This is a genomic window from Marinococcus sp. LNSP9103-4, assembly GCF_056034345.1.
This window is the reverse complement of record NZ_JBQLIA010000001.1, coordinates 1-114,701: the sequence shown is the minus strand read 5'-3', so window position 1 is coordinate 114,701 and position 114,701 is coordinate 1. Positions and strand designations below refer to the sequence as shown.

Below are 114,701 nucleotides of genomic sequence, written 5' to 3'. Positions count from 1 at the left end.
ATGGCTGCCTATGCTGCCCGGGCAGGTATTGCCTGTGACGTATACGTAAGTGCTAAGACGTCACCGAAAAAGATCGATCAAATCAGTGCACACGGAGCCCGTATTCGAAAAATCCAGGGGACTCGGGAAGAGGTGGCCGCAGCCGCCCAGCAGGCAGTCGAACAGGAGCAGGTATTTTATGCGAGCCATGTATATAACCCGTATTTTTTTGAAGGCACCAAATCATATGCGTATGAAATATATGAACAGCTCGGACGTGCGCCTGAAACCGTGATTGTTCCCGTAGGTAACGGGACACTGCTTTTAGGAGCTTACTACGGTTTTCACGAGCTGCTGACAAATAATCTGATTGATCAGATGCCGAAAATCGTGGCAGTGCAGGCTGACAACTGCGCCCCGCTCGCCCAGGCTTATGAAAAGGGAGCTGAAATAGCGGAGCCGACTGCTGCGAAATCCACACTCGCGGAAGGGATTGCCATCGCAGCGCCGGCGCGCTCGGCACAAATTCTGCAGGCTGTTCGTCAAACAAACGGGACATTTATCCGGATTCCGGAAGAAAAAATATTAAGCGCAAGGAAAGCTCTGGCGAGCAAAGGGTTTTATGTAGAAGTTACCTCGGCCATTAACTATGCGGGATATCTTCAGTACCAGAGAGGAGAAAGCGAAACGGTAATTATCCCCCTCTGCGGAGCAGGGATTAAATCCTCGTAATAGGATTTATGCTGAACATTTCTGAAGAAAACAATTTACGCAAACAGTATAAGAGTGACTGAGAAATTGCATTCGTAATAATTTTGAAGCTGCGTGCTTTTGTTTTTCATTAGACACATATTTTTGCTCCTATAAAGACAGATGAGTTGCCAATTGTTTTTCGCGGTGGATAGAATAAGCGTATAACTCGTTTTCCGGCATCGTGAATATGCTTCCCGAAGAGGAGTGAGGGAGATGATTGATTTTTTGATTATTGGTGGCGGTATTGTTGGTACGGCACTTGCGCATGAGCTTTCCCATTACCAGGGACGAACGGTGGTTCTTGAAAAAGGACGGACGCTCTCCGGCGTCCAGTCGACGCATAACAGCGCGCTTGTCCATCCCCCTGCAATGATGCCCGCTGCCAAAGGAAAAATGAAGTCTGAGCTTGGCAGAAACGGAAGCCGCCTTCACCGGATATTAGCGGAGCGCTTTGACGTTCCTGTTTTTCAACACGGAGCGATCGCAACGGCACGCACGGATGAAGAGCTTGGAAAACTACATTGGCTGAAGCGGCAGAGTGAGGCAGAGGGTGTTCATACGATCACCATTTTAAGCAGGGAAGAAATGCTTGAGCGGGAACCAAAGCTGCACCCAGAGCTTAAAGGCGGCCTGTTTATGCCCGAAGCCATGAGTGCAGACACTGCTGTGCTCACGGATAGACTCGCATCCAATGCCCGCCTTAACGGGGCGGAAATTCATACGAATACCGGGATTATCGATCTGCGTAGAACAGAAACAGGATTTGAAGTGGAAACGAAAGAGGGAATCGTTTTTCAAAGCCGGTTTGTGATTAATGCCGCCGGAGCCGCCGCTGCTTCCATTGCCGGCATGATTGAGGATCGCGTGCCGTTTGAGCCGGTTCCGAGGCGCGGAGAATATATGGTGCTCGGAAAACAGGCTTCGGGATTTATTAATCACATCATTTACCCGCCGCCCACAAGCCGGACGAAGGGTATTCTGATCATTCCCCAGCCGGACGGAACAATCCGTCTCGGTCCGACAGATATAAAACAAAACAGCTTTCGCTTTGCTCTTCCGACAAAAGAAGGAATGGAGCAGATTCAAAACGAAGTCAACATGCTTGCAACAGGCATTCCTTATGAATTCACGGAGCGCCATTATGCCGGTATACGCTCGAGCATTACCGAGCCGGATTTTTACATCCGTTCCTCGGAGAAGGATCCGAGGCTGATTCATCTGGCGGGGCTGGACTCCCCGGGGGTAACTGCCTCTCCCGCGATTGCATCATATGTCGTATCCGATATTATTCAAAATATCGAATCAGTGGAACGAAAAACCGATCCTGATCTGACGGGGTACTGATGGTGGCGGGGCTGTGGTTTTTGAAAAGGCTTACGGCCTTAAAATAAAGATTTCAAAGTATCGTAGGTGACTGTGATAATGACTTGTCTAAAGGAAAGGGATGGTCATGAAGGTTTTAGTGACAGGTTTTACAGGAAAGGTTGGATTTGAAGCTGCTCAAAAGCTTACGAATAATAATATTCCTTTTGTGGGTGCTGTGCGGAATCCCGAAAAAGCTAAAGCGGAATTTGGTGATGGTTATGAATTTGTAACGCTTGATTTTTCAAAGCCTGATACATTTGATGGAGCTCTTAGCCAGGTGGATCGTATATTTTTAATGTATCCCCCGGGAGATAATCTGCAATTTGGCAGCTTTTTAGAACAGGCTAAAAAGCATGGCATTCAGCATATTTCTTATTTATCGTTAAAGGATGTGCAGTTTATGCCATTTATTCACCACTATAAAATGGAGAAATTAATAAAAAAATCAGGCATTCCTTATACATTTGTGCGCGCGGGTTATTTTATGCAGAACTTTAACGATTTTTTGTGTGAAGAAATTAAAGAAAGGCATCGTATTTTTGTGCCGGCCGGCAATGGGAAAACGAGCTTTGTGGATACAAGAGATCTGGCTGAAATATCAGTCAAAGCATTAATGCATCCTGCGAAACACCGGAATACAAGCTATGTCATCACAGGCGGGGAAGCTCTCAATTTTTATGAGGTAGCAAACATTATGACGGATATTTTAGGTGTTGATATTGAATATGCTGATCCCTCGGTAAAAGAGTTCAAACAATTTATGAAAAAAATGAACGTAGATGATGATTTTATCAATGTGGTCATTGGCATTCACTTTCCCAAGAAGCTGGGACTCGCAAAAGGAATTACGCATGATTATCAGAAAGTAACAGCGAAAGAGCCCACAGATATAAGGGTGTATATTAATGATTTTAAAAGCAGTTGGATATAGGAAAACCCACCCCCGGCATGATAAAAAAAATCTCGTGTCCGGGAGTGGGTTTTTATTATGATTTAACAAATTCGTATAACTCGTCTATGAAAGGGTGTCAGCTGTCATTTCTAGGCAGTGGATAAAATCCATTGTAGAGCTGCTGCCATAGAGGTTCCGGAAGATGGTATTTTGTCGGTTCTTCAGGGTCAAAGGTGGCATTGATTTCCTGTTCGCGGCCTTCCTGGACTTTGCTCACGAACTGATGATCGAGCAGCAATTCCCGCCCGAGACAAACCAGTTCTGTGCCAGTCTCCAGGGCGCTTAGTGCGTCATCTGCCGTGAAAATGGAGCCAATACCGATCAGCGGAGCACGGCCGCCAATCCAATCGTGGATCAATTGAATACGTTTTTGTCCGTTGTACTGGCCTTCCCGTGTTTCGGAATGAATATCCATCAGAGACACATGGAAATAATCCAGAGGGTGTTCGGCCAAACGATCAATCAATTCCTTCGTCAGCTCCATTGTAATGCCCGGAGATTCGGCTTCTTCCGGGGAAAAGCGGTATCCCACGATGAAATCGTCGCCGCCGTGTTCCCTGGCTGAGGCGGTTACCTCGTTGACCACGGCCAGTGGAAACTTAAATGGGTCAGCCCATTCATCGTCCCGGCGATTATAATATGGAGAAACAAACTGCTGAATGAGATAGTGGTTGGCGCCGTGAATTTCCACGCCGTCAAAGCCTGCCTGGGCTGCACGTCTTGTAGCTTCCCCGAACGCCTGAATCGTTTCTTTGATTTCTTCATGCGTGATCGGACGAGCCTGATGCTTTTGCGGCTCGCCAAAGGTCGCCAGTTCAATTTCACTTGGCGCTGCCACGTCGCCGCCTGGAGTTAATTTAGGCAACGACTGGGCTCCGCCGTGATGAATCTGGGCGACGGCTTTTGCACCGTTCTTTTTCATGACAGCAGCCTGCTGGCGCAGGCCCTCGATATCCGAGTCTCTGGCGATCGACGGCTGGCCGGGGAATGCTTTCCCTAAAGCTGTCACATTGCTTGCTGCGGTAATAGCCAGGCCGACATCCTCCGACCGTTTTTCAATGTAAGGAAGCTCGCGGTCAGAAATAGTCCCGTCCTCGTTGGAGGACACGTGGGTTAACGGCGCCAGTACAAAGCGGTTTCTTAGTGTAACTCCATTCGGTAATGTTAATGGTTGAAATAGTGGGGTATATTTTTCGTTCATTGCTTAAGCCCTCCTTCTGCCAAATTACTATAGCACGATCCAAAAGGAGTTCGCGAAAAAGTTGCTTATCATTTTCATCATCTTTCATATATGAACACTTTGTGACCATTCATGTGAAAGTATTCACAATAAAATAAAATATGGTATATTAAAGATAAGAAATATGTGAATACATTCACAAAAGGAGGAATCATAATGATTATTCGTTTTTTGAAGGAATCGACGACTGCGACGGTACTGTTTTTGGTGGTACGCCTGTACTTAGGCTGGACGTGGCTCACTTCGGGGCTTGGTAAAATTGCAGAGGGCTTTAACCCTGGCGGATTCCTGCAGGGGGCGGTCGCTGAACCGGTCATGCAGGGCGGAGGCACGGCAGCTGCTTATCCATGGTACACAGCCTTCCTGGAAAATGTCGCTATCCCGAATGCCGGACTGTTTGGCTTTCTCGTCATGTGGGGTGAAGTACTGGTAGGCGCCGGCTTAATTGTTGGCTTGTTTACAACCACTGCCGCCTTCTTCGGCGGTACGATGAATATGGCATTTCTGCTGGCGGGTACAGTGTCGACGAACCCGATCATGCTTATTCTCGCCATCCTTCTCCTCGTTGGAAAAGGTAACGCCGGTAAAATCGGCCTCGACCGCTTTGTTCCAGCTTTGAAAGGAAAAGTCGGACGGGGGCCTAAAGAACAACAAACACCAAAAGCCGCATAGCGGCAGCTGAAAAGCCCTTTTATGAGGGCTTTTTTGCATGAAGAAATGTGTAATAATAACGAAAGGCGCTGAATAATGTTTATGAAAAAGCCACGGTGGAAAGATATATGTTAGCAGTATTAAAGTGAAAAATAGTTAATAATGTTTGATATATAGCTTTGTTGCAGAAGGGAGGCCGTATCCGTGGAATTTATTATAGGTATTCTGCTGCTTATTGTATTTGTTTTTCTGGCTATTCGTATGGCTGGCTGTTTCTTTAAGTTTATCCTGCCGGTGGCCATTGTACTCGTGATCGCTTATTTCATCTACCGTTCTATACAGGGCGGCTGACAGTGAATAAATGAAAATCCCGCTTTTCAGTTTTTACTGAAAAGCGGGATTTTTTTATTCTTCGGCTTCGTCTTTATTCGTTTGGTCGACCATGCGGACAAGAGCTTTGGCAATAGCATCTTTTTCGTCTTTTTCAGCGTTCTGCCAGAGCTCGTTTAATACTTTCTCTTCCCGGTTGCGAGGCTCTTCGTGCTTGGCCAGATGATCGGCGACACGTTTAGTGGCTTTCGCCAGTCCTTTTTCTCCGAGACCAATGCTTTCGCCCTTTTTCACCTGGTCGCCCAGGTAGTTTTTGAACGTATTAAAGTTCTGCATAATCTGGTCTTTGTCTTCCTGATCCAGTTTATCGACGTACTGTTCTGCTTTTTTTGGATCTTCCGCCATTGCTATCTCTCCTTTAGTTGAGTACTAGTAAACGCTTTCCTTTTTCAGTGAAAAAATAAACAAAAAGAAGAAAAGATGGGCCATAATTCATAAACGAAAGCAGAATTTAAAAATAAATCTGAAAATTAATGTGTTAGATAAGCTTACATAGTAGTTGTTATCTGCGGTAATGTTGCTTAGACTACAAATCAACAGCAAAAACAGTATATAGGTTTCCGCAGATGGAAACGCCAATGCTTTCTAGGGTTCCGCTTCTTGAAAAAAGAAGGTCAGGTCCGAGAGAATGCGGTACGGGCAGTGATGCCTGTATACACGGAGGGACAAAAGCCCGGGAGAGTGAAAACTCTTCCAGGCTTTTTATTTATTTTCAGGTGCTTATATTACTAAGGGAGGCTCCATTATGGAAAAAATAATTGAAGCAGGAAGCAAATGGTCGAATGTGGTGGCGAAAGGAAAGGCCGTCCGGTTTACCGCGCTCGAAGACGGAGCCAACATTTCACTTCTGCTGTACAACGCTAAAAATACGACAGATCGTTACAATATGCCCGACTCGTTAAAGGCCCAGCACACATCGAAATTTACAAAAGGAAACATTCTGATGACCGATAATGGCCGGGCGATGGCAAGCATTATTGAAGACAGCTCAGGATGGCATGATCCTATCGGCGGCTATTCGACAAGAGCAGGGACCGACAGCAAGTACGGTGAAACCACGTTTCAAAAGCTGTTGAACGATTACTACCGGAGCGGCGAAGAAAATTTCGTCAAGGAACTGATGCGTCACGGCTTAACGAAAAGAGACCTGGTGCCGAACATCAATTTATTTTCAAAAATTTATGCCGATGAATCCGGGAGCATGCATTTTGACCCGGAGCACGCCAAAGCGGGAGACACGGTGACGCTCCGTCTGGAGATGGACAGCTTAATGATTATCTCCAATACGCCGAATCCCCAGGATCCGGCAGCGGATTTTCCGTCAGTTCCGGTGAAAATGGAAGTATTTAATGTAAAGGAAGCAGACGAACAGGACTATTGCGTCAACTATCAGCCGGAAAACAGACGGGCGTTCGAAAATACATGGGAATATCATTCATTACTAGTGTGAAGGGGAGTTTAACATGAATATGCTCGCAAAGGTACAAAGTGAAAGAACCGCGGAAACGGCCGTATATGAACAGTTGATTCCGGCAGGCGAAGGGTGGATCAGGGAGCTGCAGCCCGGCCAGGTGTTCAGGATTGAAGACGTGGAAGGTAATGAAGCGGCCGACACCCTCTTTTTTGATACGGAGCATCCGGAGGATCATTACAGTGCGATTAACACCATCAATGCGCAAAACAATATTTATTTAACGGCAGGTTCAGTACTGAAAGCCGAGTCCGGAAAGGATCTGCTTGAAATTACGGCAGACACAGTCGGCCGGCACGATACGCTCGGCGGGGCCTGCTCGTCACAGAGCAACACAGTCCGTTACGCCCATGACCGGGAGCCGATGCACAACTGCCGCGATACGTTTATGTACCAGCTGGCCAAATACGGCCATGATTACAGCAAGCGTGATATTGCACCGAATATTAACTTTTTCATGAACGTGCCGGTTACGCCCGAAGGCGGTCTGGACTTTGATGACGGCATTTCAGGGCCCGGTTATTATGTGGAAATGACAGCCAAATGTGCAGTGACTGCGCTCATCAGCAACTGCCCGCAGCTGAATAACCCGTGCAGCGGTTTTAATCCAACACCGCTTCGTGTACTCATCTGGGATAAATAAATTTTTAAAAGGAGAGAGACTGAATGTTTCAAAAGGTACTCATCGCAAACCGTGGAGCGATTGCTGTCAGAATTGAAAGAACATTAAAAAAATTAAACATTCCGTCTGTAGCTGTATACACGAAAGCGGATCGTGACAGTCTGCACGTGGCATACGCCGATGAAGCAGTAAATATCGGTGAAGGCCCCCCGCAGGAAAGCTACCTGAATGAAAAAAAGATTCTGGAAACGGCGCTTGAAACAGGAGCGGACGCAATTCATCCCGGGTACGGCTTTCTGAGTGAAAATGCTGATTTTGCGCGCGAATGTGCGAAGCAGAACATTACATTTATCGGACCGGAGCCGGAACAGATGGAGCTGTTTGGGCTGAAGCATACGGCCCGTGCTTCTGCTGAAGAAGCGGGCGTACCTCTGCTCCCCGGCACAAATCTTCTGTCGGGCCGGGAGGAAGCGGTGGCACAGGCAGCGGACATCGGTTATCCGGTCATTTTAAAAAGCACGGCCGGCGGTGGTGGAATAGGTATGCGTATCTGCGAAAATGAAGCGTCGCTTCACGAAGCATATGAAGGTGTTAAGCATTTGGCGGAAGCAAATTTTAATGACGGTGGCATGTTTTTGGAAAAATACATTCCAAGCGCCCGTCATATTGAAGTTCAGATCTTTGGCAATCAAAGCGGGGAGGTTGTGGCATTAGGCGAACGGGACTGCTCGCTGCAGCGGAGAAACCAAAAAGTCGTGGAAGAAACGCCGGCGCCAAATATTACAGAAAAAACGAGACAGGAAATGTGGCAGGCTGCCGAACGTCTGGCGAAAACTTCAGGATACAGAAGTGCTGGTACAGTCGAATTCTTGTACGATCCGGACGAAAGCGAGTTTTACTTTCTGGAAGTGAATACGCGTCTTCAGGTGGAGCACGGAGTAACAGAGGAAGTGCTCGGTATCGACCTCGTGGAATGGATGGTAAAAGAAGCAGCCGGCAGCTGGGAGAACCTTGCGGAGAAAGTGCCTGCTTCATCAGGGCACAGCATTCAGGCCCGGGTATACGCTGAAGACTGCGGCCGCGATTTCCGCCCGAGTGCAGGTCGCATCGACCACGTCATGCTGTCGGAGAATGCGAGAAATGAGACCTGGATCCAAAACGGCGTGGAAACGACGACACTGTATGATCCCATGCTTGGCAAAATCATCGTGCATGCCGACAGCCGGGAGGCTGCTCTCGATAAGCTGTACGACGCTCTTGGAGAAACCCGTTTTTACGGAGTCACCACAAACCGTCAGTACGTCCGCGGACTCCTGCAGGAGCCGCGTGTACGGGAAGGCCGAGTGTTTACCCGCCTATTGAATGATTTCGACCCGGCGGAAAAAGCACTGGAGGTGCTGGACGGAGGCGTTCAGACGACGGTCCAGGACGTGCCGGGAAGAACCGGCCACTGGGACGTCGGCGTTCCGCCATGCGGTCCTATGGACCCCTTCGCCTTCAGGCTTGGCAATGCCTTGCTGAATAATGCGGAAGATGCAAGCGGTCTGGAGCTGACACTGCAGGGAGGATCCTACGTTTTCCGGGACGATCTTACGTTCTGTGTTACCGGCGGTGACATGGGCGCTGCTCTTGAGGATGAAACCATCGCTTTATATGAAACGGTGCAGGCCAAAAAAGGCCAGACGCTGAAATTTGGAAAAACGACCGAAGGCATGAGAACCTATCTGCTGATTGAAGGTGGGTTTGATAAACCGAAGGTGCTTGGAAGCTCCTCTACGTTCACTCTCGGAGAGTTTGGCGGACATGCCGGAAGAGCCCTGCGCCCGGGGGATGTTCTGGGTGTCCGGGGAAACACGGAGAGTCCAAAGCAGCAGTCGCTTGCTTTGGACGCACGTCCGGAATTAAAGAGGGAGTGGACGCTCGGTATGATCCCCGGCCCGCACTGCACACAGGAGTTTCTGCAGCCTGAATATCTGCGGCAGCTCGCAGAAGCAGAATGGGAAGTGCACTTTAACAGCTCCCGGACCGGTGTGCGACTGATTGGACCTGCGCCGGCCTGGACCCGTGAGGACGGGGGAGAAGCCGGCCTGCACCCGTCCAATATTCATGATAATGCCTACGCGGTGGGCACGCTTGATTTAACAGGAGATATGCCGATCCTGCTCGGTCCGGACGGGCCAAGCCTGGGAGGCTTCGTCTGTCCGGTGACAACTGCTTCTGCGGAGTTTTGGAAAATCGGCCAGCTGCAGCCTGGGGACAAGGTGCATTTTCAGCTGCTGACTATTGAGGAAGCGAACAACCTCCGTCAGGCGCAGGAACGGTTGATCGAAGGTGTAAGAGCAGGACGGGCGGTCGAAGCAGCTGTGCTGCCAGATGAAAATGACGTGCTGAATCCGGAATATCCGCTGCTTGTCGATGAACGCGAAGAGCGCCGGTTTCCTATTACGATCCGCATGAGCGGGGATGAGTATCTGCTGGTGGAATACGGCGAAATGGAACTGGATTTGAAGCTTCGTTTTCAGGTGCAGGTGCTCATGGAGGCAGTCGAAAAAGAGGGCGTGCTGCCAGTTATTGAAATGACTCCGGGAGTTCGCTCTTTGCAGATTCATATTGATCCGCTGGAGATGACGGTCCAGGAGGCTTCGCAGCACGTACTCCGGATTGACGAGGACCTTCCGCCGCTGGAGTCGATTCAGGTGCCTTCCCGGATCGTAAGGCTTCCGCTTTCATGGAACGACCCCTCTGTACAGCTTGCCACTGAGCGCTACCAGCAGAACGTACGGCCGGATGCTCCGTGGTGCCCGGACAATCTGGAATTTATCCGGCGCATTAACGGTCTCGAAAGCATTGATGACGTAAAGAAGATTGTGTTTGATGCAAATTATCTGGTGCTCGGACTTGGTGATGTGTATCTCGGGGCGCCGCTTGCTACGCCGACAGACCCGAGACACCGGCTTGTGACAACCAAATACAACCCCGCGCGGACGTGGACGCCGGAGAATGCGGTCGGTATCGGCGGGGCATATATGTGCGTGTACGGCATGGAAGGCCCGGGCGGCTATCAGTTTGTCGGCCGGACCATCCAGATGTGGAACCGGCTGCAGGCGACGGAAAGCTTTGAGCCCGGAAAACCCTGGCTTCTCCGCTTTTTCGACCAAATTCAGTATTATCCGGTGACACATGAAGAACTGACGGAACTGCGGGAGGATTTCCTGCGCGGCCGGTTTGAAGCAGATATTACAGAAACAACCTTCGATCTGGGCGAATACCTGGCATTCCAGGAGTCGATTCAGGAAAGTGCTGCAGCATTTAAAGAAAATCAGCAGGCAGCCTTTCAGGCAGAACGTGAACGCTGGAAAGAGCAGGGGATTGCAGAGCATGTGGAGGATGACAGTGGAAATGCTGCAGTGCTTGAAGAAGAGCTGCCGGCAAACGAGACAGCTGTTCGCTGCTCGATGCCGGGAAGTGTATGGAAGGTCGAAGTAACTGAAGGACAGTACGTAAATAAAGGCGACGTGCTGGTCATTGAGGAAAGCATGAAGATGGAATTTCCACAGCAGGCTCCCGAAGAAGGGTACGTAGCTTCCATCCATGTGGAGCCCGGAGACGAAGTACAGGCAGGGCAGTTAATCGTCGGCCTGCGTGCAGAAAAAGAAAGCGGGGTGTCGGTTACATGACAGAACAATTAAACGTACAGCAGCTGTTAAAAGCTTATCGGAGCCAAAGTATAGAGCCCGGAGAAGTGGTAGCCGGCATTCTCGAAAGGGCCGGGGAATATCAGCACAAAAACATCTGGGTGCTGCCTCCATCTAAAGAGCGGATTCAGCCTTATATTGACCGGCTGGCTGCGTTTTCGCCGGAGGAGCTTCCGCTGTGGGGCATACCGTTTGCTGTGAAGGATAATATCGACGTAGCGGGATGGCCGACAACAGCTGGCTGTGAAGCATACACCTACACTCCGGAAAAGCACGCCACCGTAGTGAAGCGGCTCGTGGACGCCGGCGCCATTCCGGTTGGGAAAACCAATCTGGACCAGTTTGCTACAGGGCTCGTCGGCACACGGAGTCCTTACGGAGAAACACACAACGGACAGAAGGATGAATTGATCAGCGGGGGGTCAAGTGCAGGCTCTGCCGTAGCGGTAGCGTGCGGTCTGGCTGCCTTTTCCCTCGGTACAGATACTGCAGGCTCCGGGCGGGTTCCGGCCGCGCTGCATGGGCTGATTGGTTGGAAATCGTCCCTCGGCGCCTGGCCGATCGCCGGCGTCGTGCCGGCATGTGAAAGTCTGGATTGTGTGACGGTATTTGCCTGGGAGGTAAATGATATTCCCCTGGTGGATCAGGCAGCCCGGGGTGTCGACCTGAATGATCCCTGGTCGAAGCCGTTCGGTGATTTAAAGAAGCAAAAGCCGAAAAAATGGCTGCTGCCGGAGGAAGAGCCGGAATTTTACGGACCATATGAGGAGCAGTACCGAAAAGCATGGAAAAAAACAGTCGAGTGGCTTGAAGAAGGAGCAGAGGAAGTATCGTATGTGGATACGTCCATCCTAAGTGAAGCGGCATCGGTGCTGTACGACGGTCCCTGGATTGCCGAACGCTGGGCGGCGCTTGGCGCATTTATAGAAAAACATCGCGATGAGGTGTTTCCGGTAACCGAAAAAGTGCTTTCCAAAGGAGAGGGCAAGGCATACGGGGCCGCAGAGCTGTTCGAAGCGATGCACCGGCTGCAGGAAATCAAGCACCATACCGGGCAGTGGCTCGAAAATAATGTGCTCGTGCTTCCGACATGTGGAGGGACGTGGACAAGAGAACAGGTCCGAAAAGACCCGGTGCAGACAAACAGCGACATGGGGAAATATACGAATCACTGCAATCTGCTTGATATGAGTGCGATAGCTCTGCCTGCCGGTGAAGCAGCGCCGGATGTGCCATTTGGCGTAACACTGTTCAGCCGTGCAGACGCAGAAAGTCTGCTGATGGGTGCGGCGGAAAGCTGGCAGCGGACAGAACTTTCTTTGCCGGAGGAACCAGCCGAAAAGCTGATTGCTGTATGCGGACTTCATATGAAAGGTTTTCCACTTGAAAAACAGATGAAAGAGCACCGGGCTGAATTCGTGGAAGAAGCTTCGACAGCCCCGGAATATAAACTGATCCGTCTGAACAGCGAACCGGCCAAACCCGGATTAATACGGGAGCAGACGGGAGAAGAAATTGAGGTTGAGCTGTGGCGGATGCCGATCGGGGAAATGGGGAAGTTTGCCGCAAAGATTCCTGCTCCGTTAGGTATCGGCACGGTCAAGCTGAATGATGGACGCAATGTGATGGGCTTTATTTGCGAAAGCAGTGCTGAAGGAGAAGATATCAGCTCCTTCAAAGGCTGGAAAAACGCAGAGGCGGCTAAATCATCGACGTAAAAAGCCAATTATGCAAAATGTTTCGCAGGGAGGAGCATGTAAATGAAGAACATAGCTGATGAGGATTTGGACCAGATGGAAAAGAATCCTGGAGACACAGCACCGCTCGAAGGGAAGGAACTGGATAAACAGAAAATCAGCCGGGGCCAGCTGAGAAATGGATTGATCAAATCATTCCTGCTGACCTCCATTGCTGTGATTGTTTTCTTTGTTCCGGTGGTAGTGGACGGGGAAACTGATGTCGTGTTCGGCTACTTGTACAACTTTCTTTTGAACCTTTCTGTGCCTTTTAGTTTGTGGCTGTTTACGGTCATGGTGCTTGCTAACGCCGTAACGAGCATTTACGTAAAGCTGTTTCCGGAACGCAGCGGACGGCTGCTGGATTACTACGGGGGAGATACAGGGGTACACATTTTCTTCTACGTGCTGGGCGCGGTTTTTATGTCAGTATACGCTCTTCACGACAGCTTTGCCGGGTTCACTGGACCGGAATGGATGGTGGGGCCGGATACAGGCGGGACGATTATCCCATCGATTGTACTTACCGTTGGCTGGATCATTCCGCTGGCCGCTGTGTTTATGCCGCTGCTGTTAAATTACGGAGCGCTTGATTTTATCGGTTCGATCCTGGAGCCGGTCATGCGTCCACTGTTTAAGGTGCCTGGCAAAAGCACGATAGACGCTATTTCTTCTTTTGTCAGCTCATCTTCTGTTGCTATTTTAATTACAAGCAGCCTGTACCGGATGAATGTTTATACAAAGCGCGAAGCTATAGCAATTGCTACAAGCTTCAGCGCAGTCAGTGTCGGATTTGCAGTGCTTGTCATTAACACAGCAGAGTTAAGCCAGGATTTTCTGCAGGTATACTTTTCCGGTATGCTGATTGCGTTTATTATTTCTTTCTTTATGATCCGGATTCCGCCCCTGTCGAAGCAGCCCGACGTTTATTTTGACGGACGGGAGCAGACAGAAGAAGAAAGACAGGGAGAGGCGAAGTTTGAGTTTGGCATTATACCGCGCGGCTTTCAGCGTGCTGCGAAAAGAGCCGAAGCAGCCAGGCCGCTCGGCTCAGAAGTGAAGACGAGTGTGGCGGGAGCGCTGGGTGTGCTTCCCCGGGTGGTGGCAATGCTTGCTTCTATCGGTATTACCGGTCTGATTGTCGCTGAGTATACGCCGTTATTTAACTGGCTCGGCATGCCGTTCATTCCGCTCTTAAATATTCTCGGTGTGCCTAATGCGGCAATGATCGCGCCGTCGATCCCCGTAGGTATTGCTGAAATGTTTCTGCCGGTTCTTTTAATTGCAGGAGATCTGGCAGCACTTGAAGCAGGGGCGATTTATTTTGTAACGACGCTCTCGTTAGTACAGATTGTGTTCTTTTCTGAATCCATTGTTGTCATTAAAGCAACGAGAATGCCGGTAAAGCTCTGGGAACTCGTCGTCTGCTTTTTTGAACGCACGATTATTGCAATTCCTATTATCGCTTTGTTTATGCATATCATGTACTGATCAAAAAAGACGCCTGTCCCGGGCGTCTTTTTGCGTGCACTCATATTATTGAAAAATAGCGGTGTACTGAAAGCCGAGCCGTTTATAGTTCTGCTTTCGATACATGTCGCGCGGGGTATCCTCCTGGTCTGCGACGAGAAAGATTGCTTTATCCGGAAAAAGGTTCATGGCAAACTGCTGGAGGGCGTGGCCGATGCCTTTTTGCTGCAGCTCATCATGGACAAACAGATTATCCAGTTCTACAGAATGATCGCCGGCAATCAGTTCCACAAAGCCGGCAGGTCGTCCGTGGTGATAGGCGATCAGCTGAATAAACGAAGCATCATAAAACCGCTGTTCGAGCATGTGCTGTTTTTGGGCTGCGTACGCTTCGCCGAGAGGGAGGTCCTGCTCAAGCTGCATCGCGAGAAAAGCGGACAGGTTTTCAACATCGACGCGCTGGATATCGCATCCTTCAGGGGCGTTTTTTCGAGGAAAGTCATCCGGCCGGATAGCGTACAGCTCCATGACGGTCACATCATACAGGGTACTGTGCAGATACTGATTTAATGCCAGCGGAAGCTCTGTGTTCGGCGGAAAATGAAATTTCAAATGCTTTTGGCCCCGGGAATTGTGAAAATCGCGTAAGTAAGCTTCGATTTCCTGGAAGTAATCAGGGTCCGGCATCTGTTTAAATGAAATAAAATTGCTGTCGAAGTGATCCTTCCATTCCATGGAATGGTAGTGCCGGTAATCGCGGTGGTTTTCGATGAGCGACCCCGGAGTATGCATATGGTGAAACGTAATGGGAATCACGGATATCAGGCCTTTCAGTGGTGTAATAAAGAAATGTTATTTTACGGGAGCTGTTACGATAATAACTGTGCTTTTGTCTTTTTCAAAATTCCAGTCGATAAAAATATCTTCCACTTTTGCTCCTAAAAGGCTGGTAAACAAATCCTCTTCCATGAATAGTTCCTTTTCGAGCTCGCGTTTGGCAATTTTTAAAACGTCCTCGTATCCAAGGGCAATCAGCCGCTTTTCGATAGGTACGAAAATACCGGTACGGACAATCAGTGTTGTCCGGTTGTTTACCTGCACGGAAGAGACATCGTCAGGCACGCGCTCTGCTTTGTTGCTCGTTTCCCCGATCACCTGCTCGAGCTTCTGCTTGTTTGGATACTCTTTTGCAATCGGCTCTGAAGTCTGGCCGGCATTGCTGTAAGACTCGGGTTTTAATCCGATAATGACGCCGGAACGATGGTCCATATTCCAGTCGTAAAACAGTTCGTTTAATTCAATGCCGGTCGTGCTTTCAATATAGCGTTTGACTTCGGGTATTATCGTTTTCATCATGCTTTCCCGGAGTTCATGTACGGCTTCGGCGCCTTTATCTTCAAGCAGATGCTCCTCGATGGAGGACATGAATTCGCGTAAGAAAATAATGGCGTGTGTCTCCCCAAGAGTCACATAGGCTGCCTGGGGCCCTTTTCCGAAAGAGTCCCGTAGCAGACGTCCAACGTAGCTTGCGATGTCCTTTTGTTTTGCTTGAATATCAATCACTGGAATTCTCCTTTATTGTTAATATTTTATAATATTTATCATAAAAAAGGTAGATAATTCATTATTTATATGATAATTTTAATATATTGATCATATGACTGGTGGAAATGAAGCCAACGGTCCGTGACGTTTATTTTAAGTAGAAGCAGGAATGCAAAAATATTTATACACCGGCCGGATAAGAAAAGACAGAGTGCTTTTTCTTCACAGCCAGTATCAAGAGCTTTCTTGGTGCTGGCTTTTTAGTCCACTAACCTCTGGAGGAGATGGGTAAGATGGAGCTTCGATACGCGTACTGGTGCGATAGAAAGCTAAGTGAAGTCATCGTCGGACGGGAAACGGATTTGGATTATTTAAAGAAAAAGGGATACATGATTTATTTCTGTAGCGACAATGCTGAACTTTACAATGCCGTGAAAAGCTACCGGATGCGGGAGTGGATCATCACCATAGTATCTGAATTACCTGAATTTTCCGAACTTCTTAGCCGGGAATACGCGCGAAAATAATATGCATATGTAATGCTTTATTTTCGCTTCATCACTATAACATACAAGCAGAAAACAGAATATGACGGAGCCTATGTGAACCTGGCACAAAGGCAGGCAAGGTCATAGAAATGCTGTCTCATCAAAGGTTCAAGTGACCGGTTATACAGGCTCGCTGCCGGATGATACAGCGGGTAAATTATATAGTGCCCGCCGCTCCATATGTACTCCTCCGCTGTAGCGTTCACATGCCGGACAGGAGATGTAAATTGTATGCCGGCGGTATCCGGCATACGAGGTGAACGTCCGAACAGCCGCCAGTACGGGGTGCGTCCCATCGGACATAGAATCTTCGGCGAAGCCGAGCGGATCTCCCAATCGAGAAGCGGGGCATGGGCCATAATTTCCTTTTGGTTTGGTGTGCGGTTATATTTGCGCGGGACGCCGGACGGCGTTTTGCCCCAACGGTACGGACGGCTTTTGATCGTGCGGGTGACGTAAATGTCCTTCAGCGGAAATGGCAGAGCCTCCAAATAGGAGAGAAATTGTTTCCCGGCGCGTCCGTCGTAAGGGCCGCCGCCTGTAATTTCCGTTTCACCCGGCGCCTCGCCGATCATCATGACGACAGGATCGACCGGGTTTGGTCCGTTAAGAAAGCCTTCACACCGATGTCCCTCCATTCTTTTTTTCGCTTTTTCCACTTCGGCTTCTGGCAGCATATGTATTCCCTCCTGCATACGTCCTGACTTTTCTATACCCGGGCGCGAAATATTCTATACTTGTGATAGGATATATAAAGGAGGTGGGGCGCGTGCAGCAGAAGCACATCATGTGGTTTGACATTATATTTTACGTCGTGTTTCCAATCTTCATCTGGAACATGGCGCGGGATTATACAGGTGATTATATAGCGATGCTTATCTCCTCGGTACCGGGGATTATTTATACAGTATACCGCTTCGTACTGCTGAAAAAGGTGAATACGTTCGGTATCTATATGATCGCCACCCTGATTATCGGAACCGTCCTCGATCTTATTGCCGGCGGCGGATTGCAGCTTTTGTGGAATAATATTTACTATGATTTTGTGATGGGTGCGTTTTTTATTTTAACCGTCATTTTTATGCGGCCGATCTGGCTCTTTTTCACCGTTGATTTTATGGAGCTGCAGGGCGGGGACCGCCAGCAGCTGAAAAAACAGTTTTACGTGCGCAAATACTTATGGGTGTTTCAGGCGATCACGCTGTTTTTTGCCCTTCGGGAGTTCATTCTAGCGTTCGTTAAAATCTGGCTCGTGCAAAGCTACGGCGTGGAAGCCTTCGACGAAGGTATTATTCTGCGGCAGGTGCTTTCGTGGACCATGAGCTTTATCGCGGTTGTCGGGTTTATCTTTATTGCCAAATGGCTCCATGAAGACGGTATCGACGCCGGGGAAATCACCAACAGCGGTCAAAATGCCGAAAACGAAGAGCAGGACGGAGAAAAAGAGGAGGAAACGCCGGAAGGCGAGCGGGAAAAAACAACTGAGCAGCGAACGTAAACAAAAAGCAGCCGGCGCCGGCTGCTTTTTTAGGTTGCTGGGTGCGGGCCGGCGGATGGAAACGGGTGGAAATGACTGCCGGAAATCGGTAAAATAGCAGGGACATCTTTGGTTTTTACAGAAAGCGGGCTGCATACATATGGATGAGTTCTCGGTATCGGTATTGTTATTTTTAGTTTTGATCGGTTTTCTCGCCGCATTTGTGGATGCGGTAGTTGGCGGAGGCGGGCTGATTGCCATGCCGGCGCTTCTTTTTACGGGTATGTCGCTGCAGACGGCACTAGGAACGAATAAGCTCGCAGGGACGATGGGCTCGGGGACGAGTATGATCTCGTTTCTCCGGCACGGCCAGATTAACAAGCGTCTCGTGTTTACGCTTTTCCCCCTGGCGTTTGCAGGATCGGTCCTCGGCGTAATCGTCGTGCAGCGGATTCCGCCGGATATTCTGGAGCCGATCATTTTAATTCTGCTTGTCGTGGTGACGATCTATACGCTTGTGAACAAAAATCTGGGCAGCCTGTCCACGTTTCAGAGCATCACCCGGAAGGTGTGGATCGTTGGTGCGCTTGTCGCTGTGGTCCTCGGATTTTATGATGGCTTTCTCGGACCGGGGACGGGATCGTTTTTGCTGTTTGCCTTTATTTTTCTTGGCTTCAACTTTGTCGAAGCTGCGGGAAATGCCAAGGTGCTGAATTTTGCAAGCAACATTGGCGGGCTGCTCGCGTTTATCTGGTTTGATTCGATTCATTATGCGTACGGTCTGCCGATGGGGGCTGCGATGATTGCCGGCGCATACGTCGGTGCAAATGTCGCCATTAAAAAAGGCTCGGCCTACGTGAAGATGCTGTTTATCATCGTAACCATCGCTTTAATCGCTAAAAACGCCTGGGATTATTTAATGTAAAAAGTCTTCAAAAGAAGGCTTTTTTATTTTTCTTAAATTTTTTTAAATAAAAGTGATCCAATCAAAAACTTCGTGCGTAAACTGAGTAGTTCTTGCAAAAAAGCATCATGCAGGTAAAGGGGGCGGGCGGTATGAAGCAATGGATAGTAACGGGGCTTACAGCTGCTGTGATTTCTATCGCAATTGGCTTCGGTGTCTACGCCCTCCTTCCTGTATTTTCCCCGCCGCCGGAAACGGAAGTGCTTTCGGGGGAACCGGCGGGGCAGGAAAAAGCTTCAGAAGCAGATACCAACGCTCCGGTAGAAAAAGAAAGCGTGAACGGGGTGGAGGATATGGCTGCTTCTGCAGAAAAAGAGGATATATCGCTCTCTGATCCTGAGGAATTATCTGTTCCATCCATCGATGTCTCGGCTCCTTTAGAGCCGGTAGGAGTTTTGGACAATGGGCAGATGGGCGTACCCTCGAGCGAAAACGGAGTAGCCTGGTTCGAACCGGGTCCGGAGCCTGGAGAGAAAGGCAATGCCGTGATGGCAGGCCACGTAGATAGTATTGACGGACCCTCTGTATTTTACGAGCTCGAAAACGTACAGGCAGGGGAACAGATCCAGGTGACAACTGAAGACGGGCAGGAGCTTATGTTTGAAGTTCAGCAGGTAGTGAGCTATCCGCGGGAGGAAGCTCCGATTGAGGAAATTTTCGGAAGCAGTGACAGCCGGAATCTGAATCTGATCACCTGCGCCGGCACGTTCGAACAGGAGCACGGGACGCATGATGAACGGCTCGTCGTTTACACGGAGCTTACAGAAGAAAGCGAACAGATGCTTTTGGCAGCAGATTGACACATCGATGGATATAAAGGAGAGCGATTGAGCAACCGGGGCCTCAATCGCTCTCCTTTTATTTGTGTTTTTCCGACTGTGGTTGGGTTTGCCCTCCATCTCCGGTACAATGGAAGAAGCAGTGTGAACAAACAGGAGGGAACCGATATGAAAATAGTTGTATTTGGTGCGACCGGCAATACGGGAAAACGTTTTGTCCGTAAAGCATTAAAAGAAGGCAGTGAAGTAGTCGTATACGCCCGCGACCCGGAAAAATTATTGATTGATAATGAAAATTTGACTGTTCATGAAGGGAAAATTACGAATTATCAGAACGTCTATGACTCCCTGAAGGGCGCAGATGCGGTAGTCAGCCTCCTCGGCCGCAAGGAAGCGGCGAAGGGTACACCGCTCAGCACCGGCATGTCCCACATTGTAAACGCGATGCAGGAACGGGGCATCAGCCGTCTTGTGGCAGTCACGAGCTCGGATGTGAAAACCCCGCAGGACGGCACGTCCAAGCGGTTCAGTCTGCTCACCACCGGCTGGAAAGTGGCGAAGTTTAAAGGCTCCAATGAAAATGCGAACGCCGCTGATATTATCCGCCAGTCAAATCTGGACTGGACGCTCGTTCGGGTGCCGGTGCTTTCCGATAAGCCTTCCGGCGAAAATGCGCCGACCGCAGGCTATCCCGGCCGGCATGACCTGAAAAACACGCTCTACCGCCAGACGCTGGTGGATTTTCTGTACGAACAGCTTGAAACGAGTGACTTCTCCAGGGAAGCTCCTGTGTTAAGCAACTAAATACGATAAAAAGCAGGACCGAAAATTTTCGGTCCTGCTTTTTTATTCTGTATTAGCCCTGCCACACATCTTTTGCGATGGCTACAACGTGCTCGAGCTTTTTCCACTGTTCGTCCTCGGTCAGAACATTGCCTTCCTCAGTCGAAGCGAACCCGCACTGCGGGCTCAGGCAGAGCTGCTCAAGCGGTACGTACTCGGATGCTTCCATGATTCTTGATTTTACATCCTCCGCATTTTCAAGCTCTCCGCTTTTAGAGGTGATTAGGCCGAGCACGACCTGCACATCCTCGCGGTTGATGAAGCGGAGCGGTTTGAAATCGCCGGCCCGGTCGCTGTCATACTCAAGGAAAAAGCCGTCTACATTGACACTGCCAAACAAAATATCAGCTACGGGCTCGTAGCCGCCGGAAGAGATCCATGTAGAGCGGAAGTTACCGCGGCAGATGTGCATCGTAATTGTCATATCCTCCGGCTTGTAGGCGACGGCTTCATTGACCGCCCGCGCATGGCGTTCCACCAGGGAACGATGATCGATGCCCTCCTGATTCATACGCTCGACCTGTTCCTCGGAGCACAGATACGCCCAGGATGTGTCGTCGAGCTGCAGGTAGCGGCACCCGGCGTCATAAAACGCCTGAATCGCTTTTTGATAAGCCTTCGCCAGGTCGTCGATCATGTCTCCGGGACCACTGTAAAGGTCGGTCTCAATCTCGCTTCGAAGGTGCAGCATGTTCGGGCTTGGTATCGTAAACTTTGCCTCGGTGCTGCCGGTGATCTGATGAAGGTAGCGGAAATCCTCCAGCATTGGGTGCTTATCGCTAAAGTCAATTTTTCCGGTCACCTTGATGCCGCGGGCCTTTGTCTGTACACCTTCAAACTGGATGCCGGAGTCTTTATCGTAGGCCTCCACACCAATTAAATCCTCAAGAAAGTCAAAATGCCACCAGGCGCGGCGGAACTCTCCGTCTGTGACAGCCTGAAGCCCCGTTTCTTTTTGCTTCTGAACGATGCGTTCGATTTCCTTATCCTCTACACGGCGCAGTTCATCCGCAGAAATGGATTCATTCGCATAGCTTTCACGTGCTTCTTTAATCGCGGCAGTACGCAAAAGGCTTCCTACCTGGTCTGCCCGGTAGGGAGCTTTTGTCCGCCAGTGTGCTGATTGTGCCATACTCTCTCTCCTTTAAAAACCATTGGTAAATATCTTGAAGCTTATCAAAATTTTGAATAGAAGTAAATTACTTCAGAGGGAAACAAGCCTTGAAATAATATATAAAAACAGTAAAAACAAAAGAAACAGGGCGATGCTTCCGGCAATCAAAGAATAGAAGAAGCGTTTTTTATTTTTCTCTTCGGTATAAACGATGAAATACCGCAAGCCTGCGACCGTGAGGCCAACCGGGATGATTAAAACGAGCGGATGGGTGATATAGGTAAGAAGCTCGCTGGAGGTAAAAAACAGCCTGGTCGTCAGCAGCACAGCATAGATAGCCAGAACAGCGAGAGCGTAATTGATATAGGTGTGCGCACGTGTCGGCAAGCAAAAACATCCTTTGTATATATTTACTTTTATTCTTATCACAAACCGAGGTCTTTGTTAACGGGCAATGTAAAAAAAGCCGTGCTCTCTGAAAAGCACGGGCTTTCGTCTGCTATAAAGGGATAACGTAGAAAAACACGGCAGAGAAATGGGCGGCAGAGCCGGCGAGAACAAAAAAGTGCCAGACGGCGTGATGGTAGGGAAAGCTTCGCCACATGTAAAAAATAGTGCCGGCGGTGTACAATACGCCTCCAATAACAAGCAGCACGAGGCCGCCGTAGGGCAGAGCGCTCACAAGCGCCGGCCAGGCGATAATAATGATCCACCCCATTCCGATGTAAAAAACGGTCGACAGAATACGGAACCGTTTAGTGAAGAAGGCTTTAAAAATAATCCCGATGGCGGCAATGCCCCAAACGATGCTGAATAAGACCCAGCTTAAGGTACCGTCGATTGCGTGAAACAAAAAAGGTGTGTATGTGCCTGCGATAAACAGGTAGATGGCAGAGTGGTCAAACACTTCAAACAAATCCTTGAGTCTGCCCGGCGGAAAGCTGTGAAGCAGGGTGGAGCATATGTAGGAGATAAGCATGGATGTGCCGAAAATAGAAACGCTTACCACATGGAGGGCTGAAGCGTTCATGGAAGCGAAAACGATCATAATAATAAGCGCAGCAGCGCTCAGCAGAGCACCGATGCCGTGCGTGACTGCGTTAGCGAATTCTTCCCTTTTAGTAAACGTGTGGGTTTGGTCCTGCATACGCCGCCTTCTTTCATTAAGAATAGTTTCATCATTATAACTCATTTTCTGCAGAGTTTCGAACAGGTATAAATAGCTGCGGATTTGTTTGCCGGATGGAAGAGGGCGGGTATGAGAAATCAGAATGGCTTTAACCAAGTGAGGAAAGAAGGGTCCATTAATGAAAGCAATAGGTTTTAAAAAACACCTTCCCATTGAAGAACAAGCAAGCTTTGAAATGTTTGACGTGGCAAAATCAGAACCGAAGGGCCGGGATCTGCTTGTGCGTGTCCAGGCGGTTTCCGTAAATCCGGTGGATACAAAAATCCGCGGAGGAAATGAAGGAGCGGAAGAAGGAGAGCCGCAGATTCTCGGCTTTGACGCAGCCGGTGTCGTAGAATCGGTGGGCGAAGAGGCGTCGCTGTTTCAGCCCGGCGATGAAGTGTATTACGCCGGAAGTAATCAGCGGTCCGGCTCGAACCAGGAGTATCACCTGGTAGATGAGCGGATAGTGGGAAGACGGCCTGCGCAGCTTTCGGTGGCCGAAAGTGCCGCCATGCCTTTAACTGCTATTACTGCGTACGAAGCGCTGTTCGACCGGATCGGAATTGTACCGGAACGGGACCGCGGAGCGTCTGTACTCGTGTTAAACGGCGCGGGCGGCGTCGGCTCCATTGCGATTCAGCTCGCCAAATGGGTCGGTCTTAATGTAGTCGCTACTGCTTCACGTGAAGAAACAACGTCCTGGTGCGAACAGATGGGGGCAGACAAAGTGATTAACCATCACCAGCCTCTGTTCAAACAGCTCCAGGAGGCAGGATATGACGGCGTCGACTATATTCTCTGCTTCACCGATACGGCCCAGCACTGGTCAGGGATGGCAGAGTGCATTCGTCCGCAGGGAACCATTTGTTCCATTGTGGAAACAGAGGAGCCGCTTCCGCTGACCGACCTGCAGGCAAAAAGTGCCGCCTTCATGTGGGAGTTTATGTTTACGCGGCCGATGTACCAGACGGAGGATATGATCCGGCAGCACGTAATTCTGGGTGAACTGGCTGATCTTTTTGATCAGGGAACAATCAAGCCGACGCTCACCAAAACGCTGACCCCGCTGAATGCCGGCCAGATGAAAGAAGCACATCGACGGGTGGAGTCGGGTAAAACGATTGGTAAAATTGTCCTTGAAAAATGGGAGTAAACGAAAAAGCACCGCAGCCACTCCGGCCGCGGTGCACTTTTTTTGAGGTTAGGAAGCGACTCCTAGAGGAGAGAAGATTACATAAAGAATGCCGATGCCGATAATCAGGCCGGCCGCTGCCGGCTTGGCATATTTCCACGGCACCATGTCCACCGGTGCTTCGTTTTTGAATTCGAAAGGCTTATCCATCGGCTTGAGTTTCCCTGCAACGAGCATCACAATGACGCTGAGCGGAAACAGCACACTCAATACATAAAGGAAGTTGAGCTCTCCGATAAAGATTTTGCTTGCGCCGTACAAAATGATGTGTACCGGTACAGCCACCTTTGCAGCAAACGGTGATACATTTTTTGTATAAAAGCCGACGACCATAATGGCAAGCACCGGAATATTAAAGAAACCAAACATTTCCTGCAGGTAATTGTATAACCCTGACGGTGCAAACAAAATAAAGGGAGAAATAAAGATGGAGACAATAGCGACGATCATGGCAAACCGCTGCCCGGAACGAACGAGGGCTGCTTCATCGGCATCCGGGTGAAACAACGGTTTATATAAATCAAGCGTAAACAGCGTAATAACGCTGTTGATGCCTCCGTTAAATGAACTCAGGACAGCGCCGAACAAAATAGCTGCGAACACACCGGTCAGTACCGGCGGCAGCAGGTCAGTCACGAGCGTCGGATAGGCGGCGTCTCCATTCGCGAGGCTGCTGCCGTACAGATGATAGGCGATGACGCCAGGAAGTACGAGGTAAAAGGCACCGAACAATTTAAATAGGGCAGTAATCATGACACCCTTCTGACCTTCTTTTAAATTACGTGCCGCAAGCGGGCGCTGGACGATGGCCTGATTAATACAAAAGTAAAAAAGATTGTTAAATAAAAGCCCCATAAATATTGTCGGCCACGGCACCTGGGCGTCGTTGCTGCCGTCGATGGCGTTTAATTTGTCAGTATGCTCCGAGGTGAGCGTCCCAACCCCGTTAAACATATTGCCATTGCCGAGTGCCATGAGTCCGAGTACGAGAATAAGAATACCACCGGCAATTAGTCCGACGCCGTACAGTGAATCAGCGGAAGCGATAGCCTTCAGGCCGCCGAATACAATATAAAGCATGCCGACAAGTCCGATGCCGGCAGAAACGATTAAGACGGTGAAAAACTGGCTCGTGCCAAGCACATCCGAAATATCAAATATTTGATCAAGCACGAGGGAGCCGGAATACAGCACGGTCGGCAGAAACGAGGAGGCAAACCCGAGCAGCATAAGTAATGAAACGATCTGCCTTGTCCGCTGATCATAGCGCTTTTCAAGAAACTCGGTAACGGTAGTTACGCCCGCTCGTAAGTATTTAGGTAAAAACATAAATGCCATAAAAATGAGCGCCACTGGTGTAGTAACCTCCCAGGCCATCGAAGCCATCGAGCCGGTGTACGTCTGCCCGCTAAGTCCAACGAGCTGCTCAGTGGAGAGATTGGCAAGCAGGGTGGATGAGCCAATGGTAAGTGCCATCAGACTGCGGCCGCCGAGAAAATACCCCTCCTGACTCTGCATGTTAATGTTTTTCGTCCGGTAGGCGGCGTAGCCGGCAATGGCAATAGTAATAAGTATGAATGTAAAAAGTGAAAACATGATGTCCCTTCTTTCCTGCTGTATGAGTTTATCGAAACGTTTTGAATAGTACGCACGAAAAAAGGTTTACCCCTGCCAAATTCCGCGCAAACCCCTGATAACAGCGAATTGTATAAAAAGCATCATAACGATGGATACGTAAAATAAATAAAAATATTGATAAAAAGGAAATGATAACCCTTACATGATAAAAATAAAAAAATCAACAGAAAAAATGTGACGATTTTGTGTCGTAAGCGTTTTACAGTCTAGACGTATAAAAGCCCAGCCTATAGAATAAGAACTCGTTGTGAGATAAAACAGAGTGAAAAATTAATTAACTAATGTATCAAGGAGGGATAACAATGATCGTACGCAATGGCCAAACGTTCCGCCCAATGGTGATGATTGCCATGTTTATGATTTCTACGTTCGCTATCGGAACTACTGAATATGTCGCCATGGGGATTTTGTCGAATGTCTCTGACTCCTTTGGCATCACGATTTCTGCCGCGGGTCTGATTGTCAGCATGTATGCGCTCGGCGTCGCCGTGCTCTCGCCAATTGCTATATCTCTTCTGGTGAAATTTCCAAGGAAGTATGTATTAATTGGGTTAATGCTTTTGTTTATCGGATCCAGCGTTGCCAGCGCCCTGGCGCCAAATTACACGGTGCTGCTGTGGGCACGCGTCTTCTCTGCATTGATGCACGGTCCGTTCTTTGCCATTGCGATGGTTATGGCAAGCGAAGTTGTCCCTCCGTCGAAAAAGTCCGGCGCGGTGGCTGCCATTAACGGCGGTCTGACGATTTCCTTAATGATCGGCGTACCGTTCGGTGCGTATATCGGAGATTTATTTGACTGGCGCATAGTGTTTGCCGGTATTGCCGGCCTCGGCGTGATCAGCCTGCTCGGAATCATCTTTTTCGTGCCGAATATGAATGCTGAAGAACCAACGTCCATGAGAAAAGAGCTTGGCGTATTCAAAAGAAAACAGGTGTTGTTTGCACTCGCTATTACAGTATTCGGCTATTCAGGTGTTTTCACCGCCTATACGTATATTGAGCCCCTGCTTCAGGATATAACAGGCTTTGGTCCGGCAGGTATAACGCTTTCCCTATTTTTATTCGGGGTCGGAGGCGTTCTGGGTAACATGCTTTCGGGGCGTTTGAATGCAGAATCCCTGTTGAAGCCACTGATGGTCGTGATGGCTTCACTGACCGTGATTCTGTCGACGCTCACCTTAACGAGTACCATCCCATGGCTAGCCCCGGTATCGGTGCTTCTGCTGGGGATGGGAGCCTTTGGTACAGTACCAATTCTGCAGACAACGGTTATCCGGGCAGCAGAAGGGGCGCCTTCGATCGCAAGCGCGTCCGCGGTCTCTGCCTTTAACCTGGCGAACGCCTTTGGCGCCTGGGTTGGCGGTGTGGTCATCAGTCTCGGTCTCAGCCTGCCGATGATCGGGATGGCCGGCGCTGTCATTACGCTGTTAGGTCTGATGCTTTCGTGGCTCTCCTTCCGCTCCAGCGAAAAAGAATCCCAGGAAAGCAGCCAGGGAGTACCGGCAGCAGATTCTTACTAGGAAAACAAAAAATCCGCACGCTCGGAAAATGAGCGTGCGGATTTTTTCGTTTAAAGGTTGGCGGCAATATTGGCGGCGTATTGGAAGGATTTCTTTTTTGCTTCAAAATCATAAATGTTGGTAATGCCCATCAGCTCATCGAGCCCGAGCTTATCCCGCAGTTCACGCAGCTGTTTCTGCACGGTGGCCGGGGAACCGATAACAGCCCGGCGCCGGTTCTCCCGCACTTTTTCCTGTTCTTCCTGCGTCCAGGCAGCAGGATTTACGCTTTCCGGAGCAGGGACTTTTGTATTTGTGCCCTTTTCGACATTTAAAAGCCACTGGTCCTGGCTCAGCGCCAGGCGGGCAGCCTCTTCATCGGTAGCCGCACAGACGATAAATACACAGGCAGCGGCGACCGGCCGGGGCTGCCGGTCGCTTGGTACAAAGGAGGCATGGTATTTACGGACCGCCAAGGCGCCCTGATCCGGGCTGATAAACTGGCCGAACATGAAGCCGGCGCTTTGTTTGCCGGCATCCCGGGCGCCGCGCTCGGACAAACCGAGTACCCAGGTTTCCGGCAGGGAGCTGCTCATCGGAGAGGCTTTGATCGACGCATAGGGGTGGTCACCGGGAAGAGAGCGGTCAATAAACCCCTGGACCTCCTGAAGAAGGCGGGGAAAGGCGGACATGCTCTTTTTATTTCCATCCGTCAGGGCTTCCCGGATCGTATTACCTCCGCCGGGAGATCTTCCAATGCCAAGGTCGATCCGGCCCGGAAATAAAGCTTCAAGCACTTTAAAGTTTTCGGCTACTTTGTACGGACTGTACTGTGGGAGCAGGACGCCTCCCGAGCCAATGCGGATGCTTGTGGTGACGCTTGCGAGATGTGACATCAGAATTTCCGGCGAAGAGCCGGCCAAACCGCTGGTGCTGTGGTGCTCGGCTACCCAAAAGCGGTGAAATCCCCAATTCTCCGCCATTTGAACGAGCTCGCGGCTGTGTTCGAAGGCTTTTTCGGGGGTCTCGCCTTCTGCAATCGGTGATTGATCAAGAATACTGATATTCATCTGCGTTCCTCCAGCTAAACAGAATGCTTTTCTATGCTAGTCCAGTGTAAAAGAAAAACGAAAAAATCTACAGTAAATGAAATGGGGAAGACCAATGAACACAGAATCGATCCGTCGTTGGATTCAACAGGTATACGGTATAGAAGCAGCTTCGTCCGGGCAGCAAGGAGCCAGATGCTGGAGTGTAAGTGATAAAGAAGGATTAGTGTGGGAGCTTGTGACCGGTGATCTTGCGCTTCCGGAAAACGATACGGTCCGGTGGCTTGAAGCTGACAACGATATCAGCATCAAAAAGACAAGAGAGGGAAAAAAACTGGCAGAGGCCGGGGAGGCAGGCTGGGCCTATATGTATCAGAAGAAGCCGGGTAGCCGTGGCCACGCTGGTAAGGAAGGGGGAAATTACCGGCAGCTTGGCGCCTGTCTGGCAGAAAAGCACCGAAGCTGGCACGAGAAACTGCCGCTAAACGATAAAGACAGCGTTTGGCTGGCGGAGCAGACTTTAAAGACAGAATACCAGCAGATGGAAATGCTGCTTCCAAAAGGCCAGATGATGATCCGGCGAAGCATCGATGCGCTGTTTCCCGTGATCAAACGTGCAGCCCTTCAGTTGGAGGACACAGGTTTTGTTTTCAGAGAAATAAATAGGGAGCAAAATGCAGGGGGAGAGGGTTTGTCCCCGGGAGCGATGCCGGGAGTTCATGTGAGCTTATATGATCTTGCCGCGCTGCTGCGGGACATTCTGCTTTCCTTTTCCGGTGAACAGGACTATCAGCCCTTTGCCCGGATGATTTTTAATGAACTGCTCGCCGGCTATGACAGTGTACGAAGCATACCGCTTTCTTCGCTGCAGCAGTTTGCGAATATTCTGGAATGGCACGACCTGTATCAGTATGCTCTCCTCTGGCAAAAAGATGCCACGGGGGCAGAGGCAGCAGTCAGAGTAAGGGAGCAGATCCGGCTTGAGCACCGGCTGCCGTTGCTGGAAATTTGAAAGCGGGAGTTACTTTGGGGGGATCTTCGCAAAAATTTCACCGCTTTCAAAAATGCGGATTACTTCATCAAGCCATTCATAATAGCTCAGGGCGTAATTGATTTTTTCAAGATCGTGCTGAAGCTCTTCGATAAGGAGGGGATCCTCCGCTTCCTCTAAACAGGATTCAAATTCCTCTTTGGCACGGCGGGCTGCATTTTGGTTATTATCCGAGGCCTCCCGCCAGCGGTTGACAAAAACAGAGGTAAATGATTGATACCAGTCGTCGTTGGATTGGTACAAATCCTTGCGTACCCCTTTTTCCCATACCCGTTCGACCATGCCTGCATCCATGAGGGCCCGTATACCGGTGCTCATACTCATTTTACTCATGCCCAGTGCCTCGCTCATGTCATCGAGTGTCATTGGACGCTCGGCAAACAACATGGTTCCGTACAGGCGTCCGTTTGTATCGGAAACACCGTATAGGCCCATGTTCTGGGCAATCGTGGAAATGAACTGGTTTTTTGCTTCCTCCAGCTTGTTCTGAATATGCTGCTTCTTTTCCATACGGACCCCCCCCTTTTTGCATGTATGGTTAAAGTTTAGCAAATGGCTGTGAAATAAAAAAATTGAATATTCGGTCGTTAAGTCCTTTAATCAGCAGATATTAATAGATATAAGTATATAATGTATGTACAGTATATACTTTACGCCTCAAACGGCCCTAAATGGCATGATAAAAGTTTTGTAACTTTTAGCCTAATAATATATAGTATAAGAGTGATAATAAATTTAGACAGAGACATAGTAAACGGGGTGTGAAACGTTGGCGAAGATAGAAGTGGAAAACTTAACTAAGGTCTTCGGCAAACGCCCGAATCGTGCAATTAAACTGCTGGAACAGGGGAAATCGAAAGACGAAATCCTGGAAGAAACCGGCTGCACGGTTGGCGTGAACCGGACCAACTTTTCGGTGGAGGCCGGAGAAATATTTGTGATCATGGGACTTTCCGGGAGTGGAAAATCTACACTTGTGAGACTTCTGAACCGGTTAATTGATCCGACCGAAGGAAGCGTCTGGGTGGACGGTGACGATTTGGCCCGTATGGACGACAAAGGGCTGAGAGCGGTGCGCAGGGAAAAAATGAGCATGGTTTTCCAACAATTCGGACTATTTCCGTTCCGGACAATTCTCGACAACGTCGCGTACGGCCTGGAAATTCAGGGACTCGAGGAGCAGGAAAAAAAGAAAAAAGCAGACGAAGCTCTGCAGCTGGTCGGGCTTGGCGGCTACGGCAACATGTATCCGGACGAGCTGTCCGGCGGGATGCAGCAGCGGGTCGGCCTGGCACGGGCACTCGCCGCAGACACGGATATTCTGCTGATGGATGAAGCCTTCTCGGCGCTTGATCCCCTGATCCGGAAGGAAATGCAGGATGAGCTGCTGGAGCTTCAGGACCGGATGAAAAAGACAATTGTGTTTATTACCCATGATTTGGACGAAGCGCTTCGGCTCGGGGACCGCATTTCGATTATGAAAGATGGACGGGTGGTTCAGATTGGTACACCGGAGGAAATTCTCCAGCATCCGGCGGATGATTACGTCGCCCAGTTCGTGGAAGACGTGGACCGCTCCAAGGTATTTACCGCCGAATCCGTCATGAAACGGCCCGAGACGCTCACGATCGATAAGGACGGGCCGAGAGCCGCGCTTCAGCGCATGAAAAAGGAAGGTATTTCGAGCCTGTATGTAACGAATAAAGACCGGACGCTGCTCGGTATTGTCCATGCCGATGAAGTATCGCGCCTGGTGGAGCAGGGGTCGGAAGATATGCGAAGCATTCTGCATGAAGACGTGCCTACGGTACAAAGGGATACAGTAGTCAAGGAAATGATCGAGCTGCTTACATACAAAAACACACCAGTAGCCGTCGTTGATGAAGATAATAAGATTGTAGGCATAGTTGTAAGAGGCGCTGTCATGGCACTGCTTTCAGGTAAGGAGGTGTCAGCCGTTGAGTAACATTACACCGCTGCCGCTTGCTGCCTGGATTGATGCGTTTGTCGACTGGCTGACCCAAGCCGAATTTATTTTTGGGCCGCTCACCGATTTTATAGGCTATATTATCAGTGGATTTGAATGGTTTTTTGGCATCTTTCCGCCGTGGCTGCTGCTGATTATTATTGTTGGATTAACGTTCTGGTTTGCCGGCAGAAAAATCGGGCTTACCGTGTTTGTCCTGCTCGGGCTGCTGCTCATCTGGAACCTGGGCTACTGGGAGGACATGGTGCTGACGCTTGCGATTGTGCTGACCGCCGGAGTAATTTCCATTGTCATCGGGGTTCCGGTCGGCATCTGGATGTCCAGGAGTTCTGCAGTCGAGGGCACGATCAAGCCGGTGCTCGACTTTATGCAGACGATGCCCGCCTTTGTGTACCTAATCCCGGCAGTTGCCTTTTTCGGCATCGGGATGGTGCCGGGCGTCGTCGCCTCGGTCATCTTTGCGATGCCGCCGACGATCCGCTTTACGAATCTCGGGATCCGGCAGGTGCCGACCGAAATTATCGAAGCGTCGGAGGCCTTCGGGTCGACAGGAAACCAGAAGCTGTTTAAGGTACAGCTGCCGATGGCGAAAACAACGATCATGGCCGGGATTAACCAGACGATCATGCTGGCACTTTCGATGGTTGTTATTGCTTCGATGATCGGGGCAGACGGCCTCGGGACGGCGGTGTACTTTGCGGTCGGCCGCAACGATGTCGGCGGCGGCTTTGAAGCCGGCCTTGCGATCGTGATTGTAGCGATCATTCTGGACCGGCTGACGCAGGGCATTGGAGCAAGTAAACGAAAATAGGTATACCTCCCGGAACAGGGAGTATCCATACAATTAAGAACAAAAGGGGAGTAATTCACATGGAGAAATTATGGAAAAAAGCTGGTTTAGGCGCAGCCGGGATTTCAATGGCAGCAGTGATGACCGCCTGCGGTGGCGGAGGAGGCGGGGATTCAGAGGAATCCGGCGGCTCTGACGATTCCGGATCGAGTGAAGAATCCTCTTCCGGCGGCGGTTTTGGTGAAGAAGTAGACTACACGATTACCGGTATTGATGCCGGTGCTGGTATTATGTCTCAAAGTGAACAGGCCATCGAAGATTACGGCCTTAGCAACTGGAATCTGCAGTCGAGCTCCGGTGCGGCGATGACGAGCGCACTCGGCGACGCGATTGAAAATGAAGAGCCGATTATTGTTACCGGCTGGACTCCGCACTGGAAATTTGCGGAATATGATCTGAAGTATTTGGAAGACCCGGAAGGCTCCTTCGGTGACGGTGATGATATTCATACTGTTGTACGCCAGGGACTTGAAGAGGATATGCCGGGAGCATATCAGTTCCTTGATCAGTTCCAGTGGGAAGCAGAAAACATGGAAGAGATCATGGTAGAGATTCAGGATGGCACCGAGCCGGCTGAAGCTGCTGCTACATGGGTCGATGAAAACGAAGACATGGTATCTGAATGGACCGACGGCGTGGAAGAGGTCGACGGCGAAGCGATTGAACTCGTCTACGTGGCCTGGGACTCTGAAATTGCTTCCACTAACGTAGTCGGAGAAGTGCTTACCGATCTTGGCTACGACGTAACATTAACACAGCTTGAAGCTGGACCAATGTTTGCGGCTGTTGCTGACGGCGAAGCAGACGGCATGGTTGCCGGCTGGTTCCCGAACACGCACGCAAGCCAGATGGAAGAATACGGCGATGACTATGAAGACCTTGGTGCGAACCTTGAAGGCGCTATTACCGGCCTGGTCGTTCCGGAATACATGGACATTGAATCCATCGAAGACCTTGAAGCGGAAGAATAAGTATAATGATAAGCCGGAGCTCTCAGGAGCTTCGGTTTTATTTTTGTTTTTATACATACCAAATGCCCGCAGGCATCTGCCTGCGGGCATCAGGAAGTGGCACAATTATGAACCGGGCCAGCAGATATAACTGGCTTCAGATGGTCCAATAATCGAGGTATGGGGTGGGGTAGTAATGGTATACCCGTTTTCCCCCGATTTAATCTGCCTAATTGTAAAAATATAAAAATCCCGCTGATGGAAAGCGGGATTCGATTTATTCTGTACCGAAATATTGTTTTGCTTTTTCCAGATACGGTTCTGTTTCCGGTGTCAGTTCAGTATCCTCGATGATAGCTTCTACTGGACAGACAACTACACAGGCACCACAGTCGATACAGACGTCTGGATCAATATAAAATTGCTCTTTTCCTTCTTCAATACAGTCTACAGGACAAACATCCACGCATTCCCCTGCTTTTTCTTCTATACATGGCGATGTAATGACGAATGCCATTTTGGTTCACCTCTTTTCAAAGTATTTCAAGAGATTTATGATTACGCGCCGAAAAACTGTCTCTCCATTGAAGAAAGCCAGCGCCTAGTAAGAAACCTCTCTTTCTCTAGTGTAAAACATATAGTGTTCCTTTACAATTACCTGGCGATAAGTATAATAGGTTGTGAGTCTAAAATTGATTAAACATATTAAAATACTATGAATTATAAAAAAGGGAGGTGACGGCGTGTCCTGGGAGATTGTATGGGTGCTGATTATCGTATTGGCGATGATTGGTGCTTTGATGAAAGAAATAGCGAGGCCGGGTATTATTTTTTTATTCGTTCTTTCACTGCTGCTTATCACAGGGATTATTACACCACAACAGGGGCTGAAGGGGTTTGCCAACCAGGGCATGCTGACCGTGGGCCTTCTTTGTATTGTTGCAGGTGCTGTCCAGCAGACCGGCATCGTGGATCGGTTCGTTGAAGGAGTACTGAGTAAAGGGCGTACCCCTAGAGGATCGCTAATGAAAATGCTCGTGCCCTCGGCGCTTATGAGCGGTTTTCTGAACAATACGCCGATTGTAGCGACGTTTTCGCCGCTTGTGAAACGGTGGTGCGAAAAATATGATCTGGCGCCGTCCAAATTCCTGCTTCCCTTGTCCTACGCCACGATCATCGGGGGCACGATTACACTGATAGGAACGTCCACCAACCTTGTCGTGCACGGGCTCCTGCTGGAGCGGGGATACGCGGGGTTTCATTTTTTTCAGCTCGCTTTAATCGGCATACCTGCAACAATTGCTGTGACCATCTTTATTTTAACGATTGGCATAAAGATTCTGCCGGACCGGAAGCCGCCGCTGTTTTACCAGAAGGAGGGCCGCCGGAAATACATGCTCAAGCTAGAAATCACACCTGATTATAAGCATCTCGGAGATACGCTGAAACGGGCGGGTTTTATTAATGATCCGTCTCTGCAGCTGCTGGCTTTACTGCCAAAAGGGGAAGCGGAAAGCAGGGAGGCCGGCGAACACCACATTCTTGAATCGGGTGACTGTCTGATGGTATACGGAGACCTGGCGCAGATAGCGGTGCTCGAAAATACGGATGGACTTGATATTAGAACGGAAACGAGTGAGAAAAAAACAGCTGAAGAGCCGAATGATCGCAAGCTGATGGAAGTAATGGTAACCCACTACTCCAACATTCTATTTACAAAGCTAAAGGACATTTTCTTTGACCAGCGATTTGATGCTGCGATTATCGGCATTCATCGTTATGATGAGAGCTATTCGTCCGAAATGAAAGAAATGGTGGTAAAGCCGGGGGACACACTACTCCTGCTGGCTGGGCCGGAATTTGAACAAAAAACGAGCGCCCACAATGACTTTCACGTACTGAAAAACAGCGTGAATCCTTTTTTGAAGGGGCCGAGGTGGAAGAGCTGGCTGCCGCTCGTCATGATGATGCTGATGGTGGGGCTCGCTGCCCTGCAGATCATTCCTATTTTCTATGCAGCGCTGATCGCCGTCGCCGGACTGCTCCTGACAGGATCGCTTTCGCTGATGGATGCCCACCGGTATCTTCCATATGAAGTGCTGATCGTCATTGCTGCTGCCTTTGGACTCGGAGAAGCGATGATGAGTACGGGGGCGGCTCCGCTTCTCGCAGAACAGATGATTGACTGGTTTATGCCGTTTGGGGTGCTCGGAGTTTTTACAGCCCTCTATGTTCTGACAAATGTGTTTACCGAAGTGGTGACCAACAATGCGGCGGCCATCGTGATGCTGCCGGTGGCACTGGAAACAGCGGATATTTTGTCTGTTTCTCCGCTGGCAGCTGCGGTAATTGTCGCAATTGCAGCGTCCGCGAGCTTTATTACGCCGATTGGCTACCAGACGAATCTGTTTGTGTATACGCAGGGCGGCTACCGGTTCACGGATTTCATGAAAATCGGTGCGCCGGTGAGTCTGATTGTTATGGTTATTACCATCAGTATTACATGGACAGTATGGGGTTAAAAGCTGGAAAAGCGCCATAAGGTTTTTTATACTGAAAATAAAGAAGAAAGAAGGTAAGCACCTTGGATATACGTGCAGAAAGTCTGTCCGCGCATAAATGGCTGTTTGCACTGCCGCTTGCAGGTGCTGTACTAACTATTCTCATTTCAACTTCCATGCCATATCAGCAGCAGGACATTCGTCCGTGGCTCGAGCACATCCCATTTGAGCGGCTGCAGCCGTATGTATCCGTACCGTCCTTTTCCTATGGAGGAGAGCCGGTGAGTGTAGCTGCCTCCGGCGTGGAAGGCTATGTGGAATTTTTCATCCGCAAGGCAAGCCACGTGTTTATGTTCACCGCTATATTTCTGGCGGCTCTGCTCGCAGTTTACCCGTACCGCCTGCCGTTTTGGGGAAAGCTCGCCGGGGCGTATGGGTTTGTATTGATGTTTGCCATGCTTGACGAGTTCCGGCAGCACTTCAGCCCGGACAGGCACGGCATGTGGCAGGATGTTGCTCTCGACATGGCCGGAGTGTCCGCTGCGGCAGTGATTGTTGTTTTGTGCTGGCTATGGAGATACGGATCGCGCTTTATGTAAAAAGTCCCCTGCAGAGGAGTGCGGGGGACTTTGTTTATGAAAGAGGGGGTAACGCGGGGGATAAAGCAAGGGGAGAACTGCTACATACCGGCGGGAAAAGGCTCAGTGCTTAAGCCGATGCCTTCCGGCGGTGCGTCAGAAGCGCCTGACTGCAGCTTTAAAAACCGCACGTCTTCAGCGTTTACTTCAACCACCTGCACGCGTTTATTGTCCTTGTTGTCGTACAGACGTGTATTAATTCTTCCTTTCACACCGACCATAGCGCCTTTGTGGCAGTATTCGCACGTCGTTTCCGCCTGGCGCCGCCATACGGTAACAGGCACGAAATCGGCGTCGTATTCCCCTTCCTGGTTGCGAAAGGACCGCTGAACAGCAAGGGTGAAGTTGCATACCGGGGTCCTGTCCTTCGTATAGGTTAATTCGGGATCGCGGGTGAATCTGCCGACAAGCGTCACCTGGTTAAACATGTAATCACTCCTGAATAGTTAGTGGGTCTGGGTTACAGACGTGTGGTATAAAAATTGGTGAAAGTATTCATGTCTTGGAGAAGGAAAAAAGGCAAGAGTGCGTTCGAGGGATAAAAAGGGATGCCTCGGGGCATACTCGGGCTGGGGCGCAAGGTAGTCCCGTGCGCTGCACCACCGGTATGATCCGGGGTAGGGATGATCCAGCTTCTCAGAAGGAAGCAGGTGTATCCGGCGGCTCTGTTCAAAAAAGGAGGTTTCATCAGGGAGAAGTTCGGAATGGTAACGAGACTGAAAAACGGGGCCTCCGGTGTCATAATGGCGCCGGTAGTGCATGGCATAGGACGCATGCAGCTCCCGCATAATTGTGGAGATGGAGACGTACGTGGATTCGGCCAGCAGATGAATGCTGTCCGGAAGCAAACAGTAGGCGTGAAGATCGAGCTTCGTGGTATTGATTACTTTGGCTAATAAGTATACGTATTGTTTATAGTCTTTTTCGTCGGGAAATAAAGTGCGGTTGGAAGCCCCAGCTGCAGTAATGTAATAGACGGTGCCAGGAAACCAAAGGCGTTCTTCCCGGGGCACGGGCATACACCTCTTTCGTTAAAAATTTGTAGGGAGTATTTCACCAAGAGGAGGGGGTTGGTGAAAATAAGGCCGCAGACAGGACCTTGGGAGCAGAAAAAAACGCGGTTGCGCCTCCTTTCGTGTTAGAATATAACTACTATACCATATATTCCAACAAAAGGAAGAAGCAGAATGTGACAACACTTTGGGAGCCCTGCCCTGCTTTTGGAAAATTCAAGCAGTATGATTTTATCCCATGTATTTGTATTTCCCGTTCGATATGGTATGTTGAATACAGCTTAATTTGTCTTATATTTAACATGCGTGCAGGGCACGCAGCACAGTTATCAAGGAGGAAAAAAGATGAAAGTACGTAAAGCTATTATCCCGGCCGCAGGGCTTGGAACGCGTTTTCTTCCGGCGACAAAGGCGCAGCCGAAGGAAATGCTTCCGATCGTGGACAAACCCACTATTCAATACATAGTAGAAGAAGCGATTGCTGCCGGCATTGAAGACATTATTATTGTAAGCGGCCGCGGCAAACGCGCGATCGAGGACCACTTCGACGTTTCCTACGAGCTCGAGCAGACGCTTGAAAAGAAAAACAAAACGAAGCAGCTCGAGGAGGTCCAGCAGATCTCCAATATGGCAAATATTCACTACATCCGCCAGAAAGAGCCGAAGGGCCTCGGCCATGCCATCTGGTGCGCCCACCGTTTTATCGGAGACGAGCCGTTTGCTGTACTTCTCGGGGATGATATTGTGCATTCGGACGAGCCGTGCATGAAGCAGCTGACAGACGTGTTTGATAAATACCAGAGCTCGGTTGTCGGCGTCCAGCAGGTGCCGGACCAGGACGTTTCCAAATACGGCATCATTGATCCGAAAAGCGAGGAAGAAGCCGGCGTGCATAAAGTCCAGGGCTTAAAGGAAAAGCCGGATCTTGCAGATGCTCCGTCCAACTATGCGGTAATGGGACGCTACGTTCTGACACCGGAAATCTTCGACATTCTCGAAACGCTGCCGCCAGGATCCGGCAATGAGATCCAGCTGACGGATGCCATTACGAAGCTGAATGAAAGCCAGGACGTGCTGGCGTATGAATTTGACGGTGTGCGCTACGATGTTGGCGATAAGTTCGGCTTTGTTAAAGCGACGATCGACTTTGCGCTCGACCGGGAAGATCTGCGTGAGCCGCTTGAGGATTACCTGCAGAACAATATTCTGCAAACCGAAACGGATAAAAAGTAGTCATTGTAGAGAATAGCCGCCGGGCAACTGCCACGGCGGCTTTTTTTGCGTAAAAAAAGAGCCCGGTTTGGGCTCCTTCGTTACGCGTTGTCTTCATTCTGTTTCTTTTTAATCGGATATGCTCTCCATTTGGAAAGATCAATTTCCTCTTTTTTCAGAAGACGGTGCGGAAAAACAAACGTCCATGGCCGGCTTGAGAACGGCTGCACGGCAAAATCGTCGAGCTTAAATCCGCCCCGGGCAATGACCTCTTCGTGCGCATCCTCCACCTGCAGCGGCACGTTGTCGAGCTTTAGCTCGTTGTTGCCCCCGTTGCGGATGAGAAGCGTTACATGCAGGTCACCGTTTTCCGACTGCACGGCGCGCATCCCCATGAAGTTGACCTCACCGGGACGCGGCGGCTTCATGTCACGGATCATGTCCTTCAGCTTGTCCACCTGCTGGTCGCTGAGCGCACTTTTCCAGCTGTCGGCAAGGTCAAGATGGTGCTCGCGCTTTGGTTTTTCCACGTGAAAGCCGATTTTCCATCCGTCTTTAGGAAGTTCCCGCTGAAGCTGTTCCTTAGGCGCGAAATAAAAGTTCCACGGCCGGGCGCTTCTTGGCGGGATATCGCCGACACCGCTTAAATCCACTTTCTTTTTCGCGATTACCTGGTTGTCATTACTCATCAGAAGCACCGTGGACTGCTTCAAACGGATGGCTTTTTCTGCCCCGTTGCGGATAAAGGCGGTGACAAGCATCAGTCCGTTTTCATCCCGCTGTGCGCTTATGCCCGATAGAGCCACCTGCCCCGGCTTTAGCCGGGGTGCTTCCCCGTTTAAAAAGCGCAGGTAGTATTCATCCTCTTCCGGAATTTCGGCGTCCGGATGCAGGCTGAGAGTCGTTTCTACGGTCCGTCCGCTGTCATCATGTGCTTCGTCTATGGTTTCCTCATCCGCCGGGGTTTGGTCTGCCAGTTCTTCTGGTTTAACAGCGTCACCCTGGGACGATTGCTTTTTTTTACCGAATAAAGCCATACTTTTTCACCCTTTTATAAATGTCATAGTTATAAAGTTTGTTATATACATGCACCGGCGTTAAAGATAGTCTGTACGTCCTTATAGTATATCATTCTGCCGAAGGACTTTTAAGGGGAATATCCAAATGCAAGTTAATATTCCCACAGGCCTTTTTCCTGTACAATTAAAATATACGAGTAAAACAAACAATAAATGAGCAAATAGAGGAGTTATGCACATGAAGAGTCTGGTTGGTACGGCGGTGTTGTTGGCTCTGTTGGCAGCGGTCGTAGTTTACAGCCCGGCGGATTCTCCCTGGAGCGGGGTTAAAGACCGTCTCGAGGAAGCAGGCGGCACGACATACGAAGGAACGGAGACGCAGGGCGAACGAATGGCCCTGTTTTTATCCAATCTGCTCGGGGAAAACCTGCAGGCGGATGAAACGAGCGGAGGCGCTCCAGAAGCTGGCACTGTAGAAACGGAAGTGCCTGAAGGAACAGGGGACTGGGAGGTTGCAGGCGTGAGTCTTGGAGACAGTCTTGAAGAAGTGGAAACGGCACGCGGGGAAGCGAAGGACGTGCAGGCCGGCAGCTATTCGTTCGACTGGCATATTTATTACGACGATGATTATGAACAGTACGCCCAGTACGGGATTGAGGACGGACGTGTAGTGGCACTTTATTCCAACCAGCAGACGTGGCAGGACAGTGAAGGAAACGGCTGGGGCACCGGGCGCAATGTGATTCAGGATACGTACGGTGAATCGATGGAGACGGTAACCCGCGGAAACATCCGCACGGAAACGGATGAACAGCAGCAGGGCCTCTACGAAGTGGAGGAAGGCTTTGCGACCTTTTTCTATGATGTCCATGAAGAAAACAGGGTGAATGCTCTGCTGCTGGTGGATAAAGAGGTGGAAAGAAACTCGTCGTTCTATACCGAAGAGTCCGAAGAAGTACGGGAGTCGTATGAACGGCTTGTATGGCATTTAACCAATGCGCAGCGTGTGCAGCTCGGCCGGGATACGCTCGCCTACAATGAGCCGGTGGCAGCTGTTGCAAGGGCGCACAGTGAAAACATGGCTGAAAATCAGTTTTTCGATCACGTGAATCCGGAAGGCCAGTCGCCGTTTGACCGCCTCGAAAGTGACGGCATCCGCTACGTCCAGGCTGCCGAAAATATCGCCTCCGGGCAGCGGGCGCCGCTGTATGCCACGGCCGGATGGATGAATTCGTATGAAGGGCACCGCGAAGCGATGCTTGGCAATTACGATGGTCTTGGTGTCGGCGTGGCATTCGACGACGAAAACCGTCCGTTTTATACGCAGAATTTTGTTAGTCCAAGCAGGGAGTGATAGATGAATGCCGGCAAATATAGTGGTTGTTGGAAGCATTAACATGGATCTGGTTACCACAGCGGAACGTATGCCTTCCCGGGGAGAAACGATCCTCGGGGAAGGCTTTCATACATATTTTGGCGGGAAAGGGGCCAATCAGGCAGTGGCCGCTGCCCGCCTCGGTGCCCGGGTATCAATGGTCGGAGCGGTTGGAAGCGATGCTTTCGGCACAGAATATTTGGAGCATTTACACGCAGAAGGCATCAATACAGACCATGTCCGCACGCGTCCAGACCTTGCGAGCGGTGTGGCTGTAATTATTGTATCTGAAGGAGACAACTGCATTATTGTGACCCCGGGGGCGAACGCCACGGTCAGCCCTGATGATATTGAAGAAAGCCGGTCGCTTCTGAGAGAGGCAGACGCAGTGCTCGTACAGCTTGAAATTCCAGCGCCGGCGGTGGAGAAGGTGCTTCAAACCGCTGAGGAGGAGCAGACGCCGGTTATTTTAAACCCGGCGCCCATGCAGCCGCTGTCCCCGGCGTATTGGGGTAAAGCCTCCTATCTGACACCAAACGAGCAGGAGTTTGAACAACTGCGGGAGGCGTACCCGGCGATTCCCGGCCGCCGTGAAAATGTAGTGATCACGAAGGGAGCGGCGGGAGCATCGATTATCCGGGCAGATGGCCGCGAGGCCGTCATTCCAGTGCGGACGGCGGACGTGCGGGACACCACAGGGGCAGGTGACACCTTTAATGGAGCGTTTGCGACAGCAGTGGCAGAAGGGATGCCGCTTGAAGAGGCCTGCCGGTTTGCCAATGCCGCCTCAGCGCTTTCTGTCGAAAAGGAAGGAGCCCAGACCGGCATGCCGGTGCGTTCGCAGGTCGAAGACCGGGACCTTTAATATGTATGCAGAAGTGAATGTAGAATAAATGGCAAAATATGATACAATAAAATTTGGCAATAACGCTTAAACAATAAGCGGTCATTCATGCGTATAAAAGAACGAAAATACATAAATTAAAGGTTGGGAAGATGTATGAAGCTAACAGTAGTAGGTACCGGCTATGTGGGCCTTGTATCAGGCACAAGCTTTGCAGAACTTGGCAATGACGTAATCTGTGTGGATAAAATTCCGGAGAAGGTGGACCGGCTGAACAATGGGGAGATCCCGATTTATGAACCGGGTCTTAAAGAACTGGTGGACTCAAACCGGGCAGCCGGACGCCTGCAGTTTACAACAGAACTGAAGCCTGCCGTACAGGCATCAGACGTGGTGGTTATTGCTGTCGGCACGCCTGAGTCGGAAACAGGGGCTGCGAACATGTCCTACGTGTACGGCGTGGCGGACGAAATCGGGGAAGCGGTGGATGATGATAAATTCCGTGTCGTGGTGAATAAATCGACGGTACCGGTAGGAACTGCAGACCGAGTGCGCAGACTGATTGCAGACAAAAATCCGGATGCGCAGATCGAAGTATGCTCGGTGCCGGAATTTCTCCGGGAAGGATCAGCTGTGAAGGACACATTCAATCCTGACCGTGTCATTATCGGCACAAATTCCGACAAAGCAGCGGGCATTTTAACTGAGCTGCACCAGCCGCTTACAGACAACATCGTCGTGACAGATCCGCGCAGCTCCGAAATGATCAAATACGCCTCCAATGCCTTTCTTGCCACGAAGATCTCTTTTGTGAACGAAGTGGCAAACATCTGCGATTACTACGGTGCAGATATCAATGCGGTTACACGCGGAATGGGGATGGACAACCGGATCGGTCCGAAGTTTTTGAACGCGGGGATCGGCTACGGCGGCTCCTGCTTCCCGAAGGACGTCAAAGCGATCAAGCACCTGGCAGAGGTCAAAGGCTACTATCCGCAGCTGCTGCAGGCCGTCAATGACGTGAACGAAAAGCAGAGCCTGCGCATGGTGGATCACCTGAATGTGATTTTTAACGAAGACATTCGCAATATTACGGTGGCGCTTCTCGGACTGGCGTTCAAGCCGAACACAGACGATATGCGGGAAGCCCCGTCGCTGAAAATCATCCGTTCGCTCCAGGAATACGGTGTGAAGGTGCGTGCCTTTGACCCGGTAGCAGAGGACAATGCCAAGCAGCTGCTCGAGGGAGACATTTATTTCGCAGAAAGCGCGCTGGATGCCTGCGAAGGCGCAGATGCGGCGATGCTTGTGACAGAGTGGGATGAATGCCTTCAGGTCACGCCGGAGAAATTAAAAAGCATTATGAACAAGCCGGTCATGATTGACGGCAGAAATGCATTTGAAGCCAGGGAATTTAAAGAAGCCGGCTTTATTTATCACGGCATCGGCCGGAAATAGTTATAGAAAAGCCCGGAAGGAGCATCTTCTCCTTCCGGGCTTTTTTTTATGCTGAAAAACTTGTGGTTTAAGGTGTTGGTTCCTCGTAGCTTTCCTCTTCGGCTGGCGCTTCTTCGTATGACTCCTCTTCAGCCGGTACTTCTTCTTCCGTAGCAGGCTCTTCGTAGGACTCCTCAGCCGGCGCCTCTTCTTCTGTTGCCGGCTCTTCATAGGATTCTTCCACCGGAGCTTGTTCCTCTGTCGCTGGAGCTTCTTCATACGATTCTTCCTCTGCAGGCACTTCCTCCTCTGCAGCAGGTTCTTCGTAGGACTCCTCAGCCGGTGCCTCTTCTTCAGCCGCAGGCTCCTCATCGGGTTCCTCAGCCGGAGTTTCTTCAACAGCAGGTGCTTCATTGTTCACCTGCGTGCCGGGGAGTGCCAGCGGTTCTTCAGAAGCCGGAAGGTCGAGCTGCTTGCGCAGGTTGTTGGACGTTTCGAGCGTTTCCTCCGGGTCCAGCTGGTAGTAATAAATGCCATTGATCGTTGTATCTGACCCCCGCAGCTGGCTGGAGTCAATTTCGTTTAACGAATCGGCGTACTGCTGCAGAGCGATCATGTTGCCGAATGTGAAGTTGGTGCTGACATTTTCACTGACGCTGTCAAATACATCATCGTAGTTATCGATAGATTCGATGGAGCCGGCTTTTTTGATCAGGCTTTCAAGCACTTCCTGCTGACGTTCGCCGCGCCCAAGATCGCCCCGCGGGTCTTCTTTTCTCATCCGCACGTATTTCAGCGCTTCTTCGCCGTTAAGCGTTGCCGGACCTTCTTCAAACTCTGTTCCTTCCTCCGTGAAATCAAATGGCACGTCGACGTCGACGCCGTTAAGGTCGTTAATAATGTCGGTAAAAGCAGCGAAATCTGATTTTACATAATAGTCGATTGGGATGTTCAGTGTATTTTCTACGGACTGGACGGCCAGGTCGGTGCCGCCGTATGCATTGGCATGTGCGATTTTGTCTTCGCCGTTTCCTTCAATATTTACGAGCGAATCTCTTGGAATACTCACAAGCTTTACTTTTTTGGAGTCCTTGTTGAATGTACCGACGACCATTGCGTCAGAGCGTCCATCCATGGATCCATTTTCACGGTCATCCACTCCAAGGAATAAAACCGAGAAGCTGTCCTCTGATGGATCAACGGCCTGGTCCCGGAGATCCGATTTTTCGCCGCGTTCGAGCTTTTCCTCTGTATCAGCGGACACGCTGTTCAACTGCTGGAGAAAGTAGGCAGAAGCTCCTCCGGCAAGCAGAAGAAAAAGTAATGCCACGATGGCTGTGGTTTTCCAGATGAAGGATTTCTTTCTTCTTTTACGAAGATTTCTCCGTTGAGACGTTGAGCTTGGCATGTCGGCACTTCTCCTTTAGATTGTATAATGATCTTAGTACAGAAAACGGCAGAAAGCGTCTGCAAATACGCTATTATATAAAAATCAGCTGAAATGGGAGCATTTTGAAAAATATTATATTCTTTCATTGTATCCGAGGCAGAAACGATAGTAAACAAAATAAACACCCGGTACGAAAACTATTTCTGGGCCGGGAACGTATTTGCCAGCGGCCGCTTCGTATTACCGGGGAAATAAATGAAAGGCTACGAGGGTTCGTCGGTTTCCACGAAGGCCTGCTTCCCTTCATCTATCCCGGACTGGCCGCTGCTTATGTTCACAAGCCACTCCCGGCACGCTTCCGTTTCTTCGGCCGGGGTATAAAGATGAAGCTTCACCTGCTCTTCGTAGTCAATCGAATCAAGAATATAGGAGGACTTCCGGGCTTCATATTCCAGCTTGCCGAGCAGGCTGTAGTCGGCAGAGACAATGAGCTCCTGCATCAGCGTACGGCGCACGATGCCGATGTGATTCAGCGCCTCGGAAACCGATGAGCCGTAGGCACGGATGAGTCCGCCAGCGCCGAGCTTTATTCCGCCGAAGTAGCGGGTGACAACGACGGCGGTATCTTTCAGCTCCCGTTTTTTCAGCACCTCGAGCATTGGTACTCCGGCAGTGCCGTTCGGCTCACCGTCATCATTGGCTTTTTGAATATGGTCCTGCTCGCCGATCAAATACGCCGAACAGTTGTGGGCGGCGTTCCAGTGCTCTTTTTTTATCTGCTCTATGAATGAATGAGCGGTTACTTCGTCCTCTGCGCGGGTAATATGGGTAATAAAGCGTGATTTATTTATGGTAAATTCATGATGTCCGCTCTGTTTAATGGTACGATATGAAGTAAGCATACGGTAACATTCCTCCTAGGTAATGTTATTACCGTATAATATGATTGTAATGGTTGCAACATTTTGGCCAGTATATAACAGGAAACGGGCGAAAATGAAACAAAATTAGAGGTAAATATGTAAATTTGTGATTTTTCATTACATAGCGGAATAGGTCCAAACGAATATGCTAAACTATTCATGAACCGTTCCAAACGGTATTGAAAATTCGCAGGCAAGTATAGAGGGTGATGGTAGCCTTGCGAAATGCAGCAGACTTAGATCAAATTATTGACCAAATGCTTCAGACAGTAGAGAAAAGCAAAGAAGAAATTTTTGAGATCAGTGAAACCTCCAGAAAAGAACTTCACTCACTCCAGGAAGAGTTGAAGGAAATACAGGAACACATTTCGGGAACGATTGAACGCTCCGATCAGCTCGAGGTTGAAGCCAGGGTCGCAAGAAATCAGTTAGCAGAGGTAAGCAAACGGTTTCGGCAGTTCAGTGATGAAGAAGTGCAGAAGGTGTATGAAAAAGCCAACGAATCGCAGGTAAATCTCGCTGTGGTGCGCCAGGAGGAAAAACGCCTCCGCGACCGCAGGGACAATATCGAACGCCGCCTGATTCAACTGGATGAAACCATTGAACGGGCTGAAACGCTTGTTTCCCAGGTAGGCATTGTGTATAACTTTCTTGCCGGCGATCTTCAGGACGTCGGGGAGTTTGTCGAAAATGCCCGGGAAAAGCATGAGTTCGGCCTGCAGATCATTGAAGCGCAGGAGGACGAGCGCAAGCGGGTGGCTCGTGAAATTCACGACGGCCCGGCGCAGACGCTCGCACACGTACTTCTCCGCTCGGAGCTTGTAGAGAAAATCTCCCGTGAAAAAAGCGCGGAGGAAGCCATCCAGGAGTTCCGGGAGCTGCGTGTGCTGATCCGCTCGAGCCTCGGGGAAGTACGCAGGATCATTTATGACCTGCGCCCGATGGCGATTGATGACCTTGGTCTCGTGCCGACGCTGCAGAAGTATCTGCGCCACCTTGAAGACAATACGGGCATGGTGACAGAGTTTACCACGAAGGGGAAAGAAGCAAGAGTCGCCCCGAACCTTGAGATCGGACTGTTCCGCATTGTCCAGGAGGCAGCCCAGAATGCCTACAAGCACGCAAAGCCGGACCTTCTCAGGGTACAGCTCGAACAGCGGCCGACGAGCATTACGATTTTAATCAAGGATGACGGCAAAGGGTTCGACGTACAAAAGGAACGGGACAAATCGTTCGGCCTTCTCGGCATGAGAGAACGTGTGAACGCGCTGGGCGGGGAGCTGACGATTGATTCCGTGGTCGGCCAGGGCACGAGAGTGAAAGTGTTTGTACCGGTTCATTAAAACAAAAGACTGCATTAAATAACCAAAAGATAAGTGAAGCGAAGAAAGGATGAGAACGTATGCAAGAACGTATCGATGAAAAAATCAAATTGCTGTTAATTGATGACCATCAGCTTTTCCGCGAAGGCGTTAAACGCATTCTGGATATGGAAGAAAACTTTGAGATTGTTGCAGAAGGCAGTGACGGAGAAGAAGCGTTTGCTCTTGTCAACGATTATCATCCGGACGTTGTGCTGATGGATATCAACATGCCGGGTGTTAACGGCGTTGAAGCGACCAAGACGCTGATCGAACGCCACCCGGATTTAAAGGTGCTTATTCTGAGCATTCACGACGATGAGTCGTACGTGACGCACGTATTGAAAACAGGAGCTTCCGGCTACCTGCTGAAGGAAATGGATGCCGACGCCCTGATTGAAGCGGTGAAGGTGGTCGGCTCCGGCGGCGCCTACATTCACCCGAAGGTAACGCAGAATCTGATTAACGAATATCGCCGGCTTGCCCATGAAGGTGACGATCACGGCGCAGACGATACCGAAATCGGCTACAAAGAGGTGGAGTACCGTAAGCCGCTCCACATTCTGACACGCCGCGAGTGCGAAGTGCTTCAGCTGATGACGGATGGCTACAGCAACCGGATGATCGGTGAGTCGCTCTATATTAGTGAAAAAACGGTGAAAAACCACGTGAGTAATATCCTGCAGAAAATGAATGTGAACGACCGTACGCAGGCGGTTGTCGAATCCATCAAAAAGGGCTGGGTGAAAGTCCGCTAAATAAGCAAAGGCTGCCGGTGGAATATCGGCAGCCTTTTTTGCGCTTTGGCATTGACTTCCGGCGGGAAGTCCGTAAAATGAAAACGAACTCATACATGCATATTATAGACAGAACGAAAGGAGAGGGCCTGTTTGCCAAATATCGCCGTAGTTACTGACAGCACCTCGTACCTGAGCCCTGAAGAACTTAAGCAGTGGAACATTCACGAAATTCCGCTCAATGTGGTGGTAAATGAAGAAACGATGCCGGAGACGGAGTGGGACGCTGCAACGTATTTTCAGACGATGAGAAATTCGGAAACGCTTCCGACCACATCCCAGCCGTCGCCGGGAAAAATGGAGGACCTTTACCGGGAGCTCGCCCGGGAGGCCGATGACATTATTTCCATTCATTTAAGCAGCGGGATCAGCGGGACGCACCAGACAGCAGTGGCTGTTGCTGCAGACCTTGAAGACACCGTTCGCGTGCACTGCTACGACTCGGAGATCAGTGCCCGGGCCCAGGGCTATTATGTTTTGACTGCCGCCCGGATGGCTTCTGAAGGATACAAGGTAGCGGACATTTTTACCGAGCTTGATAAAATCAAAGAAACGATGCGGGCCTATTTTATTGTCGAAGATCTGCGTCACCTGCAGCGGGGCGGCCGGCTGAGCGGGGCGCAGGCAATGGTTGGCAGTATGCTGCGCATCAAGCCGGTCCTCGAATTTACCGACAAAAAGATTGTGCCGTATGAAAAAGTGCGCACATCCAAAAAAGCGCTCGCCCGTATTCAGTCCCTCTTTTTGGAGGAAGCGACCAAAGGCCCGCTTGAAGCAAGCGTCCTCCATGCAAACGCCGAAGAGGCCGGGGAAGCCTTCCGACGGCAGCTGCAGGAAGCTTCGCCGGAGTCCCGGGTCGTTCTCGAACACCTTGGGCCGGTGATTGGCACGCATCTTGGTGAAAATGCCATCGGGCTCGCCTGGTATCGTCCTGAAACCCTCTCCAAGTAATTCCGGCGGCCCCTCTAGGCCGCCTCCTCTTATACCCCTCCAACGAAAGGAACCACCTCCTATGAATATACTATCTACCTGGTTTACCGGCAGCAGACGGCCGGAGCCAACTTTTCCTTCCATTCCTTCTTCCGTTTCTGAATCCTCTGCTTTATCCTTACCTGAACACGAACAGATGCAGGCCCACTGCAGCGGTCGGGCGCTTCTCGCCCAGGAGCTGCCGTACGATCAACAAATCATTGAGACCTACGTGCAGACAGGAAGGCTGCAGAAGGTGCCCGGCATCACGCAGCAGAGCTCTTTTTGGCGATGCCTGCGCTGCAGCAATCAAACCCCTGGCCTGTTCGGTGCCCATGCATGTGCCTGCGGCCGCAAGCGGTGCGTCTACTGCCGGGAATGTCTCGAAATGGGGCGGGTGTCGGCCTGTACGCCGCTTTACTACTGGACGGGAGCCGAAGCGGCCCCGGTATTTTCTGATCCGCTGGCATGGAACGGGCGGCTGTCTTCCGGACAGCAACAGGCGTCCCTTGCTGCTGTTGAAGCCGGAAGGCGGAAGCAGGAGCTGTACATTTGGGCGGTGTGCGGCGCGGGCAAAACTGAAATGATGTTTCAGGTAGTGGCTGAGTCACTTGCCCGGGGTGAACGGGTGCTGTGGGCGACGCCGCGGACAGACGTCGTGCGCGAGCTGTATCCGAGACTTTCCGGCGTGTTTCCAGATGTGCTGGCTGCAGCCTGGTATGCCGGCAGTTCCGATGCCCGTCCGGGGGCGCGTCTTGTGCTCGCAACGGCCCACCAGACGCGCCGGTTTAAGCACGCCTTTGATTTGGCGATAATCGACGAGGTGGATGCGTTTCCCTACGTGTTTGACCCGGGCCTCCAAATGGCTGTACGGGCAGCATGCCGCCCACAGGCGGCAGTAGTGTATTTAAGCGCGACCCCCGGAAAGAACGAACAGCGGCGGATGAAAAGCGGAAGTCTCGCATATGTGCGGGTGCCGCGCCGGTTTCACGGGCAGCCGCTTCCGGTGCCTGTGTGCCGGTGGGCTGGAAACTGGAGACTGAAGCTTTCCCGCGGGCGTCTGCCGCATGCGCTGGTACAGTGGTGCCGGAGGCGGGACGGGGCTTTCCCGCTCTTTATATTTGTTCCATCGGTGGCGGTTATACGGCCGGCGGTGGAAGCCCTCCGGACAGAAGGCTTCCGCTGCGACGGAGTGCACGCCGAGGATGAAAAGCGTGAGGAAAAAATTACTGCTTTCCGGGAAGGGCATCTCGATATTCTAGTAACAACGACGATATTGGAGCGCGGCGTCACGATTCCAAAGGCGGACGTGGCAGTGCTGGGTGCCGATGATGATATTTTCACCGAAAGCGCTCTTGTGCAGATCGCCGGCCGAGCCGGACGGAACCCGGAAAGGCCGGAGGGCGATGTCGTTTTCTTCCATTACGGCCGTACGAAAGCGATCCAGCAGACGATTCATCATATTGAAGCGATGAACCGGGAGGAGGCGGCGCCCAATGAATGATGATGGCCCACTTTTATCCTTTACACGAGGCTGCTGTCTTTCCTGCCGGGAGCGGCTGCAGATGTCGTGGACGTACAATAATCTGTTTGCGTGGAAACAGGCGCAGCTGTGTGACACCTGCTCCGGGCAGCTGCCTGTAATTACCGGGGCGGTGTGTCCGGAGTGCTCGGTGCACGGAAATGGGGATCTGTGTTCCGACTGCACCGGGTGGCGCCGGCGGGGAAATGCTGAGAGATGGGTGAAAAACGTTTCGCTGTTTCATTACGATGATTGGATGAAAGCGTGGACAACCCGGTGGAAATTCCGCGGGGACGCGGTGATGGCCGCTGCGTTTTATGACGACCTTCGCCGCGCGTACCGGAAGCATTTTCGGGGTTTTATGCCGGTTCCGGTTCCGCTTGCTACAGAGCGGCTGCAGGAGCGACGTTTTAATCAGGCGGAGGTGCTTGCTGCCGGTCTTAAAATTCCATACGTTTCAGCACTCGAACGGGGGACGGGAGATGGCGAAAAGCAAAGCAAGCAGACGAAACAGAAACGACTGGAAACCGTGCGCGGATTTACCGTGCCTGCTCCTGAAAAAATTATTGGCCGAAACGTTCTGATCATTGATGATATTTATACAACCGGAGCGACGGTTCGCGAAGCGGCAGGCGTGCTTGAAGCAGCAGGAGCTGCTTCGACGGCATCGCTTACGTTAATCCGTGCTTAAACTCCGGGTTGGTTGTGCCGATATAAAAAGCAACAATGAGTCAAAGGAGAAACGAACCATGGGTGAATTAAAAAACTGTCCGTCATGCGGCAATTTGTTTGTGCAGGCGCTTCGTTCGGTCTGCCCGGAATGCCACCGGGTGGAGGAAGAACGGTTCCAAAAAGTATACACGCACGTAAGAAAAAGCAGGCATCGCCAGTCGACGATTCTTGAGGTCACTGAGGCCACCGGAGTCAGCGAGGAAGATATTTTCCGCTACATCCGCGAAGGGCGTCTGAATTTGGCGCATCTGCCGAACTTCAGCTATCCGTGCGAGGGGTGCGGCGAACCGATCCGTGAGCACCGGCTCTGCCGCACGTGCAGCGGCCGTATTTCCTCAGGCCTGGAGGCGGAGGCGAAGCAGAGACAGTGGGAGGCCAAAAAAATTAAAGACACACGGGCGACGTACCGGGCGTGGGAATAATGAATGAGTCAAAAAGCATGTATATATGTTAAAATTTAAGTCTTAAGTACCAAGGAAAACGACGACAATCTGGCCGATATAAAGAGTAACAAATCAGCCGGAGCGTAACGTCCGGATGGGAGGGACTTAACAGATGAAAATTCATTCCGCGCATTCCGCTAATGCCATATACCGCAGCCAGGCCGCCCAGCAGCAGAAGCCGCCGCAGGGCGAGCAGGGGGGTAAGAAAGACTCCGTCGAAATTTCGAGCGCAGCCAAACAGCTGCAGCAGTCAGAGGCTATTGACCCGGCCCGGGAGGAAAAGGTTGAACAGCTGAAGGCCCAGATTGAAAACGGTACGTACGAGGTGCGGCCGCAAGAGACGGCAAAGAAAATGCAGGATTACTGGAATAATCAGTAGCAGGCCTATTTCTGGCCTGCTGATACATATACATAAAGGAGCGACCGCATGAGCGTACAGATAGTAATAGAACAGCTGAACGCACTGATCGAAGAGCACCGGGTGCTGCTCGGCATGTCCGGACAGAAGACGCAGATGCTAAAAAATGGTAACGCAGAATCCCTGCAGCAGCTTGTCCGCGACGAACGCCGGCAGATGCAGCGCATTACCCGCATCGAGCGTGAGCGCCACCAGCAGGCCGCAGCGCTTGCTGGCGCGAGCCCTGAGGAATCTGTATCCATTGACGCCTTAAAGCCGCTTGCAGAAGTTGAGGAACGCACGCAGCTCGAAGCGCTGCAGTACGAGCTGATTCAGGTAATGGCCGCCCTGCAGAACCAGGAGGAGCTGAACCGCGCCATGCTTGAGGATGCAATGAAATACACGCAGGTGATGCTGAGTGCTATGCAGCCGCAGGAATCGGTCCAGTACGGCCGGCAGGGACAGACGCCGCAGCGCTCAAAGCGGGAATACTCGGTTTTTGATTCACGGGCATAAGCAGCAGGTACATAGAAACGAGGAGGAACACGCATGACTTCGACATTCATGGGGCTTGAAACAGCGAAACGGGCACTCACTGCCCAGCAGCACGCGCTGCAGACGACAGGACATAACATTGCCAATGCCAATACGCCGGGGTTCACACGTCAGCGGGTCGACCTGCAGCAGAGTGATGCTTTTTCGAAGGCCGGCATGAATCAGCCGAGCACCCCGGGCCAGATGGGGACCGGCGTGGACTCCAACACGGTGGCGCGCATCCGCGACCAGTACCTTGACGTGCAGTACCGGGGCGAAAATGCCAAGCTCGGCTACTGGGAAACGAAAAACGAAAACCTCTCCCGCATGGAGGATCTGATGAACGAGCCGACTGATGAAGGCGTCGCCAACGCGATGGACGAATTCTGGAAGTCGCTGCAGGATCTCTCGTCCAATCCGGAAGATTCCGGCGCACGCTCGGTTGTCCGCCAGCGCGGGGAGGCGATGGTCGACACCTTTTCCTACATATCCAACTCGCTGCAGGCAAACAAAACCGACCTGGACGCCCAGATTGATAACGAAACCGGCCAGTTTAATTCGCTTCTCAGCCAGATTAGCAGTGTGAACGAACAGATCGCCGGCGTAGAGCCGCACGGCAAGGTGCCAAACGATCTGTATGACGAACGCGACCGGCTGATTGACGAGCTTTCGTCGATGACGACTGTGGAAGTGAAGCGCAATCCGAGCGGCGGCAAGGCCAACAGCAACGCTGAGGGGACCGTCGATATTTTCATGACGAGCGACACCGGGGACCGGCTGCAGAAGCTCGTAGACGGCAATGCGCTTGCGTACCAGGAGGTGAGCGTGGAAAAATCCACCGGCCGGAACGGGCACGTGGAAACAGCAGGCTTCGAGTGGGCGAATGGCAAGGCGGGAACGAATATCGATAATCCGTCTGCGAGTGCCAATGCGTTTATGAAGTCGAGCGGCAGCATGCAGGGGCTGCATGAGGCATACGGCTACAGAAACGATGTTTCCGGGGAGGTGGAAGGCCTGTATCCGGACATGCTGGATAACATCGATACGATGGTTACGACCTTCGCGAACGCGCTGAACGATGTCCACCGGGAAGGTTGGACGATGAACGACGTGGAAGCAGGCACGAAGGGCGCGGGCATAGACTTTTTCACATTTGACGAGAATGTTCTCGAAGCGAATGGAGCAGCGAGTGCGCTGCGCGTCAGTGGCGATGTAAAAGCGGACCTGAACAATATCGCCGCAGCCTCCGCCTCGGAAAACGGCACCGGCTACGCGGGCAACGGCAGCAATGCGCTGAACCTGGCCAACGTGAAGGATGCGGATTTAAACTTTGGTGCAGGAAATGAAAACTCGACCAGCGTGCAGCGCTTTTATCAGGGCGTGATTGGCCAGATGGCTGTTGACGCCAGCGAAGCGAACCAGAAAACAAACATTACCCAGTCGCTGACCTCAAGCGCCGATGAGCGCCGCATGTCGGTGAGCGGGGTCAGCATGGATGAGGAAATGGCCAACATGATCCAGTTTCAGCACGCCTATAACGCGGCGTCCCGGAGCGTGACGACATTTGACGAGATGCTCGACCGTATTATCAACAACATGGGTCTGGTCGGCCGTTAAAAAAGGAGGAAAACGAGTATGCGAGTCACCCAGCAGATGATGACCCAGCGGTCCAACGGCCATATCAGCCAGAGCTACGATCAGATGATGAACCTGCAGGACCAGCTGTCCACAGGTAAGAAAATCACCCGTGCCTCCCAGGACCCGGTCGTTGCCATGAACGGGATGCGTTACCGCTCCCAGGTCGGGGAGGTGGAGCAGTTTGAACGGAACGTCGGTGAAGCGCACAACTGGCTTGATTCGAGTGACGCCGCTCTCGGGGAAGCGACCCAGGTAATGCAGCGGGTGCGCGAGCTCGTTACCCAGGCGTCGAACGACACGTATGAAGGCGAACAGCGCGGCAATATCGCCAAAGAAATCAGCGAGCTGAAGGAACAGCTGATCAGCTCCGCCAACACGAAGGTCGGCGACAAATACATTTTTAACGGCTCCAATACGACGAATCCGCCGATTGACACGAATGCGACCGAAAACGGCGTAACGGTGAACAGCTTTACCGGCCACGGCGATGCGGTGGAGATGGAGCTCATGAAGGGCATTAACATCGAGGTGAGCTCCACGCCGGGCGGGGTATTTAACGAGCAGTTGTTTGCCGAACTCGAACAGCTGCAGGCCGATCTGGAAAATCCAGATACGACCGGTGAGGATTTGCAGGAATATCTGGGTACGCTCGATAAGCAGATGAACACCATCGTGAATGAGCGGGCCGAACTCGGCGCGCGCTCGAACCGGATTGAAATGATTGAAAGCCGGCTTGCCGATCAAAAGGTCATTTCCAACAAAATCATGTCCAACAACGAAGACGCCGATTTGGAAAAAGTCATTACCAATTTAACGAACCAGCAGACCGTGCACCAGGCAGCTCTCGCTTCGGCCGGACGGATCATGCAGACGACGCTTATGGACTTTTTAAGATAAAATTTTATAAAATGTGGGAAAATCTGTTTTATTATGAAGAGCGATTCAGTATACTGGTCTTTGTGACTGTCATCTGTTTCGCGTAGGCATTCAATTTACAAGGAGGCAGAGGAGTGGAAATCGAAACGAAGCATTTAGGTGCTGTCACAATTGAAGAAGAGGATATTACCCGTTTTCCGCAGGGTATTCCGGCGTTTGAAGACGAACGGGACTTTGTTTTTCTTCCGTTCGACGACAGCGGCAGCCTGTTTATTATGCAGTCCGTGCAACACGCGCACATTGCGTTTATTACCGCCGACCCGTTCGTGTTTTTCCCGGACTATGAGCTTGAAGTACCGGACGCAGTCACGGAACAGCTGCATATCGAAAACCCGGAGCAGGTACTTGTCTATGTCACACTGACGCTTGCAAACACACTCGAAGAAAGTACGGCGAATCTGCAGGCACCGCTGATTATTAACGTCGAACAGAAGCTCGGCAAGCAGTGGCCGATGGCACAGTCGCCGTACGAGACGAAGCATCTGCTGTTTCAGCGGATGCAGAAAGAAGGCACAGGATCATGTTAGTACTCACACGAAAGAAAAAAGAATCAATTCGTGTCGGGGATGATATAGCGATCACTGTACTCGGAATAGAAGGAGACCAGGTGAAGCTGGGTATCGATGCCCCGGAGCATATTGATATACACCGCCAGGAAGTATACGTTTCTATTCAGCAGGAAAACCGGCAGTCACTTGCGGGCGATATTACGCTTTTGCAGAAATTATCGGAAAATATCAAAAAATAATTAAATGGCTATTCATTCATTACATACAACTTACGAACTAATAAAAATACTAAAAAATATGGAAATGTATCTAAAAAATGAACATTAAGGAAAAATTATAGTTCTTTATTCATATTTATGATATAATTAATTTACGATAAGTGGAAAATGCCTAGGGTCATAGGGCTTCTTGTCGGGACCTGTGAAAAAAAGGTAGAATTTGTATACGGTCGTTCGAGTTCAGGGGATTGGTTGTCCTGCTGCAGTTTACAGAGAGAAATCAACAGACAAAAACGCAGAGGGCATGCTTGGGGAAAGTGTGTTCAACAAAAAAAACATCACTTTCGGTGAGGTCTCAGGAGGAATACATAATGGCCAGGACTTACAGTCGCAACATCCCGGGAAGCAGGGTACCGATTTTATTTATCGACCTGCAGGGATCAGAAGTATTGCCGCAGGCAGCAGAATCAATGGGGAAGCTGGCTGTGCGCACGAATGGGGAAGAGTGGACCACGCTCATGCAGCGAGGTCTGCAGAAGGACACGCTTTATTACACAGCGTGCAGTGATTTGGATGCGTTTGTGCGTCTGCAGGAAGCGAAACGGGTCGGGTCCGCGTGCAGGATTGGTGTGAACCTGCCGGAGCGGCTCAGACACCTGGTGGATGAATTCATCTGCCAGGACGTGACGATGCTTCTTGCCGCCGAGCGCGACGAAGACGACTGGCGCAAGCATTTTATGCGCGCCACGCAGTTTCAGACGTACATCGACCCGGTGTTTCAGCCGCAGGTCGTTGAACGGTACCGCCGCATGAACCAGCTTCAGGAAGAACCCCCCGAACAGCAGCTCGAACTCGACGTGCATAAAGCACGCGGCACGCTGTCCGAAGCAGAAATCCGGATTTTGGAAAAAATCCTCGAAGGCAAAAGCAACCGCAAAATTGCCGAGGAATGCTTTCTGGCCGTCGCCACCGTGAACAACCACGTCAGTCACCTGACGAAAAAAATGCAGGCCAACGACCGCACGCACACCATTAAGCGCGCGATCGAAGAAAACTGGGTCGAGTTTATTACGTGATAGAAAAGCGGAGGGCCGCCGCTTAGGAGTCTCGTACGGCTGACCACGCCCTGCCTGGACTTGTTGTCAAACAAGGAAAGCAGGGCAGGGTCAACGGAACGAGCGACTGCGGACCAAAGCTAGACATCATGAAAAGTGGAACCCCCCTTAATGTAAGGAAGTTCGATGAAAGACGTCACTTACGTGACACCATCGAACTGACCTGCTTCGCAGGCCCCAGACGGCTGGTGTAAACCTGGCTGGAAGCGTCGACAGACGGTGAAGCCAGGGTATAGCCAATGGACTGGACGGCTGGGTGGCGTAGCTTGACAGCGCGAATCTGCCGCTTGAGTCTATGTTAAATAACCCGAGGGTTCAAGCGGCGGAATTCACGCACCAAAAAATGCCGTGCTCTATATTTCAGCACGGCATGACTTTTAGTATTATTGGCGAACATGCTGACGCAGCCTTGAAACTACTTCTTAGGCTCATAGCTAGACAGCAACGTCGCTGAACTTTTTAGGCATTATACTTTTCTAACCAAGCAAACATCAACAGAGCGGGAGCCCCTATACTCCTTGCTCTGTTTTTTTGCTTTTTAAGCGGTAAACATGCTCTGGCAGTGGCCGGTACGGAACAACTGCTGCTGGATCATAAAAGTACTCGCTTTTGTCGGAAGCGATGTACCGTCGGTAAACTGAATCAATGTACCGTCATCGGAAGTAACAAACTGACCGGGCTGCACATGGTTATAAAAAATCCAGATGTTTTCCGGATCGCGCAGCGATGAAATCGGAAACGCATAAATGCCTTCCGATGGATTCACGGGCACCGGCAGCTTCTTGCGGATATGTAAGTAATGCTTCACCGCTTCGCTCCGTCCTTCAAAAGAAGATCCTCCCCGCAGACACCCTCGTTTAATAATAGCCGTCGGCGTACACGAAGCCGGAATACGAGCCCCGTCCTTCTCCCATATAATACTTTTCGCATCTCCTTCAAAATTTGGCACAATCGCCATCGTGTTTTCATTTACTTCGTACTCGTCTAACACCATTGTTTTCTGCATAGTTTAGCACCTCTGATTAAATGTATTCCACAACTATTCTGTCTGTAAATAAGTATACGAATGCTATGTGAAAATAACTAGTACTTTTTGCATAATATAACTAAAAGAATATTTTAGAGAAATTTATAGAAAAAGCTAAAACTTTCTTTTGACTAGACGATACTATGTTTAGCGAGAAAGTTTATGAAAGAAGAGGCCTCTTACATGATTAACATGATCGCGCTGTTTTACAAGGATGTAAAATACATTATTTCATGGAGGAAATAAAATGATCATTAATCATAACTTAGGTGCAATGAATGCCCATCGTCAATTAGGAGCTAATCAAAGCGATATGAGTAATTCTATGGAAAAGCTCTCTTCTGGTCTCCGGATTAATCGTGCTGGAGATGACGCAGCGGGTCTTGCGATCAGTGAAAAAATGCGTGGCCAGATTCGGGGTTTGGAACAGGCAAACCGTAATGCACAAGATGGTGTATCACTCATTCAAACGGCTGAAGGGGCCTTAAACGAAACTCACAGTATTCTACAGCGTATGCGGGAACTTGCTGTTCAGTCATCTAACGACACAAATACTGAGAGCGATCGAGGCGAACTTCAAAAAGAAATGAATGAGTTGATTGATGAAATTGACCGCATCTCTGGCAATACAGAATTTAATACACAAAAATTGTTAGAGGGCGATGGAAGCGCTGAAACTAGCACAAGTTTCAACTTTCATATTGGGGCTAACTCTGAACAGAATATAACTTTGGAAATTAATGCAATGGGCGCAGATTCTATTGGTACTTCAGATGCCGGTGCTATAACAGCAAGTGTAAGTTCGTTGAAAGACACTGGGTTTGCGGACCAGGGGTCTTCCGACGACGCTATTACAGTTATTAACGATGCGATTGAACAGGTCTCTGCAGAACGTTCGAAATTGGGAGCTTACCAAAACCGTTTAGATCATACTATTAATAATCTTGGTACTTCTGCAGAAAACTTACAGTCTGCTGAGTCTCGTATTCGTGATGTAGACATGGCGAAAGAAATGATGAACATGACGAAAAATAACATTCTTTCCCAAGCTTCGCAGTCTATGCTGGCACAAGCGAATCAACAGCCACAATCTGTACTGCAACTCTTACAATAAAGTATAAAATATCTATCATTGTTCATCTAGCCTCTTATCTATTAATGATAAGGGGCTTTTGTGAATGAAAAATTATAATTCTTGTTAAACATATGATTTTAGTTACCGATATTAAGTATGTAAAAGCCAAAAGGTCTTTTGCATTCACAAGGACGTGGATAGATTTTAAATTCAAGGAGGAAAAAACATGATTATTAACAACAACATCGGTGCTATGAATGCGCACCGCCAAATGGGAGCTAACCAAGAAGCTCAAGGGAACTCGATGGAGAAACTGTCTTCGGGAATGAGAATCAACCGTGCTGGTGACGATGCAGCAGGGCTCGCGATCAGTGAAAAAATGCGTGGGCAAATTCGTGGACTTGAGCAAGCAGATCGCAATGCTCAAGATGGTGTTTCTATGATTCAGACAGCTGAAGGTGCTTTGAATGAAACACACAGTATTTTGCAAAGAATGCGAGAGCTTTCTGTTCAATCTTCAAATGATACAAATACAGAAACAGATCGTGAAGAATTGCAAAAAGAGTTTGATGAGCTAGTTGATGAAGTAGACCGAATTGCTGGAGATACTGAATTTAACACCCAAAGTTTACTAGGTGGCGGAGAAACGGATGGAGATCCTGCTTCATTCGAATTTCAAATCGGTGCCAATGAAGGTCAAGCAATGACATTAGAAATCAATGCTATGGATTCAGAATCTATTGGTACAGATGAGACGGACACAATTAACAGTTTGAGGAGTGGGGACGGAGCTGTTGACGGAGCGTTGACTTCTCAAGAAGATGCTGATGCGGCCATTACTATAATAAATGATGCTATTGAGCAGGTTTCAAGTGAAAGATCCAAGCTAGGTGCGAACCAAAATCGTTTAGAGCATACTATTAATAATCTTGGCACGTCGGCTGAAAACTTACAGTCAGCTGAATCGCGTATTCGTGATGTAGATATGGCGAAAGAAATGATGGATAACACGAAAAATAATATTCTTTCCCAAGCTTCCCAGTCAATGCTCGCTCAAGCAAACCAACAGCCACAGCAAGTGCTTCAACTACTTCAGTAATAAATACACCCTGAGGCTCCGGTTTTGCCGGAGTCTCTTTTTATATTTCTTCATAGAAAGGAGGTGATGGTATCGATGTCGGCAGTGTTTCAATCATAAGTAGTCAACTGCAGGCGCAGGAGCAGGCGAACATATCGCTCATGCGCCAGTCGATGGAGACAGCGTCGAAGCAGAGCACCGAGCTGCTCGATGACATGGCTGGCGGCAACAAGGCCGGGACGATGCAGAGCGTCGTTTCGGGCAAAGGCCAGTCGATCGACGTAAAGGGATAGGGATCATCCCAGGAGGAGGTAGGCGGGAGATGGATGTTTCTATTCGATCAGCCGGGGGCGAAGGAGCTTCGCCAAAGCGGGAGGCAGGCGTTATGGATGCTTCGAAAGTAACGCCGAACGAATTGGTGGCAGCAGAAACCAATTCTGCGCTCCACGTGACAAAGAAGGAAGTGGAAAAATCAGTCGAAACGTTGAGTGCGATGCTTGATCCACATTTAACACGGTTGAAGTTCAACGTGCACGAAGACACCGACCGCGTGTACGTGCAGGTGATCGACCGCGAAACAGAGGAGGTTGTGCGGGAAATCCCGCCCGAATCGCTTCTTGATTTTAACGCTTCAATCCTTCGTCAGGCCGGGCTGCTGGTAAACGAAAAAGGATGAATGAAAAGCGTCTTCCTAAAGGGAAGGCGTTTTTTATGAAATAATAATTAGTTTTATTACAGAAATATCAAAAAAACTATGCTATAAATCATGATATAAAATGTTATTTTAGATTGTAATTTTATGTAATCCATTATATTATTTAATTAGGACTAATTTAACAATTTTTCTTTTTTCATTTATGTTTTTGTGTTGAAAACATTTTAAAGGAGGAAAAACCCATGGCTTTAGACAGGATTCGAAGAGTTGGTTCAATGCGTGAAATGGAAAGCGTAACTGATGATTTTGTCACAATGGGGTATGAAGTAATTTCTCGTGGGGAATCTACAATAAGAATGCGCCAGCACGGAGGCTGGGGTTCTCTGGGTGGCCACCTTATTGTTGGTTTATTAACTGTTTGGTGGTCGTTTGGAATAGGGAATTTAGTTTATGCAATCTACAAGCGATACAGCGGAGAAAAGGTTCTTCTTAAATTAGAAGTGTTAGATAAAGAAGCGTAGAAACTGAATAATAAATTTTTACGCTTTTAAAGAAAGACGTTGGGATTCTTTAGAATTAACAAATAATTAATAATAAAATTTTCCGCTGATAAAATGATATACGATTTTCCCTGCGCCTACCCATTGGGATAAGCGCTTTTTTCATTCTTCCTCCCGATACTTCCGGAACTTCCGGACGGTATTAACACAGAGAAGTAGGGCAATAGCCGCCACACTTACCTTGCTGACCATACTCGGAGGCTCTCCTGCAGATAGACCGTCGATGCCGATCAGCATCGCAAACATCATAGCAAAGTTGCCAAGAATACTCGAGATCAAATTCCAGTGCTCATCCACAAACATGCGGGAATACATACAATTCTCCTTCCTTACTTTTCCATTTACCGTGTAGTTTTATACTAACATACCGGGAAAATGTGCTACGATGATTGCAGTACCGAAAGGAGGAAGACTGCATGAACACAAACGGAGTCCAGTCCGTCGACCGCGCCCTCCGCATTATTGATCTGCTCGCAGAAGCTACGGAGGGTTTGGGCGTGACAGAGATTGCGAACCGCCTCGATGTGGCCAAAAGCACCGTGCACCGGTTATTGGCGTCGCTTCTGCAGAAGGGCTACGTGAAGCAGGGACGCGGGCGCGACGTGTATACGCTCGGGTTCGCCTTCATGGAAATGGGCGAACGGGTGGCGGAATCGATCGACGTGCGAAAAGCCGCTTCGGCCGTCCTCCACGATCTGGCCCAGGCCACGGCGAGCACAGTGCACCTCGTGCAGCTCGAAGGCGCCCAGGTCGTTTACATTGATAAAGTGGAAACGTACGCGCGGCTGCGCCTGTTTTCCCGCGTGGGCCGTAAAGCGCCGCTCTACTGCACCGGCGTCGGCAAAGCGCTGCTTGCGTTTCAGCCTCCGCACGTGCAGGAAAAGCTGGTGGACGCGCAGGAGATGATACGCCACACCCCGCACACCATTACGTCTAAAGAAGCGATGACGGTCGAGCTGAAACAAATCGCGGAAGAGGGTATATCCTATGACCGGGAGGAGCACGAGCTCGGCGTTACCTGTGTGGCGGCTCCGATCTTTGATTTCCACCGGCGGGCGGTGGCGGCGGTGAGTGTAACGATGCCGCATATGAATGCAGAAACAATCGACTGGGAAACAACCGTACAGCAGGTGCAGCGGGCGGCGGCAGCCATATCACGGGAGCTCGGCCATTAAAAAGAACGCTTTCAATCTGCTGCGCGCTCTGCTACACTGTAAGCAGTAATTTCCGTAAGAAACTTTCTTTTTAATCATAATACGGAACATTGTTCCTTAATAAGGAACAAAAGGAGGCCGAACGGCTATGAGTATTATTCAGACGATTGAACAGGAGAAAATAGTGCCGATCATCCGCAGCAGTGATAAAACGCAGCTGCAGCAGGTAATTGAATCGTTATATGCGGGCGGGGCCCGCGTACTCGAGGTGACGATGAACACGCCGGGAGCGCTTGCGGCGATTGAATGGGCAAAAGCGACCCACAGCGATCTGCATGTCGGTGCCGGGACGGTGCTCGATGCGGAATCCGCGCGCACGGCGATTTTATCTGGCGCGGAATTTCTACTTGCGCCGACGCTCGACGTTAAAACAATTGAAACAGGCAGCCGCTACGGCGTTCCGGTCATTCCGGGTGTGCTCACGCCGACTGAAATTCTGCAGGCAACCGAAGCCGGCGCGGAAATGGTGAAGGTTTTCCCAATACGCGCGTTCGGGGCCTCCTATTTGAAGGATGTGCACGGGCCACTCCCGCACGTACGTGCGATGGCAGTCGGCGGTGTGTCGCTTGATAACATGCAGGAGTACCTGCAGCAAGGCTGGCACGCGGTCGGTCTTGGCAGCCAGGTGGTGGACCCGAAAGCGATTGAGCGCGGGGACATGAAGCAGCTGACCCATAATATGGAAAAAGCCCGCGGCATTCTCCGGGAGGGAGGCGGAAGCCAATGAATGTGATTGTAATCGACGGTGGCACGACCAACACGCGCCTTCGGGTCGTGGATACCGAAACGCTTGAGGTTAAAAAGCGCATATCGCTCGATCAAGGCGTGCGCAACCAGGCAATGGAGCAGGATTTTTCGCTTCTGGAGCGGCTAATCGATAACGAGCTCGACACGCTGGCTTCGCAGTTTACGTTCCGGGACGTGATCGGCTACGGCATGCTGACGGCGAACATCGGGATGCGCGAAGTGCCCCACGCCCCGTCGCCGCTCACAATGGAGGAGCTCGCCGAACGGACGGTGCACGAGCGCTACTATGCGCGGCGCTGGCACTGGATCACCGGTATGAAAAACGGCGAAGAGCCGGTGGATGTGATGCGGGGCGAAGAGGTTGAAGCATTCGGCATGCTGCGCCATACGCCGGCTGAAGGCAGCGGCCTGATCATTCTGCCGGGCTCTCATACCAAATACATCTGCGTCGAAGACGGCTCACGGCTGCTCAGCTGCACGTCCACCCTGGCCGGAGAAACGCTCTCGGCACTGCGGACATCTACAATTTTATCCGATTCGGTCGGTCCGAAGCTCGTGGAATCGCTCGAGCCGGAGGTGCTGATGGAGGGGTGGGATCTGGCAGAAACGGAAGGGTTCACACGGGCGGCGTACTACGTGCGTCTGCGTCACCTGTTTGCTGACTACACCGAAAACGCACGGGCGAACCTGCTGCTCGGCGCCGTATTGTACGAGGATATGAAAGCATTCGAGCACGCCGCTGACGGTGCCGGATGGATATATCTCGGCGGTCACGGAGCGATGCAGGAGGCGTACCGGCACGTGCTCGAGCAGAAACAGAAACGTCCGGTCCACGTCTTTACGAAGCACGATCTTGAAAAAGCGTCACTGCAGGGAGCTCTGCAGCTGGCAAATATCGAACAGACGAAAGGGGAATCCCGATGAAAATCCGATCCTACGAACTATTTCAGGTGCCGCCACGGTGGCTGTTTCTAAAAATTACGACTGATGATGGCCTTGAAGGCTGGGGCGAGCCGATTGTGGAAGGAAGGGCAGCTTCGGTCAAAGCGGCCGTTGATGAACTGATGGAATACATGATCGGGGAGGACCCGATGCGGATCGAAGACCACTGGAACAAGCTGTACCGCTCCGGCTTCTACCGCGGGGGACCGATTCATATGAGCGCGCTTGCCGGCATCGACCAGGCGCTCTGGGACATTAAGGGCAAGTTCTACAACGCCCCAATTTACGACCTGATGGGCGGTGCCTGCCGTGATAACATTAACATCTATTCCTGGATCGGCGGCGACCGTCCGAGTGATGTCGGTGCTGCAGCGAAGGAAACCGTGGATTCCGGCTTCCGGGCAATTAAAATGAACGGCACGGAGGAAATGCAGTACATTGATACATTCGATAAGGTTGAAGAAGCGGTTGCCCGGGTGGCGGCTGTGCGGGAAGCGGTCGGCACGGGCGTCGGCATCGGCATAGACTTCCACGGGCGCGTGCACCGGCCGATGGCGAAGGTGATCGCCAAGGAGCTTGAGCCGTACCATCCGATGTTTATCGAAGAGCCGGTACTGACCGAAAACATGGAGGCCCTGCAGGAACTGCGCCAGCATACGCACATTCCGATTGCGACCGGCGAACGCATGTATTCGCGCTGGGATTTCAAAAATATCCTGGCGAACGGATGGGTCGATATTATCCAGCCCGATCTGTCGCACGCCGGCGGAATCACCGAAGGCAAAAAAATCGCTACTATGGCAGAAGCCTACGACGTGGCGCTTGCGCCGCACTGTCCGCTCGGCCCGATTGCGCTTGCGGCCTGCCTGCAGGTGGACGCGACGAGCCACAATGCGTTCATTCAGGAGCAGAGCCTCGGCATTCACTACAACCAGAGCAACGACCTGCTTGATTACATTGAAGACAAGAGCGTGTTTGCCTATGAGGACGGCGCGGTGAAAATGCCGCAGGGACCGGGTCTTGGCATCACGATCAACGAAGACTACGTGCGCGAGCGCGCGAAGGAAAGCCACAACTGGAAAAATCCGGTGTGGAGGCATAAAGACGGCACGATTGCCGAGTGGTAAACAAAGGATCCAGCACGCTCTCACGGGAGAGTATGCTGGATCTTTTTATTCCTCGCGCAGAAAGTCGGTGATACATGCGAGCAGGTGCGCCGGTGTGTCCTCCTGCACGAGATGACCGGCGCCCGGAATGAGTTCCAGGCGGGAGCCCGGTATGGCAGCATGCAGCGTATGGGCGCGGTCCACCGGAATCCAGGCATCGTTTTCGCCCCACACAATCAAGGCAGGAGCAGAAACATCACCGTATAGGAATTCAATCTCGTCAGTGTATTTTTGGTCAGCCTGCGCCATCTGCCGGTAAAAGGCGTGCTGGCCGTCAGCACCGAGCCACGGTGCTTTAATGCCCGCGAGCGTTTCCGCCGGCATCGGTTTATAGGCAGCGCCCTGCACATAGGCTTCAGTCATCGCTTCGTGAATGAAGGCCGGAATGCCCTGAAAGGCTTCCATATGACTCGCCACGTGGGTAAAAAACGAAGAGCCCCATGGTGCCACGGCGACGGGGTCGATCAGAATTATTTTTTGAAACGGGCGTTCGTTTAACAGATGAGTACGGAGCACGGTCGTGCCGCCAAAGTCATGGCCGATAATAATAGGGTCATCAAGGCCCCAGGCGTTCAGCAGCTCGTCCAGGATCTGGTTCTGCACGCCGAGCGAAACGTCCTGCCCGTCACGCTTTTCCGACTGCCCGTATCCAAGCAGGTCATAGTAGTAGACGGTGTATGAGCGCTCGAGGGCAGGGATCAGGTGGCGCCAGTTGAACGACGACCACGGCGTGCCGTGGACGAGCACGAGCGGCGGGCCGCTCCCCTGCACGTCGTAACGGATATTTCCATACGCGGTGTGGGTTTCTTTTGTTAAGCTCCAGTGCTGCATGAAAACTCACCCCTTTGAAGTTTTTAATGCTTTTTGGATGCCAAGGAGACATATACCAGTGCCGGCACCGAGCCATACCATGGCAGCGAGAAACACGAAGCTGAGAGCCGTGATGGGGTTTGAAGCTTCCCACCAGCCGTAGGCAGCTGCAACGGCAGCAGCCAGCAGAAGAAGCACACAAAAAATAGTCACGACAAGTTTTGGGCGCCGTCGGTTACGGGCGAGCAGCCGGCTGAATACAACTAGAAGCGCAGCGGTTAAAAAGACTGCGCCCATTACGCCGTAATGCTGAAACCATTCCATGATCATTCCTCCATAGCGTTTAGTTGTCGAGTGCCTTGTTCACCGCTTCGAGGGCGTGGACGCGGGTCGTATCGATCACCGGCAGTTCCGTATCCTCCGAAGTGATCAGCATGCCGAGCTCCGTGCAGCCTAAAACGATACCCTCTGCCCCGTTCTCCCGCAGCTGCGTCATTACCTCGAGCATATAGCTTTTGGATACTGGGCGGATGATACCGTGGCAGAGCTCGTCAAAAATAATGCGGTTGATTTCTGCGCGTGCATCGATACCGGGGACCGTGACCCCGAGCCCTGCTGCCTGAAGGCCGCCCGTGTAAAACGTTTCCTCCATCGTATATCTGGTGCCGAGCAGCCCAATGCGGGTGAGGTTCTGCCGCCGGATATCACGAGCGGCTGCTTCAGCAATGTGCAGGACCGGCACATGTATGTACGATTCGATTATTTCGATGACTTTGTGCATCGTATTGGTACAGAGAACGATAAAGTCGGCGCCGCCCCGTTCAAGAGCTTCGGCCGCTTTCCCAAGTTGTTCTCCGGCAGCTTTCCAGCTCCCCGCGGCCTGCATTTGTTCAATCTCTTCAAAGTCGACGCTGTACAGGAGACACCGGGCCGAATGCAGGCGGCCGAGCCGGCGGTTTACCTCCTCATTAACCAGCTGATAGTACAGGGCGGAGGACTCCCAGCTCATGCCTCCGAGCAGCCCGATAGTTTGCATAGCCTTCACTCCTTTTCCAACGGTGTTTTTTCTGCCGTTACGTGCTTAATATTATCATTTTTTTACGCTTAATTTGCGCGCTATACAAACTATGTTATGATTAAGGTATCAGTAAATAGCTTTAGTATAAAAATGGAAACTGGATTTTAGCTCAAGGCGGTCAGCATTATGGACAAAAGCGCCATTCAATGCGCTGCATGCAGATGAAGCGATATTTTGGCTTATACGAATGATCATATACGATAAACGAGAGCCTGAAAAGCCTGTGTCTGTATTTCTGCGACCCGAGCTTTGAATAATTAGAAATACTTCTTAAGACAGAGTGGGCGGGAATCTTCAGACATTAGCGCTGACAGATAAGCTGCAGGGATCAATACATCTCTGTGGTTTTTATATTCATATGTATTAAAGACCGACCAGTCCGATTGCCAGCATACAATATAATACACCGGCAGTAGTTGAAAAGAAGAACGCTTTTCTTCGCAGCCAGTACTAAGAAGGCTTCTTAGTGCTGGCTTTTTATCTGCCGGACCAAATTTTATAGAAAAGAGGCTGAAACAATGACTGCTCCTTCGTTTATATACTGCTACAGCTCAAAAGAACGCGAAGTAATTGCCGGCCGGCGTGAGGACATGAACATAGACGGATGGAAGCAGAAAGGATACACGATCGTAGAATGCAGTAATGAAGAGGAATTGTACGAAGGTGTAAAAGAGTTTCAGGCAAATGAATGGATTGTCACTATTATGTCGAACCTCTCGCTGTTTGAAAGATTTCTGCGCGAATCGTCCGCCGTAACAGAAAGCAGAGATGAAAACAGGTAAACAAGCGTACCGTGCCTTCAGCGAGACAAATGAAGTGGCAGGGTCCGGGGGAACCGGGCAGCCTCTCATTTAAGCATGAGGATAGACAAACAGTGGTACTGGTGCTATGTTCGGTTTAATTAAAGATAAAAAAACTCTTTAATATCTTTATTAAATAATACGAAAAGGGGCAAAATAATGGCGCATTTTCACCACCATCCATCATCTGGAAAAAAAGACTATTTGGACGGAAAGGAGCGGCAGGAGGCACTGCCTCCCGAAAAAGTGCTTGAAAACCTCGCTCCTGAATCCTCCGCCCGCATACTGGATTTAGGAGCCGGCACAGGTTATTTAACGCTCCCTGCGGCGGAAAAAACGAAAGGACAGGTCTTTGCGTTTGATCGCGACCTGGAGATGCTTGAACTTATTGTAGCCAAGGCGGGTGAGAATTCTCTTACCAATATAAGCACTGTGCAGGGGGAGATGAATCAACTGCCGTTTTCCAATGCATCTGTGGAAGTGGTTCTGGCTTCGCTCGTGCTGCATGAAGCTTCGTCCCTTGCGCTGGTTCTCGAGGAAGTGCAGCGGGTACTTGTACCGGGCGGACGCCTGGTAATAGTGGAACTGGAAGATTACCCATCCAACGCACATCAGGCACCGCGCATTTCCCCGGAACAGATGGAGAGGATGGTCATCGAGGCCGGGATGCTTGTAACCGGGCGGTCCTTCCCGGCAAAAGGGTTTTATAAAGTAATAGCAGAAAAAGACGCATAGATAATAACTTCAAGAAAAACTATATTCTCATTTGACATTTTCACAAATTTCCTCTATATTTATTGATATTGATAATCATTATCACTATTGATAAGTAATACATAAACATATATGGGGGAGAAAACATGGGAATCGTTCGAAATCCAAAACGCTTACTGGGCATTACTGCTGCTTCTGTAGGGGTAATAGGAGCACTTGCCGGCTGTTCCGGCCAAAATGATTCTGACGGGGCTGAAACGTCCGGGTCGGAGGGAAATAATGAGCAAGAGGAAATCGTAATTGAGCACGCCTTTGGGGAAACGGTCATTGAAGGAGAGCCGGAGCGGGTGGCGACAGTGCAGTGGGGGAACCAGGATACGGTGCTAGCCCTGGACGAGGTACCTGTCGGCTTCTCCGCAGCTAATTACGGCGTTACTAATGATCAGGGCATTCTGCCATGGACAGAGGAAAAGCTGGATGAACTAGGGGCCGAAGACCCCAACGTTTATCAGGATACGGATGGCCTCGACTTTGAAGCTGTTTCCGACAGCAATCCCGACGTCATTCTTGCTGCTTACTCGGGTATTACCCAGGAGGATTATGATCTGTTGAGCGAAATTGCCCCGGTGGTTGCCTACCCGGAATCGCCGTGGACGACCTCGTGGCGTGACCAGATACGGTTAAATTCGAAAGGCATGGCTATGGAAAACGAGGGCGAAGAGCTTATTACAGAGACGGAGAACCTGATTGAAGAGAAAGCCTCTGAATATCCGGAAATCGAGGGCAAAACTGTCGCATGGGTGAATTTTTCCGCCAATGATTTGTCCGAGCTGCATTTTTACACGCCGGCCGACCCACGCGTCTCCTTTTTAAATGAACTGGGGTTTGAAAACCCGGACAGCGTAACGGAATTAGTCGAGGACGAATCGGCGTTTTCGGTAACGATGAGTGCTGAAAATGCGGATGCGCTTAATGACGTCGATCTGATCATGGGCTACGGAGATGAGGATTTGTATGAAGCCGTCCGCGCCGACCCACAACTCGGACAAATCTCTGCTGTTAAAGAAGGCAACGTAGCATTTGTTGAGGATGGATCTGAACTGGGAGCTGCAGGAACGCCAACAGCGCTGTCGATTCCCTACACAATCGATGAATATCTGGAACTGATTGGAGAAGCGCTCGACGAATCCGATGAGTAGTATTTTGAAAAAAAGAAGCACTGCTATTGATTATGTACCGAGGCACCTGACAAAAGTACTTGCTTTCTTTTCCGCTGCTCTGGTTGTCTGTGTGCTCGCTTCCCTCGTTTTAGGGGCACGGACGCTTACGTGGGAGGAAATAACAGCCGGGTTGTCCTACTCGGGCACAGGGTCGTACGCCGTAAGCGTCGTGCAGGAACGGGTGCCGCGGACGGTGTTCAGTCTTTGCTGTGGGGCGGCTCTCGGCATATCCGGAGCGCTCATGCAGGCTGTGACCCGGAACCCGATTGCTGACCCGAGCATCCTGGGGGTAAATACAGGGGCGGCGTTGTTTGTGGTGGCAGGTCTTGCATTCTGGAATATCAGCACGGCGGGGCAGTACATCGGCTTTGCGATTGCAGGGGCCATTATCACAGCCGTTTTTGTGTACGGGATAGGCTCGATGGGACCGGCAGGGGCCACCCCGCTGAAGCTCGTATTGGCCGGAGCTGCCACAAGCGCGGCTTTGTCTTCCATCATCAGCATGATTATCCTGCCGCGGTCGAACATTTTGGATCAGTTCCGGTTTTGGCAGGTAGGAAGCGTTGGGTCCGGGAGCTGGAACAGCATTTTAGCGTTTTCTCCCTTTCTGGTGGTGGGGGTCATACTGGCTGTGCTGTCGGCTTCGGCGCTCAACGCGCTGGCTCTGGGAGATGAGGTGGCCACCGGGCAGGGCGTCCGCACCGGGGTGCTGAGAATTATCGCCGCCTTTGCAGGCGTTATCCTGTGCGGGGCGGCTACGGCGCTTGCAGGGCCGATAGGCTTTATCGGGCTTATGTCCACTCATTTCATCCGGCTGCTGCTCGGCCCTGATTTACGCTTTATTATTCCAATATCAGCGATGGTCGGAGCCATCATCCTTACGACAGCGGATGTTTTGGGGAGGATTGTGGTCAGCCCGGGTGAACTGGAAGCGGGCGTAGTGACGGCATTTATCGGTGCCCCGCTGTTAATCTTTTTAGCTATGCGAATGAAAGTGCGGTCGTTATGAATAATGTGATAAATGTAATCATTGCTGAACGCCGGCAGCGACGACGGAGATGGATGATTGTTAATATGCTGCTGGTGGTGCTTTGCCTGGCGCTTTGCGGTGCCATGCTGCTGCTTGGCAATACGATCTATTGCGTACCGGAGGTGTTTCGGGCGCTGACCGGGGATACGTCCGGCAGCGCCTCCTTTGCAGTTAACACGATCCGGCTGCCGCGCATGCTTGCCGGGCTTTTAGCCGGTTTTGCGTTTGGCATTGCCGGGAACGTCTTTCAGACTATGCTGAGAAATCCGCTGGCCAACCCCGAAATACTGGGCATTACCGCAGGATCAAGTGTGGCGGCTCTTTTTTGCATTCTCATTCTGCATACGAGTGATGGGGTCGTTTCCATCGCCGCACTGATTGCCGGACTTGCTACCGTGATCATTATTTATGGCTTTTCAAAAGCGGGATCGTTTTCCACGGGGCGCTTGATATTGATTGGTATCGGCGTTCAGGCAATGCTCACCGCGTTTATATCGTACCTGCAGCTGATCGGCCGACAGGAGGATTTGTCGAAGGCGCTGCAGTGGTTAAGCGGCAGCCTGAACGGGGTACAGCTTGACGCTATGCTGCCGTTAATCATCGGAGTGGTGGTCTGTGCGCCAGTGGTTATAGCGCTTGGGAAACATTTAAGTATACTCGAGCTCGGCGAACAGTCAGCCGTCTCGCTCGGGTTAAATACGGACGTGACGCGAATACTGCTTATTCTCAGTTCGGTAGGGATGCTTGCTCTGGCGACGTCGGTAACCGGTCCGATTGCGTTTGTCGCTTTTCTTTCGGGGCCAATCGCCAAACGACTCATAGGAAACAGCTTCACAAGCGTGATCCCTGCCGGCCTGATTGGTACCAATCTTGTGCTGGCCGCGGACCTGCTTGGCCAGTTCGCATTTGATACGAGGTTTCCGGTCGGCATTATTACCGGGGTGCTCGGTGCCCCGTTTCTGCTGTATCTGCTCATTCGAATGAATCGAAAGGGAAGTTTATAATGAAATCCACTCACCAGTTCCAAACGGAAAATATTGTCGCCGGATATGATCAGAAAACGGTGCTTGACCATATCAACGTGCAGATTAAGAGCAATCAGATTAATACGATTATCGGCGCGAATGCGTGTGGGAAATCCACGCTTCTGAAAGCCATGGCCCGTCTGCTTAAACCGCGGGGAGGGAAAATCACCCTCGATGGCAAAGCAATACATAAAATTCCCTCCAAGCAGCTGGCACGGACCCTGGGGCTGCTGCCGCAGTCGCCTATTGTGCCGGAGGGCATAACGGTTGCAGACCTGGTCGGAAGAGGCAGATTTCCGCACCAGTCGCTCCTGAAGGGGTGGAGCCTGAAGGATTATCAGGCGGTTGCAGAGGCGATGGAAACGATGAACATTACCGGGCTCGCGGAGCAGAACATCGATGAACTCTCCGGTGGTCAGCGGCAGCGCGTATGGATTGCGATGGCCCTGACACAGGAGACCGATATTTTATTTCTGGATGAGCCTACGACATTTCTGGATATTACCTATCAGCTCGAGATTTTAGATCTGTTAACCGATCTGAACCGTAAGCACGGTACGACTATTGTGATGGTACTTCATGATGTAAATTTATCCGCCCGCTATGCTGACCATATTTTTGCCCTTCGTGAAGGACAGCTTGTGGCAAGTGGTACGCCATCTGAGGTGATTACAGCAGATATGATGAAGAACATTTACGATTTGGACTGCACCGTTATCGAGGATCCCGTATCGCTTTCTCCTTTAGTGGTACCGAAGGGGCGTTATCATAATCAAAGCGGAGAATAGTATCATTAATCATATTTTTATTTAAGCTTGTTAAGGTATATCACAGGGTAATTGATGCTCGAAAAGCGAATACAGCAATTTTTTAAATCGAGACTGGCCTTTAAAAGGGCAGTCTTGTTTAGTTTGTTGACCTTCTAGGAACATTCTCACGACAATGCACAGGTTTATGCGCGGATGAAATTGGTTATGAAGGGTATTAATCACTGTTTTTGATTGAAAATGCATATGATTTAAGCATTTCATGATAAAATACGTACAATAAAAGATGATTGCGGATGAAGGAAATTCATATTCTTTATTGATTACATATACCTAAAACTTAAGACATGTGATAAAATTAGTCAACACTATGAAACTACCGTATACGTACTTAAATATTCGCAAAATAGAGAGCGTTCCTAAGCAGAGCGGGGGATAAAATGAAGCATAAAGAAATAGCGCAGATTAAAACCCAGGAAGTGGCGAAGCGTGTCGCTCTGTCGATGCTTGTTTTGGTTCCGGTATTTATGCTCGTGAATTTTTATGATGTGCTTTTTTTGGGCGCGCCGCTTGAAAGAGAGGGACTGATTACAAGACTGCTTACGGGCGTAGTTATCCTGGGGCTCGTGCTTTGGATCTTATTCCGGCGCAGCGTGGAGCAGCGGGTACAGCGGAATTATTATCATGCTTTGTTCGATCAGCCGCTTTCCCCGGTGTTTCTTTTGAATGACCAGGGGAGCGTCATTGAAGTAAACGAAAAACTGCTTGAAATGCTGAACAAGGAACGTGACACAGTAATCGGCCTTTCGATGAAGGAATTAAATTTTACGGATCATGCGTTGGTGGAAAAATATATGGACCGGGTCATGAAAGGAAACTCCCAGCACTTTGAAGTAAACCTGCGAAGGCAGGACGGATCGCTTATGGAGCTGGAAGTGATGGCAAGCCCGGTTTTTATGTATAAACGTATTATTGGCATGATAGGGATTATCCGGGATCGTTCCAAGCAGAATGCGAACGTCCGCAAGCTTGAACGTCTCGCGAACGTGGACGGCCTGACGGGCCTGTCCAACCGGCGGGCGTTTAATGATGCCTTTGACCGATACTGGAGTGAAGGCATGGAACGCCAGTCCCCGCTTGCGGTGATGATGATTGATCTGGACGAATTTAAAAACTTTAATGACACGTACGGACACCTCGAGGGTGATGAATGCCTTAAGCAGATCGCCGGGGCTATACACGGGGTGTGCATGCGTTCCGGCGGAATGGCCTCCCGTTTTGGGGGAGAAGAGTTTGCCCTTCTGCTTCCGAAAACAAACAATAAAGAAGCCAGGGCCATTGCCCACGCAATCAGCGACGAAGTAGACAAATTGAATATCCGCCATGAAACATCGAGAGTGAGCCCGAAGGTGACGGTCAGCATTGGCGTAAACGTTGTCGTTCCGGCTATTCACCGCCGCCGGGAGGACATGATGCACAAAGCGGATCAGGCTCTGTATGAGGCAAAAAGCAATGGAAAAAATATGGTGAAACTGTAACAGACACCCGTGCAGCATAAAGAGGTGACAGAATGGATAGCAGGCAGCAAAAGGCTGCGAACAAAAAATCGATATATGCAGGGCGCTTAAAGAAGGATTTCTTCGGCAGCGCCCTGCTTCTTTTAGTAACAATAATTCATTGGCTGTCGGCTGATTTCACAATGGGGACGTATTTGTTTTACGGAGTGGTTTATACGGTGCTCGCAGCGGAGGATATGTATATTTACCGTAAATGGAAAGCAGAACAGCTGTGGATAGAGAAAAGCCTGCGGCGCAAACTATAAACGCTAGGAAGGAGCAATGTCAGATGAAGCTTACGATACACCGGTTAACGGAAAACGATATTCCGGCACTTGCAGAACTACCCCGGGAAGTGGGCTGGGACTACGATGAAGCGGAAATGAAGGCGGTGCTCGCTTCGGGAGCGGTATACGGTCATAAAACTCCGGAAGGCACCGTGGTCTCCAGCTCGGCTGTAATTCCATACGGGGAAACGGCGGCTCTCGGTCTTGTTATTGTCCGGGAGGCTTACCGGCGACAGGGGCTGGCCCGGGAAGCAGTGAAGGCGTGTTTGGATTTGGTGCCGGAGAAAGCCAGTGTGATGCTGTTTGCCACTAAAGAAGGGAAACCGTTGTACCGAGAGTTTGGGTTTGAAGAAGCAGGCCTGGTGTACAAATATACCGCCCCGGGCCAAACGTTGAATACAAACAGCACTATTCTGCCGAAAAATATAAGAATGCACGAATCCTCCGATTGGGGCAGCATACAGGAGCTGGACCGTGAAGCGTTTGGGGAAGACCGGGAAGCTTTTTTACGCCACCGGTTTGTTCAGGCATATCGTTCTCTTGTATTAATAAACGGAAACAATCAGCCGGTAGGCTTTGGTCTGTCGATCTGGCATGAAGGGCAGCTGCTGATTGGCCCGGTCACAGCTCCGGATGAAAGAGGAGCAGCTGCATTAGTTGAACAGCTGATTGAAGCGCATCCGGTGAAGGTCCGGATTGATCTTACCGCAGAAAGCAGCATTATAACGAAAATGCTTGGGAAGTACGGCTTTGAAAAACAGAGCGAACCGCATAGGATGGTGCGGCATCCCGGAAAGTTAGGCTCCAGGAACGGGACCTTGTACGCTATTGCTTCACAGATCTTCGGGTAAAGAACAGGCCTTCGTTAAAATTAAATTTTCATGAAGCTTACTGCCTGAAACAGGATATCTGGTGGCAGATTGTGTTACTTTATTAGGAGAGAAGTGCGGGGGCATGAAGATTTGCCTGGATTTTATTAATGGTGGGGAACCGTGGGAGAGATATCATGATCAGTGGACCATTCACAACATCTATACTTCCAGGAGTTATAGCTGTCCTTTTTACGCTGCTGTTTGTGCTGAAGGGATGGGCGCTCTGGGTAAAGCTGCTGCCGGGAATTGCACTTATGGCCGCAGCTATTTCGCTTTTTTATTACGGCTATATGCATATCCGGGGGTTTGAGGGGGCATCGTACGGTATTCTGGGAGGATTTTTAAGCCTCTATGCCGTCGTATGCTTTGTAATAGCCGGTTGGGATTTGCGTAATAGTAATTTTTTTAAGTAGAAAGCTCGTTTTTTGGGTACATAAGCTGTAAAAGGAGGTATCCCGTGATGTGTGGAAGATACACGCTCGTTCATTCTAAAGAGGCGTTGGAACGAGCCTTCGGCGCAGCATTTCCGGAAGGGGAGGAAAGCTACAACGTAGCGCCGTCACAGAAAGTGCTGGCGGTGGCCTCCTCTACTGAACAGACGAAAGCCGGCTGGCTGCAGTGGGGGCTGATTCCATCCTGGGCAGATGATAAGAAAATCGGCCATAAAATGATCAACGCCCGGGCGGAAAGCGTTGATATCAAGCCAGCGTTCCGCCGCCTGCTTGAACGCCGGCGCTGCCTGGTTATTGCCGATGGGTTCTATGAATGGGACCGGGAAGGCGGGACAAAGCAGCCGTACCGGATAACGGTCGACAACGAAGCGTTGTTTGCGTTCGCCGGCCTGTGGGACAGGTGGGAAGGCGAAGATGAAACGATCACGTCCTGCACGATCATTACGATCGAAGCCAACGACTTAATGAAGAGTATTCACCACCGGATGCCGGTGATTCTGGATGAAGCCGCACGAAAAACCTGGCTTGATCCGCATGAAACCGATAAACAAGTGTTAAAATCACTGCTTCAGCCATTCGACGCTTCCCGGATGACGATGTATCCTGTAAGCACCGAAGTAAACAGTCCAAAACATAATCATGCTGCATTAATCGAACGCTCGGGGTAAAACAAAGAGCCCGGCTTTTCCTGTAACAAAGGAGAAGCCGGGCTCTTTTTGGTTGAAGTCTACATCCGTTAGTGTCAACTTTCATCGAACTTTCTTACAGCAAGGGCGGCTCCGATTTTCTCGCTGTCCAGCTTCGCCACCCAGCCGTCCAGTCCATTGGCTGCATCCTGACTTCACCGTCTTTCGACGCTTCCAGCCAGGATTACGCCAGCCGTCTGGGGCCTGCGTAGCAGGTCAGTTCGATGTTGTCACGAAAGTGACGTCTTTCATCGAACTTCCTTCCAACAAGGGTGGCTCCGCTTTTATTATATCTTTTTCCGTGCGACGGCTTTGCGCATTTTAGCCACAGCTTCCTGTGCCTGGTCTTTCTTCTTGATGCAATAATTTACATACAGGCCGTCGAGGAGCGAGAGCTCGGCAAGCCTGGAGGCGAGCGCTTCGGAGCGGTATTCGGTTTCGCGGGAAATGGTCTGCAGCGTCAGGTCGGCCTTCTGGCTGATCGGCGTTTTGGCATAGCTTGTAATCGCGATAATGCGTGCGCCCTGTTCTTTGGCCACATCCATCGCTTCGAGGACGTCTTCATTGGCCCCCGAGTGAGAAATTACAATCGCTACGTCGTCTGGCTTCAGCTGAGAGGCAGCCATGACCTGCCAGTGGGCATCGGTATAGGCGTGGCTTGGAAGTCCAGTGCGCATAAACTTGTGCTGGCCGTCCTGCGCAGTGACGCCGGAGCCGCCGCTTCCATAAAAATGGAGCTCTGATGCTTCAAGCAGGTACTGGACCGCCTGGCGGACGGTGTTTTCATCAAGCACCTCCTGGGTGTAGGTGAGCGCATTTTTGTTGCTTTGAAAAACCTTGGACATAATCTCTGCTTCGGTGTCGCTTTCTTGGATCGTTTCATGAATGTCTTCGATCGGTTCGATAATGTCAGAAGCGAGCGCGATTTTCATCGCCTGGTAGCCTTTAAAGCCGAGCCGCTTGCAGAAACGGAACACGGTGGCGTCTGCCAGGGAAAGCTGGTCGGCTACCTGATTGATGGTCGAATGGACGATGGTTTCGGGATTTTGCAGCATATAGTCGGCGATTTGCTTTTCTTTATCACTAAAACTGTTGTACAGCGATTGGATCCGCTGGCGGACGTGAGTCGTTTCGGTAGCCATGAGTATCCCTCCGGAGAAAAAAGTCTTACCTTTATCATAAAGGAATAAATTTCACTTAGCTATTAAAATGCACGAAAAAAATTTTCTTAAAACGCTTGCATAGAATTTTATTTCACGTATAATAACGAATTGAGAAAAATATTTTCACCAATTGAAAGCGTTAGCGAAAGCGAGGGAGTAAATGTTATGGCTGAGTCACTTACAGCCGGCGTGGACATAGGCACAACGAGCACAAAAACGCTGGCGTACGATACAGACGGAAGGATCTGGGCGGAACGGGAGCTTGAATATCCAATTTATTCTCCGGACCCGGCCTGGAAGGAGCAGGACCCCTACGAAATTCTTCGCGCCGTCGAACAGACACTGAAAAACGTCGTCGAAGACGTTGCGAAAGAAGGAAAACATATTGGCACAATCGGCTTCAGTGCAGCGATGCACAGCATACTCGCTGTAGATGAAAACGGTGAGCCGCTCACACAGGCACTCACCTGGGCGGATCAGCGGTCGGTGCACGAAACCGAAACAGTAAAAGCCGAAAACGGGCAGGACATTTTTGAACGGACCGGCACCCCGATTCATCCAATGGCGCCGCTGACGAAAGTTATGTGGTTCCAGAAGCACCGGGAAGAAATCGCCGCAAAGGCAGCGAAATGGATTTCGGTGAAGGAATTTCTTTTTCATAAATGGTTCGGGGAATACATCGTTGATTACTCCATCGCTTCCGCTTCAGGCCTTTTCAATATTCATAAAAAAGAGTGGGACGACAGAGCGCTGGCTCTTGCCGGTATTACGGAAAATCATTTATCCCGGCCGGTGAGTACGACGTACAAGCGCAGTGACTTAAACAAAGATGTTTGTAAGCGGCTGCATTTACAGGAAACGACAACAGTCGTCATTGGGGCAAGCGACGGAGTGCTTGCAAACGTCGGCTCCGGGGCGCTTGAGGAAGGCGTGGTTGCCTGCTCGATCGGTACAAGCGGAGCGATACGCACGGTCATCGACCGGCCGTACACGGATCCGAAGGGACGAATATTCTGCTACGCACTGACCGATGACCTGTGGGTGATCGGCGGTCCGATCAACAACGGCGGTATAGCACTTCGCTGGATGCGGGACAAAATTATGCCGGATCTAAAGGAAGAGTGCCGCAAAAATGGTACAGATCCTTACGACGTGCTGACGGAAATGGCAGAAAGCGTGATGCCGGGTTCCGACGGTCTGCTGTTTCTTCCGTACATGACCGGTGAACGCGCCCCGTTCTGGAACAGCGATACGAAGGGCGTATTTTTCGGCCTGACGCTGCACCACGGTCGCGAACAGATGGTCCGGAGCGTTATGGAAGGTGTCATGATGCAGATGTACGCCGTAGTAGTGGCGTTGATTGAAGCCGGTATCAACATTAAAGAATTCCGTGCCAACGGCGGCTTTGCCCGTTCGGAACTGTGGAAGCAGATGATGGCCGACATATTCGAAAGCGACATTGTCGTTCCGGACAGCCACCAGAGTGCCTGCTTCGGCGCCGCCTGGCTCGCCATGACGGCCACCGGGCAAAAGGACAGCCTGGATACGATTCACGAACTGATCCCGATCGAAACACGGCAATCCCCAATTATGGATAACGTGACAGCATACCGGGACTTGAAGCCGATTTTCCTCCGGCTTGCACGCAATCTTCAATCTGAATTTTCCGCGATTGCCGACGTGCAGCGTGCACACGCAGAAGGCAAACGCACACTATCAACTGAAAAAGGAGAAATACTATGACGACTTCAGCACCGTGGCTCATTATTGTAGCCGTATTAGCAATTGTTGCACTGTTATTTTTAGTTATGAAGACGAAGCTTCAGGCCTTTATTGCCTTGCTTCTCGTCAGCTTCCTCGTCGGTATCGCCGTCGGCATGCCGCCAAGTGAAATTATAACGACCATCGAAGAAGGGATGGGCGGCACCCTCGGATTTATTGCCGTCGTGATCGGCCTTGGGGCCATGTTTGGGGAAATGCTCCGGGTGTCCGGGGGCGCAGAACGCCTGGCGCTGACACTTGTTGATAAATTTGGAGAAAAGAACGTCAGCTGGGCACTTGCACTTACAGGCTTTATCGTTTCGATTCCCGTCTTTTTAGACGTTGCACTTGTTATTTTAATTCCAATTGTATACAGTCTTGTCCGTAAAACGAAAAAATCACTCGTATACTACGGTATTCCGCTTGTAGCTGGTCTTGCCGTGACGCACAGCTTTATTCCGCCAACGCCGGGACCGATTTCGGTTGCTTCGATCATCGGCGCGGATCTCGGCTGGGTCATTCTGTTTGGTACAATTGCCGGCCTTCCGGCAGTAGCCATTGCTGGTCCATTGTTCGGTAAATACATGGCGAAAAGAATCGACATCGGTGTTCCGGAATACATGATGGAGCAGATGAGAAACGTCGAGTACGACCGCGAGCTGCCAAGCTTCCGCAGCGTTCTCGCTATCATCCTTCTCCCGCTTGTGCTGATTCTGCTTAACACAGGCTCGGGGGTTTTCCTTGTAGAAGACAGCACAGCTTATGAAATACTGTCCTTTATCGGGGACCCATTCTTTGCACTAACTGTTGCAGCACTTTTAACATTTTATGTGTTCGGTATCCGCCGGGGCTACTCGAAGCAGGAAGTACAGCAGATTACGACGAAAGCCCTTGAACCGGCCGGTATTATCATTCTTGTTACCGGTGCCGGTGGTGTATTCGGTGAAATGCTGATCCAGTCAGGCGTTGGCGATGTACTCGCAAACGCGATGGAAAACGCGAACATGCCAATTCTTGTCTTTGCCTTTATCACAGCTGTTCTTGTCCGTGTAGCCCAGGGCTCTGCGACCGTTGCGATGGTAACAGCTGCCGGCCTTGTAGCGCCGCTGCTTGAGACATATGACGTCAGCGAGGCAATGCTCGGTCTGCTTGTTATTACAATTGCTTCCGGTGCCACAGCCTTCTCCCACGTGAACGACTCCGGGTTCTGGCTGGTCAGCAGGTACTTCGGCCTGAATGAAAAACAAACGCTCCAGACATGGACCGTTATGGAAACAATTATCGGTTTTGTTGGTTTTGGTGTGGCACTGATTTTAAGTATCTTCGTATAAATAGAAAAGAGGAGTGGAGAACATGAAAGCAGGAATTATTGGGTTAGGAAAAATGGGGTATAATATTGGCCTGCAGATGCTTGACAAAAATCACGACGTGGTTGCCTATGACCTGTCCGAAGAATTTCGCGAAAGCTTTAAGGGTGACGGAGGAAGCACAGCCGCCTCCCTGCAGGAGCTGGTGGATCAGCTTCCGAAGCCGCGCATCATCTGGGTGATGGTGCCGGCCGGGGATGCGACCGATCAGGTGCTTACCGAAACGGCATCGTACCTTGACGAAGGTGATATTTTAATCGATGCCGGCAACTCCCATTACAAGCGGACACTGGCTCATTATGAAGCACTTGAAGCAAGGGGCGTCCACTTTTTCGACGTCGGCACAAGCGGCGGCATTTCCGGTGCAAGAAACGGCGCCTGCCTGATGATCGGTGGACGCAAGGACATCTTCCCGGTGCTCGAGCCGCTGATGGAAGACCTGTCGGTGGAAAACGGCTACCATTACACCGGGGAAGGCGGCAGTGCCCACTACTTGAAAATGGTGCATAACGGCATCGAGTACGGCATGATGGCCGCGATGGGCGAAGGATTTGAACTGCTTGAAAAGGGTCCGTTCGACTATGATTACGAGCAGGTCGCCCGCGTCTGGAACAACGGCTCGGTCATCCGCGGCTGGCTGATGGAGCTGATGGAGGAAGCCTTCCGCGGCGATGCGAGACTCGACGAGATCCGCGGCGTGATGCATTCGTCCGGCGAAGGCAAGTGGAGCGTGGAGTCCGCGCTCGAATACGAGGCAACAACTCCGGTCATTGCGCTCTCGCTCATGATGCGCTACCGTTCGCAGGAAACCGATACCTTTAATGGCAAAGTGGTGGCTGCCCTCCGTAAAGGCTTCGGCGGCCATGCCGTAGAAAAAAGTGAATAGCAATGTCCCAGAGGCCCGGATGGTATCCGGGTCTTTTTTCGTATTTTAGAAAAACTGCGGCAAATGCTTCAACTGCCTTGAAGTATTTCCGATAGTAACAGTAACGAAGAAAACGGCAGAAGGGAGCCTATCATTTATGCGAGTATCCGGGTTTGCTTCAGGAATGGATATTGACCAGACAGTAAAGGATTTAATGCGGGCGGAGCGCCAGCCGATCAACAAGCTGAATCAGCAGAAACAGACGCTCGAGTGGCAGACGGAAATGTATCAGGATGTAAACAAGCAGTTTTTTGATTTCCGGAACACGATTTTTGATTCGATTATGAAAAAATCGTCGATGACGGACCGCTCAGCGACGTCCACTAATGACAGCCGCGTGAGTGCCAAGGCGTCAGCGGATGCCGGTAATGCCACCTATTCGATCAGCGAGGTAAAACAGCTGGCGAAATCAGCATCGCAGAGCAGCTCGGAACGGGCGACCGGGCCTGATTTTTCCGCTACGGAAGCGGTTGGCAGCCAGAAATTTGCAGACGGAAAAGAACCGCAGTGGAGCGAAGGTGTGATTCAAAGCAAAACGATTAACGCCGACGGCGGTACTTCCTACAGCGTGGAAGGCAGCAATCTTAAACAAAACACGGACGACATGATCGTGAAGGTAAGCGGAAAACAGTATGAGGTAGTGACCGGCACGGCTCCGCTCGAGCCCGGCCAGGTGCGCGCCAGCTTTAACGACGGCCAGATTGATCTGGAATTTGGTTCGGCGGTAACGAGCGGCAAAAGCATCAGCGTGCAGTATGCAGCGGTAGATGAAACTAAAACCATTGAGGCAGCTGTGCCGACCTCTTCTTTTTCTCTGGGTAAGGGAGCGATTGACACGCTGAATATCACCGCAGGCGGTAAAGAGCTGACAATTGTGACGGATCCGGAACAGGAGCTCGCGGCAGACGAAGCCTACGTGGATACGAAAACAGGAAGAGTGACGCTCGGCGAAGCGGCCACCGGAACGATTGAAGCAACATTCACCCAGCAGTATTCCACGAATACCATTACGACCTTTGATAAAAAAGGAAACGAACAGAAAAACAAATTTACGTTCACGAGCGCGCAATCGATGAATAACATTATGAGCGCGATCAGCTCGTCCGGAGCGGGAGTGAGTGCATTTTACGATGAGCATTCGGGTAAAGCAGCGCTCACCCGTTCGGAGACCGGTGACTTTAACAAAAACGGCGATGAAATGCTTTTTTCGGGTGACTTTTTCAATAACACTTTGGGTCTGAATAATGTCGAGGGTGAGTCCAACCAGGGCGAACAGAATGCCGTATTTACAATGAACGGGCTGGAAACCGAACGGGCGAAAAATACGTTCGACGTGAACGGCATGAGCATCACGCTTAAAGAAACGTTCACTGAAGCAGACGGCGCGGTAACGCTTGGATCGGATACAAATACCGATGGTGTCATGGACACGATTAAAGGATTTGTTGAAGAGTATAATAAGATCGTTGAAGACGTGAACGGGAAGCTGAACGAAAAGGTAAACCGGGACTTTAAGCCGCTCAGTGACGAGCAGAAAGAAGAGATGAGCGAAAAAGAAATCGAAATGTGGGAAGAAAAAGCCCGCAGCGGCCTGCTCCGCAGCGACAGCTCCATTTCGAATGTGATGAACAATATGCGTTCGCTTTTGTACGAGCAGGTGGGGGGCACCGATTCAGCATACAATACGCTCTATTCGATCGGCATTACGACAAGTTCGAGCTACACCGACAACGGCAAGCTCGAAATCGATGAAGACAAGCTGCGCCAGGCGATTGAAGATGACAGTGAAGGGGTGTACCAGCTGTTTGCCGCGAGCGGCTCAACAACCGAAACCCAGGGACTTGCCCGCCGGATGAGGGAAACGCTCGACAACGGCGTGTCCGCTCTTGCTGAACGGGCCGGGGGCTACAAAGGCAAGCTGCTTCCGCACCAGTTTACGCTCGGCCGCAATATGGAAAACATCGACGACCGTATTGCCCAATTTGAGGACCGGATGGCATCAGTGGAAAACCGGTATTACCGTCAGTTTACAGCGATGGAGCAGGCGATGAGCCGGGCCAATTCGCAGTCCAACTATTTGATGCAGTTTATGAACAACGGCCAGTAACAACAGCACCTTCTTGAGGAGGAAGAAAACATATGAGTTTTAACCAGGCACAGGCAATGTACCAGCAGGCAATGAAGCAGACGACTGCACCGGATAAAGAGAAGCCGCAGAAAACATTCAGGCCAAAACAGGCAGCACCTGCTCCGAAGCCGGCACCGGTCAAAACGAATCCGTACCAGCAGCAGGCAATGCAGACCGCCTCACCGGGAGAGCTCACGCTTCTTTTATACAACGGCTGCCTGAAATTTCTCCAAAAAGCGGAGAAGGCGATGAATGAGGGAAAGGTTGAAGAAAAAAACAAGCTGATGATTCGGGCCCAAAACATTATCGGAGAGCTGATGATTACGCTGAAAACGGACAGCGATCTTGGCAGCAGCATGATGCAGATGTATGACTACATGTACCGCCGCCTGATCGAAGCGAATGTCAGTAATGACACAGACGCTCTGCGGGAAGTGTACGGACTTGTCGAAGAGTTCCGCGACACATGGAAGCAGGCGATGCAAAAAGACCGGGAGAGCCGTTTCCGTGAAGGCGGCCGGGTATAATGAGTGTAATCCGTGAACTGTATGTCACCACCCGGGAGCTGTACAAGAAAGTGGCGCAGCCCATGCCGGAGAATGAACAGCCAAGGGATGAGTACATTGAGAGCGTAGATCTTTTTCTGCAGGCACGGGACAGACAGCTGAAGGACCTGCCGCCAGTAGAGGAATGGTCAGAGGCCGAGCGTCAGCTCGGGGAAGAGACGGTCAAAATGAATCTTTATATTGACGACCGGCTAGCCGGCTGGAAACAGGTGATCCGCACGGAACTGCAGGGAAGCCGTCAAAAACGCCGCCATATAGGAAAATATGAGCAAACCGGCGCCACGGCTTCAGCCTATTTTTTCGACAGCAAAAACTAATACGTAAAACCTTCAGGCCTCGACCTGAAGGTTATTTTATGTATGCGTGCTTCGATTATGTTATAAACGGCTTAAAGGATAAAAAAAGGGGCAGGTAATGATGAGCGAACATCTCCGCAGGGCAGAAGCAACATTTCTGGAGCAGTACAGCGACTGGCTGCAGATGGTGCAGGAAAGTATGGTACAGGTGACAGGCTTTTACCGGGAAGGGTTTGAAGAAAACGGAGACCGGCTGCTCGACAGCACGACCAGGGAGCCCTCGCTGTTTTCCTCGCAGACAGTGACGATGGCGTATCTGTTTGGACAGGAGGAAGAATGGAAGCAGGATCTTGAAGCTTTCGAGCAGGCAACGGAAGAAGTGCGGGGCCTGATAGATGCAGAAGCGATGAGCAGCGCCGAAAAGATGCGATACGTTGCTTCGGTATATATGCCGGTGCTTGAACGCTGGAAGCTGCGGGTGACAGCACTCGCGCGTAAATAAACAGGCAGGGGGCCGGCTCCCTGCCTGTTTATTTATTCGTCGCTGCCCTGTTCGGAAAGAGGCGGCAGCCCCAGCCTCTGTTCAAGCGTCGGCAGAGAGCCGTGATCAATAATCCAATTCGCCGGCTGGCGGTCCGGATACATGAGCTCGGAAATACTCTGGCCTTCAATCTGGCTGAACCGTTCACCTTCCTCCCACTCCTGCAGATTTTCAAAGTTCAGCTCTTCCGCCGTAGCGATGACGTTGGAAGGAGCACTGATTGTCTGCTCATTGTTTACCTCATCATAGGCAAACGTGAGGGACTGAGTGGAGGAAGCAGTCTGCGGAGTCTGACTGTTATTCATGGCAATTTTAAAATCTGCCTGAATGCTTTTAGTCTGCATCGAGTCCTTATCGATAGTAATAGTGTAGACAGTATCTTCCAGGCTTCCGGCAAACAGCATGTCGTCAATTAAGTTGTCAAAATCTTCATTGGTGAAACCAACCGTGCTCTTCACGAGCTCACGCATTTGATCGGAACGCCCTCGCGCCTCGATCACATATTCCGACTCCTGTTCGTCCATTTGAAAATCTGTAGCGTAAGCTTCGATCAGCTCCAGCACAGCCGATGGTTCGCCGATGGACTGACTTGAAGCACTCAAATCACCGGTGAATTCATCCGGATACTTGATCCATTCTTCCTCTGCAGAATCATACGTAAAAAAGCCTTCGGCCGTCAGGTAGCGCTCGATTTCCTTGGGCTCCTGCTCGGTCGTCTGCAGTGTCGAAGACTCATGATAGGCGAACGGATCGGTACCGACTTCCACATGGGAGGTGAGCTCATTGGTAACCGGCTCTTCCTGGGCCGGGCCGATGGTCTGGTTCATGTTTATATTAATAGAATAACGGTCTAATTCCTGCATATATTCAATACTTTCAGAAAGAACCTCATCAGAAGCCGGTTCCTCATCTGAAGCTTGGTTTTCCGTGGGATCTGGTTCATTGTCAATGGATGAACATCCTATCGGAAGGACGAGACTTAAAGAAACGAGAAGTACGCCAAAAGACTTCCTCATGGAACCTCCGACCTCCATCTAAAATTCATTTTACATATTTTTTAAGAATACCACACTTTTACACAAAAAAGAATAAGACCTCGTTCACGGTTGTCTTCCACCGCTTTCCAGAGAGGGTGGAACAGATATGGACTGTGTAGTGGAAAGTGCCCTCGGCAGCAGGAGACCATAAGAAAGAAACCCGGCGGATGCCGGGCTTCTGGTGCCCGGGACGGCCGCTTAGACAAGGGGAGCGGCGCCCGGACGGACAGAACAGTGTGGGAGGTTGCTGCTGTCAGAGGTATAAGGGGAAATATGTAGAAGAGTAAGCAGCCGAAGTGCTGCTGCCTGGTACTATCATATGTTCCGGAGCTCCGGAATACAAGGGGAGACGCGCTTTTAGGCTTTATTTTGAAATAGGGGCTCCTGCCCGTGTCCTATTCTAAAATAGGGAGCGTCTGATTTATAAATGAGCAGAATAATAATTGAGAATTGCGGGTATAGAACGAACGATGCACATTCCGCATGAAAGGGAGTAATAATGGTATGTTTGGAAAAATATATATTAACGGTGAATGGAAACAGGCAGACGAAGGAACCATTGATGTCGTGAATCCGGCAAACGGAGAAGTAGTGGGAGAGACGGCTAACGCAGGCGAAGCGGAAACGAAGGAAGCGATTAATGCCGCCCACGAGGCGTTTGATTCCTGGTCGAAGACGACGGCGTACGAACGGGCAGACATTCTCCGCAAGATTCACACCCTCATGATGGAGCGCCAGGATGAACTCGGCGAGCTGCTGACAAAGGAAATGGGTAAACCACTTGCGGAGGCAAAAGGCGAAGTAGCCTATGCGGCCTCCTTTATTGAATGGTACGCAGACGAAGCAAAACGGGTATACGGGGAGACCATTCCATCCGGTTCGGAAAACAAGCGGCTGATGGTGATTCACCAGCCAGTCGGCGTGGTCGGCGCGATTACCCCGTGGAATTTTCCGCAGGCAATGATCACCCGTAAAGTAGGACCGGCTCTTGCCGCAGGGTGCACGATCGTGCTGAAGCCAGCAAAGAATACGCCGCTGTCCGCCGTTCGTTTCGTGGAAATATGTGAAGAAGCGGGCGTACCAAAAGGAGTTATCAACCTGGTTACCGGCCAGAGCTCGTCGGCGATTGGCAATGAACTGATGTCGAACGAAAAAGTCCGTAAGGTTACATTTACCGGCTCCACCGAAGTCGGAAGCAATTTGATGGAGCAGGGCGCCCAGGATATTAAAAAGCTGTCGCTTGAACTCGGCGGTCATGCGCCTGCACTCGTCCTTGACGATGCAGACATCGAAAAAGCGGTCAATGGCGTCGTGGCCTCAAAATTCCGTGCGTCCGGACAAACGTGCATCTGCGTCAACCGTGTGTATGCCGATGAAAAGGTATACGAAGAGTTTGTCGAAAAATTTGCGGAGGCATGCAAGGACCTGAAGGTCGGCGACGGTATGGACGAAAACGTGAAGGTCGGCCCGCTGATTGATAAAGACGCATACGACAAAGTTAAACGTCACGTGCAGGATGCCGTCGATAAAGGCGCAAAAGTTGTAACCGGCGGTAACGGTTATGAAAAGGACGGCGGCTATTACTTTGAACCGACCGTGCTCCGTGACGTCAACCATGACATGATTATCATGCACGAAGAAACGTTCGGACCGGTGGCACCGGTGCAGAAAATCACCAGTGATGAAGAAGGTGTCAAGCTCGCGAACACGACGCCGTTCGGTCTTGCTTCGTACTTCTTTACCGAAAACATGTCCCGGGGCATGAAAATTGCCGAAGGACTCGAATACGGTATTGTCGGCTGGAACGACGGTGGCCCTTCGGCCGCCCAGGCGCCGTTTGGTGGCTGGAAGCAGAGCGGTATCGGACGCGAAGGCGGACGTCAGGGCATTATGCCGTTTCTTGAAACCAAATATATTTCAATGGGATTATAATAGAAATACAGACTGCGCCGGAACGATCCGGCGCAGCTTTTTTATGTGAAATTTTTGGTTGAGCCAGCGCTTACATTTAAAAGGGTTTTATCTGTTTCATAAGTCCTGAGACCCTTTTGTTATGCCACATTCTTTTCACTTTTTAAAAAAATTTTGTTGTTTGAAAAGGATTCTGCAAAAGGAATATAGAAAGTAGACACATAACGATAAGGAGGGGTTCACTTGATGAACTTTAACATTCGCGGGGAAAACTTAGAGGTGACTCCAGCTCTTCGAGGTTACGTAGAAAAGAAAGTGAGCAAGCTTGAACGTTACTTTGATACAACCCCTGTGGCGGACGTCCATGTAAATATGGAAGTTCAAAACAGTGAGAAAATTTTAGAAGTGACCATCCCTATGCCGCAGCTGCTGCTCCGCGCAGAAGAAACGCATACGGATATGTATGCGGCGATCGACCTTGCGACGGACAAGCTCGAACGGCAGATTCGAAAATATAAAACAAAAGTAAATCGCAAGTTCCGCCAAAACGGCAAAACATCGGAAGTATTTAAAACCAATATTGAAGAATTAAATGAGGAAATTGCTAATGGCGGTGTGAAAGAAGCTCCGCTAACGGATGAAGTGACAGAGGAAGATGACGGCCTTGAAATCGTCCGGACCAAACGGTTTAATTTAAAGCCGATGGATACGGAAGAAGCAATCCTTCAGATGGACATGCTCGGCCACAACTTTTTCGTCTTTGCTAACTCTGTCAGCGGTGACACATCAGTCGTATACAAACGCCGCGACGGGCGCTACGGCCTGATTGAGCCGGAAGAATAATTATATGAATCAACAAGCCCTGTGCGGGTAATGCGCAGGGCTTGTTTTAGTTTTGCCGGGAGCACGGGTACTCGTTGTAACAATAGCGGAATACTGTTAAAATGTACGGTGATGCTTAGAAATACAACGATTCATTTATATATGTAAAACGACAGATAAATTAGGCTTCGAGCCCTTACTATCAATTAAAACAACTATGCGCGTCAATCGTATTTCGGCTAGATGGTACGAAAGAGAGGACGATGATTAAACCATGAGAGGTTTATTGAAGAAAGTCATTGGAGATACAAACCAAAAATATGTAAAAAAACTGGAGAAAAAAGCGGAAAAAATAGAGGCTTTTTATGAAGACATCCAGGCTTTGAGCGATGAAGACCTTGCCCGTAAGACAGAAGAGTTTAAAGAACGCTATCAGCAGGGTGAAAAGCTTGAACAGCTATTGCCGGAAGCCTATGCGGTTGTAGCAGAAGCATCGACACGTGTGCTGGGAATGACTCCCTTCCGCGTACAGCTGATGGGTGCCATTGTATTAAACGACGGCGATATCGCGGAAATGAAAACCGGGGAAGGGAAAACCCTGGTCGCAACCATGCCGGTCTACTTAAACGCCATTACCGGCAAAGGCGTGCACGTTGTTACCGTCAACGACTATCTGGCCAAGCGTGACAGCGAGACTTTAGGAGAGCTTTACCAGTTCCTCGGATTGAACGTCGGCCTGAATTTAAAAGATATGAGTAAAGAAGCGAAGCGGGAAGCATATCTGGCTGACATTACGTATGGGACCAATAATGAGTTTGGCTTTGATTACCTGCGGGACAATATGGTTCTGTACAAGGAACAAATGGTGCAGCGCCCGCTTCATTTTGCCCTCGTCGACGAAGTTGACTCGATTTTGATCGATGAAGCGAGAACGCCGCTGATCATTTCAGGCTCGGTGGAGCAGTCGACCAAGCTTTACGCAGCGGCTAATGTATTTGTGAGCCGGCTGAAGGAAGAGCGGGACTACACGATCGATGAAAAAACCAAAACGGTGCTTTTGACCGATGAAGGCGTTACCCGGGCGGAAAAAGCGTTTCAGATAGAGAATTTATACGATCAGCAGCACGTGCAGCTGCTGCACCATATCAATCAGGGATTAAAAGCCCACGTAACGATGCACCGCGACGAGGACTATGTGGTGCAGGACGGAAAAGTAGTCATCGTGGACCAGTTTACCGGACGTTTGATGGCTGGCCGCCGTTACAGTGAAGGCCTGCATCAGGCCATTGAAGCGAAGGAGGGCATGCGGGTGCAGAAGGAAAGCATGACGCTCGCTTCAATTACGTTCCAGAACTACTTCCGGATGTACCAGAAGCTTGGAGGTATGACGGGTACGGCAAAAACAGAGGAAGAGGAATTCCGAAATATATACGGCACGGATGTCGTGTCGATTCCTACCAACAAACCGGTCGTTCGTGAAGATAAATCCGATTTGATTTTTAAAACCCGGGAAGCGAAATTCCGTGCGGCTGCCGACAGGATTGCTGAGTTGTACGAAACCGGCCAGCCTGTGCTCGTCGGTACAGTTAACGTTGATACGTCCGAGTTGATCTCCCGGTACTTGAAAAAGAAAAACGTTCCTCACAACATCCTGAACGCAAAAAACCACGAAAACGAAGCGAAAATCATTGAAAATGCCGGGCAGCGCGGGGCTGTCACTATTGCAACCAACATGGCCGGCCGTGGTACCGACATCAAGCTCGGAGACGATGTTCCGGATCTTGGCGGACTATTTGTAATCGGTACCGAGCGGCATGAAAGCCGCCGTATCGACAATCAGCTCCGCGGGCGTGCCGGACGTCAGGGAGACCCAGGTGCTTCCCAGTTTTACCTATCCATGGAAGATGAGCTGATGCGCCGGTTTGGCTCTGATAATATGAGCAGCATGATGGAGCGCCTCGGAATGAGTGAAGATCAGCCGATCGAAAGCAAGCTGGTCACCCGCGCGGTGGAACAGTCGCAAAAGCGGGTAGAAGGCGCCAACTATGACTCCCGGAAGCAGATCCTGCAGTACGACGATGTGATGCGCGAGCAGCGTGATATTATTTACGCCCAGCGGATGGAAGTGCTCGAGTCGGACAATCTGCGTGACATCGTGCTCCGTATGCTGGATTCTACAGTGAAAAATATTGTTGCAGCCTACACGCCGGTGGAGCAGGTGCCGGAGGACTGGGACCTGGAAGGCATGCTTCATTACCTGAATACGACCGTTCTGAATGAAGGTGATTTGACAGAGCAGGACGTTAAAGGTCTTGAACAGGAAGAAGTTATCGAAAAGGTATGGGAAACAGCAAAAGGGAACTACGAAGCAAAGGAGCAGGAATTTGACGAAGAGTCCATGCGTGAATTCGAAAAAGTGCTGCTCCTCCGGTCGGTGGACCGGAAGTGGATGAACCATATCGATCAGATGGACCAGCTCCGCCAGGGCATTCACCTGCGGGCTTACGGCCAGAATGATCCGCTTCGGGAATACAAATTCGAAGGCTTTAATATGTTTGAAGACATGATTGCCTCCATTGAAGAAGAAGTAGCGACGTACGTAATCAAATCGGAAGTGAACGAAGAGAACCTGCAGCGCCAGGAAGTCGCTAAAGGAAAAGCAGTGCGGCAGGACGAACAGGAAGCAGAAGAAGAGCAGCCGAAAAACAAAAAGAAATCAGCTCCGGCAAACGGTAACCGGAAAATGCCGGTGCCGAATAAGCGGTAATAAGAAACGAAAAACGGCAGGGACAAGCCCCGAAGTGCTTAGCTTCGGGCTTTTTCCTTGCCACCTACATTCAGAAAGGGGATTTCTTACATGGATATGGCAGAAATTCGAAACGAACTTGAAAATATGGCTAAGCGATTAGCGGACTTTAGGGGGTCTCTTTGACTTCGATGCCAAGCGGGAGCGCATAAGCGAACTCGAAGAAAAGATGACCCACCCCGGCTTCTGGGACGACCAGGACGCCTCCAAAAAAGTTATTGATGAAAACAATGCGTTAAAGGATATTACCGAGGGCTATCGCGAGCTCGAAGAACAGCACGAAAATCTCGAGGTGTCCTATGAGCTTGTAAAGGAAGAAGACGATGAAGATTTAAAAGAAGAGCTCGAATCAGGCACAAAGCAGCTGAAAAAAGACATTAACGATTTTGAGCTGCAGATGCTCCTCAGCGAGCCGTACGATAAAAACAACGCCATTCTGGAGCTGCATCCCGGCGCCGGCGGTACCGAATCCCAGGACTGGGCGTCCATGCTGCTCCGGATGTACACCCGCTGGGCAGAAAAGAAAAATTATACGGTGGAAACCCTGGATTATCTTCCCGGGGACGAAGCCGGCCTGAAAAGCGTCACTATGATGATTAAGGGATACAATGCCTACGGCTTCCTGAAAGCGGAAAAGGGCGTGCACCGGCTCGTGCGGATCTCCCCGTTTGACTCCTCCGGACGCCGGCATACCTCCTTTGTCTCCTGCGAAGTCATGCCGGAAATGGAAGACTCCGTAGAAGTGGAAGTGCGGACGGAGGATTTGAGAATCGATACGTACCGTGCGAGCGGTGCCGGCGGTCAGCACGTAAACACGACGGACTCCGCCGTGCGGATTACCCACCTGCCGACAAACATCATCGTCACCTGCCAAAACGAGCGGTCCCAGCTGAAAAACCGGGATCAGGCGATGAAAATGCTGCGTGCGAAGCTGTATCAGCGCCAGATTGAAGAACGCCAGCAGGAAATGGATGAAATCCGCGGAGAACAGAAAGAAATTGGCTGGGGAAGCCAGATCCGTTCTTACGTTTTCCATCCATACAACATGGTGAAAGATCACCGCACGAATGTTGAGATGGGCAACACGCAGTCAGTGATGGACGGCAATCTTGACCCGTTCATCGATGAGTACCTGCGTGCAAGCATGAAAGTATAACAAAGGGCAAAATCAGCAGCCTGCGTTCGCGCAGGCTCTTTTTACGTCAAACCAAAAGGAGGAAGTGTAATGGTAAATCGAAGAAGAAAACCAATGTCAAAAACAGCGTTGAAATGGGTCAATGGGTTTCAGATTTTTGCCGGAACAGCCGTTGTGGCTATTTCCTATAACGCTTTTTTACTGCCGAACTCGATCGCATCCGGAGGGGTAAGTGGTTTTGCGACTCTGCTGGAGGCTTCGCTGGACGTAGAACCGGCTGTAACGATAGGAATCACCAACGTTCTCCTTTTCATTCTCGGTCTCCTGCTTCTTGGTGGACTCCAGTACGGGGCAAAAACAATAATTGGGACGCTGTTTTTGCCCTTTATTGTTTATTTCACGAGGAACTGGGACATCGGTATCGATGACCCGCTGCTTGGTGCGTTGTTTGGCGGAATCGGAGTGGGCTTTGGTCTTGGACTGGTGTTTCGAGCGAGTGCTTCGACTGGAGGCACGGATCTTTTAGCTCAAATTATTCATAAATACGCCGGGGGGACGCTAGGTACCTCAGTCTTTATTATGGACGGGCTGATCGTTACGGGCTCGGCGTTCATATTTGGCCTGGAGTTCGCACTGTATGCCCTTATTTCGTTGTTTGTTACCGGAAGAACTATTGATGTCGTGCAGACCGGTCTGGGCTATGCCAAGGTGGCTTTTGTGATTACAAAGCACGAAGAAACGGTGCGCAAATCTATTTTAAAAGAAGTGGACCGCGGAGTAACCAAACTCGAAGGACGCGGAGGCTTTACTAATGATGCACGTCCGGTGCTGATGTGCGTCGTCAACCGTGGGGAGGTTACCCGGCTGAAGCGCGTGATCCAGCTGCAGGACCCCGAGGCCTTTGTGGTTGTGAGCAACGCTTCAGAAGTGCTTGGACAGGGATTTGAGAATCAAGGCAACTCTGTGTAAAAAAGCGGAAGCGCCAACATTGTGTTTCAGAACCATAGAAGTTCATGCTACACTAAAGAAAAGCGCAGAGCGTTTGTTTACCGCCCAGGGACGGCTCGTCGTTTTCGATTCGGAGGAACAGCTCGTGCAGCTGATTCCTCTTTCGTATAGTCTATGGTTTGGTTATGACTTTAATAAAGCTGGAGTGAAATAGATGAAGAAAAACATCAAAGTGACGGCAGCAATTCTGGTCACAGCAGCGGCAGCCGGGACCGGAGGCGCGGCCGTAGGTGCTTCTGTCTGGGGAGGAGAGTCGGGGACATCCTCGCCCGCACTGTCCGAATCCGGTTCGGACAGCGGAACGGAAAACGTGTCAGAAGAAGACTTAAATAAAATCAGTTCTGTATATGATCTGATCGACTCCGAATACATGACAGAAGTGGATGACGATGCGCTGGTGCAGGGGGCTATCGAAGGAATGATCGGAGAACTCGATGATCCTCACTCCAGCTACATGAGTGAAAGCACAGCACAGGAATTCACGCAGTCACTGGAGTCGTCCTTCGAAGGCATTGGAGCTGAAGTAAATAAATCCGGGGACGCGATAACTATCGTTTCTCCAATCGATGATTCTCCAGCAGAAGCCGCCGGGCTTCAGCCAAATGATGATATTTTGGAAATTAACGGAGAAAGCACAGAAAACCTGGAACTCAATGAAGCAGTCCTGAAAATCCGCGGAGAAAAAGGAACGAACGTGAACCTCACCGTACAGCGGGGAAGCGGGGAGCCTTTTAATGTTGAAGTGGAGCGCGATGAAATTCCGATCGAAACCGTAGAAGGCGAAGTGATTGAGCAGGACGGGGAAAGCATCGGTTATCTGAACGTATCGTCATTTTCTGAAAATACAGCCAATGAATTCGAAACCCAGCTCGAGCAGGTGGAGAGTGAAAACATTGACGGACTGGTAATTGATGTCCGTGGAAATCCGGGCGGATATTTGAACGCGGTGGAAGACATCGGCAGCATGATTATTCCGGGCGGAGAGCCGGTAGTCGAGATTGAAGACCGGGAAGGCACGATCTCAGAGGTGACCTCATCCTTAGAGGAAAACAAAGACTACCCGGTGGTCGGCGTGATTGATCAGGGAAGCGTTTCTGCCTCTGAAATTCTGGCAGCTGCAATGAAAGAGTCCGGAAGCTTTGAGCTGGTAGGACAGAGCACCTACGGCAAAGGAACGGTCCAGCAGGTAATGGAACTGGATGATGGAAGTGATGTGAAGCTCTCTGTTTCCAAATGGCTGACACCGGATGGAAACTGGATCAATGAAGAAGGCGTGGAGCCGACCATTGAGCAGGAGCAGCCCGACTATTTCCAGGCCTCTATTTTGTCCATTGATGAAGCCCTGGAGCCGGATACGACTGGAGAAAATATTGCAACTGCGCAGACCCTCTTAAAAGGAGCCGGCTTCGATCCGGGACGTGAAGACGGGTACTACAGCGAAGAAACCGAAGCGGCGGTACAGGATTTTCAGGAGGAACAGGAAGGTCTGGAAGCCACTGGCACGCTGACGCCGGAAACAGCAGAGGCGCTGAATGATTTTGTGCTTGAAAATGTCCAGAACCGGGACAATGATAAGCAGCTGCAGCGCGCGCTTGATGCAGTCATAGAACAATAAATGAAAGCTGGATGATACCGGTGGCCGGGTTCTGCCCGGCCCAAAGAAAAGGGGGAAATAGTGGATGCAGGAAATAATCGGTGAAATTGGTCCTGCGTTAGCGTGGTTTTTTCTGAACCCGCTGACTTACATAGCAGTAGCAGCCATGCTTATGGTTGGTTATATTCGGGTGAAAAGAGAACGTAAAATGTTTCAGGCAAAAATGTATCCAATGCTGATGGAATTGACGATGAGTGTTATTCCGGCGATCGTAATCGCTGCTTTTGTCTCGGTCGTCACCATTGTTACGGGCATCTCCCTGCCTCTGGGTGCAGTTCTTCTTGCAATAGTGATCAGTGCGCTGCTGGCAGTATCAGGTCTGCACCGCTGGCTGACCGCCCTGCACGTGTGGGGGACGTCATTCTTAGCTGCTCTGGCACTTGATGCTGCCGGGGTTGCGGTGCCGTTTTTCTCTGATGCAGCCTGGCTCGGAAACGGCTTTGATGCTTTTTCTCTGATGATCTGGCTCGCAGTGCTCACGCTTGCGGAAGGAATACTGATTGTCTGGAACGGGACAAAGTTCTTTTCTCCGATACGGACAGTCAGCCGCCGCGGTAAGCCGATTGGAGGCCAGATCACGCACCGCCTCTGGATGCTCCCGGTATTTCTGTTTATCCCGGGTAGCGCTGTTGAGGCAGGAGGCTGGTGGCCGCTGCTTCCGGGCGGAACCGCTTTTTCCCTTCTTTTGCTGCCGGCAGTGATCGGCATACGGATGAAAACCTTCGACCGTCTGGCAGCGGTGCAGGTGCGTTCGGCCGGATGGTGGGTTGTACGAATTGCTGTCCTTACCGGCGCCGGTGCAGCACTTGCTTATTTTTACAGCGGATGGGTTATTCCGGTAATTACGGCTGTCCTGATTTTGCTGCGGGAATGGGTAACCATTGCTGCCGGCAGTTCAGCTAAAAGCAATTTTCTTTATACGCTCCGTGGAGACGGAATATCCGTGCTCGCTGTGCTCCCGGAGTCTCCGGCAGACCGCATGCATATTAAAGCAGGCGAGGTTATCCGGCGGGTGAACAGCGAAAAAGTATATGATGAAGCGAGCCTGTACCGGGCGGTGCAGAAAAATTCCGCCTATTGCCGGCTGGATGTGGAGGATATTAACGGAGAGCTCCGCCAGGCACAGGCGGCGCTTTACAGTAATCAGCACCATCAGCTTGGGATATTGATGATTAATAAAGAACGAACAGCACCGGAAAGCATGCATACGGCCCAGTAAAACAGAACCCCCCTGCCGGGTTCTGTTTTTTTATGGTATAGGAGGGGTGTCGTTTTCTTTGCAATTGCCGGGGAGTGGAGTACAATAATAATAGCGAATATACGTTCGTTTTTATGTTGTTTCTTTCCAATCTTCATGTGGTATAGTAAATAGACATATGACCGGAACGCAGACAGGAAGTGAGGGACTAATATGAACGAAACATTTGAACTGGCGAATAAATATAACCCCGCGGGCGACCAGCCGCAGGCGATTGAAAAGCTGGTTCAAGGGTTGAGCGACGGCAAAAGATACCAGACACTGCTTGGAGCGACAGGGACCGGCAAAACGTTCACCGTTTCCAACGTGTTAACAGAAGTGAACCGGCCGACGCTTGTCATGGCGCACAATAAGACACTGGCGGGGCAGTTATATAATGAATTTAAAGAGATGTTTCCAAACAATGCGGTGGAATATTTTGTGAGCTATTACGACTACTATCAGCCGGAGGCCTACGTACCGCAGACGGACCAATTTATTGAAAAAGACGCGAGTATTAACGATGAAATTGATAAACTAAGGCACTCGGCGACGAGCGCCTTATTTGAGCGGGAGGACGTTATTATCGTCGCCAGTGTTTCCTGCATTTACGGCCTCGGTTCTCCGGAGGAATACCGGGACCTGGTGCTTTCGCTCCGGACCGGCATGGAGATTGAACGGGACCAGATTCTTCGGAAGCTCGTAGACATTCAATACGAACGTAACGACATTAATTTCGTGCGCGGGACGTTTCGCGTGCGCGGCGATGTCGTTGAAATCTTTCCGGCTTCAAGAGACGAGCATTGCATTCGTGTTGAAATGTTTGGCGATGAAATCGACCGTATCACTGAAGTGGACGCCCTGACCGGCGAGGTTATCGGTGAACGCTCGCATACTGCAATTTTCCCCGCATCCCACTTTGTGACAAGGGAAGAAAAAATGCAGCGTGCCATTAAAAATATTCAGCAGGAGCTTCAGGAGCAGCTCGAAAAGTTTCGGGCGAATGGTCGGGAGCTTGAGGCGCAGCGGCTCGAACAGCGGACTAATTACGACCTTGAAATGATGCAGGAGATGGGTTTTTGCTCCGGCATCGAGAACTATTCGAGGCATTTGACCTTCCGGAACCCCGGGGATGCGCCGTATACATTGATTGACTATTTTCCGGATGATTTTTTACTCGTGGTGGATGAGTCCCACGTTACGCTTCCACAGGTGCGCGGTATGTACAACGGGGACCAGGCAAGAAAGCAGGTGCTCGTGGATCACGGCTTCCGTCTTCCGTCTGCGATGGACAACCGTCCGCTGAAATTTGATGAATTTGAAGAGCGGATTAACCAGGCGATGTTCATTTCCGCAACGCCGGGGCCGTATGAGCTTGAACACGCACCGGAAGTTATCGAACAGATTATCCGGCCGACCGGTCTGCTTGACCCTACCGTGGAAGTGAAGCCGATTGAAGGACAGATCGATGACCTGATCGGCGAAATTCATGAACGCCGGGAGCAAAACGAGCGGGTGCTCGTAACGACGCTCACCAAGAAAATGGCGGAGGATCTGACCAACTATTTAAAAGAGCTCGGCATCCGGGTGAAATATCTGCACTCGGATATTAAAACGCTCGAGAGGATCGATATTATCCGCCAGCTTCGCCTCGGCCAGTTTGATGTTCTGGTCGGCATTAACCTTCTCCGGGAAGGGCTCGATATTCCGGAAGTGTCGCTGATAGGTATTCTGGATGCGGACAAGGAAGGCTTTCTGCGCGCGGAACGCTCCCTTATCCAGACGATGGGCCGTGCTGCCCGGAACGACCGCGGGCATGTTATTATGTACGCAGACAAAATCACGCGGTCGATGGATGTGGCGATCAGTGAAACGAACCGTCGCCGCGAGATCCAGATAGCGCATAATGAAAAATACGGCATTACACCAAAAACGATCCAGAAAGAAATCCCTGCCCTGATCCAGGCAACGGTCAGCTCAGAGGATTCATCCGATATTGATAAACCGGCTCTCGATAAAATGAGCAAGTCGGAGCGGAAAAAAGTAATCGACCAAATGGAAGACGAAATGAAACAGGCGGCCAAAGACCTGCAGTTTGAACGCGCAGCGGAACTGCGCGATATGGTATTAGAACTTAAAGCGGAAGGATGACCAACGAATGGCAGCAGATAACATTAAGATTCAGGGGGCGAGGTCCCACAATTTAAAAGATATTGACGTGACAATTCCGAGGGACCAACTGGTCGTCATGACTGGATTATCCGGCTCCGGGAAATCTTCGCTTGCCTTCGATACAATCTATGCTGAAGGGCAGCGCCGGTATGTCGAATCGTTGTCCGCATATGCCCGCCAGTTTTTAGGGCAGATGGAAAAGCCGGACGTTGATTCCATTGAAGGACTGTCTCCGGCAATATCGATTGACCAGAAAACGACGAGCAAGAACCCGCGCTCCACAGTCGGCACCGTGACGGAAATTTATGACTACCTGCGGCTTTTATTTGCACGGGTTGGTACGCCTTACTGTCCGTACCACCATGTGCCGATCACCTCCCAGACCATTTCCCAGATGGTCGATCAGATGATGGCTTATGCCGAACGGACGAAAATGCAGATTCTCGCTCCGGTTATTGCCGGCAGAAAGGGAGAGCATGTGAAGGTGATGGACCAGCTGAAGCAAAAAGGGCTGGTGCGTATTCGCGTGGACGGAGAAATGCGCGACGTCGGAGAAGAAATCAAGCTCGAAAAAAATAAAAAGCACGATATTGAAGCCGTGGTGGACCGCGTTGTCATTAAAGAAGGGATGGAGTCCCGGCTCGCAGACTCATTGGAAACGGCCCTCGAACTCGGGGAGGGGAAGGTGCTGATTGATGTTGTCGGTGAAAAGGAAATGCGGTTCAACCAGCATCACTCCTGCCCGGAATGCGGATTTTCGATCGGGGAGCTTGAGCCGAGAATGTTTTCCTTTAACAGTCCATACGGCGCCTGCCCGACATGTGATGGTCTTGGCAGCAAGCTCGAAGTGGACAGTGACCTTGTAGTTCCGGATCCGGACCGGACGCTCCGGGAGCATGCCATCGCTGTATGGGAGCCGATCAGCTCCCAGTATTATCCGCAGCTGCTCCGCTCGGCCTGCGATCACTTTAATATTGATATGGACACGCCATTTAAAGATCTTTCAGCAGAGCATAAGGAAATACTGCTCGAAGGCAACGGCCAGCAGAAAATAACCTTCCGTCATAAAAATGAACGCGGCCAGGTCCGGGAGCGCCAGATTTATTTTGAAGGCGTGCTCAACAACGTTTCCCGCCGCTATCGTGAGAGCGGATCGGATTTCACCCGTGAGCAGATGCAGCAGTATATGAGCAACAAGCAGTGCCCGACTTGTAAAGGCCACCGCCTGAGCCTTGAGGCGCGTTCTGTGCTGCTTGGAAATATTCACGTCGGAGAGCTGACGGACCTTTCCATACAGCAGGCGTATACGTATGTCGAAAACATCGATCTAACGGAAAAAGAAATGGAGATCGCCCGTTTGATTCTGCGTGAAATCAATGAACGGCTCGGCTTTCTCATTAATGTTGGTCTCGATTATTTAACCCTGAGCCGTTCTGCTGGCACGCTGTCAGGCGGGGAAGCTCAGCGCATCCGGCTGGCTACCCAGATCGGTTCGGCGCTGATGGGTGTCCTCTACGTTCTCGACGAGCCGTCGATCGGCCTTCACCAGCGGGACAACAACCGGCTGATACAGACGCTGCAGAACATGCGAGATCTTGGAAACACGCTGATTGTCGTTGAACATGACGAGGACACCATGCTTGCTGCCGACCATATCATTGACATCGGACCCGGGGCCGGCCGCCACGGCGGTCACATTATCGCAGAGGGCACACCGGAGGAATTGAAGGAAAACGACGCCTCCCTGACCGGTCAGTATTTAGCGGGAAAACGATTTATTCCGCTTCCGGGAGAACGGCGTAAGCCCTCCGACCGCTGGCTGAAGGTAAAAGGAGCGGTCGAAAACAATTTGAAGCGTACGAATGCGGATATTCCGCTCGGCCTGCTGAGTGCGATTACCGGTGTCTCAGGCTCCGGAAAAAGTACGCTGATCAACGATATTTTATACAAGGTGCTTTCGCAGAAGCTTCACCGCGGTAAACAGAAGCCGGGCGCACACAAAAGCGTGGAAGGTATCGATCAGCTTGAAAAAGTGATTGATATCGATCAGTCGCCGATCGGCCGGACGCCGCGTTCAAACCCTGCGACCTACACGGGGGTATTTGATAATATCCGCGAGGTATTCGCGATGACCAATGAAGCGAAAATCCGCGGCTACCAAAAGGGGCGCTTCAGCTTCAACGTCCGGGGCGGACGCTGTGAAGCGTGTAAAGGCGACGGTATTATTAAAATAGAAATGCATTTTCTTCCGGATATTTATGTCACCTGTGAAGAGTGCGGCGGTCAGCGCTACAACTGTGAAACGCTCGAAATCAAATACAAAGGCAAAAACATTGCTGATGTACTTGAAATGACTGTGGAAGAAGCAGTGGACTTCTTTGAAAATATTCCAAAAATCCGGCGCAAAATCCAAACGTTATATGACGTTGGTTTAGGGTATATAAAACTAGGACAGCAGGCAACGACACTTTCAGGCGGGGAAGCCCAGCGTGTAAAGCTTGCTTCCCAGCTGCACCGCCGTTCCACGGGCAAATCCCTTTATATCCTCGACGAGCCGACGACCGGTCTCCATGTGGATGATATCGACCGGCTCCTGAAGGTGCTCCAGCGGCTCGTGGATAATGGCGATACTGTTTTAATCATCGAGCACAATCTCGACGTCATTAAAACAGTGGATCACATCATTGATCTCGGTCCGGAAGGCGGAGCAGGCGGAGGCAAAATTGTGGCTACCGGCACGCCGGAAAAAGTAGCGGAGTCAAAGGCTTCCTATACAGGTTATTATTTAAAGCCCGTACTTGAAAGAGAGCGGGAGCGCATGGCCAGGCAATGGGAAGCATCGGAGCAGGCTGCCCATACCCCTTCATCATAGAAGAATCGACTGAAACGGATACCACTGTTCTTCGTATGTAATAGGAAGCAGAAGGCTAAAAAGTCCATGTACCGGTTCTGATATATTACCTAAGGAGGAACATGAAATGGATGAAGAACGTCAGCGAATACTGAAAATGATGGAAGACGGTATTATTTCTCTTGAAGAAGGAGAACGACTGCTCCGGGCCAAAGGATCAGGCGCATCGTCCGGTCCCCAGGCAGACAGCAGGGAACAAGGGGAAGGCGGCTCCTCCGAATCCCGGAGAAGCGGCGCCTACCGGACAGATAAGAAAGCAGCCGGCAGCCAGAAAAGAAAAAGCAAGGAGGACCCGTTTGCGATGCTCTCCGGCTTTTTTGATCATGCGCTTGACCGCGTCAAACGGTTTGACCTCGACTTTAATTTCGGCCCAGCCGTAGACTTCCAGCATACGTTTGAACATGATGAGAGTGACATTCGCTCGCTCGACATGTTTATTCAAAACGGAAGCCTTATCTGTCAGAAGTGGGAGGGCAGCACTATCCGTGTTGCCTGCCAGGTAAAAGCCTATACCGAGGAAAGTGAAGATGCAGCCCGCCGTGAGTTCATCGAAGGAACTGATTTTGACTCCCTGAGCGGGAAGCTCCGCTTTGCTTCAAGGTCCGGCAACTATAAAGTCCAGGCGGTCGTTTATGTGCCGGAAAAATCGATGGACAAAATGGATGTATCGACGTTTAACGGAGACATCCGGATCGACGGAGTTCAGACAGATAATCTGTACGTCAAAGCAAGCAACGGGGCAATTACAGTGCTGCATGCTTCTGCCGGCTATCTGGCAGTGGAGACAGCCAACGGGTCAGTGGAGCTGAAAGAAGGTAAAATCGGCAGCGCCGACGTCAAAACATGGAACGGTTCGATTCATTATGACGGATCGCTTTCAGATATTGAAGCAGAGGCGCTGAACGGGGCGATTACGGCCCGGTACACGTCCCTGAGTGAGAGGAGCCGGGCGCTTCTTTCCACTACAACGGGGAGCATCAAGGTGATTACGCCGCGGGACATCCGGACGGAGGGTGTACTCCGCACAAACGTCGGGAACTACAAGTGCCTGCTCGACAACATCGAAGTGAAAGAAGAAAAAAGCGAATTCATGCAAAAGTATTATCAGTTTGTATCCAATCCGGATTCGACTCCAACGCTGAGACTGGAGGCTTCGGCAAAAACTGGTGCCATAACCGTGCAGGATCATGAATAAAAAACTGAAAGGGTGATCAGGTTGGCAAAAAAGAAGTTGTATAAATCCCGTGAAGACCGGAAATTGACAGGCGTATGCGGTGGATTGGCAGATTACCTCGGCTGGGATTCCTCCTTAATACGGATTATCAGTGTGGTGCTGGTTATTTTACCCGTCACCTCCTGGGTACTTCTGATTTATCTCGTATTAGCCGTGCTGCTCCCTGATGAAGAGGATGCCGTCTCCTAATGGGCTGTTTAGTACCTTTTATTGTTAACACTATTGCATTAATGGTAGTAGCCGGGTTTTTCCCCGGCTTTACTATTGACGGCTTTGGGGCAGCTATTGCAGCCGGTTTGGTGTTGACGCTGATCAATCTCGTGATTCGCCCGCTTTTAATTTTTTTCACTCTCCCGCTTTCTGTCGTTACATTCGGCCTGTTTATTTTTGTGATCAATGCGCTGATGCTGATGCTTACATCAGCGGTAATGGGAGAAGCCTTTAACATGTCCGGCTTTGGCATGGCTTTTCTTGCTGCTGTAGTGATCGCTGTTTTAAATATGCTGATGTACAATCTTTTCGTGAACCCGCTGAGCGGAAGAAAAACGTGACGGTATTCCGGAAACCGGGAAAAAATTATAATAAGTTAAAAATGGCCCGCCTGCTGGCGGGTCTTTTTCGTGCAGCAGTGAAATTGAAATCCTCCGGAGCAGGTTCCATCTTCTTTTGAAAACGTGCTACAATAACAACGTACGAAGTAGAGAAAGCAAACGTATTCACGATATAACAGAGCGATTTTTGAGGGAGGCAGCACGATGGCAAAAGTGACAGCAACGGATTTAAAGGAGCGGTTTCAATTAGAGCTTCTTGCCGGGGAAGAAGGGCTGTACCGGGCGATAACCACGAGCGATATTTCCCGTCCGGGAATAGAGATGGCTGGTTTTTTTACATATTATCCGGCCCGGCGGCTGCAGCTGCTCGGGCGCACAGAGCTTTCTTTTTTTCAACAGCTTCAGGACGAAGAAAAGCAGGAACGCATGGAAAAGCTGTGTACATACGATACTCCGGGTATTGTCATCTCTCGGGGACTGGTGGCTCCGCCGGAGCTGATTGAAAATGCGGAAAAGACCGGGGTGCCGATCATGCGCTCACATTTGCCAAGCACACAGCTGATCAGCCAGCTGACGAACTACCTCGACACCAAACTTGCCAAATCCACAGCCATGCACGGTGTTCTGGTGGACATTTACGGCATCGGCGTGCTGATTACCGGGGCAAGCGGTGTCGGAAAAAGCGAAACGGCGCTCGATATTGTGCGCCGGGGTCACCGGCTTGTAGCGGATGATTCTGTCGAAATCCGCCAGCAGAACGGCGATACGCTTGTCGGCACGGCGCCCGAGCTGATCCAGAACCTGCTTGAGATCCGCGGCCTTGGCATTATTGATGTGATGACGCTGTTTGGGGCAGGTGCCGTCCGTCCGTATAAGCGCATCTCGCTGACGATTCATCTTGAGCTTTGGGATGAACAAAAAGCGTACGACCGGCTCGGTCTTGATGAAGAGACGCTTCAGGTGCTCGATACCGAAATTCAGAAGCTGACTGTTCCGGTGCGGCCGGGACGGAACCTCGCTGTTATTATTGAAGTAGCGGCGATGAACTTCCGGCTGAAACGGATGGGCGTGAACACGGCCCAGCAGTTTTCGGACCGGTTAAAACAGATGATTGACGACGGTGATAAAGAAGAGTTTTAACGATTACACATTTAGCAGTCAGGAGTGGCAGGGGATATGATTTATTCATCGATACAGCCGATCGACCGGGTTGCCTTTGAAGTCGGGTCTGTGCCTATTTACTGGTACGGGATTCTCATTGGCCTGGGCGCTCTGCTTGGGTACATTTTAGCTTCCTACGAAGCAAAAAAACGTGGGCTCCCGGAAGATATTTTCGCGGATCTGCTCATTTTTGCCATACCGATTTCGATTATCTGCGCCCGGTTGTATTACGTGATTTTTGAGTGGGATTACTATGTTCAGAATCCAGGCAGTATTCTGGCCGTATGGGAAGGCGGTCTTGCGATACACGGCGGATTGATCGGCGCCGTGCTCACGGGCATCGTTTTCTCGAAAATCAAACGCGTCTCTTTCTGGAAGCTGGCTGATATTGCCGCGCCGAGTATTATTTTAGGGCAGGCGATCGGCCGCTGGGGCAACTTTATCAACCAGGAAGCCCACGGCGGTGAAGTGAGCCGTTCGTTTTTGGAGGGGCTGCAGCTGCCGGAATTTATTATTAATCAGATGTATATTGAGGGAGCTTACTATAATCCCACGTTCTTGTACGAATCGCTTTGGAATATCGCGGGATTTTTACTGCTTTTAGGGCTGCGCCGGGTTAACCTCCGCCGCGGGGAGCTGTTTTTAACATATGTTATCTGGTATTCCTTCGGACGCTTTTTTATCGAAGGGATGAGGACCGACAGCTTAATGCTGTTTGATACGATCCGGGTGGCGCAGTTAATTTCGGTGCTTTTGATCGTAGCAGCCGTGAGTCTGATTTTATACCGCAGGCAGGCCGGCCTTGCAAAAGCAAGATACTTAAGTAAAGACGGTCCCGGCATATAAGGATGTAAGCGAAAGGGGAAGCATCATGACCAGATGGAATACACTGCTGTTTGATTTAGACGGCACGCTGATTGATACAAATGATTTGATCATTTCTTCATATGAACATGTGCTGACATACTACGCTCCTGACCAATACAGCAGAGATGACATCATCAGCTGGATCGGGGTGCCGCTGGCGGATAATTTTTCAAGCATCAGCAGCAATCCGAGCCAGGTGGAACAGATGATTGATACGTATCACTCCCATAACCTGGCGAACCATGAAACGCTCGTCCGGGAATATGACGGAGTATACGACACTATCAAAATGCTGTACGAGCGCGGCTTTTCCCTTGGCATTGTGACAACGAAGCGGAAGGAAGCTGCGGTTAAAGGAGCCAATATGCTGGGGCTGCTTCCTTTTTTCTCTACGTTCATTACGGTGGATGATGTGGAAAACCCCAAGCCGCACCCGGAACCGCTGCAAAAAGCGATGACACAGCTGAATGCCCGCCCGGAGGAGACCATTATGATTGGGGACAGCCAGTTTGATATTCTGGCAGGGAAAAATGCCGGGGTGCACACAGCGGGAGTGGAATGGACCATCAAAGGTGCATCGTTTCTGAAAAATTATGAACCGGACTGGATGCTCACCCGGATGAGCGATCTGCTCGCTATTGTTGGAGAAACAAAAGAATGAGAAAAACAGATCGTTATTTCCCGGGCAATAATACCAATGCTCTGTGGCAGATGTACCGGACGGTTCCATTTTTGAAGGCATTCAGAAATACAGCTGTTATTGAAGCCTCCCGGGTTGTACCTTTTGTATCTGTGAAAAGATGGATCTACCGGCAGCTGCTTGGAATGGAAATAGGTGAAAAAACGGCGCTTGCGTACAAGGTCATGCCGGATCTCATGTTTCCCGAGAAAATCCATATTGGCAGCAATTCCATTATCGGCTATCAGTCGACGCTTTTAACACACGAGCATTTAATTGATGAATACCGCCTTGGCGACATTGTAATCGGAAACGAGGTCATGATCGGTGCCAATGTGACTATTCTGCCCGGGGTGACGATTGGAGACCGGGCTGTGGTGGCAGCAGGAACGGTTGTGCATAAAGACGTGCCGGCACGGGCCTTTGCTGGCGGCAGTCCGATGCGGATAAGAACGTAGGCTTCAAGCCGGCTTTCAAAGGAGCCGGCTTTTCGTTTTCCTGGAGGCGGAAAAGGCTGACAGGGCAGCAAATATTGTTACAATGAAAGCGGAAATGGAAAATTGACGGTGTAAAAAAAGATGTGTAAACTATGGTTATTCTTTATTTTGTTAGTACATTAGCGAACTAAAGCACCGTGAAAAGAAAAGGAGAGAGAGTATGAGTAAGCTTTTTATGTTTGAAAAGCCGCTCGGGATGCGCGATGCGCTTCCGGGATATTTTCAGACAAAACGGAACGTACAACGGGTCATTAACGATGAATGGGAAAGCTGGGGGTATCTGCCCGTCGAAACGCCCACCCTGGAATATTACGATACGGTCGGGAGCGCTTCGGCGATTCTTGATCATCAGCTGTTTAAACTGCTCGACCAGCAGGGGCGGACGCTGGTGCTGCGCCCGGATATGACTGCGCCTATCGCCCGGGTGACAGCTTCCGGTCTGCAGAACCAGCACTTTCCGATCCGTTTGGCTTATCATACTAACGTTTTTCGCGCGCAACAGCTTGAGGCCGGACGGCCGGCAGAATTTGAACAGCTTGGTGTGGAATTGATTGGAGACGGCACTTCGAGTGCGAACGGAGAGGTCGTTTCCCTTATGATCGAAGCTCTGCGAAAAACTGGGCTGACCACGTTTCAAATTACCGTCGGGCACGTCGGGTACGTGAATGCGCTGCTCGAAGAGGTGCTCGGAAATGATGAACGCGCTGATGACCTGCGCAGGTTTTTATACGAAAAAAATTATGTTGGCTACCGCCAGCATGTGGAAAATCTACCGCTTTCCTCCCTGGATAAGAAAAAGCTGAACAGCCTGCTGCGCCTGCGGGGCGACTGGCGGACGCTGGACGAAGCTTTAAATCTGGTTCAGACGCCGGCGGCAACGGAAGCAGTCGAAGAACTCCAGGAGCTTAAAACGGTGCTTGAACACTACGAGCTGTCTGATTACATTAAGCTCGACTTTAACTTATTTATGCATATGAGCTACTATACTGGCATCGTATTCGAAAGCTACGGCAACAACCTGGGCGTGCCGCTTGGAAGCGGCGGGCGCTATGATGAACTGCTGCAGCATTTTAATCGTCCGGCCCAGGCTGTCGGATTCGGTCTCCGTCTTGATTTGCTCGTTGAAGCCCTGGGCCTCACCGGAGCTGTGCCTTCCCAGACATGTATTTTGTTCAGCCCGGAGCGCCGCCCGGAAGCGGTGGACCAGGCGCGTAAACTCCGCGAAACCGGAAAACGGGTCGTGCTTCAGGATATCCGCGGCGTAGAGGACGTGGATCAGCTGAGCGAGTCCTATGAAGACGTTGTATCCATGATCGGAAAAAAGAAGGAGGGAGCTTCGCATGAATGAATGGCTGACAATCGCGATGCCAAAGGGACGTATTTTCGAAGAAGCGGTGCAGCTTCTCCGTAAGGCCGGCTTCCCAATTCCTCCGGAGTTTGAAGAATCCAGAAAGCTGATCGTCGACGCTCCGGAAGCAAATATGCGCTTTATCCTGGCAAAGCCGATGGATGTGCCCACCTATGTTGAACACGGAGTGGCAGACATCGGGGTTGCCGGCAAGGATACGATGATTGAAGAAGAGCGTGACGTGTATGAAGTGCTGGATCTGAAAATTAGTGCCTGCTACCTGGCAGTAGCTGGGCTTCCAGAGTATGAAAAATCCGATGTAAATCCAAAGGTGGCGTCCAAGTATCCAAACCTGGCGACACAGTACTTTAAGCAGCAGGGTGAACAGGTGGAAATTATTAAATTAAATGGCTCGATCGAACTGGCCCCGCTTGTCGGTCTGGCAGACCGTATTGTAGACATCGTTTCCACCGGCCAGACACTGAAGGAGAATGGTTTAATAGAGCTTGAAACAATTGTGCCGATTACGTCCCGGCTGATCGTCAATCCGGTAAGCTATCGTCTGAAGGATACTGTTATTGATGATCTTGTGGAGCGTGTTGCCGAGGTGATAGGAGTGGAAGAGCAGGTATGATGAACGTGACCCCTTTGGATAAATCAGTAACGCTTGAGCGCACCATTGAAGGAGGAACCGAAAAGCAGCGGGAATCGGTCGACTCCATTATCGAAAAGGTGCGGGAAAATGGAGACAAAGGACTCATTGAGCTGACCGAGATATTTGACCGCGTGACACTCGATGAGCTGTTTGTAAAACAGGAAGAAATAGATGAAGCGTATGAACAGGTGAACGATAAAGAGCTCGAAGCGATCCGTAAAGCGATTGAAAACATCCGCGATTTTCATCAGCGCCAGCTCCGGCAGTCCTGGATGGTGACAAAAGAAGACGGGACGATGCTCGGCCAGCGGATTATTCCGTTCGACCGCGTCGGTATTTATGTACCGGGCGGCAAGGCAGCATATCCTTCAACCATTATGATGGATGCCATCCCGGCAATCGCTGCCGGTGTGAAAAGCATTACGATGTGCTCTCCTCCAGATGAGGACCAGCGCCTTCATCCGATGGTGCTCGTCACGGCCAATGAGCTTGGCATTAAAAATATCGTGAAAATTGGAGGAGCGCAGGCGGTAGCAGCGCTTGCGTATGGCACGGAAAGCATTCAGAAGGTGGATAAAATCGTCGGCCCAGGTAACATTTACGTAGCGCTGGCTAAACGCGAAGTGTTCGGCCAGGTGGCGATTGACAGTATCGCCGGCCCAAGCGAAATTGTCGTGCTTGCTGATGAAACAGCCCGGGCGGATTATATTGCAGCCGACATGCTTTCCCAGGCGGAGCACGACGAGCTCGCCTCGGCTGTGCTTGTAACCACTTCGGAGGAGCTCGGGCAAAAAGTGGCCGAAGAGCTTGAGCGTCAGCTTGAAGACCTCCCTCGCAAAAAGATTGCGCAGGAATCGCTTGATAAACACGGAGCCATCTACTTAACGGAAACGATGGCGGAGGCAGTAGAAGCTGTGAACCGGCTTGCACCGGAGCATCTGGAAATCATGACCGCCCAGCCGGATAACCTGCTCGGCTCCATTCGTCATGCAGGGGCTGTCTTTTTAGGGCCATACAGTGCCGAAGCGGTCGGCGATTATTTTGCCGGCCCGAATCACGTGCTTCCGACGAGCGGGACGGCCCGCTTTTCGAGTCCGCTCGGTGTCGATGATTTTGTAAAACGATCCAGCGTGATTTCCTACAGTAAAGAAGCGCTCGAGGAAAATGGGGAATATATATCTGCGATTGCCCGGATTGAGGGCCTTGAAGCACACGCGCGCGCAGTGGATATCCGGAAGGGGGAGAAGTAGAATGGCAGAACGTACAGGAAGCGTCGAACGAAAAACGGGTGAAACGTCCATCCGCCTGCAGTTTGGCATCGACGGCGAAGGGGACGGGGTCATACAGACGAATGTGCCCTTTATGAGCCATATGCTCGACCTGTTTAAAAAGCATGGCCATTTCTCCCTTGATGTACAGGCTGAGGGGGATGTGGAGGTGGATGACCACCATACAACTGAGGACATCGGCATCTGCCTCGGGGAAGCCTTCGGACAGGCGCTCGGCGATAAAAAGGGCATCCGCCGCTATGGTCATGCTAAAATTCCGATGGACGACGCGCTCGCAGAGGTCATTGTGGATTTAAGCAATCGTCCGCACCTGGAGTTCCGGGCGGAGCTGCCGGCAGCAAAAGTAGGAACATTTGATACCGAGCTCGTCCATGAGTTTTTGTGGAAATTCGCGGTGGAAGCCCGGATGAACCTCCACGTAGTCGTCCATTACGGACACAATACTCACCATATTATTGAAGCGGTATTTAAAGCGATGGCACGGGCTCTTGATGAAGCTACCCAGCTGGACCCAAGAGTGAAAGGCGTTCCTTCAACCAAAGGAATGCTGTAAAGAAAAGGAGTGGAGCGCTTGTGATAGGAATCATCGATTACGGCATGGGCAACCTGTACAGTGTAAAAAAAGCACTGGAACGACTGGATATTCCTTATTTTGTATCCGAGCACACAGAGGAGCTTGCGGAAGCGGACGGCTTGATTCTTCCGGGTGTCGGTGCTTTTCGGGATGCCATGAATTTAATCCGGGAAAACGGGCAGTTTGAGTTTATTGAACACTGGGCGGCTGATGGCAAGCCGCTGCTTGGTATCTGCCTTGGAATGCAACTGTTGTTTGAAGGCAGCGACGAACACGGGGAAACAGAAGGGTTCGGGTTTCTTCCGGGGTATGCCCGCCGCTTTTCCGGAAAAGACAGCCAGGGAAGAAGGCTGAAGGTGCCGCACATGGGCTGGAACTCGCTCAAGTTTCATCAGCCGGACCATCCGCTTTTGAAAAATGTGGAGGAAGGCCATGCGTACTTTGTGCATTCCTACGTGATAGAAACCGCCGACCCGGACGTTTTAATTGCGACAAGCGAGTACGGCGAAACAGTGCCGGCGGTGGTTGGCCGCGGTGAAGTCATGGGCACGCAGTTCCATCCGGAAAAAAGCAGCACAGTCGGCATCGGCATGCTTAAAAATTTCGGGGCGATTGTCCGTGAAAGGAGCGGAGCTCATGAGTGATTTTATTGTATACCCCGCCATCGATATCCGGGACGGCAACTGTGTCCGTCTTTTTCAGGGCGATTACAATCAGGAGACCGTTTACGGGGATTCGCCGTTTGAAATGGCTGCTTCATTTGCACAGGCGGGTGCTTCCTGGATTCATATGGTCGACCTTGACGGTGCAAAAGAAAAACGACGCATCAATCATGCCCACGTCGTTCGTGCCGCGAGGGAGCTTGATGTACGTATCCAGGTCGGCGGAGGCATCCGAACCGAAGAGGATGTGGACTATTACTTATCCAACGGCGTGGACCGGGTGATACTTGGAAGTGTTGCCCTGCAGTATCCGGAATTTGCCCGGGATATGCTCGAAAAGCACGGCAGCCGTATCGCTATCGGTCTTGATGCCAGAGACGGATACGTAGCCGTCAACGGCTGGCTCGACACCTCGGAGGTAACAGCCGTTGAGCTTGGCCGGGAAATGGCAGCCCACGGGGCGGAGACATTTATATTCACCGACATTTCCACCGATGGGACGATGACTGGACCGAACGTCGAGGCGACAAAGCAGCTCGCAGAAGCGACCGGCGTAAATGTTATTGCTTCCGGCGGAATCGGCACGATGGAGGATGTCCGGAATCTTGCGGAGAAGCGGGATAAAGGGATAGCAGGTGTCATTGTCGGAAAAGCGATATATACCGGCAAAGTGGATGTGGCAGAAGCCGTGAAGGAGGTACAGTAATGCTTACGAAACGGATTATTCCATGTCTGGATGTGAAAGAAGGGCGGGTCGTGAAAGGCACACAGTTTGTGGAACTGCGGGATGCCGGTGATCCGGTGGAACTCGCTGCATTTTATGATGAGCAGTGGGCGGACGAACTTGTCTTTCTTGATATTTCCGCTTCGCATGAAGGACGGAAAACGATGATAGATGTCGTGGAACAGGTAGCAGCAAGCATCGCGATTCCTTTTACGGTCGGCGGCGGCATCAGCTCGGTCGATGATATGCGCAACATGCTCCGTGCCGGGGCCGATAAGGTTTCGCTCAATACAGCTGCGGTGAAAAACCCTGATTTGATTACTCAGGGGTCTACCTATTTTGGCTCCCAATGTATTGTTGTGGCGGTTGATGCAAAATACGATGAGGCACTCGGCTCCTGGAGAATTTATACTCACGGCGGCCGCACGCCGACCGACTGGGAAGTCGTCGAGTGGGCGAGGGAAGTCACCGCCCGCGGAGCCGGCGAAATTCTTCTGACAAGTATGGATCAGGACGGAGCCAAGACTGGCTTTGATGAGGCTTTGACACGAACGGTCAGCGAAGCAGTGGACGTGCCTGTTATCGCCTCCGGTGGCGCCGGAGCCAAAGAACATTTTGTGGATGTATTTGAAAAATCAGGGGCGGATGCGGCACTCGCGGCTTCAATCTTTCATTATAAAGAGACATCGATTGAAGAAGTGAAGGCTTTTATCCGGGAGAGAGGAGTCTTAGTACGATGAACGTCGACGAACTAACATTTGATGAAGCAGGCCTGATTCCGGCCATAGTGCAGGATGCTGTCAGTAAAGAGGTACTGACACTTGCCTATATGAACAAAGAATCGCTGCAGAAAACAATCGATACGAAAGAAACCTGGTTTTACAGCCGCTCCCGCCAGGAGCTCTGGCATAAAGGGGAAACCTCGGGAAACAAACAGCAGGTGACAGACATCCGCTATGACTGCGACAGTGACGCGTTAAATGTGCTTGTAGAGCCGGAAGGACCTGCGTGCCATAAAGGGGACTACAGCTGTTTTTCCCGTTCGCTTCTGTCGGAGGAAAAGCAGTCAGCCGACGGCCGGCGGTTCGCGATTATTAATGAACTCGAGCAGGTCATAGCCACCCGTGAGGCAGAAATGCCAGAGGGCGCCTATACAACGTACTTGTTTACCGAGGGCGTGGATAAAATTTTGAAAAAAGTCGGTGAAGAAGCCGGAGAAGTTATTATTGCTTCCAAAAACCGGGATCACGAAGAACTGAGCTGGGAAACAGCTGATCTTCTTTACCATCTGCTGGTGCTGCTGCGGGAACAGAAGCTTCCGCTTGATGATGTGCTGCGGGTTCTCGAAGAAAGACATCGTTCGTAATAAGGCTGACCGCAGAAAAAACCGTCCTCTCCGGGCGGTTTTTTCTTTGCGCATCCTCCTGCGCCGTCTCTGGCTGCTGAAAAAACATGCGGGCTCCTAGGAGTTTTCATGAAGCAGGGGGCGTGTTATAATGTCACAATTGATGTGGAACGTGAAGAGACAAAGAAAAACAAACGAAGGAAGGATGAAAGGAATTGGGCTCAAAACAAAAAAACGAAGACGCAATTATTCCTTTCTTGCAGTCAGGCGAATATTTCTTTCAGCGGGGCGTGGTGGCTTATCAGAAAAATCACCTGAAGCGTGCCGTTCTCTTTTTGGAAAGAGCTGTCGAGCTCGAACCTTCCAAGGGATTGTTTCAATGCCAGCTTGCTGCCATATATACAGACATGGAACGGTTTGACCGCTCCAACGACATCCTCGACCGGGTGCTTAAAGAAATTGAGCCGGAACGCTCCGAATGCTACTTCTTTCTGGCCAACAATTATGCCTTCCAGGGCAATTTTGAAAAAGCAGCGGAAACAGCCGGTTATTATATGAAGATCGCACCGGAAGGCGACTTTGCAGAGGAAACAAAGGAACTGCTCGAAATGATTAAAGAAAATGAGCCTGGCCTTCTCGAGCATCCGGGAGACATGACCATTTATGAACGGGCAGTGGAAAAAGCTGATAAAGGCCGGTTGCAGGAAGCCCAGGAACTATTTGAAGAGCTTTTGGAGCAGGAGCCTGATTATTGGGCCGCTTACCATCAGCTGGCAAAGCTGCACCAGCACCGCGGAGACACGGAACAGGCTGTAAAGCTGCTGGAAACAGTGCACCAGGAGGGTGCTTACGTGCCGGCCAGCTGTCAGCTTGCCGCATTGTATGAAAGCGAAGGGGAGCATGAACGTTCGAAGGAAGTGATGAATGTGCTTACAGCGATCCTTCCGCTCGACCGGGAGTCCCTTCACTGGATCAGTGCGGTCTGTACGTATCTTGGCTATTATGAAGATGCCTGCCGTTACGCCCGTCTTTATCATAAACGGTTCGTGATTGAACGCGGATCGGTTGCGTTTTATCACGGAGCGGCGTTATATTTGCTCGGTGAAACGGAACAGGCGGCAAAATGGTGGAAACAGAACCGTCAGCTCGATCATCCGGAAGTGAAACAGCTTTACCGGGAATATGAAGAGAATATACTGACCGGCCAGAGGGTAAAAGAAATGGTAGAGGACGATTTTCAGCAGTAAGCAGAGTACTGGACGCCAAAAAGCGGCTGCCATACAATAAGTATAAATGCCATAAGAGAGCGATATTTAAAATAAGGGGAGTGGCCTTTTATGACGGAAGAACGGATTTATGATGTGATTATCGCGGGGGCCGGCCCGGCCGGCATGACCGCGGCGGTGTACG

116 protein-coding genes, 1 pseudogene and 1 riboswitch (1 of these 118 running past the window's edge) are annotated in these 114,701 nt (G+C 50.7%); of the genes and pseudogenes, 93 read left to right on the top strand and 24 right to left on the bottom strand.

Translation table 11 applies throughout. The features are described 5' to 3' along the window. From ACTRXG_RS00585 to ACTRXG_RS00575, 3 genes are all read left to right on the top strand, one after another. Positions 1–711 carry the 3' portion of a threonine synthase gene (locus ACTRXG_RS00585; protein ID WP_474283531.1) on the top strand. 396 nt of this gene lie to the left of the window's left edge, so the window shows 711 of its 1,107 coding nt (coding positions 397–1,107); its start codon lies beyond the left edge, outside the window; the stop codon is at positions 709–711. A gap of 234 nt (positions 712–945) precedes the next feature. After that, entirely contained in the window at positions 946–2,076 is a 1,131-nt protein-coding gene (locus ACTRXG_RS00580) for an NAD(P)/FAD-dependent oxidoreductase (protein ID WP_474283529.1), read from the top strand. A gap of 106 nt (positions 2,077–2,182) precedes the next feature. After that, positions 2,183–3,028 (top strand): SDR family oxidoreductase, encoded by an 846-nt coding sequence (locus ACTRXG_RS00575; protein WP_474283527.1) that lies wholly within the window; start codon positions 2,183–2,185, stop codon positions 3,026–3,028. Positions 3,029–3,125: 97 nt separating this feature from the next. Here ACTRXG_RS00575 and ACTRXG_RS00570 read toward each other — a convergent pair whose 3' ends face one another. After that, positions 3,126–4,250 (bottom strand): NADH-dependent flavin oxidoreductase, encoded by a 1,125-nt coding sequence (locus ACTRXG_RS00570; protein ID WP_474283525.1) that lies wholly within the window; start codon positions 4,248–4,250, stop codon positions 3,126–3,128. Positions 4,251–4,445: 195 nt separating this feature from the next. Here ACTRXG_RS00570 and ACTRXG_RS00565 point away from each other — a divergent pair, with 195 nt between their 5' ends. Together ACTRXG_RS00565 and ACTRXG_RS00560 are read left to right on the top strand one after the other, a co-directional pair. Next, the gene (locus ACTRXG_RS00565) at positions 4,446–4,961 is read left to right on the top strand and encodes a DoxX family protein (protein ID WP_474283523.1); all 516 of its coding nucleotides are present in this window, start codon (positions 4,446–4,448) and stop codon (positions 4,959–4,961) included. A 183-nt stretch (positions 4,962–5,144) separates the two neighbouring features. Continuing rightward, complete coding sequence (locus tag ACTRXG_RS00560) at positions 5,145–5,291, top strand: hypothetical protein (RefSeq protein WP_322526794.1); 147 nt, start codon at positions 5,145–5,147, stop codon at positions 5,289–5,291. A gap of 54 nt (positions 5,292–5,345) precedes the next feature. On the opposite strand, the gene ACTRXG_RS00555 is transcribed toward ACTRXG_RS00560, so the two are convergent. Then, positions 5,346–5,675: a DUF3243 family protein gene (locus ACTRXG_RS00555; protein ID WP_474261081.1), complete on the bottom strand. Its 330-nt coding sequence runs from the start codon at positions 5,673–5,675 to the stop codon at positions 5,346–5,348. 229 nt (positions 5,676–5,904) lie between these two features. Next, a riboswitch (guanidine-I (ykkC/yxkD leader) is annotated at positions 5,905–6,012 on the top strand. 63 nt (positions 6,013–6,075) lie between these two features. Here ACTRXG_RS00555 and ACTRXG_RS00550 point away from each other — a divergent pair. From ACTRXG_RS00550 to ACTRXG_RS00530, 5 genes are read left to right on the top strand one after another with little or no spacing between them, the layout of a single operon-like run. Continuing rightward, positions 6,076–6,780 carry an urea amidolyase associated protein UAAP1 gene (locus ACTRXG_RS00550; protein WP_474283521.1) on the top strand — a complete coding sequence of 235 codons (705 nt, stop codon included), beginning with the start codon at positions 6,076–6,078 and terminating at the stop codon, positions 6,778–6,780. A gap of 19 nt (positions 6,781–6,799) precedes the next feature. Further along, positions 6,800–7,444, top strand: a complete 645-nt coding sequence (locus ACTRXG_RS00545) for an urea amidolyase associated protein UAAP2 (protein WP_474261144.1) — start codon at positions 6,800–6,802, stop codon at positions 7,442–7,444. A 23-nt stretch (positions 7,445–7,467) separates the two neighbouring features. After that, positions 7,468–11,100, top strand: coding sequence for an urea carboxylase (gene uca / locus ACTRXG_RS00540; protein ID WP_474283519.1), 3,633 nt, complete (start codon positions 7,468–7,470; stop codon positions 11,098–11,100). Continuing rightward, a complete protein-coding gene (gene atzF, locus ACTRXG_RS00535) occupies positions 11,097–12,836 on the top strand; it encodes an allophanate hydrolase (RefSeq protein ID WP_474283517.1) in 1,740 nt (579 codons plus the stop codon). The genes uca and atzF overlap by 4 nt, the downstream gene beginning before the upstream one ends. 42 nt (positions 12,837–12,878) lie before the next feature. Then, positions 12,879–14,345 (top strand): YjiH family protein, encoded by a 1,467-nt coding sequence (locus tag ACTRXG_RS00530; protein ID WP_474261085.1) that lies wholly within the window; start codon positions 12,879–12,881, stop codon positions 14,343–14,345. Positions 14,346–14,390: 45 nt separating this feature from the next. Here ACTRXG_RS00530 and ACTRXG_RS00525 read toward each other — a convergent pair whose 3' ends face one another. After that, a complete protein-coding gene (locus ACTRXG_RS00525; protein WP_474283516.1) occupies positions 14,391–15,140 on the bottom strand; it encodes a GNAT family N-acetyltransferase in 750 nt (249 codons plus the stop codon). 36 nt (positions 15,141–15,176) lie between these two features. After that, positions 15,177–15,887 (bottom strand): Na-translocating system protein MpsC family protein, encoded by a 711-nt coding sequence (locus ACTRXG_RS00520; RefSeq protein ID WP_474283514.1) that lies wholly within the window; start codon positions 15,885–15,887, stop codon positions 15,177–15,179. Positions 15,888–16,162: 275 nt separating this feature from the next. Here ACTRXG_RS00520 and ACTRXG_RS00515 point away from each other — a divergent pair, with 275 nt between their 5' ends. Further along, positions 16,163–16,396, top strand: a complete 234-nt coding sequence (locus ACTRXG_RS00515) for a hypothetical protein (protein WP_474282380.1) — start codon at positions 16,163–16,165, stop codon at positions 16,394–16,396. Positions 16,397–16,467: 71 nt separating this feature from the next. Here ACTRXG_RS00515 and ACTRXG_RS00510 read toward each other — a convergent pair whose 3' ends face one another. Further along, positions 16,468–17,094 carry a uracil-DNA glycosylase gene (locus ACTRXG_RS00510; protein ID WP_474283512.1) on the bottom strand — a complete coding sequence of 209 codons (627 nt, stop codon included), beginning with the start codon at positions 17,092–17,094 and terminating at the stop codon, positions 16,468–16,470. 92 nt (positions 17,095–17,186) lie between these two features. Between ACTRXG_RS00510 and ACTRXG_RS00505 the strand changes: the two genes are divergently transcribed. The 4 genes from ACTRXG_RS00505 to ACTRXG_RS00490 all read left to right on the top strand — a co-directional run bounded on the left by ACTRXG_RS00505 (position 17,187) and on the right by ACTRXG_RS00490 (position 20,441). After that, a complete protein-coding gene (locus ACTRXG_RS00505; protein ID WP_474283510.1) occupies positions 17,187–17,915 on the top strand; it encodes a VC0807 family protein in 729 nt (242 codons plus the stop codon). Between the two features lie 139 nt (positions 17,916–18,054). Next, positions 18,055–18,819 carry a sulfite exporter TauE/SafE family protein gene (locus ACTRXG_RS00500; RefSeq protein WP_474283508.1) on the top strand — a complete coding sequence of 255 codons (765 nt, stop codon included), beginning with the start codon at positions 18,055–18,057 and terminating at the stop codon, positions 18,817–18,819. Between the two features lie 131 nt (positions 18,820–18,950). After that, positions 18,951–19,658, top strand: coding sequence for a class F sortase (locus ACTRXG_RS00495; RefSeq protein ID WP_474283506.1), 708 nt, complete (start codon positions 18,951–18,953; stop codon positions 19,656–19,658). 147 nt (positions 19,659–19,805) lie between these two features. Beyond that, the gene (locus ACTRXG_RS00490) at positions 19,806–20,441 is read left to right on the top strand and encodes an NAD(P)-dependent oxidoreductase (RefSeq protein ID WP_474261094.1); all 636 of its coding nucleotides are present in this window, start codon (positions 19,806–19,808) and stop codon (positions 20,439–20,441) included. Positions 20,442–20,493: 52 nt separating this feature from the next. Here the strand turns inward: ACTRXG_RS00490 and ACTRXG_RS00485 are convergent, their stop codons facing one another. The 3 genes from ACTRXG_RS00485 to trhA form a co-directional block, all read right to left on the bottom strand. Then, positions 20,494–21,612, bottom strand: coding sequence for a 5-methyltetrahydropteroyltriglutamate--homocysteine S-methyltransferase (locus ACTRXG_RS00485; protein ID WP_474261095.1), 1,119 nt, complete (start codon positions 21,610–21,612; stop codon positions 20,494–20,496). A 72-nt stretch (positions 21,613–21,684) separates the two neighbouring features. Then, positions 21,685–21,981, bottom strand: a complete 297-nt coding sequence (locus ACTRXG_RS00480) for a hypothetical protein (protein ID WP_474283504.1) — start codon at positions 21,979–21,981, stop codon at positions 21,685–21,687. A 112-nt stretch (positions 21,982–22,093) separates the two neighbouring features. Continuing rightward, on the bottom strand, positions 22,094–22,741 hold the full coding sequence (gene trhA / locus ACTRXG_RS00475) for a PAQR family membrane homeostasis protein TrhA (protein WP_474261097.1): 648 nt from the start codon (positions 22,739–22,741) through the stop codon (positions 22,094–22,096). A gap of 160 nt (positions 22,742–22,901) precedes the next feature. Between trhA and ACTRXG_RS00470 the strand changes: the two genes are divergently transcribed. Then, a complete protein-coding gene (locus ACTRXG_RS00470) occupies positions 22,902–23,918 on the top strand; it encodes a zinc-binding alcohol dehydrogenase family protein (protein WP_474283502.1) in 1,017 nt (338 codons plus the stop codon). A 48-nt stretch (positions 23,919–23,966) separates the two neighbouring features. On the opposite strand, the gene ACTRXG_RS00465 is transcribed toward ACTRXG_RS00470, so the two are convergent. Further along, complete coding sequence (locus ACTRXG_RS00465; RefSeq protein ID WP_474261145.1) at positions 23,967–25,556, bottom strand: solute:sodium symporter family transporter; 1,590 nt, start codon at positions 25,554–25,556, stop codon at positions 23,967–23,969. 341 nt (positions 25,557–25,897) lie between these two features. Here ACTRXG_RS00465 and ACTRXG_RS00460 point away from each other — a divergent pair, with 341 nt between their 5' ends. Then, positions 25,898–27,115: an MFS transporter gene (locus ACTRXG_RS00460; RefSeq protein ID WP_474283500.1), complete on the top strand. Its 1,218-nt coding sequence runs from the start codon at positions 25,898–25,900 to the stop codon at positions 27,113–27,115. Between the two features lie 50 nt (positions 27,116–27,165). Here ACTRXG_RS00460 and ACTRXG_RS00455 read toward each other — a convergent pair whose 3' ends face one another. After that, positions 27,166–28,164: an LLM class flavin-dependent oxidoreductase gene (locus tag ACTRXG_RS00455; protein ID WP_474283498.1), complete on the bottom strand. Its 999-nt coding sequence runs from the start codon at positions 28,162–28,164 to the stop codon at positions 27,166–27,168. Between the two features lie 94 nt (positions 28,165–28,258). Here ACTRXG_RS00455 and ACTRXG_RS00450 point away from each other — a divergent pair, with 94 nt between their 5' ends. Beyond that, the gene (locus ACTRXG_RS00450) at positions 28,259–29,155 is read left to right on the top strand and encodes a hypothetical protein (RefSeq protein ID WP_474283496.1); all 897 of its coding nucleotides are present in this window, start codon (positions 28,259–28,261) and stop codon (positions 29,153–29,155) included. A 9-nt stretch (positions 29,156–29,164) separates the two neighbouring features. Here the strand turns inward: ACTRXG_RS00450 and ACTRXG_RS00445 are convergent, their stop codons facing one another. Continuing rightward, positions 29,165–29,704, bottom strand: a complete 540-nt coding sequence (locus tag ACTRXG_RS00445; RefSeq protein WP_474283494.1) for a GbsR/MarR family transcriptional regulator — start codon at positions 29,702–29,704, stop codon at positions 29,165–29,167. A 259-nt stretch (positions 29,705–29,963) separates the two neighbouring features. Between ACTRXG_RS00445 and ACTRXG_RS00440 the strand changes: the two genes are divergently transcribed. Genes ACTRXG_RS00440 through ACTRXG_RS00430 form a run of 3 tightly spaced genes read left to right on the top strand, consistent with a single transcriptional unit; the run spans position 29,964 to position 33,002 of the window. Next, positions 29,964–31,160, top strand: a complete 1,197-nt coding sequence (locus tag ACTRXG_RS00440; protein ID WP_474261103.1) for a quaternary amine ABC transporter ATP-binding protein — start codon at positions 29,964–29,966, stop codon at positions 31,158–31,160. Then, positions 31,153–31,992 (top strand): ABC transporter permease, encoded by an 840-nt coding sequence (locus ACTRXG_RS00435; protein WP_474261104.1) that lies wholly within the window; start codon positions 31,153–31,155, stop codon positions 31,990–31,992. Before ACTRXG_RS00440 ends, ACTRXG_RS00435 begins: the two co-directional genes overlap by 8 nt. A 59-nt stretch (positions 31,993–32,051) precedes the next feature. Next, on the top strand, positions 32,052–33,002 hold the full coding sequence (locus ACTRXG_RS00430; protein ID WP_474261105.1) for a glycine betaine ABC transporter substrate-binding protein: 951 nt from the start codon (positions 32,052–32,054) through the stop codon (positions 33,000–33,002). A 256-nt stretch (positions 33,003–33,258) separates the two neighbouring features. On the opposite strand, the gene ACTRXG_RS00425 is transcribed toward ACTRXG_RS00430, so the two are convergent. After that, entirely contained in the window at positions 33,259–33,498 is a 240-nt protein-coding gene (locus tag ACTRXG_RS00425) for a DUF362 domain-containing protein (RefSeq protein ID WP_022793374.1), read from the bottom strand. Between the two features lie 226 nt (positions 33,499–33,724). Here ACTRXG_RS00425 and ACTRXG_RS00420 point away from each other — a divergent pair, with 226 nt between their 5' ends. Further along, positions 33,725–35,503 (top strand): SLC13 family permease, encoded by a 1,779-nt coding sequence (locus ACTRXG_RS00420; RefSeq protein WP_474283492.1) that lies wholly within the window; start codon positions 33,725–33,727, stop codon positions 35,501–35,503. Between the two features lie 62 nt (positions 35,504–35,565). Next, positions 35,566–36,081 carry a VanZ family protein gene (locus tag ACTRXG_RS00415; RefSeq protein ID WP_474261107.1) on the top strand — a complete coding sequence of 172 codons (516 nt, stop codon included), beginning with the start codon at positions 35,566–35,568 and terminating at the stop codon, positions 36,079–36,081. 80 nt (positions 36,082–36,161) lie between these two features. Here ACTRXG_RS00415 and ACTRXG_RS00410 read toward each other — a convergent pair whose 3' ends face one another. Both ACTRXG_RS00410 and ACTRXG_RS00405 read right to left on the bottom strand, forming a co-directional pair. Continuing rightward, positions 36,162–36,548: a single-stranded DNA-binding protein gene (locus tag ACTRXG_RS00410; RefSeq protein ID WP_474283490.1), complete on the bottom strand. Its 387-nt coding sequence runs from the start codon at positions 36,546–36,548 to the stop codon at positions 36,162–36,164. Between the two features lie 18 nt (positions 36,549–36,566). After that, entirely contained in the window at positions 36,567–37,133 is a 567-nt protein-coding gene (locus tag ACTRXG_RS00405; protein ID WP_474261109.1) for a transposase, read from the bottom strand. A 345-nt stretch (positions 37,134–37,478) separates the two neighbouring features. Here ACTRXG_RS00405 and galU point away from each other — a divergent pair, with 345 nt between their 5' ends. Next, a complete protein-coding gene (gene galU / locus ACTRXG_RS00400) occupies positions 37,479–38,366 on the top strand; it encodes a UTP--glucose-1-phosphate uridylyltransferase GalU (protein WP_474261110.1) in 888 nt (295 codons plus the stop codon). Between the two features lie 80 nt (positions 38,367–38,446). Here galU and ACTRXG_RS00395 read toward each other — a convergent pair whose 3' ends face one another. Then, positions 38,447–39,382: an accessory Sec system S-layer assembly protein gene (locus ACTRXG_RS00395; RefSeq protein WP_474283488.1), complete on the bottom strand. Its 936-nt coding sequence runs from the start codon at positions 39,380–39,382 to the stop codon at positions 38,447–38,449. A 220-nt stretch (positions 39,383–39,602) separates the two neighbouring features. On the opposite strand from ACTRXG_RS00395, the gene ACTRXG_RS00390 reads away from it, so the two are divergent. From ACTRXG_RS00390 to ACTRXG_RS00380, 3 genes are all read left to right on the top strand, one after another. Continuing rightward, complete coding sequence (locus tag ACTRXG_RS00390) at positions 39,603–40,718, top strand: CAP domain-containing protein (protein ID WP_474283486.1); 1,116 nt, start codon at positions 39,603–39,605, stop codon at positions 40,716–40,718. A gap of 7 nt (positions 40,719–40,725) precedes the next feature. Continuing rightward, positions 40,726–41,604 (top strand): ribokinase, encoded by an 879-nt coding sequence (gene rbsK, locus ACTRXG_RS00385; protein WP_474283484.1) that lies wholly within the window; start codon positions 40,726–40,728, stop codon positions 41,602–41,604. A 135-nt stretch (positions 41,605–41,739) separates the two neighbouring features. Further along, a complete protein-coding gene (locus tag ACTRXG_RS00380) occupies positions 41,740–43,041 on the top strand; it encodes a UDP-glucose dehydrogenase family protein (protein WP_474283482.1) in 1,302 nt (433 codons plus the stop codon). A 67-nt stretch (positions 43,042–43,108) separates the two neighbouring features. On the opposite strand, the gene ACTRXG_RS00375 is transcribed toward ACTRXG_RS00380, so the two are convergent. Continuing rightward, on the bottom strand, positions 43,109–44,428 hold the full coding sequence (locus ACTRXG_RS00375; RefSeq protein WP_474283480.1) for an LCP family protein: 1,320 nt from the start codon (positions 44,426–44,428) through the stop codon (positions 43,109–43,111). A gap of 245 nt (positions 44,429–44,673) precedes the next feature. Next, entirely contained in the window at positions 44,674–45,312 is a 639-nt protein-coding gene (locus ACTRXG_RS00370) for a YigZ family protein (protein ID WP_474283478.1), read from the bottom strand. Positions 45,313–45,542: 230 nt separating this feature from the next. Between ACTRXG_RS00370 and ACTRXG_RS00365 the strand changes: the two genes are divergently transcribed. From ACTRXG_RS00365 to ACTRXG_RS00305, 13 genes are all read left to right on the top strand, one after another. Next, complete coding sequence (locus ACTRXG_RS00365) at positions 45,543–46,676, top strand: sensor histidine kinase (RefSeq protein ID WP_474283767.1); 1,134 nt, start codon at positions 45,543–45,545, stop codon at positions 46,674–46,676. Between the two features lie 59 nt (positions 46,677–46,735). After that, complete coding sequence (locus tag ACTRXG_RS00360; protein WP_462866373.1) at positions 46,736–47,452, top strand: response regulator; 717 nt, start codon at positions 46,736–46,738, stop codon at positions 47,450–47,452. Between the two features lie 132 nt (positions 47,453–47,584). After that, positions 47,585–48,442, top strand: a complete 858-nt coding sequence (locus ACTRXG_RS00355; RefSeq protein ID WP_474283476.1) for a DegV family protein — start codon at positions 47,585–47,587, stop codon at positions 48,440–48,442. Positions 48,443–48,503: 61 nt separating this feature from the next. Then, positions 48,504–49,964: an ATP-dependent helicase ComFA gene (locus ACTRXG_RS00350; RefSeq protein WP_474283474.1), complete on the top strand. Its 1,461-nt coding sequence runs from the start codon at positions 48,504–48,506 to the stop codon at positions 49,962–49,964. Then, positions 49,957–50,673 carry a phosphoribosyltransferase family protein gene (locus ACTRXG_RS00345; RefSeq protein ID WP_474283472.1) on the top strand — a complete coding sequence of 239 codons (717 nt, stop codon included), beginning with the start codon at positions 49,957–49,959 and terminating at the stop codon, positions 50,671–50,673. Before ACTRXG_RS00350 ends, ACTRXG_RS00345 begins: the two co-directional genes overlap by 8 nt. A 58-nt stretch (positions 50,674–50,731) precedes the next feature. Beyond that, positions 50,732–51,136, top strand: a complete 405-nt coding sequence (locus ACTRXG_RS00340; protein ID WP_474283470.1) for a TIGR03826 family flagellar region protein — start codon at positions 50,732–50,734, stop codon at positions 51,134–51,136. A 133-nt stretch (positions 51,137–51,269) separates the two neighbouring features. Then, positions 51,270–51,536, top strand: a complete 267-nt coding sequence (gene flgM / locus ACTRXG_RS00335; RefSeq protein ID WP_474283468.1) for a flagellar biosynthesis anti-sigma factor FlgM — start codon at positions 51,270–51,272, stop codon at positions 51,534–51,536. A gap of 48 nt (positions 51,537–51,584) precedes the next feature. After that, positions 51,585–52,070 (top strand): flagellar protein FlgN, encoded by a 486-nt coding sequence (locus tag ACTRXG_RS00330; protein ID WP_474283466.1) that lies wholly within the window; start codon positions 51,585–51,587, stop codon positions 52,068–52,070. A 33-nt stretch (positions 52,071–52,103) separates the two neighbouring features. After that, positions 52,104–53,705, top strand: coding sequence for a flagellar hook-associated protein FlgK (gene flgK / locus ACTRXG_RS00325; RefSeq protein ID WP_474283464.1), 1,602 nt, complete (start codon positions 52,104–52,106; stop codon positions 53,703–53,705). An 18-nt stretch (positions 53,706–53,723) separates the two neighbouring features. After that, positions 53,724–54,623: a flagellar hook-associated protein FlgL gene (gene flgL / locus ACTRXG_RS00320; RefSeq protein WP_474283462.1), complete on the top strand. Its 900-nt coding sequence runs from the start codon at positions 53,724–53,726 to the stop codon at positions 54,621–54,623. Positions 54,624–54,736: 113 nt separating this feature from the next. Then, positions 54,737–55,189 (top strand): flagellar assembly protein FliW, encoded by a 453-nt coding sequence (gene fliW, locus ACTRXG_RS00315; RefSeq protein ID WP_474283460.1) that lies wholly within the window; start codon positions 54,737–54,739, stop codon positions 55,187–55,189. Beyond that, positions 55,183–55,410, top strand: a complete 228-nt coding sequence (csrA, locus tag ACTRXG_RS00310; protein ID WP_022793397.1) for a carbon storage regulator CsrA — start codon at positions 55,183–55,185, stop codon at positions 55,408–55,410. Before fliW ends, csrA begins: the two co-directional genes overlap by 7 nt. A 350-nt stretch (positions 55,411–55,760) precedes the next feature. Continuing rightward, on the top strand, positions 55,761–56,465 hold the full coding sequence (locus tag ACTRXG_RS00305) for a response regulator transcription factor (RefSeq protein ID WP_474283458.1): 705 nt from the start codon (positions 55,761–55,763) through the stop codon (positions 56,463–56,465). A 577-nt stretch (positions 56,466–57,042) separates the two neighbouring features. Here the strand turns inward: ACTRXG_RS00305 and ACTRXG_RS00300 are convergent. Beyond that, positions 57,043–57,510, bottom strand: a complete 468-nt coding sequence (locus tag ACTRXG_RS00300; RefSeq protein ID WP_474283456.1) for a competence protein ComK — start codon at positions 57,508–57,510, stop codon at positions 57,043–57,045. Positions 57,511–57,778: 268 nt separating this feature from the next. On the opposite strand from ACTRXG_RS00300, the gene hag (ACTRXG_RS00295) reads away from it, so the two are divergent. The 5 genes from hag (ACTRXG_RS00295) (at position 57,779) to ACTRXG_RS00275 (ending at position 60,860) form a co-directional block, all read left to right on the top strand. Beyond that, positions 57,779–58,645 (top strand): flagellin Hag, encoded by an 867-nt coding sequence (gene hag, locus ACTRXG_RS00295; RefSeq protein ID WP_474283454.1) that lies wholly within the window; start codon positions 57,779–57,781, stop codon positions 58,643–58,645. Positions 58,646–58,832: 187 nt separating this feature from the next. Continuing rightward, entirely contained in the window at positions 58,833–59,705 is an 873-nt protein-coding gene (gene hag / locus ACTRXG_RS00290) for a flagellin Hag (RefSeq protein WP_474283452.1), read from the top strand. A 71-nt stretch (positions 59,706–59,776) separates the two neighbouring features. Then, entirely contained in the window at positions 59,777–59,977 is a 201-nt protein-coding gene (locus ACTRXG_RS00285; RefSeq protein ID WP_474283765.1) for a putative motility protein, read from the top strand. Positions 59,978–60,006: 29 nt separating this feature from the next. Next, the gene (locus tag ACTRXG_RS00280) at positions 60,007–60,360 is read left to right on the top strand and encodes a flagellar protein FlaG (RefSeq protein ID WP_474283450.1); all 354 of its coding nucleotides are present in this window, start codon (positions 60,007–60,009) and stop codon (positions 60,358–60,360) included. A gap of 221 nt (positions 60,361–60,581) precedes the next feature. Further along, complete coding sequence (locus tag ACTRXG_RS00275; RefSeq protein ID WP_474283448.1) at positions 60,582–60,860, top strand: DUF8108 domain-containing protein; 279 nt, start codon at positions 60,582–60,584, stop codon at positions 60,858–60,860. A gap of 141 nt (positions 60,861–61,001) precedes the next feature. Here ACTRXG_RS00275 and ACTRXG_RS00270 read toward each other — a convergent pair whose 3' ends face one another. After that, on the bottom strand, positions 61,002–61,214 hold the full coding sequence (locus tag ACTRXG_RS00270; protein ID WP_474283446.1) for a hypothetical protein: 213 nt from the start codon (positions 61,212–61,214) through the stop codon (positions 61,002–61,004). Positions 61,215–61,315: 101 nt separating this feature from the next. On the opposite strand from ACTRXG_RS00270, the gene ACTRXG_RS00265 reads away from it, so the two are divergent. The 4 genes from ACTRXG_RS00265 to dgoD all read left to right on the top strand — a co-directional run bounded on the left by ACTRXG_RS00265 (position 61,316) and on the right by dgoD (position 64,929). After that, the gene (locus tag ACTRXG_RS00265; RefSeq protein WP_474283444.1) at positions 61,316–62,074 is read left to right on the top strand and encodes an IclR family transcriptional regulator; all 759 of its coding nucleotides are present in this window, start codon (positions 61,316–61,318) and stop codon (positions 62,072–62,074) included. A 127-nt stretch (positions 62,075–62,201) separates the two neighbouring features. Next, complete coding sequence (locus ACTRXG_RS00260) at positions 62,202–62,840, top strand: bifunctional 4-hydroxy-2-oxoglutarate aldolase/2-dehydro-3-deoxy-phosphogluconate aldolase (RefSeq protein WP_474283442.1); 639 nt, start codon at positions 62,202–62,204, stop codon at positions 62,838–62,840. Then, positions 62,837–63,784, top strand: coding sequence for a 2-dehydro-3-deoxygalactonokinase (locus ACTRXG_RS00255; protein WP_474283440.1), 948 nt, complete (start codon positions 62,837–62,839; stop codon positions 63,782–63,784). The genes ACTRXG_RS00260 and ACTRXG_RS00255 overlap by 4 nt, the downstream gene beginning before the upstream one ends. Next, entirely contained in the window at positions 63,781–64,929 is a 1,149-nt protein-coding gene (gene dgoD, locus ACTRXG_RS00250; protein WP_474283438.1) for a galactonate dehydratase, read from the top strand. Before ACTRXG_RS00255 ends, dgoD begins: the two co-directional genes overlap by 4 nt. A gap of 45 nt (positions 64,930–64,974) precedes the next feature. Here dgoD and ACTRXG_RS00245 read toward each other — a convergent pair whose 3' ends face one another. Genes ACTRXG_RS00245 through ACTRXG_RS00235 form a run of 3 tightly spaced genes read right to left on the bottom strand, consistent with a single transcriptional unit; the run spans position 64,975 to position 66,814 of the window. Next, positions 64,975–65,799 (bottom strand): alpha/beta fold hydrolase, encoded by an 825-nt coding sequence (locus ACTRXG_RS00245; protein WP_474283436.1) that lies wholly within the window; start codon positions 65,797–65,799, stop codon positions 64,975–64,977. Between the two features lie 6 nt (positions 65,800–65,805). Beyond that, entirely contained in the window at positions 65,806–66,102 is a 297-nt protein-coding gene (locus tag ACTRXG_RS00240) for a hypothetical protein (RefSeq protein ID WP_474278308.1), read from the bottom strand. A gap of 19 nt (positions 66,103–66,121) precedes the next feature. Continuing rightward, positions 66,122–66,814 carry an aspartate/glutamate racemase family protein gene (locus ACTRXG_RS00235; RefSeq protein WP_474283434.1) on the bottom strand — a complete coding sequence of 231 codons (693 nt, stop codon included), beginning with the start codon at positions 66,812–66,814 and terminating at the stop codon, positions 66,122–66,124. A gap of 560 nt (positions 66,815–67,374) precedes the next feature. Here ACTRXG_RS00235 and ACTRXG_RS00230 point away from each other — a divergent pair. From ACTRXG_RS00230 to ACTRXG_RS00180, 11 genes are all read left to right on the top strand, one after another. Further along, a complete protein-coding gene (locus ACTRXG_RS00230) occupies positions 67,375–67,638 on the top strand; it encodes a hypothetical protein (RefSeq protein WP_474263144.1) in 264 nt (87 codons plus the stop codon). Between the two features lie 177 nt (positions 67,639–67,815). Continuing rightward, positions 67,816–68,391, top strand: a complete 576-nt coding sequence (locus ACTRXG_RS00225; RefSeq protein ID WP_474283432.1) for a class I SAM-dependent methyltransferase — start codon at positions 67,816–67,818, stop codon at positions 68,389–68,391. Between the two features lie 125 nt (positions 68,392–68,516). Next, a complete protein-coding gene (locus ACTRXG_RS00220) occupies positions 68,517–69,569 on the top strand; it encodes an iron-siderophore ABC transporter substrate-binding protein (RefSeq protein WP_474283430.1) in 1,053 nt (350 codons plus the stop codon). After that, the gene (locus ACTRXG_RS00215; protein WP_474283428.1) at positions 69,562–70,599 is read left to right on the top strand and encodes a FecCD family ABC transporter permease; all 1,038 of its coding nucleotides are present in this window, start codon (positions 69,562–69,564) and stop codon (positions 70,597–70,599) included. The genes ACTRXG_RS00220 and ACTRXG_RS00215 overlap by 8 nt, the downstream gene beginning before the upstream one ends. After that, positions 70,596–71,624: a FecCD family ABC transporter permease gene (locus ACTRXG_RS00210; RefSeq protein WP_474283426.1), complete on the top strand. Its 1,029-nt coding sequence runs from the start codon at positions 70,596–70,598 to the stop codon at positions 71,622–71,624. Before ACTRXG_RS00215 ends, ACTRXG_RS00210 begins: the two co-directional genes overlap by 4 nt. Then, positions 71,624–72,433, top strand: coding sequence for an ABC transporter ATP-binding protein (locus tag ACTRXG_RS00205; protein WP_474283424.1), 810 nt, complete (start codon positions 71,624–71,626; stop codon positions 72,431–72,433). The genes ACTRXG_RS00210 and ACTRXG_RS00205 overlap by 1 nt, the downstream gene beginning before the upstream one ends. Positions 72,434–72,852: 419 nt before the next feature. After that, positions 72,853–73,950, top strand: coding sequence for a GGDEF domain-containing protein (locus ACTRXG_RS00200; RefSeq protein WP_474278330.1), 1,098 nt, complete (start codon positions 72,853–72,855; stop codon positions 73,948–73,950). A gap of 32 nt (positions 73,951–73,982) precedes the next feature. Then, positions 73,983–74,234, top strand: a complete 252-nt coding sequence (locus ACTRXG_RS00195; RefSeq protein ID WP_474278332.1) for a hypothetical protein — start codon at positions 73,983–73,985, stop codon at positions 74,232–74,234. Positions 74,235–74,257: 23 nt separating this feature from the next. After that, positions 74,258–75,106 carry a GNAT family N-acetyltransferase gene (locus ACTRXG_RS00190; protein ID WP_474283422.1) on the top strand — a complete coding sequence of 283 codons (849 nt, stop codon included), beginning with the start codon at positions 74,258–74,260 and terminating at the stop codon, positions 75,104–75,106. 155 nt (positions 75,107–75,261) lie between these two features. Next, entirely contained in the window at positions 75,262–75,540 is a 279-nt protein-coding gene (locus ACTRXG_RS00185) for a hypothetical protein (RefSeq protein ID WP_474278336.1), read from the top strand. Positions 75,541–75,587: 47 nt separating this feature from the next. Then, entirely contained in the window at positions 75,588–76,247 is a 660-nt protein-coding gene (locus ACTRXG_RS00180) for an SOS response-associated peptidase (protein WP_474283420.1), read from the top strand. 305 nt (positions 76,248–76,552) lie between these two features. Here ACTRXG_RS00180 and ACTRXG_RS00175 read toward each other — a convergent pair whose 3' ends face one another. Further along, a complete protein-coding gene (locus tag ACTRXG_RS00175) occupies positions 76,553–77,407 on the bottom strand; it encodes a MurR/RpiR family transcriptional regulator (RefSeq protein ID WP_474283418.1) in 855 nt (284 codons plus the stop codon). A 186-nt stretch (positions 77,408–77,593) separates the two neighbouring features. Between ACTRXG_RS00175 and ACTRXG_RS00170 the strand changes: the two genes are divergently transcribed. The 7 genes and pseudogenes from ACTRXG_RS00170 (at position 77,594) to ACTRXG_RS00140 (ending at position 84,973) form a co-directional block, all read left to right on the top strand. After that, complete coding sequence (locus ACTRXG_RS00170; RefSeq protein WP_474263101.1) at positions 77,594–79,171, top strand: gluconokinase; 1,578 nt, start codon at positions 77,594–77,596, stop codon at positions 79,169–79,171. Then, positions 79,168–80,520 (top strand): GntP family permease, encoded by a 1,353-nt coding sequence (locus tag ACTRXG_RS00165; RefSeq protein WP_474283416.1) that lies wholly within the window; start codon positions 79,168–79,170, stop codon positions 80,518–80,520. The genes ACTRXG_RS00170 and ACTRXG_RS00165 overlap by 4 nt, the downstream gene beginning before the upstream one ends. A gap of 22 nt (positions 80,521–80,542) precedes the next feature. Next, a complete protein-coding gene (gene gnd, locus ACTRXG_RS00160; RefSeq protein ID WP_474278342.1) occupies positions 80,543–81,442 on the top strand; it encodes a phosphogluconate dehydrogenase (NAD(+)-dependent, decarboxylating) in 900 nt (299 codons plus the stop codon). 136 nt (positions 81,443–81,578) lie between these two features. Next, positions 81,579–83,588, top strand: a complete 2,010-nt coding sequence (gene fliD / locus ACTRXG_RS00155) for a flagellar filament capping protein FliD (RefSeq protein ID WP_474283414.1) — start codon at positions 81,579–81,581, stop codon at positions 83,586–83,588. A 173-nt stretch (positions 83,589–83,761) separates the two neighbouring features. Further along, positions 83,762–84,136: pseudogene (gene fliS / locus ACTRXG_RS00150) on the top strand (flagellar export chaperone FliS); the annotation flags it as partial. Beyond that, positions 84,136–84,492, top strand: coding sequence for a flagellar protein FliT (gene fliT, locus ACTRXG_RS00145; protein ID WP_474283412.1), 357 nt, complete (start codon positions 84,136–84,138; stop codon positions 84,490–84,492). The pseudogene fliS and the gene fliT, both read left to right, overlap by 1 nt. A gap of 97 nt (positions 84,493–84,589) precedes the next feature. Then, positions 84,590–84,973 carry a DUF8042 domain-containing protein gene (locus tag ACTRXG_RS00140; protein ID WP_474283410.1) on the top strand — a complete coding sequence of 128 codons (384 nt, stop codon included), beginning with the start codon at positions 84,590–84,592 and terminating at the stop codon, positions 84,971–84,973. Between the two features lie 32 nt (positions 84,974–85,005). Here the strand turns inward: ACTRXG_RS00140 and ACTRXG_RS00135 are convergent, their stop codons facing one another. Beyond that, a complete protein-coding gene (locus tag ACTRXG_RS00135; RefSeq protein ID WP_474282737.1) occupies positions 85,006–86,028 on the bottom strand; it encodes a DUF6612 family protein in 1,023 nt (340 codons plus the stop codon). 525 nt (positions 86,029–86,553) lie between these two features. Here ACTRXG_RS00135 and ACTRXG_RS00130 point away from each other — a divergent pair. From ACTRXG_RS00130 to ACTRXG_RS00005, 26 genes are all read left to right on the top strand, one after another. Next, positions 86,554–87,981: an NAD-dependent succinate-semialdehyde dehydrogenase gene (locus tag ACTRXG_RS00130; protein ID WP_474283408.1), complete on the top strand. Its 1,428-nt coding sequence runs from the start codon at positions 86,554–86,556 to the stop codon at positions 87,979–87,981. 225 nt (positions 87,982–88,206) lie between these two features. Further along, positions 88,207–88,803 carry a ribosome hibernation-promoting factor, HPF/YfiA family gene (gene hpf, locus ACTRXG_RS00125; protein ID WP_474263085.1) on the top strand — a complete coding sequence of 199 codons (597 nt, stop codon included), beginning with the start codon at positions 88,207–88,209 and terminating at the stop codon, positions 88,801–88,803. A gap of 253 nt (positions 88,804–89,056) precedes the next feature. Then, positions 89,057–91,549 carry a preprotein translocase subunit SecA gene (secA, locus tag ACTRXG_RS00120; protein ID WP_474283406.1) on the top strand — a complete coding sequence of 831 codons (2,493 nt, stop codon included), beginning with the start codon at positions 89,057–89,059 and terminating at the stop codon, positions 91,547–91,549. Between the two features lie 90 nt (positions 91,550–91,639). Further along, a protein-coding gene (gene prfB / locus ACTRXG_RS00115) for a peptide chain release factor 2 (protein WP_462866311.1) occupies positions 91,640–92,744 on the top strand; the annotation gives its coding sequence in 2 pieces (ribosomal slippage) (positions 91,640–91,711 and positions 91,713–92,744; 1,104 coding nt in all). A gap of 69 nt (positions 92,745–92,813) precedes the next feature. Continuing rightward, entirely contained in the window at positions 92,814–93,692 is an 879-nt protein-coding gene (locus tag ACTRXG_RS00110; protein WP_474263081.1) for a YitT family protein, read from the top strand. Positions 93,693–93,711: 19 nt separating this feature from the next. Further along, a complete protein-coding gene (locus tag ACTRXG_RS00105) occupies positions 93,712–93,885 on the top strand; it encodes a hypothetical protein (protein WP_474278354.1) in 174 nt (57 codons plus the stop codon). After that, positions 93,886–95,346 (top strand): S41 family peptidase, encoded by a 1,461-nt coding sequence (locus ACTRXG_RS00100; protein ID WP_474283404.1) that lies wholly within the window; start codon positions 93,886–93,888, stop codon positions 95,344–95,346. 64 nt (positions 95,347–95,410) lie between these two features. After that, entirely contained in the window at positions 95,411–96,604 is a 1,194-nt protein-coding gene (locus ACTRXG_RS00095) for a hypothetical protein (RefSeq protein ID WP_474283402.1), read from the top strand. A 192-nt stretch (positions 96,605–96,796) separates the two neighbouring features. Next, entirely contained in the window at positions 96,797–98,773 is a 1,977-nt protein-coding gene (uvrB, locus tag ACTRXG_RS00090; RefSeq protein ID WP_474283400.1) for an excinuclease ABC subunit UvrB, read from the top strand. A 7-nt stretch (positions 98,774–98,780) separates the two neighbouring features. After that, the gene (uvrA, locus tag ACTRXG_RS00085) at positions 98,781–101,666 is read left to right on the top strand and encodes an excinuclease ABC subunit UvrA (RefSeq protein WP_474283398.1); all 2,886 of its coding nucleotides are present in this window, start codon (positions 98,781–98,783) and stop codon (positions 101,664–101,666) included. 106 nt (positions 101,667–101,772) lie between these two features. Then, positions 101,773–102,900: a DUF4097 family beta strand repeat-containing protein gene (locus ACTRXG_RS00080; protein WP_474283396.1), complete on the top strand. Its 1,128-nt coding sequence runs from the start codon at positions 101,773–101,775 to the stop codon at positions 102,898–102,900. Between the two features lie 21 nt (positions 102,901–102,921). After that, a complete protein-coding gene (locus ACTRXG_RS00075) occupies positions 102,922–103,128 on the top strand; it encodes a PspC domain-containing protein (RefSeq protein ID WP_091613446.1) in 207 nt (68 codons plus the stop codon). Continuing rightward, positions 103,128–103,490, top strand: coding sequence for a phage holin family protein (locus ACTRXG_RS00070; protein WP_091613443.1), 363 nt, complete (start codon positions 103,128–103,130; stop codon positions 103,488–103,490). Before ACTRXG_RS00075 ends, ACTRXG_RS00070 begins: the two co-directional genes overlap by 1 nt. 204 nt (positions 103,491–103,694) lie before the next feature. Further along, positions 103,695–104,630, top strand: a complete 936-nt coding sequence (gene hprK, locus ACTRXG_RS00065; protein WP_462866298.1) for an HPr(Ser) kinase/phosphatase — start codon at positions 103,695–103,697, stop codon at positions 104,628–104,630. A gap of 36 nt (positions 104,631–104,666) precedes the next feature. After that, complete coding sequence (gene lgt, locus ACTRXG_RS00060; RefSeq protein WP_474263069.1) at positions 104,667–105,497, top strand: prolipoprotein diacylglyceryl transferase; 831 nt, start codon at positions 104,667–104,669, stop codon at positions 105,495–105,497. Between the two features lie 25 nt (positions 105,498–105,522). Continuing rightward, positions 105,523–106,179: a pyrophosphatase PpaX gene (ppaX, locus tag ACTRXG_RS00055; RefSeq protein WP_474283394.1), complete on the top strand. Its 657-nt coding sequence runs from the start codon at positions 105,523–105,525 to the stop codon at positions 106,177–106,179. Then, positions 106,176–106,655, top strand: a complete 480-nt coding sequence (locus tag ACTRXG_RS00050; RefSeq protein WP_322526891.1) for an acyltransferase — start codon at positions 106,176–106,178, stop codon at positions 106,653–106,655. Before ppaX ends, ACTRXG_RS00050 begins: the two co-directional genes overlap by 4 nt. A gap of 199 nt (positions 106,656–106,854) precedes the next feature. Then, positions 106,855–108,042, top strand: coding sequence for an ATP phosphoribosyltransferase regulatory subunit (locus tag ACTRXG_RS00045; RefSeq protein ID WP_474283392.1), 1,188 nt, complete (start codon positions 106,855–106,857; stop codon positions 108,040–108,042). Further along, entirely contained in the window at positions 108,035–108,676 is a 642-nt protein-coding gene (hisG, locus tag ACTRXG_RS00040) for an ATP phosphoribosyltransferase (protein ID WP_474282753.1), read from the top strand. Before ACTRXG_RS00045 ends, hisG begins: the two co-directional genes overlap by 8 nt. Continuing rightward, positions 108,676–109,947, top strand: a complete 1,272-nt coding sequence (gene hisD, locus ACTRXG_RS00035; RefSeq protein WP_474283763.1) for a histidinol dehydrogenase — start codon at positions 108,676–108,678, stop codon at positions 109,945–109,947. The genes hisG and hisD overlap by 1 nt, the downstream gene beginning before the upstream one ends. Before the next feature lies 1 nt (position 109,948). Beyond that, positions 109,949–110,539, top strand: coding sequence for an imidazoleglycerol-phosphate dehydratase HisB (hisB, locus tag ACTRXG_RS00030; protein WP_474263063.1), 591 nt, complete (start codon positions 109,949–109,951; stop codon positions 110,537–110,539). Positions 110,540–110,559: 20 nt separating this feature from the next. Further along, positions 110,560–111,204 carry an imidazole glycerol phosphate synthase subunit HisH gene (gene hisH / locus ACTRXG_RS00025; protein WP_474283390.1) on the top strand — a complete coding sequence of 215 codons (645 nt, stop codon included), beginning with the start codon at positions 110,560–110,562 and terminating at the stop codon, positions 111,202–111,204. Continuing rightward, the gene (hisA, locus tag ACTRXG_RS00020; protein ID WP_474263059.1) at positions 111,197–111,928 is read left to right on the top strand and encodes a 1-(5-phosphoribosyl)-5-[(5-phosphoribosylamino)methylideneamino]imidazole-4-carboxamide isomerase; all 732 of its coding nucleotides are present in this window, start codon (positions 111,197–111,199) and stop codon (positions 111,926–111,928) included. Before hisH ends, hisA begins: the two co-directional genes overlap by 8 nt. Beyond that, positions 111,928–112,686: an imidazole glycerol phosphate synthase subunit HisF gene (hisF, locus tag ACTRXG_RS00015; protein ID WP_474263057.1), complete on the top strand. Its 759-nt coding sequence runs from the start codon at positions 111,928–111,930 to the stop codon at positions 112,684–112,686. The genes hisA and hisF overlap by 1 nt, the downstream gene beginning before the upstream one ends. Continuing rightward, on the top strand, positions 112,683–113,312 hold the full coding sequence (gene hisIE, locus ACTRXG_RS00010; protein ID WP_322526898.1) for a bifunctional phosphoribosyl-AMP cyclohydrolase/phosphoribosyl-ATP diphosphatase HisIE: 630 nt from the start codon (positions 112,683–112,685) through the stop codon (positions 113,310–113,312). The genes hisF and hisIE overlap by 4 nt, the downstream gene beginning before the upstream one ends. Positions 113,313–113,506: 194 nt before the next feature. Continuing rightward, the gene (locus ACTRXG_RS00005; RefSeq protein WP_474283388.1) at positions 113,507–114,538 is read left to right on the top strand and encodes a tetratricopeptide repeat protein; all 1,032 of its coding nucleotides are present in this window, start codon (positions 113,507–113,509) and stop codon (positions 114,536–114,538) included. The last annotated feature ends 163 nt before the right edge of the window (positions 114,539–114,701 follow it).

Coding starts and splice junctions, on each gene's coding strand:
- ACTRXG_RS00080 (WP_474283396.1), top strand. CDS start 101,773: ATGGATGAAGAACGTCAGCGAATACTGAAAATGATGGAAGACGGTATT.
- ACTRXG_RS00340 (WP_474283470.1), top strand. CDS start 50,732: ATGGGTGAATTAAAAAACTGTCCGTCATGCGGCAATTTGTTTGTGCAG.
- ACTRXG_RS00245 (WP_474283436.1), bottom strand. CDS start 65,799: ATGCAGCACTGGAGCTTAACAAAAGAAACCCACACCGCGTATGGAAAT.
- uvrB (WP_474283400.1), top strand. CDS start 96,797: ATGAACGAAACATTTGAACTGGCGAATAAATATAACCCCGCGGGCGAC.
- ACTRXG_RS00185 (WP_474278336.1), top strand. CDS start 75,262: ATGATCAGTGGACCATTCACAACATCTATACTTCCAGGAGTTATAGCT.
- ACTRXG_RS00550 (WP_474283521.1), top strand. CDS start 6,076: ATGGAAAAAATAATTGAAGCAGGAAGCAAATGGTCGAATGTGGTGGCG.
- ACTRXG_RS00240 (WP_474278308.1), bottom strand. CDS start 66,102: ATGGAATGGTTTCAGCATTACGGCGTAATGGGCGCAGTCTTTTTAACC.
- ACTRXG_RS00255 (WP_474283440.1), top strand. CDS start 62,837: ATGAATGTGATTGTAATCGACGGTGGCACGACCAACACGCGCCTTCGG.
- ACTRXG_RS00575 (WP_474283527.1), top strand. CDS start 2,183: ATGAAGGTTTTAGTGACAGGTTTTACAGGAAAGGTTGGATTTGAAGCT.
- ACTRXG_RS00330 (WP_474283466.1), top strand. CDS start 51,585: ATGAGCGTACAGATAGTAATAGAACAGCTGAACGCACTGATCGAAGAG.
- ACTRXG_RS00485 (WP_474261095.1), bottom strand. CDS start 21,612: ATGGCACAATCAGCACACTGGCGGACAAAAGCTCCCTACCGGGCAGAC.
- ACTRXG_RS00450 (WP_474283496.1), top strand. CDS start 28,259: ATGAACACAGAATCGATCCGTCGTTGGATTCAACAGGTATACGGTATA.
- trhA (WP_474261097.1), bottom strand. CDS start 22,741: ATGCAGGACCAAACCCACACGTTTACTAAAAGGGAAGAATTCGCTAAC.
- ACTRXG_RS00100 (WP_474283404.1), top strand. CDS start 93,886: ATGAAGAAAAACATCAAAGTGACGGCAGCAATTCTGGTCACAGCAGCG.
- ACTRXG_RS00580 (WP_474283529.1), top strand. CDS start 946: ATGATTGATTTTTTGATTATTGGTGGCGGTATTGTTGGTACGGCACTT.
- ACTRXG_RS00135 (WP_474282737.1), bottom strand. CDS start 86,028: ATGAGGAAGTCTTTTGGCGTACTTCTCGTTTCTTTAAGTCTCGTCCTT.
- rbsK (WP_474283484.1), top strand. CDS start 40,726: ATGCCGGCAAATATAGTGGTTGTTGGAAGCATTAACATGGATCTGGTT.
- ACTRXG_RS00230 (WP_474263144.1), top strand. CDS start 67,375: ATGACTGCTCCTTCGTTTATATACTGCTACAGCTCAAAAGAACGCGAA.
- ACTRXG_RS00430 (WP_474261105.1), top strand. CDS start 32,052: ATGGAGAAATTATGGAAAAAAGCTGGTTTAGGCGCAGCCGGGATTTCA.
- hag (WP_474283452.1), top strand. CDS start 58,833: ATGATTATTAACAACAACATCGGTGCTATGAATGCGCACCGCCAAATG.
- uvrA (WP_474283398.1), top strand. CDS start 98,781: ATGGCAGCAGATAACATTAAGATTCAGGGGGCGAGGTCCCACAATTTA.
- ACTRXG_RS00070 (WP_091613443.1), top strand. CDS start 103,128: ATGGGCTGTTTAGTACCTTTTATTGTTAACACTATTGCATTAATGGTA.
- hisB (WP_474263063.1), top strand. CDS start 109,949: ATGGCAGAACGTACAGGAAGCGTCGAACGAAAAACGGGTGAAACGTCC.
- hisA (WP_474263059.1), top strand. CDS start 111,197: ATGAGTGATTTTATTGTATACCCCGCCATCGATATCCGGGACGGCAAC.
- ACTRXG_RS00565 (WP_474283523.1), top strand. CDS start 4,446: ATGATTATTCGTTTTTTGAAGGAATCGACGACTGCGACGGTACTGTTT.
- ACTRXG_RS00410 (WP_474283490.1), bottom strand. CDS start 36,548: ATGTTTAACCAGGTGACGCTTGTCGGCAGATTCACCCGCGATCCCGAA.
- ACTRXG_RS00220 (WP_474283430.1), top strand. CDS start 68,517: ATGGGAATCGTTCGAAATCCAAAACGCTTACTGGGCATTACTGCTGCT.
- ACTRXG_RS00195 (WP_474278332.1), top strand. CDS start 73,983: ATGGATAGCAGGCAGCAAAAGGCTGCGAACAAAAAATCGATATATGCA.
- ACTRXG_RS00455 (WP_474283498.1), bottom strand. CDS start 28,164: ATGAATATCAGTATTCTTGATCAATCACCGATTGCAGAAGGCGAGACC.
- hpf (WP_474263085.1), top strand. CDS start 88,207: ATGAACTTTAACATTCGCGGGGAAAACTTAGAGGTGACTCCAGCTCTT.
- ACTRXG_RS00490 (WP_474261094.1), top strand. CDS start 19,806: ATGAAAATAGTTGTATTTGGTGCGACCGGCAATACGGGAAAACGTTTT.
- ACTRXG_RS00365 (WP_474283767.1), top strand. CDS start 45,543: ATGGTAGCCTTGCGAAATGCAGCAGACTTAGATCAAATTATTGACCAA.
- ACTRXG_RS00235 (WP_474283434.1), bottom strand. CDS start 66,814: ATGCAAACTATCGGGCTGCTCGGAGGCATGAGCTGGGAGTCCTCCGCC.
- ACTRXG_RS00530 (WP_474261085.1), top strand. CDS start 12,879: ATGAAGAACATAGCTGATGAGGATTTGGACCAGATGGAAAAGAATCCT.
- ACTRXG_RS00380 (WP_474283482.1), top strand. CDS start 41,740: ATGAAGCTAACAGTAGTAGGTACCGGCTATGTGGGCCTTGTATCAGGC.
- ACTRXG_RS00345 (WP_474283472.1), top strand. CDS start 49,957: ATGAATGATGATGGCCCACTTTTATCCTTTACACGAGGCTGCTGTCTT.
- ACTRXG_RS00390 (WP_474283486.1), top strand. CDS start 39,603: ATGAAGAGTCTGGTTGGTACGGCGGTGTTGTTGGCTCTGTTGGCAGCG.
- ACTRXG_RS00205 (WP_474283424.1), top strand. CDS start 71,624: ATGAAATCCACTCACCAGTTCCAAACGGAAAATATTGTCGCCGGATAT.
- csrA (WP_022793397.1), top strand. CDS start 55,183: ATGTTAGTACTCACACGAAAGAAAAAAGAATCAATTCGTGTCGGGGAT.
- ACTRXG_RS00300 (WP_474283456.1), bottom strand. CDS start 57,510: ATGCAGAAAACAATGGTGTTAGACGAGTACGAAGTAAATGAAAACACG.
- hag (WP_474283454.1), top strand. CDS start 57,779: ATGATCATTAATCATAACTTAGGTGCAATGAATGCCCATCGTCAATTA.
- ACTRXG_RS00190 (WP_474283422.1), top strand. CDS start 74,258: ATGAAGCTTACGATACACCGGTTAACGGAAAACGATATTCCGGCACTT.
- gnd (WP_474278342.1), top strand. CDS start 80,543: ATGAAAGCAGGAATTATTGGGTTAGGAAAAATGGGGTATAATATTGGC.
- ACTRXG_RS00445 (WP_474283494.1), bottom strand. CDS start 29,704: ATGGAAAAGAAGCAGCATATTCAGAACAAGCTGGAGGAAGCAAAAAAC.
- ACTRXG_RS00130 (WP_474283408.1), top strand. CDS start 86,554: ATGTTTGGAAAAATATATATTAACGGTGAATGGAAACAGGCAGACGAA.
- ACTRXG_RS00370 (WP_474283478.1), bottom strand. CDS start 45,312: ATGCTTACTTCATATCGTACCATTAAACAGAGCGGACATCATGAATTT.
- ACTRXG_RS00170 (WP_474263101.1), top strand. CDS start 77,594: ATGGCTGAGTCACTTACAGCCGGCGTGGACATAGGCACAACGAGCACA.
- ACTRXG_RS00470 (WP_474283502.1), top strand. CDS start 22,902: ATGAAAGCAATAGGTTTTAAAAAACACCTTCCCATTGAAGAACAAGCA.
- ACTRXG_RS00555 (WP_474261081.1), bottom strand. CDS start 5,675: ATGGCGGAAGATCCAAAAAAAGCAGAACAGTACGTCGATAAACTGGAT.
- ACTRXG_RS00395 (WP_474283488.1), bottom strand. CDS start 39,382: ATGGCTTTATTCGGTAAAAAAAAGCAATCGTCCCAGGGTGACGCTGTT.
- flgL (WP_474283462.1), top strand. CDS start 53,724: ATGCGAGTCACCCAGCAGATGATGACCCAGCGGTCCAACGGCCATATC.
- dgoD (WP_474283438.1), top strand. CDS start 63,781: ATGAAAATCCGATCCTACGAACTATTTCAGGTGCCGCCACGGTGGCTG.
- ACTRXG_RS00210 (WP_474283426.1), top strand. CDS start 70,596: ATGAATAATGTGATAAATGTAATCATTGCTGAACGCCGGCAGCGACGA.
- hisG (WP_474282753.1), top strand. CDS start 108,035: ATGAATGAATGGCTGACAATCGCGATGCCAAAGGGACGTATTTTCGAA.
- ACTRXG_RS00140 (WP_474283410.1), top strand. CDS start 84,590: ATGATGAGCGAACATCTCCGCAGGGCAGAAGCAACATTTCTGGAGCAG.
- ACTRXG_RS00515 (WP_474282380.1), top strand. CDS start 16,163: ATGGAGCTTCGATACGCGTACTGGTGCGATAGAAAGCTAAGTGAAGTC.
- hprK (WP_462866298.1), top strand. CDS start 103,695: ATGGCAAAAGTGACAGCAACGGATTTAAAGGAGCGGTTTCAATTAGAG.
- ACTRXG_RS00305 (WP_474283458.1), top strand. CDS start 55,761: ATGGCCAGGACTTACAGTCGCAACATCCCGGGAAGCAGGGTACCGATT.
- ACTRXG_RS00495 (WP_474283506.1), top strand. CDS start 18,951: ATGAAGCAATGGATAGTAACGGGGCTTACAGCTGCTGTGATTTCTATC.
- ACTRXG_RS00225 (WP_474283432.1), top strand. CDS start 67,816: ATGGCGCATTTTCACCACCATCCATCATCTGGAAAAAAAGACTATTTG.
- atzF (WP_474283517.1), top strand. CDS start 11,097: ATGACAGAACAATTAAACGTACAGCAGCTGTTAAAAGCTTATCGGAGC.
- ACTRXG_RS00215 (WP_474283428.1), top strand. CDS start 69,562: ATGAGTAGTATTTTGAAAAAAAGAAGCACTGCTATTGATTATGTACCG.
- ACTRXG_RS00095 (WP_474283402.1), top strand. CDS start 95,411: ATGCAGGAAATAATCGGTGAAATTGGTCCTGCGTTAGCGTGGTTTTTT.
- ACTRXG_RS00260 (WP_474283442.1), top strand. CDS start 62,202: ATGAGTATTATTCAGACGATTGAACAGGAGAAAATAGTGCCGATCATC.
- ACTRXG_RS00545 (WP_474261144.1), top strand. CDS start 6,800: ATGCTCGCAAAGGTACAAAGTGAAAGAACCGCGGAAACGGCCGTATAT.
- ACTRXG_RS00175 (WP_474283418.1), bottom strand. CDS start 77,407: ATGGCTACCGAAACGACTCACGTCCGCCAGCGGATCCAATCGCTGTAC.
- ACTRXG_RS00270 (WP_474283446.1), bottom strand. CDS start 61,214: ATGTATTCCCGCATGTTTGTGGATGAGCACTGGAATTTGATCTCGAGT.
- ACTRXG_RS00180 (WP_474283420.1), top strand. CDS start 75,588: ATGTGTGGAAGATACACGCTCGTTCATTCTAAAGAGGCGTTGGAACGA.
- ACTRXG_RS00375 (WP_474283480.1), bottom strand. CDS start 44,428: ATGCCAAGCTCAACGTCTCAACGGAGAAATCTTCGTAAAAGAAGAAAG.
- galU (WP_474261110.1), top strand. CDS start 37,479: ATGAAAGTACGTAAAGCTATTATCCCGGCCGCAGGGCTTGGAACGCGT.
- ACTRXG_RS00045 (WP_474283392.1), top strand. CDS start 106,855: ATGAGTAAGCTTTTTATGTTTGAAAAGCCGCTCGGGATGCGCGATGCG.
- hisIE (WP_322526898.1), top strand. CDS start 112,683: ATGAACGTCGACGAACTAACATTTGATGAAGCAGGCCTGATTCCGGCC.
- fliD (WP_474283414.1), top strand. CDS start 81,579: ATGCGAGTATCCGGGTTTGCTTCAGGAATGGATATTGACCAGACAGTA.
- ACTRXG_RS00425 (WP_022793374.1), bottom strand. CDS start 33,498: ATGGCATTCGTCATTACATCGCCATGTATAGAAGAAAAAGCAGGGGAA.
- ACTRXG_RS00570 (WP_474283525.1), bottom strand. CDS start 4,250: ATGAACGAAAAATATACCCCACTATTTCAACCATTAACATTACCGAAT.
- ACTRXG_RS00280 (WP_474283450.1), top strand. CDS start 60,007: ATGGATGTTTCTATTCGATCAGCCGGGGGCGAAGGAGCTTCGCCAAAG.
- ACTRXG_RS00360 (WP_462866373.1), top strand. CDS start 46,736: ATGCAAGAACGTATCGATGAAAAAATCAAATTGCTGTTAATTGATGAC.
- hisF (WP_474263057.1), top strand. CDS start 111,928: ATGCTTACGAAACGGATTATTCCATGTCTGGATGTGAAAGAAGGGCGG.
- ACTRXG_RS00110 (WP_474263081.1), top strand. CDS start 92,814: ATGGTAAATCGAAGAAGAAAACCAATGTCAAAAACAGCGTTGAAATGG.
- ACTRXG_RS00460 (WP_474283500.1), top strand. CDS start 25,898: ATGATCGTACGCAATGGCCAAACGTTCCGCCCAATGGTGATGATTGCC.
- ACTRXG_RS00265 (WP_474283444.1), top strand. CDS start 61,316: ATGAACACAAACGGAGTCCAGTCCGTCGACCGCGCCCTCCGCATTATT.
- fliT (WP_474283412.1), top strand. CDS start 84,136: ATGAGTGTAATCCGTGAACTGTATGTCACCACCCGGGAGCTGTACAAG.
- uca (WP_474283519.1), top strand. CDS start 7,468: ATGTTTCAAAAGGTACTCATCGCAAACCGTGGAGCGATTGCTGTCAGA.
- ACTRXG_RS00050 (WP_322526891.1), top strand. CDS start 106,176: ATGAGAAAAACAGATCGTTATTTCCCGGGCAATAATACCAATGCTCTG.
- ACTRXG_RS00350 (WP_474283474.1), top strand. CDS start 48,504: ATGAATATACTATCTACCTGGTTTACCGGCAGCAGACGGCCGGAGCCA.
- flgK (WP_474283464.1), top strand. CDS start 52,104: ATGACTTCGACATTCATGGGGCTTGAAACAGCGAAACGGGCACTCACT.
- ACTRXG_RS00500 (WP_474283508.1), top strand. CDS start 18,055: ATGGATGAGTTCTCGGTATCGGTATTGTTATTTTTAGTTTTGATCGGT.
- ppaX (WP_474283394.1), top strand. CDS start 105,523: ATGACCAGATGGAATACACTGCTGTTTGATTTAGACGGCACGCTGATT.
- ACTRXG_RS00510 (WP_474283512.1), bottom strand. CDS start 17,094: ATGCTGCCAGAAGCCGAAGTGGAAAAAGCGAAAAAAAGAATGGAGGGA.
- ACTRXG_RS00275 (WP_474283448.1), top strand. CDS start 60,582: ATGGCTTTAGACAGGATTCGAAGAGTTGGTTCAATGCGTGAAATGGAA.
- flgM (WP_474283468.1), top strand. CDS start 51,270: ATGAAAATTCATTCCGCGCATTCCGCTAATGCCATATACCGCAGCCAG.
- hisD (WP_474283763.1), top strand. CDS start 108,676: ATGAACGTGACCCCTTTGGATAAATCAGTAACGCTTGAGCGCACCATT.
- ACTRXG_RS00165 (WP_474283416.1), top strand. CDS start 79,168: ATGACGACTTCAGCACCGTGGCTCATTATTGTAGCCGTATTAGCAATT.
- ACTRXG_RS00200 (WP_474278330.1), top strand. CDS start 72,853: ATGAAGCATAAAGAAATAGCGCAGATTAAAACCCAGGAAGTGGCGAAG.
- lgt (WP_474263069.1), top strand. CDS start 104,667: ATGATTTATTCATCGATACAGCCGATCGACCGGGTTGCCTTTGAAGTC.
- secA (WP_474283406.1), top strand. CDS start 89,057: ATGAGAGGTTTATTGAAGAAAGTCATTGGAGATACAAACCAAAAATAT.